Raw genomic sequence first — 113356 nt, forward strand, 5'->3', positions numbered from 1 at the left:
CGAAGATCACCTGGGGTTCCGGAAGCCTGCCGGGACCTGAGTCTGCCCCGGTCAACCTGCCGGAGGCGGGTTCCAGGACGGCTGCGCCCCGGCCGCGGAGCGTCTCAACGTTGGCCCGGGTGGCCGGATGCTGCCACATTTCCGTGTGCATCGCGGGGGCGAACAGCACCGGGCCGTGGGCCATCAGCAGGGTGTTGGTGAGCAGGTCCCCGGCCTGGCCGGTGGCAGCCTTCGCCAGGAGGTCCGCTGTGGCAGGTGCCACCACCACGAGGTCCGCCTCATGGCCAAGGCGGACGTGGTTCACCAGGTGCACGTCATCAAAGACACTGTTGCTGACCGGGTTTCCGGACAGCGCCTCCCAGGTGGCGGTACCGATGAAGCGGGTGGACGCCTCCGTGGGAATCACCGTGACGTCATGGCCGGCTTCAGTAAAAAGCCGGAGGAGCGATGCCACCTTGTAGGCGGCGATCCCTCCCCCGACTCCGAGGACTATGCGCACGTGACCTCCGTCAACAGCAAGTCAGTTCAGCGGCAGGATTACTCTGCGGCTTCGATCGGCGTGGAAACCAGCTTGCCTTCGTTGATTTCGCGCAGTGCGATCGACAGCGACTTTTCGTTCAGCTTGGTGTCGACCAGGGGTCCGACATACTCGAAGAGGCCCTCGTGCAGCTGGGCGTAGTAGGCGTTGATCTGACGAGCACGCTTGGCACCGAAGATCACCAGGCCGTACTTGGAGTCGGCTGCCTCAAGCAGCGAGTCGATCGGCGGGTTGATGATGCCTTCAAGGTTCGTGGACACGAATTCTCCAAATTCCTAGCGGGCTGACGGTTCCGGCAGGTGTGGATGCGGTGTCAGCCCCATGAGTGAAACTAGCTCGTCCGCTGCCCGGCGGACGTCGTCGTTGATGACGGTGTGGTCGAACTCCGGTTCAGCAGCAAGTTCCAGTTTAGCGGTTTCCAGGCGTCGCTGCTGTTCTTCCGGTGTTTCGGTGCCCCGGCCCACCAGCCGGCGGACCATCTCGTCCCAGGTGGGCGGGGCCAGGAAGACGAACTGGGCGTCCGGAACGGCTGCCTTGACCTGGCGCGCACCCTGCAGGTCGATCTCCAGCAGCACGGAGCGGCCCTCCGCGATGGCCTGGTTCACGGTGCTCTTCAGGGTGCCGTAGGTGTTCTGACCATGGACGACGGCCCATTCCAGGAGTTCACCATCGGCGATAAGCCGCTCGAACTCATCCTTGGTCTTGAAGAAGTAGTGGACGCCGTCAACTTCCCCGGGCCGGGGCGCCCGGGTGGTGGCTGAAACGGAAAGCCATACTTCGGGGTAGTTGTCACGGATGTAGGTGGACACGGTGCCTTTGCCAACAGCCGTCGGACCTGCGAGGACTGTCAGTCCAGGTTTCTTGCTCACGTATTCCTTTTGCCGCAGTTGGGGGAAAGACAGGCGCCGCCTGCCTCAATGCTCGTCAATAAAATCTACCAGCGCCCGGCGCTGGTGGACGCCCAGGCCCCGGACCCTGCGGGACGCCGCGATGCCCAGCTGCTGCATGATGGCGGCGGCCCGCACCTTCCCGATGCCGGGAAGGGCCTCAAGCAGTTCCGAGACCTTCATCCTGGCCAGTGCGTCGTCTTCCAGGGCGGAGCTGATAATGTCCGCCGCGGACCTGTCGCCGTTCCGAAGGCTTTCCTTGGCGGCCGCACGGGTGGCCCTGGCTGCCGCTGCCTTGCCCAGGGCGTCGGCCCGTTCAGATGCGGATAAAGGTCGCAGGACCATCACGGACACCCCCGGATTCGGCGGATTTCATCCAAGGGCGGCCGCCCTTGGACCTGTCCTGAAACTACCCTTTGGTGCAGCCCGAATCAATGCATCCGGGCAATTGCAGCCTATTGTCCCCGCAGCCCATCCAGCGTCCGCAGGGCCGCCTCCCGCAGGCCACCCATGTGCGGGCCTGCCGAAAGGATGTCGCGGCTGGAGGTTCCCAGGACCAGCGGGTAGGCGTCGCCGAAGGTGGAGCGGAGGTCGGCCGGCGTTGCCCCCTGCGCCCCCAGGCCGGGGGCGAGGATGGGCCCGCGGACGGCAGCGAGGTCGAGTTCAAGGTCTTTCAGGGCACTGCCAACGGTGGCGCCAACCACCAGGCCCACGGAACCCAGGCTGCCCCCGTACCGGGCATTTTCGGCCGCTGCGGCGGCCGTGATCCTGCGGGCCACCGAGTCCTTACCGCCAACATGCTGGACGGAAGCGCCTTCAGGGTTGGACGTCAGCGCCAGCACGAAGACACCGCGCCCGGTTTCGGCCGCGAGGTCCAGCGCGGGGCGCAGCGACTCGAAGCCGAGGTAGGGGCTCAGCGTGACGGAGTCCGCCGCCAGCGGGGACCCGTCCCGGAGCCAGGCGTCGGCATAGGCGGCCATGGTGGACCCGATGTCGCCGCGCTTGGCGTCGGCGATGCTCAGGACGGACTCGTCCCGGGCGGTGGCCAGGACTTCCTCCAGGACCGCCATACCGGCCGATCCGTGCCGTTCGTAGAGCGCCACCTGGGGCTTTACCGCGGCAGCGAGCGAAGCCACCGCCTCCAGGACGGTGAGGGAAAAACGCCTCAGCCCGGCGGCGTCGTCGTCCAGTCCCCAGCTCTTCAGCAGTGCCGGATGCGGGTCGATGCCCACGCAGAGCGGGCCGCGGGCGGCCATGGCCGCGCCGAGCCGGGAGCCGAAGGACTCCCGGCCGGCGGCGGATACCGGCCTGCTGCCTGGTACCTGCTCAGGCATGCTGCAGCGCAGCCTTCTGTGATTCCGCAAGCGCGGCGGCGTGCTCCTGCAGGCTGGTGACGGACCACTCGTAGGTGCGCAGGGCTTCGATGGCCTGGACCGCGGCGTTGAACTCGGCCACCGTGGTGATGCACGGAATGCCGATGGACGTCGCCGCTGCGCGCAGTTCGTAGCCGTCGCTGCGGGCTTCGCCGCCGGAGGGGGTGTTGAAGACCATGTCGATCTCGCCGGCCACAATGAGGTCCGCGATGGTGCCTTCACCCTCGGCGCTGCTGCCCTCGGCGACCTTGCGGACCGGGGTGGCCTGGATGCCGTTGCGGCGCAGCACGTCGGCGGTGCCGCCGGTGGAGACGATCTCGAAGCCGAGGTCCGAGAGCCGCTTGACGCCCATGATCACCGAGCGCTTGTCCCGGTTGGCTACGGAGACAAACACCTTGCCCTCGGTGGGCAGCGCGTTGTTGGCGGCCGCCTGGCTCTTGGCGAAGGCGGTGTCGAAGTGCTTGTCGATTCCCATGACCTCGCCGGTGGAACGCATCTCGGGACCGAGCAGGGAGTCCACCACCTTGCCTTCAAGGGTCCGGAACCGGCTGAACGGCAGGACGGCTTCCTTGACGGCGACGGGGGCGTCCAGTGGCAGGGTGGAGCCGTCACCGGTTTCGGGCAGCATCTTGTAGGCGCTGCGGAGCTGGTTGATGGTCACGCCGGTGCCGATGAGGGCCGCGGCCTTGGCCATCTGGACGCCGGTGGCCTTGGACACGAACGGCACGGTCCGGGACGCGCGGGGGTTGGCTTCCAGGACGTACAGGACGTCCGAGGCCAGCGCGAACTGGATGTTGATCAGGCCGCGGACGCCCACGCCTTCAGCGATGGCGCGGGTAGCGGTGCGGACGCGTTCGACGACGTTGCTCCCCAGGGTGATCGGCGGCAGGACGCAGGCGGAGTCGCCGGAGTGGATGCCGGCTTCCTCGATGTGTTCCATGATGCCGCCCAGGTACATGTCGGTGCCGTCATAGAGGGCGTCGACGTCGATTTCGACGGCGTCCTCAAGGAACCGGTCAATCAGCACGGGGTGGTCCGGGGTGATTTCGGTGGCGTTGGCGATGTAGCGGGAGAGGTTGGGCTCGTCATAGACGATTTCCATGCCGCGGCCGCCCAGCACGTAGGACGGACGGACCAGGACGGGGTAGCCGATCTCGTCCGCGATCTTCTTGGCGTCCTCGAAGGAGACGGCGGTGCCGTTCTTGGGCGATACCAGGCCGGCCTTGTCCAGCACCCGGGAGAAGGCGCCGCGGTGCTCGGCGAGGTCGATGGCCTCCGGGGACGTTCCCAGGATGGGGACACCTGCGTCGGCCAGCTGCTGGGCCAGCTTCAGCGGGGTCTGGCCCCCGAGCTGGACGAACACGCCCATGACGCCGCCGGTGCGTTCCTCGGCCGCGATGACCTCCAGCACGTCCTCGAGCGTCAGCGGCTCGAAGTACAGGCGGGTGGAGACGTCGTAGTCGGTGGAGACGGTTTCCGGGTTGCAGTTGACCATGACGGTCTCGTAGCCGGCCTTGCGCAGCGCCATGGAGGCGTGGACGCAGGAGTAGTCGAACTCGATGCCCTGGCCGATGCGGTTGGGCCCTGAGCCGAGGATCAGGATGGACGGCTTGGAGTGCAGCGCAACCTCGTCCTCCTCGTCATATGCCGAGTAGTGGTACGGCGTGTAGGCGGCGAATTCTGCGGCGCAGGTGTCCACGGTCTTGTAGACGGGACGGATGCCCAGCGCCTGGCGTACGCCGCGGACCACGGCCTCGGGGTTGTGCGTCAGGGCGCCGATCTGTTCGTCGGAGAAACCGTGGCGCTTGGCGCGCTTGAGCATGTCGGCGGTCAGGGCGCCGGCCTGGCGGATTTCGCGGGAGATTTCGTTGAGCAGCTCCAGCTGGTCAAGGAACCAGGGGTCGATCTTGGTGGCTTCGAAGAGCTGTTCCACGGTGGCGCCGCCCAGGAGGGCGCGCTGGACCTGGTGCAGGCGCTCGGTGGTGGGGCGCTTGGCCTTTTCGATGAGCTCCGGCACTTCCCATTCGGGGACGGAGCTGAAGTCCAGCTGCGAGCCCTTCTGTTCCAGGGAGCGCAGGGCCTTCTGCAGGGCTTCGGTGAAGTTCCGGCCCATGGCCATGGCCTCGCCCACCGACTTCATGGTGGTGGTGAGGGTGTTGTCCGCTGCCGGGAACTTTTCGAAGGCGAACCGCGGGACCTTGACCACCACGTAGTCCAGGGTGGGTTCGAAGGACGCGGGGGTCTTCTGCGTGATGTCGTTGGGGATCTCGTCCAGGGTGTAGCCGAGCGAGAGCTTGGTGGCGATCTTGGCAATGGCGAAGCCGGTGGCCTTGGATGCCAGTGCCGAGGAGCGGGAAACGCGGGGGTTCATCTCGATGACCACCACGCGGCCGGTCTTGGGATCGATGGCGAACTGGATGTTGCAGCCGCCGGTGTCCACGCCCACCTCGCGGATGACGGCGATGGCGACGTCGCGCAGCTTCTGGTATTCGCGGTCGGTGAGGGTCAGCGCCGGTGCCACGGTGATGGAGTCTCCGGTGTGCACGCCTACGGGGTCGAAGTTCTCGATGGAGCAGACGACAACCACGTTGTCGTTCTTGTCCCGCATCATTTCGAGCTCGTATTCCTTCCAGCCCAGGATGCTCTCTTCGAGCAGCACCTCGCTGGTGGGGCTGTACTGCAGGCCCTGTCCGACGATGCGGCGCAGGTCCTGTTCGTTGTAGGCCAGGCCGGAACCCAGCCCGCCCATGGTGAAGGACGGGCGCACCACCATGGGGTAGCCCAGGTCTTCGGCCGCCGTGAGGGCCTCATCCATGCTGTGGATGATGTGGCTGCGGGCGGATTCCGCGCCACAGCGTTCCACCACGCCCTTGAACTTTTCACGGTCCTCGCCCAGCTCGATCGCGGCGATGTTGGCGCCGATCAGCTCGACGTTGTACTTCTCCAGTACGCCGTTCTTGTCCAGGGCGATGGCAGTGTTCAGCGCGGTCTGCCCGCCCAGGGTGGGCAGGACGGCGTCCGGACGTTCCTTGGCGATGATCTTCTCCACCACCTCGGGGGTGATGGGCTCAACGTAGGTGGCGTCGGCGAACTCGGGGTCGGTCATGATGGTGGCCGGGTTGGAGTTCACGAGGATGACGCGCAGGCCTTCCTCCTTGAGGACACGCAGTGCCTGCGTGCCGGAGTAGTCGAATTCGGCGGCCTGGCCGATGACGATCGGGCCGGAACCAATGACGAGGACGCTCTTGAGATCTGTACGTTTCGGCATTACTTCTTGTCCTCAGTCTTGTTGTCGTTTTTGTGGTCAGCGCCTGCGGGGTGGGCCGCGTCCACGGGGTCCTTGGACGCGTTGGCGTTCCGGCCGTCCCGTGTGCCTTCCATGAGCTCGATGAAGCGGTCGAACAGGTAGGCGGCATCGTGCGGTCCTGCCGCGGCTTCCGGGTGGTACTGCACGGAGAACGCCGGGATGTCCAGGCAGGCGAGGCCTTCCACGACGTCGTCGTTCAGGCTGATGTGGCTCACTTCCACCCGCCCGTAGCGTGCCTCCGGGGCCTGCGTGGCGCCGTCGAGGGGGGCGTCCACGGCAAAGCCGTGGTTCTGGGAGGTGATCTCCACCTTGCCGGTGCGCCGGTCCATCACGGGCTGGTTGATGCCGCGGTGGCCGTAGCGGAGCTTGTAGGTGCCAAAGCCCAGGGCACGGCCCAGGATCTGGTTGCCGAAGCAGATGCCGAAGTAGGGCAGCTTTTCGTCCAGGACCGAGCGGAGCAGCTTGACCTGGGCGTCGGCGGTGGCGGGGTCGCCGGGGCCGTTGGACATGAAGAAGCCGTCCGGGTTGACGGCCTTGACGTCCTCAAGGGTGGCGGTGGCGGGAAGCACGTGGACGCGAACGCCGCGCTCGGCGAACCGGACCGGGGTCATGGCCTTGATGCCCAGGTCGATTGCAGCGATGGTGAGGCGGGGTTCGCCGTCCCAGCCGTGGTCCTTTGGCTCCACGACGTAGGCTTCGTCCACGCTGACTTCCTCGGCCAGGCGCGAGCCCTCCATGGGGGCGCTGGCCAGGACAGCGTCGAGCAGTTCCTTGTCCGTGGCCTTGGCTGCCTCGCCGGAGAAGATGCCGGCGCGCATGGTCTTGTGCTCACGCAGGTGCCGGGTGATGGCGCGGGTGTCCACGCCCTGGATGCCCACGATGCCCTGGGACACCAGCTCTTCGTCCAGCGACCGTTCGGAGCGCCAGTTGGAGGGCCGGCGCGCGGCGTCGCGCACAATGTAGCCGGCCACCCAGATGCGCCGGGACTCGGCGTCGTCGTCATTCACGCCGGTGTTGCCGATGTGCGGGGCCGTCTGGACCACCAGCTGGCGGGCGTAGGAGGGATCGGTGATGGTTTCCTGGTATCCGGTCATCCCGGTGGCGAAGACGGCTTCGCCCAGGGCGGTGCCGGTGGCGCCGTAGCTGGTGCCGCGGAAGATGCGCCCGTCTTCGAGTACCAGCGCAGCTGGCGCTGCCGGAGCGGAGGTGGTTGCTGTCAATGTATTCGCTTTCACTGTCTTACTTTCCACTGGTGGCACCAGCCGCTGGGGCTGACGAAATCAAATCCTGCAGGGCCTGGTAGAGCACGTCCTTGTCCGCGGCGCGGCGGGTCCGGAAGCCGGTGTCCAGCTGGTGGGCACCGTGCGTCCATGCCAGCACCAGCAGGCCGTCCTTCTCCACGAACTTCCCCGCCATGCCGCTGTCCTGCCGGACATCGGAGAGGGAGGCTGCGGGGATGTACAGCGCAGGCGCACCCGACCGCTCATAGAGCACGCCGTGCGGGTACACCGCGAGGGTGGCATTGGTGCGGATCCCCAGCCCATGCACGGCAATGCGGTCCAGCCAGTCGCCGGCCGTGGTCGTGGCCACGTACTGCCCTTCGGCAGTTGCGGTGGGCTCACCGGGCACGGCGGGCACCTGGGGCAGTTGTTCGACGTCGGACTGGCGCTTGAGGCGGTTGCGCCAGCCGACGGCGAGGAGGACGAACACGACGGCGACCACCGCCAGCATGGCAAGTCCGGGAAGGATTTTGTCCATCAGGCAGCGACTGCCGGGGTTGCGGCGGAGTCCGGGTGCGGGGTGTTGAGTTTGCCGTCAAGGACGGTGGGGTGCCCCCTGAAGAAGGTGGCCACCACCTTGCCGGGGAGTTCCCTGCCCTTGAACGGCGAGTTGCGGCCCATGGTGGCCATCTGGAAGGGGTCCACCGTCCAGCGCGCCGCCGGATCCACCAGGATGAGGTTGGCGGGTTCCCCGGCTTCGATGGGCCGGCCCTGGTCGCTCAGCCGGCCAATCGTCGCGGCCGCCGTGGACGTGACCCGGGCGAAGTCCGCCCAGGTCATCAGGCCGGTTTCAATCATGGCGTGCTGGACCACGGACAGGGCGGTTTCCAGCCCGGTCATGCCCATGGCTGCCTGCGCCCATTCGCATTCCTTGTGCTCACTGGGGTGCGGCGCGTGGTCGGTACCCACAACGTCGATCGTCCCGTCTGCCAGCCCGGCGCGCAATGCCTGGACGTCGGCATCGGTGCGCAGCGGCGGGTTGACCTTGAACACGGGGTCGTAGCTGCGCACCAGGTCATCGGTCAGCAGCAGGTGGTGCGGGGTGACCTCGGCCGTGACGTCGATGCCGCGTTCCTTGGCCCAGCGGATGATTTCCACCGAGCCGGCCGTGGACACGTGGCACACATGCAGGCGGGAGCCGACGTGCTGGGCCAGCAGGACGTCGCGGGCAATGATGCTTTCTTCGGCCACCGCGGGCCAGCCGGTGAGGCCCAGGACCGCGGAGACGTCGCCCTCATTCATCTGCGCGCCGGCAGTGAGGCGCGGTTCCTGCGCATGCTGGGCCACGACGCCGTCGAACGCCTTGACGTATTCCAGGGCGCGGCGCATCAGCACGGGGTCGTGGACGCAGATGCCGTCATCGGAGAACATCCGCACCCGGGCGCGGGAATCGGCCATGGCGCCCAGCTCGGCCAGTTGCTCCCCTGCCAGTCCAACGGTGACGGCGCCAACGGGGCGCACGTCCACCCAGCCGGCCGCGCGGCCCAGAGTGTAGACCTGCTCCACCACGCCTGCGGTGTCCGCGACGGGGGTGCTGTTGGCCATGGCGTGCACAGCTGTGTAGCCGCCCAGGGCCGCAGCCCGTGTTCCGGTCTCCACGGTCTCGGCGTCCTCGCGGCCGGGTTCGCGGAGGTGCGTGTGCACATCGACCATGCCCGGCAGGGCCACCAGGCCTGCAGCGTCGATGACAGTGGCCCCATCAGCGTCAAGGCCGGTGCCGATCTCGGCGATGATGCCGTCACGGACCAGCAGGTCCGCGGGGTCGCCGCCCAGGATGGCGGCGCCTTGGATGAGGTAGGTTCCGGTGTTGCCTGCCATCAGTTGCTCTCCTTGGGGGACGGGGCCGCGGCGGCATAGGCCGGTGCCCGGTGGGCGGCTGGTTCCCGGGTATCCCCGGAGAGCAGCAGGTACAGTGCGGCCATCCGCACGGACACACCGTTGCGGACCTGAGCCAGGACGGTGGAACGGGGTGAGTCCGCTGCGGCGGCGCTGATTTCCAGGCCCCTGTTCATTGGCCCCGGGTGCATGATGATGGTGTCCGTCATGCCCAGGTCGTCAAGGGCGCGGAGGCGGTTGTCGTCGAAACCCCACCGGCGCGAGTATTCGCGGGTGCTGGGGAAGAACGAGGCGTTCATGCGTTCGCCCTGGACACGGAGCATCATCATGGCGTCGACACCGTTGGCCAGGGTCTGGTCCAGGTCGTAGCTGACGCTGCAGGGCCATTTGTCGACGCCGACCGGCAGGAGGGTGGGCGGCGCCACCAGCGTGACTTCGGCCCCGAGGGTCCGGAGCAGCCAGACGTTGGACCGGGCCACACGGGAATGCAGGACGTCGCCGGCGATGGCGACCCGCATGCCCTTCAGGTCAGTCCCATCGGAACGCGTGCCGCCCAGGCGGGCCCAGTGACGGCGCATGGTGAAGGCGTCAAGCAGGGCCTGGGTGGGGTGTTCGTGGGTGCCGTCGCCGGCGTTGATGACTGCGGCGTCGATCCAGTCGGTTGCGGCCAGCCGGTGCGGCGCGCCGGAGGCCCAGTGCCGGATGACGACGGCGTCGGCGCCCATGGCGGACAGGGTCTGGGCGGTGTCCTTGAGGGATTCGCCCTTGGACACCGATGATCCCTTGGCGGCAAAGTTGATGACGTCAGCGGACAACCGCTTGGCGGCGGCTTCGAAGGAGATACGGGTCCGCGTGGAGTCCTCGAAGAAGAGGTTGACCACGGTGCGTCCGCGCAGCGCGGGAAGCTTCTTGACTTCCCGCTCCCCCACGGCAGACATTTCCTCCGCGGTGTCAAGGATGCGGATGGCGTTCGAAAGGCTGAGGTCCTCGGTGGACAGGAGGTGTTTCATGCGCCGCCTTCGATCACGACTTCGTTGACCGGGGTTCCGGCGTCGGACGTGTCTGTTTCTTCGAGCCGGACCCGGACCTTCTCGGCGGAGGACGTGGGCAGGTTCTTGCCAACGTGATCAGCCCGGATGGGAAGTTCGCGGTGGCCCCTGTCGATCAGGACCGCAAGCCGGACGATCCGGGGGCGGCCCAGATCGACCAGCGCATCGAGGGCGGCGCGGATGGTCCGGCCGGAGTACAGGACGTCGTCGATGAGCACCACTACTTTGTTGTCGATGCCTGTCCGGGGCAGCCTGGTGGGGTACGGCGGCCGTGTCCCCTGGTGGGAGAGGTCGTCGCGGAACATGGTGACGTCGAGCTGGCCAACAATGGCGGCGGCGTCAACGGTGGCGTCCGCGGCGGCGATTTTTTCCGCCAGCCGGACAGCCAGCGGGTAGCCGCGGCGGGGAATGCCCAACAGGACCAGGTCCTGGGATCCCTTGTTGGCTTCGAGGATCTCATGGGCGATACGAGTAAGTGCCCGGTCAATGTCCGCCTGGCTGAGGACAACCCTGGCTGGAACCGGTGCGCTGGTGACGGAAGTCAACGCTCGTCTCCCCTTTCCCCGCCTCACAGGACGGAATTAAAAAAGGAATGTTTGCTGTTCAAAATTACCACACGGTCCCTGCCCGGCCGGTCCCCGGGTGACGCGGTACTGGTCACACCCGAACGGCGCGGGAGGCCCGGTCCTTTGTGGTGTGGTGGCCCCCGCTTAGGCTTTCGGATATGCCGATGTATCCGCAGCAGCCTTCCTCCGGCCTCCCCGACGACCCCTACCGCAGGCCCACCGGCCCCCTGCCCCGGCAGGCCAATCCCAGCTGGATGGGACAGGTGCAGCCCGAATACTACCGCGCCGCCCCCGGACACCAGGGCCACCCGCTGGCTGCAGTGGTGCCGCCGCAGGCGCAGGAAGCCGCGCTGCGGGCATCGCGGACCCGCAGCGGGCTGGCGGGCCTGACGGTTGCGGGCGGCGTGCTTGCTTTCCTGAGCCTGTTCCTGGTGGTGCCGTTCCTGCTGTCCAACACCGGCGCCGCCGGTTTCCTAATTGGTTTCCTGGCATCGCTGGTCCCGCTGTCGGTGGTCCTCGCTGCGGTCCACATCATCGACAGGTGGGAACCGGAACCCAAGCGGCTGTTGTTCTTTGCCTTCACGTGGGGTGCTGCGGTGTCCGTTGCCGTGACCCTGCTCATCCAGCCGTTCTTCGTGATCGCCTTCCAGTTCACCGACGAACCCGACCTGCAGACCTACATGGCCACCGTCCAGGCCCCCATCGTCGAGGAGTTCGCCAAGTCCCTTGGCCTGCTCATCCTCCTCCTCGCGGCGCGCCGGCAATTCGACGGTCCCGTGGACGGGGTGGTGTTTGCCTTCACCATCGCCGGCGGCTTCGCCTTCACCGAAAACATCCTCTACTTCGGCAGGGCCATCGCGGAATCGGCATCCCCGGCCAGCGACTTCGCCCAGGTGTTCTTCCTCCGCGGTGTCATGTCCCCCTTCGCCCATGCGATTTTCACCGGCACCACAGGCCTGGTCATGGGCTTCGCTGCCAGGCGCTGGCACACGGGCGCCTCGATCGGCGCCTTCTTCGTGGGACTGCTGCCGGCCATGTTCCTGCACAACAGGTGGAACAGCATGGGCGGCGGCTTCCTGCTGGACTACATCATGGTCCAGGTACCGATCTTCGTGCTGGCAGTGGGCGGCATCATCTTCCTGCGGGTGGCCGAAAACCGCCTTACCCGGCAGCGGCTGATGGAGTATTCCGCTGCGGGATGGTTCACGCCCGCGGAAGTCCAGCTGCTGGCCACCCGCGGCGGCAGGCGCATGGTCCTGGCATGGGCTGCGGGTTCGGGCAGGAAGCGGCAGATGAAGCAGTTCGTGAAGGCGGCCACCCAGCTTGCCAACACCCGCCAGCGGATCCTGAGCGGACGCGATGTTCCGCTGCACCAGGCCGAGGAAAGGCAGCAGCTCCAGCGGATCGTGTCCCTGAGGGCGGCAGTGGCCGGATGATGTGAACCGCTGGCACGCAACAGGGCCCCGCCGGATGGCGGGGCCCTGTTGCGTGGTGGAAAGGCTACGCGAGCAGCGAAGGCTTCAGCTGCTGCAGCCGGCCCAGCAGGCCGTTGATGAACTGCGGCGACTCGTCCGTGGACAACGTCTTGGCCAGCGCGACGGCCTCACTGACCGCCACGCCGTCGGGGACGTCGTCGTTGTACAGCAGCTCCCAGGTGCCGATGCGCAGGATGATGCGGTCTACGGACGGCATCCGCTCCAGGCTCCAGCCCTGCGAGTACGTCTCCAGGAACTCGTCAATGGCTGCCTGCTGGGAAAGCACGCCTTCGACGATTTCCAGGGTGTAGGGGTTGACCACCTGGTCGGTCTTTTCCCGGCGCGCACGAAGCACGTCGAACGCCGAAACGGAGCGCTGCTCCGCCTCGAAAAGAACATCCAGTGCCCTGTTGCGGGCTTTACCGCGGGCGCTCACTACTCAGTGACCCGGCCCAGGTAGCTGCCGTCGCGGGTGTCCACCTTGACCTTGGTGTTGTTCTCGATGAACAGCGGAACCTGGATCTCGTAGCCGGTCTCCAGCGTGGCGGGCTTGGTACCCGCGGAGGAGCGGTCACCCTGCAGGCCCGGCTCGGTGTAGGTGATTTCGAGGACGACGCTCGGCGGCAGTTCAATGTAGAGGGGGTTGCCGTCGTGGATGGCAATGTTGACCATCTGGTTCTCGAGCATGAAGTTGGTGGCGTCGCCCACCGTGGCACCGGAGACGGTGATCTGGTCGTAGTCGGAGGTGTCCATGAAGACGAAGTCCGCACCGTCCTGGTACAGGTACTGGTAGTCGCGGCGGTCCACGGTGGCCGTCTCGATCTTGAGCCCGGCGTTGAAGGTCTTGTCAACAACCTTGCCGGACATCACGTTGCGCATCTTGGTCCGCACAAAGGCGCCGCCCTTGCCGGGCTTGACGTGCTGGAATTCGATGACGTTCCAGAGCTGGCCCTCAAGCTTCAGGACCGTTCCGTTCTTAATGTCGTTAGTGGTTGCCACTGGTTTCCTCTGGTTTCTTTGTCTGGCCGCGTGGTCAGATGCTGTATGCCGGGCGGGCACGCCACAACGGCCCGCCTGCACGTGTTTGTCAAAAATCGCGTGGATGCAAAAATTCCACAACCATTCTACCGGTAAATCGGAGCGGGCCTTTCCGCCGGCGCTGCCGGCCGGCTCAGCAGGCCAGGTCCAGAACGTCCCTGGCACGCTGGAGGGCCACCGTGGAGGAATAGATCTGGGCGGCATCCGCCGATTGCGCCACCCCCAGGTCAAGCGCCCTGGAGAAGGACTCCACCGCCGCGGAGGTTTGGCCGGCTGCGTACTGCGTGCGGCCCAGGTACTGCAGGGCCAGGGCCTCCCGCGGCGTGCCGTGCGCCTCAGCCAGGAGCTGCCGGAACAACCCAATGGCACGGTCCATGCGGTGGCTGACGCTGAGCACCTCGGCTTCGAACACACGGAGCAGGAATGATTCCGGGTCCTTGAAGCGTGCCTCGGCCAGCAGTTCGGCAGCTTCGGACGCGTGGCCCTCAACCAGCAGCACGAAGATGTGGTCAGCGGGGTCGGTGGAGGCGGCCAACGCCTCCCGCACCGCGTCCTCGTTGACGACCTGGGGCAGCAGCGTGTCCGGATTGATCCGGATACCCGGGAAGCCGGCCTCGGGCCAGTCGGAGGTTCCGCTCATGTTGCCCTGCATCAGGAGGCAATTTCCTGGTAGGCCGCAAACAGCAGCGAGGTGTCCGGGACGTCGAGGATCCCCGGTTTGGCGATGCCGTCAAGCACCACGAAGCGCAGCAGGTCGCCGCGGGATTTCTTATCGCGCCGCATCCCGTCCAGCAGGCCCTGCCAACGGTCCCGCCGGTAGGTGACCGGGAGCCCAAGGCCTTCCAGGATGCTCCGGTGCCGGTCGGCGTCGGTATCGCTGAGCCGGCCCACGCTGCGGGCAAGTTCCGCTGCGAACATCATGCCCACGGACACGGCGGCGCCGTGCCGCCAGGAATACCGTTCCACCAGTTCGATGGCGTGTCCCAGGGTGTGTCCGTAGTTCAGGATTTCCCGCAGCCCGGACTCTTTGAGGTCCTCGGAAACAACTTTTGCCTTCACGGCGATGGCCCGCACGATAAGTTCCCGGAGCACGTCGGAGCGCGGGTCAACCACGGTGGCCGGGTCCTTTTCCACCAGGTCAAGAATGGCGGGATCGGCAATGAAGCCGCACTTGATCACCTCGGCCAGTCCGGAAATGATCTCGTTCTTCGGCAGCGTGTCCAGGGTGTCCAGGTCCGCCAGGACGGCGGCGGGCGGGTGGAAGGCGCCGACGAGGTTCTTCCCCTCCGCGGTATTGATGCCGGTCTTGCCGCCCACGGACGCGTCCACCATTCCCAGCAGGCTGGTGGGCATGTGGATGACTTTGACCCCCCGCAGCCAGGTGGCGGCGACGAAGCCTGCCAGGTCGGTCACTGCCCCGCCGCCGACGGCGACGATGGCGTCCGAGCGGGTGAAGTCGTTTTGGCCCAGGACCTGCCAGCAGAAAGCTGCCACCTGGATGTGCTTGCCTTCTTCGGCGTCCGGGATTTCGGCGGTGAGGGAGGTGAAACCGGCGGCTGCGAGTTCATCGCGGACGGTGTCGCCGGTGAGGCGCAGGGCGCGGGGGTGGATCACCAGGACCCGGCGGACGCGCTCCCCGAGCAGCGCGGGAAGGTCACCAAGCAGGCCGCGCCCGACGACGACGCCGTAGTTGTTGCCGGCACCCTCGCCGGTGACGTTGATGACTGTTGATTGGGTGTTCACTTTTCAACTTCCTGTTTGGCAGCTGCGTGGTTCCGCAGTGCTGCTTCCAGCCGGCCGCCGAGCTCGGGTATCGAGCCATGGCGGACGTCCAGGGTGATGTCGGCCAGCTTCTCGTAGACCGGCCTGCGGGTGGCGAACATTGCTGTCCAGCGGCCCATGGCGTCGCCGGCAAGGAGCGGCCGGCCGGAGTTCCGGGCAATCCGGTCGGCGACGGTGTCGGCGTCGCACTCCAGGTACACGACGGTGCAGTGGCTGATCAGCTGCTGCGTCCCCGAGTCGAGCACCGCTCCCCCGCCGAGCGAAATAACAGTGGGTGTCCCTTCGGCTTCCTCAACGGCGCGGGCGACGGTCCGCGCCTCAATTTCCCGGAAGGCGTGTTCACCGCGGCCCGCGAAGATCTCGGCGATGGATCCATGCCCGGCAACGATCACGGCGTCCGTGTCGACAAACCGGACGCCCAGCTGCTGCGCCAGCTGCTGGCCGATGGCCGATTTGCCCACGGCCATGGGGCCGATGAGCACAATCGGCCGGTCGCCGACAGATCCGGTACTGCTGCGGTGGAGCACTACTGGCCGATCGAGTCCAGGGATGCCGGGATGTTGTCCAGGTAACCCTTGATGTTGCGTGCGGTTTCCGCCACTGAGTCACCGCCGAACTTTTCGATGACGGCCTCGGCGAGGACCAGGGCCACCATGGCCTCGGCCACCACGCCGGCGGCCGGGACTGCACAAACGTCCGAGCGCTGGTGGTGGGCCTTGGCGGGTTCACCGGTGCTGACGTCGATAGTCCGCAGGGCACGCGGCACGGTGGCGATGGGCTTCATGGCTGCACGGACGCGGAGGACATCCCCGATGCTCATGCCGCCTTCGATGCCGCCGGCACGGTTGCTGGCGCGCACAATCCGGCCGCCGCCGTCGCGGACGATCTCGTCATGGGCGGCAGAACCGCGGCGGGCTGCGGTGAGGAAGCCGTCGCCCACCTCCACGCCTTTGATGGCCTGGATCCCCATGAGGGCCGCAGCAAGCCTGGCGTCCAGCCGGCGGTCCCAGTGCACGTAGCTGCCAAGTCCCGGCGGGAGGCCGTAGGCAAGGACCTCCACCACGCCGCCCAGTGTTTCGCCTTCCTTGTGCGCGGCGTCCACCTCGGCCACCATGGCGTTCGACGTGTCACGGTCGAAGCAGCGCAGGGGGTCGGTATCCAGGGCAATGACATCGCCCGGTACGGGCAACGGACGGCCTTCGGGCACCGTCACGCTGGCAATGGACACGGTGTGGCTGACGAGCTCAATGCCGAGGTGCTTGAGGAACTGCGCCGCTACGGTGCCCAGCGCCACCCGGGTGGCGGTCTCCCGCGCGCTGGCGCGTTCCAGCACCGGACGCGCTTCGTCGAAGCCGTACTTCTGCATGCCGGTGAAGTCCGCGTGCCCCGGACGGGGACGCGTCAGGGGCGCGTTGCGCGCCTGGTCGGCGAGGAGTTCGGGGGCCACCGGGTCGGCGGACATGATCTGCTCCCATTTGGGCCATTCGGTGTTTCCCACCTGGATGGCAACGGGGCCGCCCTGGGTGATGCCGTGCCGGACACCGCCGAGGATGGTGACCACGTCCTGCTCGAACTTCATCCGCGCACCGCGGCCGTAGCCAAGGCGGCGGCGGGCCAGGGAGTCTGCGATGTGCCCGCTGGTGATTTCCACACCGGCGGGGACGCCCTCAATAATTCCCATCAGAGCCGGACCATGGGATTCACCGGCAGTCAACCAACGCATAATTTCCATCCTGCCACGTAGGGCGGTCAGAACGCCCGCCGGGCAAGGCCGACTGCGTCACACATCACATCTATGACAGCTGCATTAACGTCTTCCCCGCGACGGGTGAAGAGCCGCACCTGCTCCACTGCCTGGTACAGCAACATCTCCAGCCCCGGCACCACGCGGCCACCGCCGGCCTGCCATACCGAGGCAACCAGGCTGGGCCACGGATCGTAGGCAACATCCAGCAGCACGCCGGGCGTCGGAGCTTTCAAGGCGGCCACTTCGGCTGCGAGTCCGTCTGCCGCACGGGGCGGCAGGGTGGAAATCACGACGTCGGCTTCCGACGTGGGGCGGGCGGCTCCAGCCAGGGGGCGGACCTCCAGGGCAACTCCCAGGCTGTCCGCGGCTGCACGGACATCTGCTGTGCGCGAGGCATCGCGGACGAAGACCTGCACCGTTCGGGTGCCCAGTTCCTTCAGGGCAGCGATGGCCGATGCAGCGGTCCCGCCGCCCCCTAGGATGACAGCCGTTGGTGCTGCGGGGGTGCCCGCATGGCACAGGGCGTTGACGATCCCGGCAACGTCCGTGTTGGAGCCCACCGTCCTGATGTCGCCGGCTGAGTCCTCGAAGGTAACGGTGTTCACCACGCCGAGGGTCTGCGCGACTCCCCGTACCTCGTCCACTTCCTGGAGCATCGCCGTCTTCAACGGCATCGTGACGGAGAGCCCGCGCCAGCCCGGCTGGTGCCGGATCTGGCGCATGAAGGACGGCAGTAACTCCTCGGTGACGTCGATGGCCGTGTAGCTGATGCCCGCGCCCAGCTGCCCGTATGCCGAGAGATGCAGCGCCGGGGATTTCGAGTGGCTGATCGGGTGGCCCAGCACGGCAGCCCGCAGAGTCATGTGCAGCGGCCTGCGTTGGCCTGGCACCACGCGTTGTACTGCTCGACGTACGCGTTGTGTTCAGCCAGTGTCTTGGCGAACTTGGTTTCCTTGGTGTCCAGGTTGATGGTCACCCAGTACAGGTAGTCATTGGCCTTGGGCCGGGCGGCCGCATCGATGGCGGTCTTGCCGGGAGAACCGATGGGTCCCGGCGGCAGCCCCGGATTGGCGTAGGTGTTGTAGGGGTTGGATTTGTCCTGGCGCTGCTCGTCCGTGAAGTTGAAGCTCCGGGTGCCAAGGCCGTACGTGACGGCGGAGTCAACCTGCAGGAAGCCACCGGTCTGGTCATTGGGCTTGAGCCGGTTGTAAATGGCCCCCGCCACGTCACCGTAGTCTGCCTGTCCACCCTCGGCCTGGACAATGCTGGCCACGATAACGGCCTGGTACTGCTTGGCGGGGTCCGTGATGCCCTGCGAGACGAGTTCATCGGTGGTGGACTTCACCAGCGCCTGCAGGATGTCCTTGGCCGGGGTTCCCAGCGGGAAACGGTACTCACCCGGTGCCAGGTAGCCTTCGAGGTTCTTGGCGTTGGCGGGCAGGCCAAACTGTGCGGGCTGGTTGCTGAGGGCCTGCAGCTGCTGCACGGAAATCCCCGAGCCCTCCGAGATCGCCTGCAGCGATTCGCCAATCCTGAGGCCCGCGCTAAGGGCGAAGTAAATGACCTTCGTCTTGTCCTTGCCCGCCAGGATGTTGACCGCGTCCGCGTTCTTCATCTCGGTTTTGAAGGTGTAGTCGCCCGGCGACAATGTGCCGCCGGAGGCATGGAACGCCTGCATGAACGTGTCGGCGTTGGCCACGACGCGCTGGTTCTCCAGTTCCGTGGCGACCGATCGGGTTCCCTCGCCGCTTGCCACCGTGATCCGGACCTCACCCGATCCGGGACCCGGGAAGTCCGAAGGCTTGCCGTTGCCCAGGAGTGGCTTGAGGAACTGGGCTCCCACGGCCACAGCCGCCACAAAAACGGCAAGGGTCAGGAACAGGGCGAGCAGCCTGCGCCGGCGCCGGACCTTCTTCGAGGGGCGCGGCACTACCTGGGCTGCCGATGAGCCGGGCAGCAATCCATGGTCCGCGTCGTGGTGGTGGACATCGTGGTGCGGTGCGTCCACGTGGGCATCGTCGTGGTATCCGGCGGCGTGGTGGACATGGTCGCCGTGCACTTCCTGGTAGTTGTGCAGGTCCGGGTGGTGCAGGTCCGCTTCATCGTGCACGTGGTCTTGGTGCCCGACGGCGTCGTGCTGCAGGGCGACTTCATGGTGCACATCGTCATGAAGCGTGACAGCGTCATGGTGTCCGACGGCGTCATGGCCGCCGACGTTGCCATGGTGCGGGACGTCGTCGTGATGTCCAAGGGGCGCAGGGGCGTCCGGGGCGGCAGCGTCGCCGTCGAAAGGGTCCGCGTGGGAAGGACCTGCGGGCTCTTCATCCTGGATGGACGGGGGTGCCTCCGGTGCCGCAGGAACATCACCTGCGCCGGGCAGCGGAGCAAACGTGGGCGCCGCTGCGGGCGACGGCGCCGCAGGCGGTGCGGCCGGGGGCAGCGGGACGTCGCCGGTTTCATAGGCCTGCTCGGGCACGGCGTCCTGGCCACCGGTATTGAGGCTCTTCTCCCGTGCCCGCAGTTCCTTGCGGGTCAACGGCCTCCCAGCCCCGGTATCCAGCCGGCCGAAGGTGTCGTCAATGTTGGCAGGGCTCACTGTTGCCTTCCATTATCTGAAGATTGGGCCGTGTCTGCGGGGATGGCGCGGACGGTTTCGTCCGTCCCACCGGCCCCCAGGTCCACGGACGGGGGTGGCGCTGTCACGCGTGAGCCGACATCCGCTCCCCTGGCTTTCTGCATGTCGATGGCGTGCTGAAGAATACCCGCCGCCGCGACCTGATCCACTACTTTACGGTGGTCCCTGCTGCTCATGCCAGCTTCGTGCAGGTTCCGGTGGGCCGTGACACTGCTGAGGCGCTCATCCACGAGGTTCACCGGAACGGCGAGACCGCGCCGTGAAAACTCTGCGACGAGGAGGAGGGCATAGTCCGTGGCCATCCTGGCCGAGGCATGTTCTTCGCCCTTCATCGTCCTGGGCAGCCCGACGATAACCTGCACCGCGCCGAGTTCCTCCGCCAGTTTGGCGATGACGCGCACGTCCGAGTTTTTCCTGGCATTCCGGTCGAGGGTCTTGTACGGCGTGGCAAGGATGGAGTCGCGGTCGCAGACGGCCACGCCCACCCGGACGGTGCCGACGTCCACCCCCAGTTTGACGCCCTGGGGGTAGCCGCCGGCAGCAACAGGATCGGTCATAACGTGGTTAGCGCCTTGAAATGGCGTCGACGACGGCTGCCAGGGCAGCGCCGACCTTTCCGGCGTCGGTTCCGCCGCCCTGGGCGACGTCGTCCTTGCCGCCGCCACCACCACCGAGGACACCGGCAGCCACCCGGACCAGGGCACCGGCCTTGACGCCGGCCTCCCTGGCTGCCTCATTGGTGGCTACCAGGATCAGTGGACGGTCGTTGGCGACGCCGGCCACAGCCACGGCGGCAGCTGCCGAACCGAGCCGGTTGCGCAGGTCAAGGGCCAGGCCGCGAAGGTCGTCGGCTCCGCTGACGGTGCCGGCGTCGTGGGCCAGCACCTTGACGCCTGCGGCGTTCTGGGCGGTGTTGACCAGCTGCGCAGCGGAAGCGGCCAGCTGTTCCTTGCGGAGCCGGTCCAGTTCCTTCTCGGTGGCCTTCAACTTGGCCAGGGTGGCGGAAATCCTGTCGGCGAGCTGGCCGGACGGGACCTTCAACAGGTCCGTCAGTTCGGTCACCAGGGCACGCTCAGCCGCAAGGTGGCGGAAGGCCTCCATGCCAACGAAGGCCTCCACGCGGCGGTTGCCCGAGCCGACGGACTGTTCGCCCAGGAGCGACAGGCTGCCGATCAGCGAGGTGTTGGCAACGTGGGTGCCGCCGCACAGCTCGCGTGACCACGCGCCGTCGATCTCCACCACGCGCACCTCGCTGCCGTAGTTCTCCCCGAAAAGGGCCATGGCGCCCATGGCTTTCGCTTCGGCCAGCCCCATGATCTTCGTTTCCACCGCGTAGTTGTTACGGATGGCCAGGTTGGAGACTTCCTCGATTTCGGACCGCGTGGCGGTGCTCAGGCCTTCGCCCCAGGCGAAGTCGAAGCGCAGGTACCCCGCCTTGTTGAAGGATCCACGCTGGGTGGCCTCCGGACCAAGGATCTGGTGCAGCGCGGCATGCACGATGTGCGTGCCCGTGTGGGCCTGCTCAGCGGCATGGCGGCGTTCACGGTCGACGGCGGCGCGCACCAGCGAGTCAGCGCCGATTTCGCCTTCGCGGACAATCGCCTTGTGGACACTCAGGCCCTTCACGGGCCGCTGGACGTCCAGGACCTCGACGACGAATCCGTCACCGGTGATCAGGCCGGTGTCGGCGGCCTGGCCGCCGGCTTCGGCGTAGAAGGGGGTTTCGGCCAGGACGAGTTCGATCTCGTCGCCGGTGGCGGCCTGCTGCACCTGGCGGCCGGCGCTGAGCAGGCCGCGAACGCGCGACTCGCCCTCAAGCTCGGTGTACCCGGTGAAGACCGTCTCGCCCTGGGACAGGATGTCCTGGAAGACGGTGAGGTCGGCGTGGCCGCCCTTCTTGCCCTTGGCATCGGCCTGGGCGCGCTGGCGCTGTTCCTGCATGAGGCCGCGGAACGCCGCCTCATCCACTTTGAGTCCCGCTTCCTCCGCCATCTCCAGCGTGAGGTCGATGGGGAAGCCGTAAGTGTCGTGCAGCGTGAAGGCGTCCGCACCGGACAGCGGCTTATTGGCGGCCTTGGATTCCTTCACGGCCTCTTCCAACCGGGCGGTGCCGGACGCGATGGTGCGCAGGAACGCCTTCTCTTCGGCGTAGGCAATGCGGCTGATCCGGTCGAAATCGGTCGCCACCACCGGGTAGACGCCCTTCATGGCGTCGCGCGATACGGGCAGCAGATCAGGCAGGCAGGCCTGTTCCACACCCAGGAGGCGCATGGAACGGACGGCACGCCGGATGAGGCGGCGCAGGACGTATCCGCGGCCCTCGTTGGAGGGGGTCACGCCGTCGGAGATCAGCATCAGTGCCGACCGGATGTGGTCGGCCACCACGCGCATGCGCACGTCGTCGGTGTGGTGGGGATCGTCCGGGGTTTCGGCGGAGGTGTATTCCCTGCCGGACAGTTCGGCGGCCTTGTCGATGACCGGCCGCACCTGGTCGGTCTCGTACATGTTTTCGACGCCCTGCAGGATCATGGCAAGGCGTTCCATGCCCAGGCCCGTGTCGATGTTCTTCTTGGGCAGCTCGCCGACGACGTCGAAGTCCACCTTGGAGCGGACGTTTTCGATCTGGTACTGCATGAACACCAGGTTCCAGATCTCGACGTAGCGGTTCTCGTCGGCGATGGGGCCGCCGTCAACGCCGTAGGCGGGACCGCGGTCGTAGTAGATCTCGGAGCAGGGGCCGGCGGGTCCGGGCTGGCCGGTGTGCCAGTAGTTGTCCGACTTGCCCATCCGCTGGATGCGTTCAGCCGGGACGCCGGTGTTCTTCAGCCACAGTTCCTCGGCTTCGTCGTCCTCTTCGTAGACCGTCACCCACAGACGTTCGGGCGCAAGGCCGTAGCCGCCGTCGTCAACGCTCTTGGTGAGGAGCTCCCAGGCGAACTTGATGGCGTCTTCCTTGAAGTAGTCGCCGAACGAGAAGTTGCCGCACATCTGGAAGAAGGTGCCGTGGCGGGCAGTCTTGCCCACTTCCTCGATGTCGCCGGTGCGGATGCACTTCTGCACGCTGGTGGCGCGGGAGTAGGGCGCTTCTTCGCGGGCAGTGAGGTACGGAATGAACGGGACCATGCCGGCCACCGTGAACAGCAGGGAGGGGTCGCTGGAGACCAGCGATGCGGAGGGAACCGCCGTGTGGCCCTTGCTGACAAAAAAGTCCACCCAGCGCTTTGTGATCTCCTGCGACTTCATGAGCTGTTTTCTTACCCTTCTTGGTCCGTCCCGCCGGGCGGCACGGAAATTTCGTTCAGGTGGCAAGGTTCCCGGATCGGGTTCCTGCCGGTTGTTGGCTGGTGCCGGTTGTGCCCCGCGGGCTCAGCGGCGGACCAGTTCCGCGGACTCGACGCCAAGGGCGGTCCGCAGGTCGGTTTCCCGTTCGCGCATCCCTGCGCGGACGGCATCCGCGAAGTCGTACACCCCGTCGGCAAGACGCCCTACCGCACGGTTGAGGCCCTCAGGTCCAAGAGTGGACTGGGCCTGGCTCACTTTGCGGAAGGCAATGACCCCAATGGCCACGCCGATTCCCATCCAGACAATTCTTTTCATATTCGTTCTCTTCGAATCTAGCGGCTGCGGCGGCCGGCAGCGGGCTTCCGGCGGTTGGCGACGGCGCTGCGCACGCCGTAGCTGAACGCCGCAACCTTGATCAGCGGCGAGCCCACCGTGGCGGCCACCAGCGAGGACAGGGCGGAAATGTTGGCGGATGCGTCGGAGACGTTGGACGCGACACCGTCCACCTTTTTCAACTGCTGGTTGGTGGTGGAAACGGTGGCCGTTACCTCATCCATCAGGGGCGTGGCGCCGTCGCTGATGGACCTGATGGCAGTCCGCACTTCGTCGAAGACTTTCCCCAGCTTCAGGATGGGGACCGCGAGCAGCAGCACCAGGAGCGCGAACACCCCGGCAGCGATCAGGCCGGCAATATCGCCACCAGTCATAGACGTTCATCTCCTCGAAATTCTGTGATTGAGCCCCATCCGCGGCGTGACGGAATGCCCGTTGCGCAGATGTCCCCCAAGTACCTTACATACAAAGAAGCCCGCGGCGCGTGCCACGGGCTTCTTTGGATACGCTGCTGGGATTTAGCGTGCGTAGAATTCGACGACGAGCTGCTCTTCGCAGGTCACCGGGATTTCCGAACGCTTGGGGCGGCGGACCAGGCGTGCCTGCAGGGCTTCCAGCTTGACGTCCAGGTAGGCCGGAACGGCAGGCAGGACGTCGCGGTGTGCGCCGGCTGCGGCAACCTGGAGCGGAACCATGGTCTCGCTGCGGCTGTGGACGTGGACCAGCTGGCCCTCGCCGACGCGGAACGACGGGCGGTCAACGCGGACGCCGTCAACCATGATGTGGCGGTGCACAACCAGCTGGCGGGCCTGGGCGATGGTGCGGGCGAAGCCGGCACGCAGGACCAGGGCGTCGAGACGCATTTCGAGCAGCTCGATGAGGTTTTCACCGGTCAGGCCCTTGGTGCGGCGGGCTTCTTCGAAGGCACGGGTCATCTGTGCTTCGCGGATGCCGTACTGGGCGCGCAGACGCTGCTTTTCGCGCAGACGTACGGCGTAGTCGGAGTCCTGCTTCTTGCGGGCACGGCCATGCTCACCGGGGCCGTACGGGCGGCGCTCCATGTACTTGGCGGCCTTGGGGGTCAGAGCGATGCCGAGGGACCGCGAGAGGCGGGCCTGACGGCGAGCACGAGTGTTGTTAGCCACTAGTGTCCTTCCAATATCTGCGGTGTGTCAGTGTTACTGGCCTCCACGATGGAGAGCATCGGCCAACCGCTGCCTTTTGCTACTGGGCGCAGGGCATAACCTTCTCAACGAATTGGGGAGATTGTGCGTCCGTGCCTTGCCAGACGAACATCCAGCCTACCATGGCGGCTACTTGCCCCGCACAATCTTCCGCAACCGCTCCAGCCGCTGGGCGATGTCCCGTTCCGCTCCGTTGCCGGTGGGCTGATAGTAGTCGCGGCCCACCAGGTCGTCCGGCGGGTACTGCTGCGTTGCCACCGCGTGCGGGGCGTCGTGGGCGTACTTGTACCCCACGCCGTGTCCCAGCTGCTTGGAGCCCGGGTAGTGCGCATCCCGCAGATGCGCGGGAATGCCGACGCCGAGTCCCGCGCGCACGTCCGCGATGGCTTTGTTGATGCCCATGTAGGCGGCATTCGATTTTGGCGCGGTGGCGAGGTGGACCACGGCCTCAGCCAGGATGATCCGTCCCTCCGGCATCCCGATCAGCTGCACCGCCTGCGCCGCGGCCACGGCGGTCTGCAGCGCCGTGGGGTCGGCCATGCCCACATCCTCTGCCGCCGAGATGACGATCCGCCGCGCCACGAACCGCGGGTCTTCCCCGGCTTCAAGCATCCGGGCAAGGTAATGCAGGGCAGCATCCACGTCCGAGCCCCTGATGGACTTGATGAATGCGCTGGCCACGTCGTAGTGCTGGTCACCGGCACGGTCATAGCGGACGGCGGCCGCATCCAGCGCACGCTCGGTGTGGCGCAACTCCACGGTGACCGGCTCAGCGGTGACCGGCTCAGCAGCTGCACCCTCCTCCCCCACGGAACGTTCGACGTCGTCCGCGTCACCGAAGGCGACGCCGGCCGCAGCCTCCAATGCAGTGAGCGCCCTTCGCGCGTCCCCGCCGGACAGCCGGACCAGGTGTTCCAGCGCTTCGTCGCTGAGCCGGACCTTCCCGCCCAGCCCGCGCGGGTCCTCGACGGCCCGCACCAGGAGGCCCTCGATGTCGGCATCCGTCAGCGGCCTGAGCGTGAGGAGCAGGGAGCGGGACAGCAGGGGCGAGACCACCGAAAAGGAAGGATTCTCCGTGGTGGCAGCCACCAGGACCACCCAACGGTTTTCGACGCCGGGAAGCAGCGCGTCCTGCTGGGCCTTGTTGAAGCGGTGGATCTCGTCAAGGAACAGCACCGTGGTGGTCTTGTACAGGTCCCTGGCCGTCAGGGCGTCGTCCATGACGCGGCGGACGTCCTTGACGCCGGCGGTGATGGCGGACAGTTCCACGAATTTCCGTCCCGGTCCGCGCGCGATGACGTGCGCCAGCGTGGTCTTTCCCGTACCGGGCGGCCCCCAGAGGATGAGGGAGGTGGGACCGGCCGGGCCCGTACTGTCCGCCCCGGCGCCTGCGGCCAGCTGCCGCAGCGGCGAACCCTGGCCGAGCAGGTGCTGCTGGCCCACCACTTCGTCCAGGGTGCGGGGCCGCATCCGGACGGCCAGCGGACTGCGCGGCGAACCTTGGCTACGGGAACCCTGCCCCCTGGAACCCTGGCCCCCGGAACCGGTGCTTGCCCCGGAGACGGGACCGTCGTCGTCGTCGTTTTCTGGTCCGTGCCCGAAGAGATCATCCACATAGATAGGCTACTTCCAGTCCACCGCTGCTTTTCGCCTCCGTCTTCCGCCCGGCCCTGACACCAAAGGAACTCCCATGCCTGCCACCGTTGCCCACGGCGGGCCGCCGTCCGTCCGCACCGCGTTCGTGCCCGGCAGCCGGCTGCCGGGCTGGGCCGACCGGTTCGGCGCCTCGCATGGCGGTTACCGGCAGCAGGATGACGACGACGGTCTCCGCCTGGTGGCGGCCGACGGCACCGAAGCGCTCCTGCAGGCGCCGTGGCCGGCCGACGGACGCCCGGGACGCGGCAGCGGAGCGCTGGAGCGGCTGGCCGCCCTTGCGGCCCAACCGCGACGGCTGGGCCTGCTGCTGGTGCGGCGCGGCGGTTACGGCATAGGGGTGGCAAGCGAAGGCATCCTGCTGGCATCCAAGGCAGGCACCAGGTACGTCCAGTCCCGTACGGCTGCGGGCGGACAGTCCCAGCAGCGGTTTGCCCGCCGCCGTTCCAACCAGGCGGACGCTTTGGTTGCGGCCGTGGCCGGCCAGGCGGCGGACGTGTTCGGTAGTGCGGCCTTCGAGTACCTGGTGCCCGGCGGCGACCGGCCCCTGGCCGACCTTGTCCTCCAGGAACCGGCCCTGCGTGACTACGCCCGCCTGCCACGCCTCGCGTGGCTCGACGTCGCCGAGCCCCGGGCCGCCGTGTTGAAGAAGGCCGCGGTGGACGCCTGCTCGGTCCGGATCACGGTGACCTACGCATCCGGATAGCGCACGGCTGCTGCCTGGTCAGCAGCCTGTCAGGGCGCGGCGGGGGCGTTCCTGCCGGTACAGGTAACGCCCGGCTTCCGTGAACCCGGCGTTGGCATACATCGCCTGCGCCCCATGGTTGGCGGCGGTGACAAGGAGCCAGTACTTCCCCGCCCCCTGCTCCGCACCGGCCTGCAGCAAGGACTGGAGGACAGCAGTTCCGTAGCCGCGGCGGCGCGCTTCAGCCCGGGTGGCCATGCAGTACAGCCCGCCCTGGGCGCTTCCGGCGGGAAGGGCGAGGCGCCCGACGGCGGCGGGCAGCCCGGCTCCGTCACGGACAAGCGCGTAAATCGAAGGACAGCCCAGCAGGATTTCCCGGGCGGTGGCGAGGGCGTCCTCCCCGCCGCGCCCGTCCACCTCCCACCAGACGCGCAGCCAGTCCGCGGAGGGTTCCCGGGAAACTTCAACGGCAGCGTCCGCGGTTCCTCCAGTCATCGGGCCGCGGGTCATGACCACGGTCTCGGATTGCCGGGTGAAGCCTTCAGCGTCGAGCAGGTCGTGCAGCGCGGCTGTTGCGGGGGTGTCGAACAGCTGGAAGATGACCGGCAGCCGGCGGCTGCGGTACCAGGACCTGGCGTCGGCGAGCAGGCCCGGGAGGCTGTCACCTTGCAAATCCGCGGTGACGGCACGCGGCCAGATGGAGTTGGCGCGCTGGGTCACTCCGCCTGCTGCGCGCAGGACCCAGCCCCCGGCGTCGTACCGTTCCAGGGCCGGCCAGGCGGCATCCATGGCGGCTTCGAGGTCCAGTGGTGCGGGTTCACTTTTGCCCTGGGCGGACAACTGACAGCTCCTTCGTTAAAGGCGGGAGGTTCCCCGGTGATCCGGGGAACCTCCCTTGGCCGCTGCCTTGCGGCAGCGTGCGTGATGCTACTGCTTCTCTTCGGGCTTCTTCACTTCCGGCTTTTTGGCCTCCGGCTTGAAGTCCACGCCTGCCTCCTTGCGCTGCTGCGGCGTGATGGGGGCCGGGGCATCGGTGAGGGGGTCGTGGCCGCCGCCGGACTTCGGGAAGGCGATGACGTCGCGGATGGACTCGACGCCCGCCAGCAGCGAGACCACGCGGTCCCAGCCGAAGGCGATTCCGCCGTGCGGCGGGGCGCCGTACTTGAAGCCCTCCAGCAGGAAGCCGAACTTGGTCTGGGCGTCCTCCTTGTCCAGGCCCATCAGCTCGAAGACGCGCTCCTGCACGTCCCGCTGGTGGATACGGATGGAGCCGCCGCCGATTTCGTTGCCGTTGCACACGATGTCGTAGGCGTAGGAGAGCGCCGATTCCGGATCCTTGTCGAAGGTGTCAAGGAACTCGGGCTTGGGCGAGGTGAATGCGTGGTGGACGGCGGTCCACTGCCCTCCGCCGACGGCGACGTCACCGGAGGCAACAGCGGCTGCTGCGGGCTCGAACATCGGCGCGTCCACCACCCAGCAGAAAGCCCAGGCGTTGGGATCGATCAGGCCGGTGCGGTGGCCGATCTCCACGCGTGCAGCACCCAGCAGGGCCCGCGACGGCGTCTTCTCACCCGCGGCGAAGAAGATGCAGTCCCCGGGCTTGGCGCCCACGGCGTCAGCCAGGCCGGCGCGCTCGAACTCGGTGAGGTTCTTGGCGACCGGTCCGGCGAGCTCGCCGTCCTCCTTGTAGAGGACATACGCCAGGCCCTTGGCGCCGCGCTGCTTGGCCCACTCCTGCCAGGCATCAAGGGCACGGCGTGCCTGCGACGCGCCGCCGGGCATGACGACGGCCCCAACGTAGGGTGCCTTGAAGACGCCGAAGTTGGTGTCCTTGAAGAAATCCGTGAGCTCGGTCAGTTCCTGGCCAAAGCGCAGGTCCGGCTTGTCCGAGCCGTAGCGCGCCATCGCGTCGGCGTACGTGATCCGCTGGATGGGCGTCGGGATGTCGACGCCGATGAGCTGCCACACCGCCTCGACGATGTTTTCGCCCAGCCGGATCACGTCGTCCTGGTCCACGAAGCTGGCCTCAATGTCCAGCTGGGTGAATTCCGGCTGGCGGTCCGCGCGGAAGTCCTCGTCCCGGTAGCAGCGGGCAATCTGGTAGTACTTTTCGAAGCCGCCCACCTGCAGCAGCTGCTTGAACAGCTGCGGGGACTGCGGCAGCGCGTACCAGGACCCCGGAGCCAGGCGTGCCGGAACCAGGAAGTCACGGGCGCCTTCCGGCGTCGAACGTGTCAGCGTGGGCGTCTCGATCTCCACGAAGCCCTCATGGTGGAGCAGTTCGCGCGCCACCCGGTTTGCCTCGGAGCGGAGGCGCAGGTTGCGGCTGGGGCCGGGACGGCGCAGGTCCAGGTAGCGGTGCTTGAGGCGCGCTTCCTCGCCGACTTCCACGTGCTCGTCGATCTGGAACGGCAGCGGGTCGGAGGTGTTGAGGACGGTGACGTCCTCGGCGATGACCTCGATTTCGCCCGTGGCCAGCGCCGGGTTCTCGTTGCCTTCAGGACGCCTGGAAACGGTGCCCTTGATCTGCAGGACGTATTCATTGCGCAGTCCGTGGAACACTTCCTCCTCGCGGACCACCACCTGGGCCACGCCCGAAGCGTCGCGCAAATCCACGAATGCCACACCACCGTGATCACGGCGGCGGCCCACCCAGCCGGCCAGGGTTACGGTTTGTCCAATGTGCTCGGAGCGAAGGGATCCGAGGTCATGTGTGCGCAGCACAGCACGCCTTTCTGCGGGAAAACAGTGGGAAGTCAATATGATCGTTGCGGGAACGATCCCGTCCGAGTTTACCCGCTGGAAAGGGACTGCCGCCGCATGAGCGAACCGCAGCAGCTGCAACGCAGGCTGGGAACCTTTGATGCCACCGCCATCGGACTGGGCTCCATGCTGGGTGCCGGGGTGTTCGTGGTGTTCTCCCCGGCCGCGGCACTGGCAGGGAATCTGCTGGTCCTGTCCGTGGCGGTTGCCGGGCTGGTGGCGCACTGCAACGCCGTGGCATCGGCAGCCCTCGCCGCCAAGTACCCCACCAGCGGCGGGACCTACGTCTATGGCCGGAAACAGCTGGGCGAATGGCCGGGCTTCCTGGCCGGCTGGGGTTTCGTCACGGGCAAGACGGCGTCCTGCGCGGCCATGGCGTTGACGTTCGGCAGCTATGTGGCGCGGGACTACGCCGTCCCGGTTGCCGTGGCCGCCGTCGTGGCCCTCACCGCCGTCAACCTGCTGGGCATCACCAGGACAGCCCTGCTGACGAGGATCCTGCTGTGCCTGGTCCTGGCAACACTGGTGTTCGTGGGCACCGCCGCCGTGCTGGGTCCGCACCCCGCGCCACTGCCGGGAGGCGCGCATTCCGGCGGGGTGGAGGGCGTCCTGCCTGCCGCCGGGCTGATGTTCTTCGCGTTTGCCGGTTATGCCCGGATCGCCACGCTGGGCGAGGAGGTCAGGAATCCGGCGCGTGCCATCCCCCGCGCCATCCTGGCGGCCCTGGCGGGCGCATTCGCCATTTACCTGCTGCTGGCCCTGCTCCTGCAGGCCCACCTCGGAGAGCGGTTGGGGTCCACAGGCACTCCCCTGCTGGACGCAGTGCTGGACAGCCGGCTGGCAGCGGGTGCACCGCTGGTGCAGGCAGGAGCAGCGGCCGCATGCCTGGGCGCACTCCTCGCGCTGATCACGGGCGTGGGAAGGACAACGTTGGCCATGGCCAGGGAGCGCGATCTTCCGGGGCCTCTGGCCAGGGTGGGCGGTCCCCACACCGTTCCGTTCGTCGCCGAACTGGCCGTGGCCGCCGTCGTGATCCTGCTGCTCCTGACCACCAACGTGATGACCGTCGTGGGCTTCTCAAGCTTCGGCGTGCTGGTCTACTACGCGGTAGCCAACGCGTCAGCGTTCACCCTTTCCGCCCATCCCGGCTACGCTCCCCGGTGGCTTAACGCGCTGGGTTTCGTGGGCTGCGTGGTACTGGCGTTCACTTTGCCGGCTGCGTCGGTGCTGACCATGGCCGCAGTCCTTGCCGCCGGCGTGGTGGGGCGCTGGCTGGTGCTGCGGTTCCGGCAGCACCGGCACCGGACATAAGCGCCCGGCTAGACCGACGCCGCGGCGGCCGCGGTTGTCTCAACCTGCACTGCCAGGTCCTCCAGCGGCGGCATCCAGGTTTCAGGGGCGGCCAGCACCTGCTCGCCGGTGCGGATGTCCTTGACCTGGTGGGTGCCGTCCTCGTCCGTGAACCAGACGAACGGGATTCCCCGGCGGTCCGCGAACTTGATCTGCTTGCCGAACTTCTCGGCCTTGGCAGCCACTTCGGTGGGGATTCCCCGGCTGCGCAGCAGGGCGGCGACATCCTGGGCAGTGCCCCAGCTGTCGTCATGGTTCAGGGCCACCAGCACTGCAGTGGGAACAGAGCGGGAGGCTTTGGCAAGGTCCTGGCTCAGGATCCGGGACACCAGGCGGGTGACGCCGATGGAGAGGCCAACGCCCGGGAACTTGCGGTTGCCCTTCGACGCCAGGGCGTCGTACCGGCCGCCGGAGCAGATGGACCCCAACTGTTCGTGGCCCACCAGGACGGTTTCCACCACCGTGCCGGTGTAGTAGTCCAGGCCACGGGCGATGCTGAGGTCCGCCAGTACCTTGCCGGGCGCCCGCTGCACGGCGGCATCGATGACCTGCTCCAGTTCGTCCAGGCCCTCGTCCAGGAGTTCGTTGCTGACACCCAGGGCACGGACCTGGTCCACAAAGGACGTATCTTCCGTTCGGATGGCAGCCAGTTGAAGCGCCTTGGCAGCCTGCTCGTCGGTTGCGCCAAGCTCGGTCTTGAGCAGTTCGGCCACCTTTGCCGGACCGATCTTTTCGAGTTTGTCGATACTGCGCAGCACGCCTGCGGTGTCATCAAGTCCGATGCCGCGGTAGAAGCCTTCCGCCAGTTTGCGGTTGTTGATCCGGAGACGGAAATCGGGGATGGGCAACGCACTGAGTGCTTCGGCGATGACCAAGGCGATCTCGACGTCGTAGCGGAACGGAAGCTCGCCGTCGCCGACCACGTCGATGTCCGCCTGGGTGAACTCGCGGGCCCGGCCTTCCTGGGGCCGCTCGCCGCGCCACACTTTCTGGATCTGGTAGCGGCGGAAGGGGAAGGCCAGGTAGCCGGCGTTTTCCACCACGTACCGGGCGAAGGGAACGGTCAGGTCGAAATGCAGGGCAAGCGCGTGGGGATCGGCCTTGCCGGCTTTAACGGGGTTCTCGCTCTCGTCCTCCTGGAGCCGGCTGAGCCCGTACACTTCCTTGTCGATCTCGCCCTTGCGCAGCAGCTGGCCCACCGTCTCCACGGCGCGGGTTTCGATCGAGGTGAAACCATGCAGTTCAAAAACCCGGCGCAGGGTATCGAGCACATGCAGCTCCACCAGCCGCTCCTCGGGAAGCCACTCGGGGAATCCGGACAGGGAGGCGGTGCGTGCCATGGGGAAGGTTCTCCTTAGGAATGGAAGGTGCGCCGGAGCTGCCGGCCGCGCCCGCAACGGCGGTCGTTCGGCGGCAGCACAGCCAGCCATGCATAAACTATGTGCGGCAGCCAGTTTATGCGTCATCCGTGTGCATCTCTAATGCGGCGGACCCGCACGGCCTGGCCCTTAACACCTGCGCCCCGCGGCCAACCGCCGGGCACCAGCAGCCCGACGACGAGGAGGACCCTTGGCGGCCAGTTCACGCAGTGCACGCGAAGCAAAACGGCGCATCCAGCAGATGGAAGCCAAGCGTGAGCTCCGGCGCGACCAGGAGAAGCGGCGGAAACGCGACAACCTCGTGGCCGCCGGCGCCGGAACCGCCGCCGTGCTGCTCGCCGTCGTCCTCCAGCTCACCGCCTTCGCCGGAAACCCCACTGAGGACGAATATGCCGCCGCGCAGGCGGGACTGACGGAACCATCCACCTCTGCAAGCGCCTCCGCGACACCCTCGGCGCCGGCCACCAACGGGCCCAACATCCCGTCCGCGGACACGGCGGCGGGCAAGACGTTCACCGGCGAACTGCTGCTGAACGGCAGCGCGCTCGGCGTGGAAGTGGACGGGACCAAGGCTCCGCAGGCAGCAGCCGTTTTCAAGTCCCTCAGCGACGAAGGCTATTTCAACGGCAAGTCATGCCACCGGCTCACCACTGCGGACCAGTTCGGCGTGCTGCAGTGCGGCTCCCCCAACGGGGACGGACAGGGCGACCCTGATTACACGTGGGGTCCGCTGGAAAACACGCCCGCAGACAACACCTACCCTGCCGGCACCATCGCCGTGGCCCGCACGGGGAACAACGCGTACGGCAACGGGACACAGTTCTTTATTGTCTACAAAGACACGGTCATTCCGGCCGATGCTGCCGGCGGCTATACCGTGGTGGGGAAGGTGACATCCGGGCTTGATGTTGTATCCAACATCGCTGCCGCAGGCATCACCCCGGGAGCCGGCGACACGGACGGCGCGCCAAAACAACCAGTCACGATAGACTCGTTCTCTCTGAAGTAGGAAGCCGGGCCGGCCAGGCCGCGGTGCAGTACGTGAGTATTTCCCTCCAAGCGAAAGACTTTTAGCGGTGACAGACAGTCAGAAATCCGACGAAACAGCAACAGACATGACCGAAGCAGCGGCTCCGGCCGAGGTTGGCGGTACTGATGCCAATGCCGGGCAGTCCCCCGTGACCCCTGAAGCCGCCGCTTCCGATGAGGGCACCGGGCAGGCTGACGAAGCCCAGGCCGCCGAAAGCCAGGCCATCGGGGACCAGGCCACCGAAGACCACGGCGCTGAAGACCAGGCTGGAGGGACCGCCGCAGCGGAGACCTCCGCACCTGCCCCGGCACCGGCTCCTGCCCCCGCTCCGCGGCCGTCTGCACCGTCACCGGCAGCGTTCGCGTCGCGTCCCAAGCCTGCCGCTGCCGCTCCGGCCGCGGTTACGGCTCCGGCTGCACCTGGTACGTCCGTTGCCGAAGCCTCCAAATGGGGCCGGGTGGAGGGGGACGGACACGTCTACCTGAGCATCGACGGTGGCGAACACCCCGTGGGCCAGTATCCGGGTGTCAGCGACGACGAAGCGCTGCTCTACTTCGCGCGGAAGTACGACGACGTCGTGGCCCAGATCGTCCTGCTGGAGCAGCGGGTCAGCTCCAAGGCACCCAGCACCGACATGCAGAAGACCGTGACGCACCTGCGGGAACAGCTCGCCGAGCGCAACATGGTGGGCGACCTCCGTGCAGCGGAGGCGCGCCTGGACGCGCTGGCAGGCCAGATCACCGAGCTGGAAAAGGCCGAAAAGGCGGAGCACGACGCCGTGCGTGCCGCCGAGCTGGCAGCACGTGAAGCCATCGTCGCTGAAGCAGAGGAAATCTCCGGCCAGGATCCGGCGCAGACGCAGTGGAAGACCTCCAGCGCCCGGATGAACGAGCTCTTCGAGAACTGGAAGACGGCCCAGAAGAGCGGCGTCCGCCTGGGCCGCAGCAACGAAGATGCCCTGTGGAAGCGGTTCCGTGCTGCCCGCACCGTTTTCGACCGGCACCGCCGTGCCTATTTCTCCCAGCTGGACAGCAACAACTCTGCCGCGAAGGCCGCCAAGGAGAAGTTGATTGCCGAGGCTGAGGCGCTCTCAACATCAACCGACTGGGGCTTCGCTGCCGGTGAGTACCGCCGGCTGATGGACCAATGGAAGGCCTCACCGCGGGCAAGCCGCAAGGACGACGACGCGCTCTGGGCAAGGTTCCGCGCCGCCCAGGACGTCTTCTTCACGTCCCGCCAGGCTGCCAACGAGGAGATCGACCAGGAGTACGCAGCAAACCTCACGGTAAAGGAGGCGCTGCTGGCCGAGGCCAACGCCATCCTGCCGGTGAAGGACTTGGCAGCGGCCAAGAAAGCCCTTCAGTCCGTTCGTGACCGCTGGGAGGAAGCTGGCAAGGTTCCCCGCGCGGACATGGGCCGGGTCGAGGCCGGGCTGCGGAAGGTTGAAGACGCCGTGCGGCACGCTGAGGAAGAGCAGTGGCAGCGGTCCAACCCCGAGCGCAAGGCACGCACCAACAGCGCGCTCTCGCAGTTGGAATCCGCAATTGCCGGACTCCAGGAAGACCTTGCCAAGGCTGAGAAGAGCGGCGACCAGCGCAAGATCAAGGCCGCCCAGGAAGCACTCGAGGCACGCCAGGCATGGCTCGACCAGATCCAGCGTTCCGCCAGCGAGCTTGCCTGATTTTTCTGTCGTGAACTGACGGGCACAGGCCCGGTCCGGGGGTTATCCACATACTCCGGGCCGGGCCTGTGCCTGTTAACGGCGTCGGGGCAGGATGAAGGCATGGCCTCATCTCCAATCCCCTCCGCCGCCGGTCCCGGCAGGGAAGCCACCGCTGCCGGCGTACGGCCGGGCTGCCAGGCAAACGTTGGGGAGGCGGCCGCGCCGCCGCGTTTTCCCGACCTGTACGCACCCGGCGTGCCCTTCGCCGCTCCCGAGTTGCAGTCCCTGGCGGCCGACGGGCTGTTGGCCCGCTTCCACCAGCATGGCTACACCCTCCCCGGAATACCGGCATCGCCGCAGCTCCGGGCCAGGGCAGCAGCCGGAATCGTCCCGGCGGCCATACGGCAACGTGTTGTCGCCGGGCGCATGACGGCGGCCTGGATCTACGGCTGCGCAGCGGAACCGGAGAGGCTGGCGCTGCTGGTGGACGCCAAGCGAAGGGTGTCCAGTCTCCGGAACACCCGGGGCTGCACGCTGCACGAAGTGAAGCTCGGGCCCTTCGATGTGATCAGCCTCGGCGGACTGATGGTCTCCAGCCCGCTGCGGACCGCACTCGATATCGCCCTGCATGTGGATGCTGAACGGGCCGTCCCCGCCCTGGCGGGATTGCTGGCCCGGCCGCAGCAGGATGTCAGGCTGCGCCTGCTGGTGCGCGCCATTGAGGCCACCCCAAGGGTCCCGCACAAGCGGGCTGCTTTGGAAAAGCTTGCCCTGCTAGCTCCGGCGCTTGTTCCCGGTAGTGCGGTAAACGTCGAAAACCCCGTCGATCCTGCGGACGGCGCTCAGGACGTGGCTGAGGTATTTGGGGTCGCCCATCTCGAAAGCGAATCTTGAAATGGCCACGCGGTCGGTGGACGTGTGGACGCTGGCAGCAAGGATGTTGACATGGTTGTCGGACAGGACCCGCGTCACGTCCGAGAGCAGGGATTTCCGGTCCAGGGCCTCAACCTGGATTTCCACCAGGAAGACGCTCGACTGGGTGGGTGCCCAGTCCACGTCCACGATCCGGTCCGGCTGGTCCTTCAGGTCGGAGATGTTGGTGCAGTCGGTGCGGTGCACGGACACGCCGGATCCCCGGGTCACGAAGCCAAGGATCGGGTCCGGCGGAACGGGCGTGCAGCAGCGCGCCAGCTTCACCCATACATCGCCTACTCCACGGACCACGACGCCGGAGTCGGAGAAGCGGGCCTTGCTGACCTGGGTGGGGATGCTGACCTCTTCGACGTCATCATCGGCACTCTCGTTGCCGCCCAGGCTTTCAATGAGTTTCTCCATGACCGACTGGGCGGAGGTATGCCCGTCGCCCACACCGGCGTACAGGCCGGAGATGTCCGCGTACTTGAATTCCTCGGCCACGGCGGCCAGGGCCTCGTGCGTCATCAGCCGCTGCAGCGGAAGGTTCTGTTTCCGCATGGCACGGGTCAGCAGTTCCTTGCCGCGGTCAATTGCCTCTTCGCGGCGTTCCTTGCTGAACCATTGGCGGATCTTGTTGCGCGCCCTGGCGCTCTTGACGAAATGCTGCCAGTCCTGGCTGGGACCTGCCCCCTCGGCCTTGGAGGTGAAAATCTCCACCCAGTCGCCGTGGTTCAGCTCGCTGTTGAGCGGAACCAGCTTTCCATTGACCCTGGCGCCGATGGTGCGGTGGCCCACCTCGGTGTGCACGGCATAGGCGAAGTCCACGGGAGTCGATCCTGCCGGGAGCGCCATGACTTCGCCCTTGGGCGTAAACACGAACACTTCGCGCGCATTGATTTCGAAACGCAGTGAGTCCAGGAACTCGCCGGGATCGGACGTTTCCTGCTGCCAGTCCACCAGGGAGCGCAGCCACCCCATGTCTCCGTCGCGCGGGCTTCCGGGACCGACGGCGGTGCGGTTGGGCTGGTCCTTGTATTTCCAGTGCGCCGCAACACCGTACTCCGCCCGGCGGTGCATTTCGTGCGTGCGGATCTGGATTTCCACCGGCTTGCCGCCGGGGCCAATCACCGTGGTGTGCAGGGACTGGTACATGTTGTACTTGGGCATCGCGATGTAGTCCTTGAACCTGCCGGGCAGGGGGTTCCAGCGCGAGTGCAGGGTGCCCAGGGCGGCGTAGCAGTCCCGGACCGAGTCCACCAGGACGCGGACGCCCATGAGGTCGTTGATGTCGTCGAAGTCCTTGTCGCGGACAATCATCTTTTGGTAGATGGAGTAGTAGTGCTTGGGCCTGCCGGTGATGGTGGCCTTAATCCGGGCAGCGCGCAGGTCCTCAGTGATCTGGTCACGGATGACACCAAGGCTCTTCTCCCGCTCCGGCGTCCTGTCCCCCACCATCCGCACGATCTCTTCGTACACCTTGGGGTAGAGCGCAGCGAAGGACAGGTCCTCAAGTTCCCACTTAATGGTGTTCATGCCCAGCCGGTGCGCCAGCGGCGCGAAGATCTCCAGGGTTTCGCGGGCCTTGCGGGCGGACGATTCAGCCGACACGAAGCGCCAGGTGCGGGCGTTGTGCAGCCGGTCCGCCAGCTTGATCATCAGGACCCGGATGTCCTTGGCCATGGCCACGACCATTTTGCGGACCGTCTCGGACTGTGCGGCCTCGCCAAAGCTGACCTTGTCGAGCTTGGTGACGCCGTCCACCAGCATGGCCACTTCCGGCCCGAAGTCCCGTTTCAGGTCCGCCAGGGTGTAGGGAGTGTCCTCGACCGTGTCGTGGAGCAGGGCGGCTGCCAGTGTGGTGCCGCTGAGGCCCAGTTCCGCAAGGATGGTGGCCACAGCCACCGGGTGGGTGATGTACGGATCCCCGCTCTTGCGCTTTTGCCCGCGGTGGCTGCGCTCGGCGACGTCGAACGCACGCTGGATGAGGTCGAAGTCCTCTTTGGGGTTGTTGGCGCGTACGGTCCGCAGCAGCGGCTCAAGGATGGGTGAGTATGTGGCGGTGCCCCGTCCGGTCAGGCGGGCAAGCCGGGAGCGTGTGCGCTCCCTGCGGCCGGGAAACGTGGGGCGGGATCCTGAGTTATCGACAGGTACCAATGAGCCCGGGCGCGCAGAAGGTGCCGCACCGGCTTGCATGCCGGCAGGATTTTTTTCCTCCTGTGCCGTTGGCGCTGACGCCGAACGTTCTTCCAATGAAGTACCCCTCACCACCGTCTTAATTACCCCAGTCTATTCCTCCGGGCAGCGACTTTTATAACCGGGCCTGCACAGGCAAAGGCCGGGCGGCGCAAAGTACGCGCCGCCCGGCCTTTGGGTGGTTTAAAGCTGCCGGTGGTTGCTGATCAGGCCTTGGCCGGCGATGCCGGAACTGCCCGTTCAGCTGCACCTGCGCGGCGCTGCTCAACACGCCTTGCCTGCTTCACCAGCTCCGGTTCGCCCTGGCGGAGCCAGGCGTACATCGGCGCCGCCACGAAGATGGTTGCCGCTGTACCGATGAGGATTCCGACGAACAGTGCCAGGGACAGGTCACGCAGGGTTCCTGCGCCCAGGAGGCCGGCACCAATGAACAGGATGGCGCCCACGGGAAGGATGGCAACCATCATGGTGTTGATGGAGCGCACCAGCGTCTGGTTGACAGCAAGGTTGACTTCCTCGCCGAAGGTCCGCCGCGTGGACGCGTCGATCCCGGCCGTGTTTTCGCGGATCTTGTCGAAAACCACCACGGTGTCATACAGCGAGTAGCTGAGGACGGTGAGGAACCCGATGATGGCCGAGGGGGTGACCTCGAAATCGCTGAGGGCATAGACCCCGGCCGTGATGAACATGGTGACGGCCATGCCGGCAAGCGCCGAAAGGGACATCTTCCAGGTACGGAAGTACAGGGCCATCAGCAGGGCCGCGAGCAGCACGAATACTCCCAGGCCGATCAGTGCCTGCTTGGTCACGTCTGCACCCCAGGTGGGCCCGACGAACGTGGAGGTCACCTCGTTGTCAGTAACGCCGTAGGCGGTGGTGAGGCCCTCCTTGATCCGGAGGGTCTCGTCATCCGTCAGTTTGTCTGTCTGGATGCGCATGGTGTTGCCGGCCACGTTGGCTACCCGCGGAACACTGCCCGACACCACGTCAGTCACGGCCTTCTCACCGATGGAGGCATCGGTGGTCTTGACGTTGGACACGGTGAATTCGGAACCACCGCGGAATTCGATGCCGAGGTTGAAGCCGCCCTTGGCCACCGGGATAAGGATGGACAGGGCCACGCCCACCGCGGCGATGATGAACCAGATCTTCTTGGCGCCGACGAAGTCGTAGGAGCGCTTCCCGGTGTAGAGCTCGTTGCCGAAAGTAGCGAAGCCTGACATTACTTGTTCTCCTTCGCGGAGGTCTTGGACGAGCCAGCCAATTGTTCCTGCTTCTCTGCCAGGCGCCGCTCGGCGATGGTCATGCGGCGCTCGGCCTCGGCAGCCGCCCCTGTGTTCTTGGTGCGGACCACCACGGGCTTGTCCTCCGGGGTGCGGACGCGTCCGGCGCCGCGGTACAGCGGGACGGCACCCAGCCGTTCGGGGTCGAGGCCGGAGAACTTGTGGCCTTCACCGAAGAACCGGGTACGGGCCAGGAGCTGCAGCGTGGGGTGGGTGAACATGAACACCACGATGAGGTCGGCGATGGCGGTCAGGCCCAGGGTGAAGGCGAAGCCGCGGACGTTGCCCACTGCCACGAAGTAAAGGACCAGTGCGGCCAGGAGGTTAACGGCCTTGGAGGCGAGGACGGTGCGCTTGGCGCGCTTCCAGCCGTTTTCGACGGCGGATACCAGGCCGCGCCCTTCACGCAGTTCATCCCTGATGCGTTCGAAGTAGACGATGAAGGAGTCTGCCGTCTGGCCGATGGCCACGATGATGCCGGCCACGCCGGCCAGTGACAGCCGGTAGTTCTCCGTCCAGCCCAGGATCGCGATGGCCAGGTACGTCAGGGCACCGGCCACCACCAGCGATGCGATGGTGACGAAGCCCAAGGCACGGTACTGGAACAGCGAGTAGACCACCACGAGCAGGAGCCCGATCAGGCCGGCCAGCAGGCCCATGCGCAGCTGTTCGCCACCAAGCGTGGCGGAAATCTGCTGCTCGCTCTGGATGTCGAAGCTGATGGGAAGGGCGCCGAACTTCAACTGGTCGGAGAGTGCCTTGGCCGTCTTCTCATTGAAGCCACCGGTAATCTGCGGACGGCCGTCAGTGATGACAGCCAGGGAACGCGGGGCGGAGATGACCTGGTCATCCAGCACAATGGCGAACTGGGACTTGGGGTCGGTGCCCGACTGCCCGCCGGCTGCCACGTAGAACTGGTTGAGCCGTTCGGTGACCTCTTTGAACTTGGCTGTACCCTCGGCGTCGAACTGGATGTTGACGGCCCATTCATTGGTGACAGCCCCCTGTGCGCCCTGCTGCAGCTGGAAGGACGAGGTGACGATGTTGCTGCCCTTCACCTCCACGGGACCCAGGATGTACTTGATGGCCGGCGACTTGTCCGTGGCCGGCTCGCAGGTCACCAGCGGCTTGGTGGGATCCGACCGCTGGGCTTTCTCCGCAGCGGCACTGTTGCAGTCGAGTGCCTCGAACTGCTTGTAGATCTCGGGCGTGATCCAGTTGGTGTCACTGCTGTTGGCAGGCTCGGCGGTCGGCTTGGGCAGCTGGTCCTCCGGCGTCTGCGACTCGGCAGGAACTGCTGCGCCGTCGCCATTGAGGAGGACAGGGCGGAAGTTCATGTCCGCCGAGGCCTGGATCAGGTTGCGCGTCTCGGCAGAGGGTGTGCCGGGAAGGCTGACCACCACGTTGCGCCCTGACTGGGTGCTGATTTCCGCCTCGGAGACGCCGGAACCGTCAACGCGCTGGCGGATGATCGCCACCGCCTGGTTGAGCTGCTGTTCGTTGATGTCCGAACCGCCCTCCACCTTCGGGGCCAGGATCATCTGGGTGCCGCCCTCGAGGTCCAGCGCCAGCTTGGGTGCCCAGCTGGCCTGTCCGGCAATGGTCCCGCCGGCCAGGACGGCGGTCAGCGCTGCCAGGATTACACCAAGCCAGACCAGGACGCGGAGCCCTGGTTTCTTGCGGCCAGTTCGTGCCATTGTCGATCTTTCTCTTGTTCGCGGAGAAACCGCCGGAGCGGGCTGCTGCCTGCGCCGGCGGTGGTCCGCAGCGGTAGAGGGAGGAAGGGGCCAGCGGGCCTAGCTGTCCTTTTTGCCCTCGTCGTTGAGGCGCTTCAGGGTTTCCTCGGGAGTCTCGGCACCTGTTGCGGTGCTTCCGGACTCCGGGGTGGTGAGGGAGGACGCATCATCCGGAACCACCGGGGAGGCGTCGGCCGGCTGGGCGGCGGGTTCTGCCACCGGCTCAACGACCTTGGTGACGGCCTGGCGGTGCACAGTGGCCAGGTTGCCCGGGGAAAGTTCAAGGGTGACCTTGTTCTCGGCCTCGTCGATGTCCACGATCCGGCCGAAAAGGCCAAAGCTGGTCATGACCTCCACGCCCGGGGCAAACTTCGACTGGAGCTCTGCCTGCTGCTGCTGCGTCTTCTTGTTGCGGCGGAACATCATGAAGATGAATACGCCGAGCATGACGAACAGGAGAATTGACATTGGATCCAAGGGGAATTCCGTTCTTTAGCGTGGTGTAGCTGGGTTTTCCGGCGACGTTGGCTTCGCTTCGGCCGGGGCGGGTTTGCGGTGCAGGCAGAACGCCTGACATGTTCCTTCCCCAAGCGACGGGGGCGTCAGGGCCACCCGCGAAACAAAGACCCGAACGTGCCGGGCGTCATACCAGTCTAAAGGGAAAAGCTGAAGGGAGCCTGCTATTGGCTCTCCGGGGCCCAGTCCCCCGCCGCGGCATCGCCCCCGGCGGGCTCGAAAAGGTCCAGTTGCTCCTGCGCGAAGACGCCGGACGGGATGGCATAGCCCAGGTGCGTCCATGCCGGTGCCATGGCAATCCTGCCGCGGGGCGTACGGCCCAGCAGGCCCTCCCGGACCAGGAACGGTTCGGCGACAGTCTCAACGGTTTCGGTTTCTTCACCGACGGCGATGGCGAGGGTGGACAGTCCGACCGGACCGCCGCCGAACTTGGTGATGAGTGCGTCGAGGACGGCCCGGTCCAGCCGGTCCAGACCCTTTTTGTCCACTTCATACATGTCCAGGGCAGCGGACGCGGTCCTGGCGTCGATTTGTTCGACGCCGTGCACCAGCGCCCAGTCCCGGACGCGCCGCAACAGCCGGTTGGCAATACGGGGAGTGCCGCGGGAACGGCCGGCGATTTCGGCGAAGCCGGCCGAGTTGACCTTCAGGTCCAGCAGTCCGGCAGAACGCCGCAGCACCAGTTCCAGCTCCGGAACCGAGTAGAACTCGAGGTGCCCGGTGAAGCCGAACCGGTCGCGCAGCGGTCCCGGCAGCAGTCCCGCGCGGGTGGTGGCGCCCACCAGGGTGAACGGCGGCAGCTCGAGCGGGATGGCGGTGGCACCGGCCCCTTTGCCCACCACGATGTCAACGCGGAAGTCCTCCATTGCCATGTAGAGCATTTCCTCTGCAGGCCGGGACATGCGGTGGATCTCGTCCAGGAACAGGACCTCGCCCTCAGAGAGCGAGGACAGGATTGCTGCGAGGTCGCCGGCGTGCTGGATGGCAGGTCCGCTGCTGAGGCGCAGCGGCGCGTTCATCTCGGCGGCAACGATCATCGCCAGGGTGGTCTTGCCCAGGCCGGGCGGCCCGGAGAACAGCACGTGGTCGGCAGTCCGTCCGCGCATCCGGGACGCCTGGAGCACCAGCGACAGCTGCTTGCGCACCCGGTGCTGGCCAACGAAGTCGTCAAGGTTCTTGGGCCTGAGCGCCGCCTCAATGGCACGCTCCTCCGGCTCCTCCCCCGCTGCGACCAGGGACGGTTCAGCCACGGGTGCCTACGCGGTTGCCTGCCCGGGCGCCGTCCTGGCCCAGCCAGCGGAGGGTGGTGCGCAGGATTTCGGGCACGTTGCCGCGGAAGGACACTTCCGGGTCCTCCGCAAGGGCTTTGTCGATGCTGGTGGAGGCGTCCTTTTCGGACCAGCCCAGGCTGGTCATGGCGGCCACCACCTGGGGCTTCCAGGCAGCTTCTGCGGGCGTGGCGGCACCGGGGGCCGCGGCGGTTCCGTGCGGGACGAGCTTTCCAGCCAGCTCCAGCACTATCCTGCCGGCCACCTTGGGGCCGATTCCGGGGACCTTCGTGAAGGTCTTGCTGTCCCCTGTGTGCGCGGCAACCCTGATTGCTTCGGGATCGTGGACGGCCAGGACTGCAAGCGCAAGCCGGGGACCGACGCCGCTGACACTCAGCAGGATGTCGAAGACCTCGCGTTCGTCGTCGGAGGCGAAGCCAAAGAGCGTCAGCGAGTCTTCCCGCACGATCAGGGAGGTGAACAGCTGGCCTTGTTCACCCACGTGCAGCCTGCTGAGCGTCTGGGGCGTGGCGTTGACGCTCATCCCGGCACCGTTGAGGTCTATCACGGCCGTGGACAGGCCAACATGCGCTACGGTTCCGCGGAGGAAACTGATCAAGGCCGGGCTCCCGTTGTACCGCCGGCCTCACAGTGAGGGCCCGGCTATCCGAACATATTTACGAATACCCTAGCAAGCAGCAGGGACAATCAGCGTGCACGGCGCGCCTTCGCCTCCGCCTCCGCCCATGCCCGCTGCGCGGGCGTCAGGGATGAACTGCCGGGACCCGTGGTGGCCACGGCCGCGCCGCTTCCGGCCCGCCACGCGTGCGTGATGGCCAGCGCCAGCGCGTCGGCGGCGTCGGCCGGACGCGGCGGCGCGTCAAGGCGGAGGATCTTAGTGACCAGCTTGGTCACGGCGTCCTTGTTGGAGGACCCGCTCCCGGTCACGGCGGCCTTGACCTCTGATGGCGTGTGCAGCGCCACCGGAATTCCCCGGCGGGCCGCCGCAGCGATGACCACGCCGGAAGCCTGGGCTACGCCCATCACCGTGCTGACGTTGAGCTGGGAAAAGACGCGTTCGACGGCGAGGACGTCCGGCTCGTAGCGGTCAAGCCATTCGTCAATTGCCGTGGCGATCACCAGCAGGCGCCGGTCCAGCGTCTCCTCGGGGGACGTGCCTACCACGCCGACGGCCACCATGCTGGCCCGCCGGTTCCGCTCAACATCCACCACGCCAATGCCGCACCGGGTGAGGCCGGGATCAACGCCGAGGACGCGGAGTGTCACCCGGCCCCCATCGAAGTGCCCGGCACAGCCTCCGGGGACGCACTAGCCGGCAAGGCGGGACGTCACTCGGATTCCAGGGCGGCCTGGACTTCGTCGCTGAGGTCGGCGTTGCTGTACACGTTCTGGACGTCGTCGAGGTCCTCGAGGGCGTCGGCAAGCTTCAGGAACTTGCGGGCGCCGTCCACATCCAGCTCAACCTGCATTGAGGGCACGAACTCAACTTCGTCGGTGTCGTACTCGATGCCGGCTTCCTTGAGTGCTTCGCGGATGGCGGGAAGATCTCCCGGCTCCGAATGGATCTCGAAGGTCTCGCCGTTGTCCTTGACTTCCTCCGCGCCTGCGTCGAGGACGGCCATCAGGACGTCGTCCTCGCTCAGGCCGTTCTTGGGCAGGTTCACAACACCCTTGCGGGTGAAGAGGTAGCTGACGGAGCCCGGGTCCGCGATGGTGCCGCCGTTGCGGGAGATGGCCAGCCTTACTTCGGAAGCCGCCCGGTTCTTGTTGTCGGTAAGGCACTCGATCAGCAGGGCTGAGCCCTGGGGCCCGCGGGCCTCGTACATGATTTCGGTGTAGTCCACCACTTCACCGGTGAGCCCGGCGCCGCGCTTGATGGCGCGGTCAATGTTGTCGTTGGGGACGGACGTTTTCTTGGCCTTGGTAACGGCCAGTTCCAGGCCGGGGTTGCCGGCGAGGTCCGGTCCACCCATCCGGGCGGCAACTTCGATGTTCTTGATCAGTTTGGCAAACGACTTTGCGCGGCGGCTGTCAATGATCGCCTTTTTGTGCTTGGTCGTTGCCCATTTGGAGTGGCCTGACATGCTTTACGCTTCTCCTCTGATCATGCGGATAAAAAGTTCGTGTACGCGTTTCTCGCCGGTCACTTCCGGGTGGAAGGAGGTGGCCAGCAGCTGGCCGGAACGCACTGCGACAATTCTAGCCGTCCCGGGCAGCGCTGCGGCGTGGGACGCCTGGCCGGGGTCCGCCGGTTCCACCTGCGCCAGGACCTCCACGTCCGCACCGACCCGCTCCACCCACGGACCGCGGATGAAGACAGCGTGCACGGGTGCCACGCCTGATTCCGTGGCGCTGAATTCCAGGCCCTTGAACTCCAGATCGGTTTCGAAGGACTCGCGCTGCCGGCCAAAGGCGTTGCGGCGGACGGTGATGTCCAGGCCGCCGAACGTCTGCTGGGGGGCGCCCGAAAGATCGGTGGCAGGATCGGCGATGTCCGAGGCAAGCAGGATCATCCCTGCGCAGGAGCCATAGACCGGCAGTCCCTCGGCGATGTACTTCCGGAGCGGGTCTGCAAGGTCGAAGGCCCTCGCCAGCTTGTCGATGGTGGTGGATTCGCCACCGGGAATGATAAGGCCGTCCAGGCCGTCCAGCTCCTCCGGGCGGCGGACAGCCACGCCCTGCGCGCCGGTGGCTTCGGCGGCGCGGAGGTGTTCGCGGAAGTCTCCCTGGAGGGCCAGGACGCCGATCCGCAGGCCTGAGCCCACGCGCGCAGGAGCAGCAGAGGGGGGATTCGTCATCCCTCCAGCATACGGGCCCTCCCTCCATGGCTGCTGCCACTCGGAGGCCCCGGCAAAGGTTGCATGCCGCTGCTGGGATATATTCAAAACATGGTCTTCTTCAGTGTTCCGCTCGGCAAGCTGGTCCGCAGGGTGTCCCGGCTGCGGGGCGGCGGGTCCGCACTTCCAGGACTGGTGGTCGAAAAAATCGATCCCGGCTTCATGCGGCGGACGCTCACCACGCTGCCCCATGGTGTGGCGGTGGTCAGCGGTACCAACGGCAAGACGACCACCACCAAGATGGTGGTCGAACTGCTGGAGAGCCAGGGCCTGAAGGTCTTCACGAACCGGACCGGCAGCAACTTCACCCGGGGCGTGGCGGCGGCCCTCCTCGGCGAGGTGGACTGGCGCGGCAGGCTGGACGCGGACGTCGCGGTGCTGGAACTGGACGAAGCCCATGCGGTCCATTTCGTGAACAGCGTCCCGCCCCGCTACTGCCTCTTGCTGAACGTTCTGCGTGACCAACTGGACCGTTTCGGCGAGATCGACAAAACGGCAGAGCTCCTGCAGCACATCGCTTCCAAGACCACAGGAACCGTGGTCCTGAACCGCGAGGACCCCCGCGTTGCCAGGATCGCGGATACACTGACCGGCCAGGAGGTCAAGTACTTCGGCCTTGACGACTCACTGCTGGGCACCTTTCCCAATGACGACGACATGCGTGCCGCTCCGGGGAGCCCCGCGCCGGCGGGCCTGCCGGAAAAGCCGGCAGCCGACGTCGTGCTCCGCAAAGTGGGCGCGGACAGCGCCGAGTTTGAGTACGACGGCGGGACGGTCACCACGGCGATGAAGCTGCGCGGCGTCTACAACATCTTTAACGCGGCTGCTGCGCTGACGCTGGCCCGCAGCATCTGCGGCAGTGGCGCCGCCACCGCCGACCACGCCACTTTGCTGGACGCGCTGTCCCGGGTGGCGCCGGCCTTCGGCCGCGGCGAAAGCCTCACCGTGGACGGCCAGCCGCTGGACCTGGTGCTGGTGAAGAACCCCAGCGGTTTCCGGCTGGGACTGAAATCCTTCCCCGCCGCCGGGTACGCCACCATGATCGCCATCAACGACAACTACGCGGACGGGCGGGACATGTCCTGGCTGTGGGACGTGGAATTTGATTCCCTGCGCGGGGCGGGGGTGGAAATGATAAGCGGGTCGCGCGCCTACGACATGGCGCTGCGGCTCCAGTACGACGACGTCCAGGTCGGAGCGGTGCAGACCGACATCCCGGCCGCCCTGGCAGCCTTTATCCGGGAGGGCCAGGGCAAGCCCAAACGGATTTTCTGCACCTACACCGCTATGCTGGCCATCCGCCGCGAGCTGTCCAAAATCACCACCGTGGAGGTTGTCTCGTGAATCCTGCAGAAGCAGCGACGGCCGGCGGTCAGTCCAAGGGCACCCTCCGGGTGGTGCAGCTGTACCCGCGCGACATGAACATCTACGGCGACTGGGGCAATGCCCTGGTCCTGCAGCGCCGCATTTCCTGGCACGGGTACACCCCTGAACTGCTCGAATACAACGTGGGCGATCCTTTTCCCGAGGGCGTGGACATCATTGTCGGCGGCGGCGGGCAGGACAGCGGGCAACTGGTGATCCAGGACGACCTGCAGGCCCGGGCCGGCCAGCTCAAGGAGCTGGCCGAGGATGGTGCGCCGATACTGGTCATTTGCGGCCTCTACCAGCTTTTTGGCCGGTTCTTCAAAACCCGCACCGGCGCTGTCATCCCGGGCATCGGCATCCTGGACGTGGAAACCCACGGCACCGACGAGCGCCTGATCGGCAACGTCAAAGTCTCAACCAATGAGTTCGGCGACGTCCTCGGCTACGAAAACCACAGCGGCCAAACCACGCTGGGCAGCGGTGTGCGGCCACTCGGTACCGTGGCCAAGGGAACGGGTAACAACAGCAACGACGGCCATGAAGGGGCCCGCTACCGCAACATCGTGGCCAGCTACCTGCACGGCTCGCTGCTGCCGAAGAACCCCGCCATCGCCGACTTCCTCATCCGCACCGCAGCGGAGCGCAAGTTCGGCAGCTTCTCCCCCGGCAACCCGGACGACACCTTTGCCGTCCTGGCCCGGGAGCACGCTGCCCGCCGGCCGCGCTGACCAAAAAGACTACTGACCCGGGTTACCGGCAGAGGTGCGGCATCCCGGTCAACGCCACTGGAAATACTCCCGGTGGATGTTGGCCCGGCGGACGCCGGCGGCCCGGAAGGCTTTGCGGAACTGCCGCAGCATGGGATCCGGTCCGCCCATGAAAACCGACAGCTGGCGTGGTTCGGTTCCCACTGCGGCCAGGACTGCCTCCGGGGTGAGCCGGCCATCCGCCTCGGTGTCCACCAGATGGACCGTGAGCCGTGGCTGATTCCAGGCGGCGGCAGTGATCTCGTCGGCAAAGGGCGACGGACCTGCCGAGGTCACGAAGAAGTGGACGTCTTCGTGGAGCTCCCCGTCCAGTGACCGCAGCCAGCTGAGGAAGGGCGTGATTCCCACACCGCCGGCGATCCAGGCCTGATGGGACGTGCCGCGGTGCCGGTCAAAGCGTCCGTAGGGCCCACCGACCACGGCCGGCATCCCCGGCTGGACCACGTCCGGAAGCCTGGCTGTATGGTCGCCCAGCGCCTTGACCGTGATGCTGATTCCACCTTCCTCTGCCGGTCCCGAGATGGAGAATGGGTGCCGCTGCCAGCCCTCTGCTGTTTCCAGGTAGACCATGGCGAACTGGCCCGGCCTGAAATCCAGCGGCCGGCCCAGGGGACGGAGCGCCACTTCCACCAGGTCCGGCGCAACGGGCCGGACGGACGCAACCTGGTAGTCGTGGTGCGGCAGGAAATGCCGCGACAGCAGCTCGCGGTAGGCGTAGAACCCCAGTCCCGTCCCGCCGATAACCACGTAACTCCACCGGAGCGCGGGCGCGGCCTCAAACGCGCTGGCGTCGAGCAGGCCGTGCAGGAAGCCGGCGGCCAGGAACAAGCCGGTCAGCCGGTGGAAGCCCCGCCACCGCTCGTAGCCACCCAGCACGCGGGCCGCCATTTGGACCGGCCGGGTTCCAAGAGATGCCAGGACCAGGCGGCGGAGAGGTGCGGGAAGCATCGTCCGCCAGCGCGGCAGGACTGCCCACACCACCAACGCGGCCAGGCCGCTGATGGCGACCACTGCCAACGTCTTGCCCAGGCTGGTTGCTTCCGGATTGGCGGCAAGTTCAATATGGGGCAGCAACAGGATGGTTGCCGTAATCGCCGCCCTGCGGTGCCAAATGGCGGCGTGGTCAATGCCACCAAAAATCGGCTCGACGTGAGGGAGGGTGCTGACCAGGACCAGCGCGATCGAATACAACAAGACGGACTCGCCACCGAAGAGCTGCCCAACGTGCCCCAGGACAGGTTCGGCGGCAGGGCGTGCCAGTAACCAGAAGACGCCGTACACCGCCACCAGCACCATGATGGCGCCGGGCCCCAGCCATCGGAACGGTATGCCCAGGAAGGCGGTCCCGGGCCTGCTGCCAACCTTGGTCATGGGCCACGGTCCCTTCGTCATTGCCCTGCCTTTTGCGCGTGCCATGCAGGTCGCGTCGATTGCGGCCCGTGCCGGGCCCCATAGCGGCAATTGTAGGGACACAGGCTGGGAGCGCATCCTCCATCCCCCGATTGAGAAGCGTGCCCCGCTGTGAAAGGTTTACCCCATGACGAACCCGCTCCTTTCCGCCAGTCCCCTGCCCTACGGCCTTCCACCGTTCCAAACCATCGCCGTGGAGCAGTACCGTGAAGCCATCAACGCGGGGTTGTCCGCGCACCTGGACGAGATCGGGGCCATCGCCGGCAACGCCCAGCCCGCGACATTCGAGAACACGGCCCTGGCCATGGAACGTTCCGGGCAGTTGCTGAACCGGTCAGCCGCGGCGTTCTTCACCCTGGTGTCGGCAGATGCGTCGCAGGAAATCCGGGAGTTGGAGACAGAACTGTCCCCGCGCTTCCAGGCCCACCAGGACGAGGTGTACCTCAACAGGGCCTTGTTCGAACGCTTCGCCGCCATCGATACGGACACTTGCGATCCCGAGTCGGCCCGTCTGGTGGAGGAATACCTCAAAGAGTTCCGCCAATCAGGCATCCAGCTGGATGCGCCGGGCCAGGAGCGGCTGCGCGCCATCAACGCCGAACTGGCGCGCCTGGGCACCGAGTTCGGCCAGCGGGTCAAGGAAGGAATGAAGTCCGCCGCACTGCTGCTGGATGACGCGGGCGACCTGGCGGGGCTGCCGGCCGACGACGTCGCCAGCGCAGCGGTTGCAGCCCGCGCCGCCGGACACGACGGCAAATACCTGCTCACCCTGATCCAGCCCGGCAACCAGCCTGCCCTCGCCGCACTCGAGAACCGTGACGTCCGCCGCCGCCTGTTCGAAGCCTCCGTGACGAGGGGCAGTGACGGCGGCAGCCTGGATGTCCTGGACCTGGCCCGGGACATGGCCGGGCTGAGGGCGGAGAAGGCACGGCTGCTGGGGTTCGCCAACTATGCCGAACTTGTGGTTGACCGGCAGACGGCGCCGGACTTCGAAGCGGTCCGAACCATGCTGGGCCGGATGGCGCCGGCCGCCATCCGCAATGCCGACGCCGAGGCGGCGGCGCTGGCCGCGGTTGCCGGCCACCCGCTGGAAGCGTGGGACTGGGCCTACTACTCGGCCAAGGTGCGGCGGGAAAAGTACGACGTCGACGAACAGGCGCTCCGGCCGTACTTTGAACTCAACCGCACCATTAACGACGGCGTGTTTTTTGCGGCCACATCCCTGTACGGCATCACCTTCCACGAGCGGACCGACCTCCACGGCTACCACCCTGACGTGCGTATCTGGGAGGTCCGCAACGAGGACGGCTCCGCCCTGGGGCTGTTCCTGGGCGACTATTACGCGCGCGAATCGAAGCGCGGCGGCGCCTGGATGAACTCGCTCGTGGACCAATCGGCGCTGCTGGGCACCCGGCCCGTGGTGATCAATACCCTGAATATTTCCAAGCCGCCCTTGGGCGAACCGACGCTTCTCACCCTGGACGAACTGCGGACCCTTTTCCACGAGTTCGGCCACGCGCTGCACGGCCTGTTGTCGAGCGTTACCTATCCGCGCTTTTCAGGCACCGCGGTGCCGCGGGATTTCGTGGAGTACCCGTCGCAGGTGAATGAAATGTGGATCATGTGGCCGGATGTACTGTCCAACTACGCACGCCACCACATCACCGGCGAGCCGCTGCCGCAGGACATCGTGGACCGGCTGGAGGAATCCCGGCTCTGGGGCGAGGGATTCGCCACCACCGAATACCTGGGAGCTGCCCTTCTTGACCTGGCGTGGCATGTGCTGGAACCGGGCGGTGCCCCTGACGATGCGCTGGAGTTTGAGGCCAAGGCCCTGGCTTCCGCCGGGATCGCCCATCGCCTGATTCCGCCCCGGTACCGCACCGGGTACTTCCAGCACATCTTCGCCGGGGACGGATACGCGGCGGGCTACTACTCCTATATCTGGAGCGAAGTATTGGACGCAGAGACCGTTGACTGGTTCAAGGAGAACGGCGGCCTAACCAGGGCGAACGGCGAACGCTTCCGGCAGGAGTTGCTCTCCCGGGGCAACAGCCGCGACCCGCTGGAATCGTTCCGCATCGTGAGGGGCCGCGACGCACAGCTGGACCCCCTACTAAGGCGCCGCGGCCTGGAGTAACCCCCTGACCTTAAAGAAGTACGACGCCGGTCCCCCACCGAAAGTAGGTGAGGAACCGGCGTCGTCATTACTTAGGTGAGGCGACCACCAGCGACAGGCGGGGGTGATCCGGCAGCACGCGTAAAAGGGGCCCCGCGCCCCGACCAGCGACAAAGCCGCCAAACGAGGCGCGGGGAATAGCGTGCAGAGGATCAGCGCCGCCAGGCGCCCAAAGAGGACGCGAGGAGGGTGTTACCAGCCGCGTTCGGCGAGGCGGTGCGGCTGGGGGATCTCGTCGACGTTGATGCCCACCATGGCTTCGCCGAGGCCGCGGGAGGCCTTGGCGATGACGTCGGGGTCGTCGAAGAAGGTGGTGGCCTTGACGACGGCGGCCGCGCGCTGGGCGGGGTTGCCGGACTTGAAGATGCCGGAGCCGACGAAGACGCCGTCGGCACCGAGCTGCATCATCATGGCCGCGTCAGCGGGGGTGGCGATGCCGCCGGCGGTGAACAGGACGACGGGCAGCTTGCCGGCGGCGGCAACTTCCTTGACCAGTTCATACGGGGCCTGCAGTTCCTTGGCCGCGACGTAGAGCTCGTCCTCGGGCAGGGAGGACAGCCGGGCGATCTCGGAGCGGATCTTGCGCATGTGTCCGGTGGCGTTGGAGACGTCGCCGGTGCCGGCTTCGCCCTTGGAGCGGATCATGGCCGCGCCCTCGTTGATGCGGCGCAGGGCCTCACCGAGGTTGGTGGCGCCACAGACGAAGGGAACCTTGAAGTTCCACTTGTCGATGTGGTTGATGTAGTCGGCGGGGGTCAGGACCTCGGACTCGTCGATGTAGTCGACACCAAGGGACTGCAGGACCTGGGCCTCGACAAAGTGGCCGATGCGGGCCTTGGCCATGACCGGGATGGACACGGCATCAATGATCTGGTCGATCATGTCGGGATCGGACATGCGGGACACGCCGCCCTGGGCACGGATATCGGCCGGAACACGCTCCAGCGCCATGACTGCCACGGCACCGGCGTCTTCGGCGATGCGGGCCTGCTCGACGTTGACGACGTCCATGATGACGCCGCCCTTGAGCATCTCGGCCATGCCACGCTTCACGCGGCTGCTGCCCGTGACGCTGTTCGCGGACGAACCGGCCTCGTTGCTTACATCAGGTGTAGACACAAAAACCCCTATGGGTAGACAGATGATCTTCGCCGGGCATGCGGCGGCAGCTGCCGGAGGTGCACGCACGGATTGCCGGGTCGCTTGACCGGGCACTTATATACTAGTCCCCCGCCGCACGGCAGGCTTAATCATGTCTAATCTGCGGGCGTGGGCTCTGCCAATGCCTGCCGGCGTACCGAGATAACGCGCTGAACGACGGTGATGAGGCTGGCCGCCGCCAGGAGGACCAGTGTGACCAGGAGCACCACCGGCGGGAGGCCCAGGCCGGTCAGGCCGGTTACCACCAGGATGGATACCAGGCGTTCCGCCCGCTCGGCGATCCCCACGTTGGCCGTGAAGCCCAGCGACTCCGCCTTCGCCCGGGCGTAGGAGACAACCATGCCCAGGACAAGGCAGAGCAGGGCGGCCACGGCGATGGCCATGTTGTTGCCGCCGGTGAAGAACCAGACGGACACCCCGGCGAAGAGGGCACCGTCGGCAACCCGGTCCAGGGTGGAGTCGAGGAAGTTCCCCCAGCGGCTCTTCACGCCCTGCATCCGGGCCATGATGCCGTCCAGGACGTCCGAGAAGATGAAGGCAGTGATGAAGAGCGTGCCCCAGAAGAGCTGCCCCAGCGGGTAGAAGCCCAGGCTTCCGGCCGCAACACCTGCAGTTCCGAGGATGGTTACCGCATCCGGGGAGACACCGATCTTCAGGAGCCAGCGGGCCAGCGGGGTGAACAGTGCGGTGAAAAAACCGCGGGCATGCCTATTCAGCATCCGACTCCCCGGGCCAGGCTTCGGCCACTTGTCTCCGGACCTCGTCAAGGGTCTGGGTGATGGCCTTGGTTTGGGCGATGATGGGGAAGAAATTGCCGTCCCCGCCCCACCGCGGAACGATGTGCTGGTGCAGGTGCGCCGAGATGCCGGCTCCGCCCACAACCCCTTGGTTCATGCCCAGGTTGAAGCCGCCGGGATTGGACACCTTGCGCAGGACCCGCATTGCCGTCTGGGTTAGGTCGGCAAACTCGGCGGTTTCTTCGACCGTGAGGTCCGTGTAGTCCGGAATATGCCGGTACGGACACACCAGAAGGTGCCCGGGATTGTAGGGGAACAGGTTCAGCACCACGTAGCAGGTCCGGCCGCGGTAGACGATGAGCGCCTCTTCGTCGGTGCGGGCGGGGCCCACGCAGAACGGGCAGTCGTTCTCATTCTTGAACTGGTGCTGCCCGCCCTTGATGTAGGCCATCCGGTGCGGAGTCCACAGGCGCTGGAAGGCGTCGGGGACACCGGCGAGGGCGAAGTCGTCGGTAACGCCGGCATCGCCTGGATATCCTGCGCCTGTGTTCTCCTGCACTGTGCTGCTTCCGTTCGCTAGCTGGTCCGGTTGCGGACGGCGTCGGTGATCCGCTTGACCGCTTCCGACACGGGCACGCCGTTGTCCTGGCTGCCGTCGCGGAAACGGAAGGAAACGGCGCCGGCCTCCGCGTCGTCGCCGCCGGCGATCAGCACGAACGGGATCTTGTCCTTGCTGGCGGTGCGGATCTTCTTGGGGAACCGGTCCGAGGACGTATCCACCTCGGCGCGGATGCCCTCGGCCTTAAGCTGGTCGACGACGTCGAACATGTACTCGTTGAACGCCTCCGCCACGGGGATGCCCACCACCTGGACCGGAGCCAGCCACGCGGGGAACGCGCCGGCGTAGTGCTCGGTGAGGACGCCCATGAACCGCTCCACCGAGCCGAAGAGCGCACGGTGGATCATCACCGGCCGCTGCCGGCTGCCGTCGGCGGCCTGGAATTCCAGTTCGAAGCGTTCGGGCAGGTTGAAGTCCAGCTGGATGGTGGACATCTGCCAGGTGCGGCCCAGTGCATCCTTGGCCTGCACGGAAATCTTGGGGCCGTAGAACGCCGCTCCGCCCGGATCGGGCACCAGCTCCAGCCCGGACTCCTGGGCCACCTCGGCAAGGGTTCTGGTGGCTTCCTCCCAGGTGGCGTCGTCGCCCACGTACTTCTCCGGGTCCTTGGTGGACAGCTCCAGGTAGAAGTCGTTCAGGCCGTAGTCCTTGAGCAGGTCCAGGACAAAGGTCAGGGTCTTGGTGAGTTCGTCCTTCATCTGCTCGCGGGTGCAGTAGATGTGGGCGTCGTCCTGTGTCATTCCACGGACGCGGGTGAGGCCGTGGACCACGCCGGATTTCTCGTAGCGGTAGACCGATCCGAATTCAAACAGCCGGAGGGGCAGTTCACGGTAGGACCGGCCGCGGGAGCGGAAGATGAGGTTGTGCATGGGGCAGTTCATCGGCTTCAGGTAGTAGTCCTGGCCGGGCTTGCGCACGGTGCCGTCCTCGTTGAGTTCGGCGTCCACGTGCATGGCGGGGAACATGCCGTCCTTGTACCAGTCCAGGTGGCCGGAGACCTCGTAGAGGTGGCCCTTGGTGATGTGGGGGGTGTAGACGAACTCGTAGCCGGCCTCGACGTGGCGCTGGCGGGAGTAGTCCTCCATCTCCTTGCGGATGATGCCGCCCTTGGGGTGGAAGACGGGCAGCCCGGAGCCCAGTTCGTCCGGGAAGGAGAAGAGGTCGAGTTCCGAGCCGAGCTTGCGGTGGTCGCGGCGTTCGGCCTCGGCAATGCGCTCCTGGTATGCCTTCAGCGCTTCCTTGGTGGGCCACGCCGTTCCGTAGATGCGCTGCAGCTGCTGGTTTTTCTGGTTGCCCAGCCAGTACGCCGACGACGAACGGGTCAGCGCGAAGGCGTTGGAGATCATCTTGGTGTTGGGCAGGTGCGGGCCGCGGCAGAGGTCACACCAGACGGTGGTGCCTTCCTTGCGCTCCACGTTGTCGTAGATGGTGATGTCACCGGCGCCGACCTCGACGTTCACGCCCTCACCTGCCTCGGCAGCGTCGTTCTTCTTGCCGAGCAGTTCGAGCTTGTAGGGCTCGTTCTTCATGGCTTCGCGGGCCTCGTCCTCGCTGACCACGCGGCGGACGAATTTCTGGTTCTGGTTGACGATCTTGAGCATCATCTTTTCGAGGGTCTTGAGATCCTCGGGGGTGAAAGGCTCGGCGACGTCGAAATCGAAGTAGAAACCGTCGGTGATGTAGGGGCCAATGCCGAGTTTGGCGTCGGGGCGCAGCTGCTGCACTGCCTGTGCCATCACGTGGGCGGTGGAGTGGCGCAGGACGTTCAGGCCGTCGGGCGAATCAATGGTTACGCCTTCCACCTCGGCGCCTTCGGGCAGTTCCTGGTCCAGGTCCTTCAGCTCGCCGTTGACGCGGGCCACAACAACATCACGGCGCTCAAAGAAGAGTTCCGCACCGGTTGTCCCGGTAGTCACCTTGGTCTCTTCGCCATCGACGAGAAGGGTGATCTGCTGGGCATCTGACACGGGTGTCTCCTATTCAAAGTTGAGGCTTCATAGCTTGTGGCATACGGGGACCACAGCCAGCCACCGTCAATGCTATCGGTTCCGGTTGAGCCCACCAACGCGGCGCACAGCACGCTCACCCGTTAAAGCCGGTAATCGCCAGCGTCCTGCTGATGCCGTCCAGGGGATGCGGGCCGTCCTGGGCAGCCGCAGGCGAGGACTCCGGGAAGGGCAGCGTCTCGGTGCGGCTGAGGTCCCAGGCCATGCTTGCGCTCAGGCTGATCCCCCGGGGGCCGGTCCTTCGGGTGGTGCCGCGGATCAGCAGCAGGCGGGTGCCGAACAGGAGTGGCCCTGCACTTTCCTGGGCTTCGTGGAAGAAGACCGAATCAACGCAGCCGGTGCCGTCGTCGATGCTGATGAACACCACCCTTCGTCCGCCGCGCATGGGAGGGGTCTGGGTTGCCACCCGCACCCCGGCCACCAGCACTTCGGTCCCGTTGCGCAGGCTGAGGAGTTTATCGGCTGTGGTGACGCCCAGCTTTTCCAGCAGGGGACGGTGGCTTTCCATCAGATGGGTGCTGACATCGACGGCCATGAGGTCCAGTTCCGCCCGGACGTTTTCCACCAGCGTGGGGGCTGGAAGCCCGGGCTTGATGTTGCGCAGTTCAATATCGCCCAAGGGTAGGGACAGCTGTCCCTCCAGGATGTCGGCGCCTTTGCGCGCGCCAGTGGCCGACTGGAGCTGCTGCAGGTACTGCACCAGGTCGGCCCGGTTGGCTGTTCCCCCGGCTTCCCGGTGCAGGGCATCAAAGGCTCCCAGCTGGGCGAGCCGCCTGATGCTTGGCTTGCTGAGCCGCGAGCGCGCGCGGAGGTCTGCCAGTGAATCATATGGCTGGCCTGCCACTATCCGCTTCAATTCGGCTGCGGACAGCCCGTAGATCCCGTTCAGGCTGAGCCGGATCCCCAGCCTGCCGGCGTCCTGGCCGGACTCGATCCGCTCCACCCGGTATTCAGCTTTGCTCCGGTTGATGTCCAGCGGAAGGATGGGTATCCCGAGCCTGCGGGCTTCGGCCACCAGCAGCCGTTTGGGATACATCCCGGGGTCGTGCTCCCATAAGCCGGCAAGGAAGGCTTCCGGGTGGTGTGTCTTAAGCCAGGCGGACTGGTAGGTGGGGACGGCGAAGGCAGCACCGTGGGCTTTGCAGAAGCCGAAACTGGCGAACGACTTCAATGTCCCCCATACCTTGTCCACTACTTCGGGGGTGTATCCCCTGGTTTTTGCATTGCGCCGGAAGTATTCCTCCACCCTGGCTTCACCGTCGTCGCTGCTCAGCGCCCTGCGGAACTCGTCGGCTTTGGCAAGCCCGCAGCCGGTCATGATGTCGAGGGTTTTCAGGATCTGTTCGTGGAACACCGTGACCCCATGGGTTTCCTGCAGCACCGGTTTAAGGTCCGGGTGGGGGTAGACCTCAGGGGCGAACCCGTGCCGGTGTTCCAGGAAGGGCCGCACCATGTCGGATTTCATGGGGCCGGGACGGAACAGTGATATATCGATGATGAGGTCGTTGAACTCCCGGGGTGCCATCTTTCCAATCAGCTCCCGCTGCCCCGGGGATTCAATCTGGAAGCAGCCAAGGGTGTGCGTGCTCCTGATCAGCTGGTATGTCGGTTCGTCGTCGAGGGGAACGGCGTTGAGGTCGATCCGGCCGTCCCCGGCGATGTAGTCAGGGCCTGTTCCGTCAGGTCCTGCCGGGTGCCTTCCTGCCTCCACCACGTCCTTCTTGCTGGGGTGGATGCGGATGATCTCCCGGACTGCGAAGGCCATGGCGCTTTGCATGCGCACCCCCAGGACATCGAGTTTGAGCATGCCCATGGGGTCCATGTCGTGCTTGTCGAACTGGCTCATGGGCAGCCCCAGGCCGCTTGGCTGGACCGGGGTGCGGTCCAGGAGTGTGGCATCGCCCAGGATCACTCCGCACGGGTGCATGGAGATGTGGCGGGGCAGCCGGTCCAGGCGTTCGGTCAGGTCCACCAGGAGGTCAAGCTGCTGGTTCCCGTCCGTGTCGCGCTGCTCCACCCGGCCAGCGAACTCCCGGAGTTCGGGCTTTTCCTGCAGTGCTTCACGGAACTTCCGGGCGGAGAAGCGCCACAACTGCTTGGCGATCTCCCCCACCTCGCCGTCGTCCATGCCCAGCGCCAGCCCGGCGTCGCGAACCGCCCCCCGGGCCCGGTACCCGTTCTGCATGCTCATCAGGGTGACGCGCTCCGGGCCGAACCGGTCAAAAATCCTGTGGTACACGTTGTGGCGTTCCGCGCTTTCCACATCGATGTCAATGTCAGGGAGGGTGGCCCGGTCGTTGGAAAGGAAACGTTCAAAGATCAGGTCATGCTGGAGGGGATTCACATGGCTGACCTCGATCAGGTAGTTGACCAGGCTTGAGGCTCCTGAGCCCCTGGCGGCCGCCCGGACCCCCATGTCCTGGATCATGCGGGATACCTCCGCCACCGTCAGGAAATAGGCGGAGAAACCCAGGTTCCGGATGATGCCAAGCTCATGCTCCAGCCGGGACAGCATCTCCTGTTCGGGTTTTCCTGAGATCCCCGGGAAACGCCTGCCGATTCCCGCATGGCAGCGCCGGATCAGTTCGGCGTGCGGATCCTGGCTGATCCCAATAACCGATGCTTCCGGAACCACTGGCTGCTTCCACCCCATATCGGTGCTGGGGTCGATCCGGCAGAGGTCGGCGAGCGCCTCTGTTTGCGCCATCAGCTGTTTGAGGTCTGCTGCACCGTAACCGGCAGCGGAAATGATTTCCTTTCCCAGTCCCAGCATTTGTTCGGAGGTTTTCAGCCAGCCCTGCCCGGTGGGCTGCAGGAGCGGTTCACCTGCAAGTTCCGGAAGGGACTTCAGGGTCCGGGCAGAATCCAGGACGTCAGCGGTTGGTGCGCCGTCTGCGGCACAGTACCTGACGGCGTTGGTGAGGATGGCGGGTACGTGGTGTTCCTCTGCGAGCCTGAGCATGCGGACTGCATGTGCGGTGCTGAAGGGAGTCCCCGGAGCGCTGAGCTGGGAGACAATTTCCGCCACGACCGTTCCAGCGGGCATGGCATCCAGCCATTGCTTGAACAGGGTCCGTGGACGCAGGTAGCGCCGGCCACCCATGGCCCGTCCGACGTCGGAATCCGGTCCAATCAGGACGGTCAGCACCGGCTTGAGGGTCTGGGGGTCAAGGGTGCGGGAGGCGAGTTCGGCACGGGTGACCGCGGCGGGCACCGCTCCCCCGGCTTTCCCCGAGGTCCTGGCGTGGGCATCGGAAACCAGCCGGCACAGCGCACGGTACCCGGCACCGTTGTTGTGGCCGCGGGCCAGCACCACCACCCTGCCGGATACCTGTGTGCGGTGATCGCCGTCGTCGTCAAATACTGCAAGGTCCACCCCCACTATGGGGTCGATGCCCGCCGCCATGCAGGCCTTGAGGTGCTTGATGGTGCCGTACAGCCCGTCCCGGTCGGTGCAGGCAAGGGCCGTTGCGCCGTCGGCTGCGGCCGCCATTGCCAGCTCTTCAGGCCAGGAGACACCGTAGTGGGCACTAAATGCCGTGGAAACGTGGAGGTGGGTAAAGCTCATGGTGATGGGAGGTGGGGATTCATGCGGTTTTGGGGCGAAGGCCGTCATGGATCCGCAGCAGCCGCCAACGGCCACTGCGGATATGGCGGGTCAGGTCAAGGGTGAGGGGTTCGGCAACGGCAGGTTCTCCTGGCCCCATCGGGCGGGACGCCACTTTGGCAGGCAGTACCTGGACCCGCCAGATTTCGTGGTCCACCACGCCCGGTCCGCTTCCCAGCGGAGCCCGGGTATCCTCTGCCCACCATTGCCGGCGTTCATACCAGCGGACAGGTTCGGCACAGACGATGTATGACGTTCCTGCCCACGTCAGGGATTCCGGCTGCCCGGAAGCGGAGCACACCACGTCAACGGACTCGCTGAACATGCCCACGTGCGCCTCCCTGCAGCTGCAGATTTTGACCCTTATTCGAATATGTATTCGAACGAATCCAGTCTACGCCGGGGAGGCAGCAAAACATAGGCGGGGGTGGACGGAGCGTGCGGCAGGGAGCAGGATGATGGCATGAGTACCGATGACGCACTCCTGAAGCAGGCAAGCATCAAGACCCAGGACTCCACCCTGGTTGCACGGTTCGACATCGACGGCACCATTCCGGACTCCGGGGCCTATGTGGTGGGCCTGATGGGAGCCTCGCCGGATTATTCCATGCAACGACGGCTGTGCATTGAGTTCATGAACGGGGAGGCAATCGCCTGCTACTCGTTCAACCGGGACCAGGGAATCGAGGAAGACTACGACCTGTCGGGAGTGTCCCACTCGGACAACAGCATTACCGGGAGCTTTCCCGCGACGGCCTTGACCGGGCTGGGGCAGGGCCATGTCCTGTCAGCCTTCAGTGAGGCGGACGGCCGGGAGTTCCAGCACGGGGTGCCGGTGGAGGAAGCCCTTTAGGGCTCCTCCGCCAGCCCCCGGAACAGGTCAGCTGTTTTCTTTGTGGATCCGCAGTTCAAGTTCAATAAACGCGGAGATCATCGCCCGGTAGGTTGCTTCGACGATGTCCGGATCGATGTCCTTTTTCTCTGCGGCGGACCGGACGTGCTCGATGATCCGCTCCACCCGTCCCGGGGCACGCACCTCTGCGTCATCACCCTTGAGGGTCCCGGCGATCCTGATCAGCCGTTCGCGGCGGGCAATGAGGGTGACAATCTGTTCATCCACCTCATCAACGGCAACCCGAACGGCAGCGAGCTGTTCCTTGTCGGCCCGGGCATCCCTATCGTTTCCTTGAATTGTCGCCATCATCTGACAGTATCGAAGCATGGAGCCAAGAGTCGACTTTATCTCCCTCGGAGTCCGCAATGTTCAGGCATCCCGCGACTTCTACGTTGATGGCCTTGGCTGGCCGGTCCACCGTGAGGTTGCCGGGGAAGTGCTGTTCATCCAGGTGAACCACGGCCTGGTGCTGTCCCTGTGGGACGTCCGCCAGATGCAGGCCGAAGCGGGCACCAGCCCTCCCGCCGGCATCCCCTGCATCACCCTCAGCCACAACGTCGCCGGTCCCGGGGACGTGGACAGGGTCATGGAAGAGGCCGCGAAGGCCGGCGCTGACATCATTGCCGAGCCGGTCACCCAGCCGTGGGGCGGCTACACGGGGTATTTCGCCGACCCCGACGGGTTCCGCTGGGAAGTGGCGTACAACCCCACGTGGGGAGTGGACGACGCCGGCAGGGTCACCGTCTGATCCCCGGCCTCACCATGGGGTGCGGCTGCTGGAGCTGGGCTGAAAAACAGGGCTGGGAAAACAGGGCGCTAGAACAGGGCAGCTAGAACAGGGCTTCGACCGGGCGGATCAGTTCGGGGCCGTTATTGCGGACATTGCCCACTTCCTTGCCCACCGACTCCACCCGCCAGTCGGCCGCGGCATTCTTGACGCCGGACCGCACCAGGTCCACGAGTCCGGCGGCGTCATCCGCCTGCGGATCCAGCCATGCCTCCATGGTGTCCCTGTCCATGGGCAGGGGGACGCGGTCGTGCAGCTCCGTCAGCTTCCCGAAGATGGTGGATTCAGACCCCGGCGGAGGCGTGTCTGCCGTGAGGATGGACGTTGAGAGCAGCCAGCGGCCCGGATCCCCTTCGGGAACGGAGGGGTCCTTCCACCACTCGTAGAGGCCGGCGAAGACCAGCCCGTGGTCCGTGCCCGGGTGCACGTAGTAGGGCTGCTTCGACTTCCCAGGTCCCTGCTTCCATTCGTAGTAGCCATCGGCCGGGACCGCGCAGCGGCGGGACTGGACTGCCTTCCGGAACGCCGGCTTCTCCAGCACCGATTCGCTCCGGGCGTTGATCATGCGGGAACCGATTCCGGGGTCCTTGGCCCAGGACGGGACCAGGCCCCAGCGTGCCACGTGCAGCTGGCGCACCTGCCGGGGCGCGGCACTGTCATCCACCAGGCGCTCCAGCACGATGGGGACGGCATCGGTGGGTGCCACGTTCCACGACGGCGGGATGCTCACCTCGCTCTCCAGCTCGGCATCGAACTCAGCCAGCAGGTCCCCCACGGCACGTGCCATTACGTAGCGTCCACACATGGCACCAGCTTGCCACCGCCCGCCACAAACTGTCATCCGGCGCCGTTCCAGGCGTCAGGCACCGGGGAATACCGGCAGCCACGCTACGGTTGACGGTAAGGAAACCTTTCAAGCGACGTATAGGAGATCCCTGTGGACTTCACTCCCGAATCCGGCACCATCACGATGTTCTCCACCACCTGGTGCGGCTACTGCAACCGGCTCAAGAAGCAGCTGGACGCGCAGGGCATCGGCTACACGGAAGTCAACATCGAAGAGGTGGACGGCACTGCCGAACTCGTGGAGCAGCTGAACGGGGGCAACCGTACGGTTCCCACCGTGCTTTTCCCGGACGGCTCCGCAGCCACCAACCCGTCTGCTGCCGAGGTCAAGAGCCGGCTGGCTGCCTGACCGGCCCAAGGCGCGGCATCGCCGCAACTTTAGTGCGGGTCATGCCCCCAGGCTGCTGAAGGAAGCAGTTTCCAGGGTGGCATGGCCCGCATATGTTTCCAGCAGGGACCGCTCAACGGCTGCCACGTCAAGGCCGGGCACCAGGTCGTTGGCGGCACCGGCGGTTGCCGGGTCCCAGTCCAGGCCGAGCGCGGCATAGCTGTCGGTGAGGACCTTGCGGATCGGGGCGGAATCCTCCACCACGATGACGGAGCTGAAGAGCCAGCCACCCGAGACCACACGCTGCGCGGTACCCACCAGTTTCACCCGCCGGGAGTTGTCCGCTGGATCCGTTCCATGCACGCTGAATTCACCGGGACAGTACTCGCCTGGGATTTCCCCCACCGCCGCCTGCACCCCAACGCCCCGCAGCGCCTGCGCAAAGAGCTCACCGAAGTAACCGAACCTGGTTTTGGAACCGGCGACGGCGTCCGCGTCCGGTTCGATATGGTCCACCACAAGGGTGCCACGGTGGTAGGCGGCCGCGCGTCCCCCCGCCCGCCGGACCAGGGGTTCGAAGCCGTTGTCCCGGCAGGCCCGGGCGGCGGCGTCAAAGCCGGGCAGGCGGGTGTCCCGCTGCCCGAACGCCACAGTGGGAGCCGGCCGGTACAGCCGCAGGGTGGGGCCGATGCCGCCGCTCCTGGCCCTGGCCAGCAGCTCCAGGCCGAATTCGAGGTCACGGCCCGCGCCGAGGGACACGTCCTGCCGCACCACGGTAAGCGTGCGGAGTCCAGTACCGGTGTGGTGCATTGTTGCGAAACTCCTGGGTCGGGTGCGGGCAGGCCATCCCTAGGTTACGCCCGACGGCGGCAACCGCCTTAACGAACCCGGCGCCCGGCCCACAGGGCGTGCAGCAGCGGAAGGGACGACGCGGCCATCAGCGCGTTCCCGGCCGCCAGGTCGTCGGCGCGGACGATGGCGCCGGCCACCAGCAGGGCAGCGAAAACCACGGCGGAGGCCGCGCGCCGTCCCGCCCGTTCCAGCCGCGCCGCCTGCCGCTCCAGCCGCGGAACAGCCACCTCCAGCGACCCCTCCTCAAGCCGGCCGGCCAGCGCGTCCAGCCTGCCGGGCAGGCGCAAGGCAATACCGGCGGCATCGAGCGCCTGCCGGGCCACGTCCTGCACCACGTTGCCGCGCTCGTCGCGCAGCAGCTGCGCCGCGTAGGGTTCCACCGAGTCCCAGAGGTTGAAACGTTCATCCAGCGCGCTGCACACACCGGAGGTCAGGGACATGGCTCGAATGATCAGCAGGAAATTCTCCGGCAGCTGGAACGGCAGCGAGCGGACCACGTCGCCGAACTCCACCGCGAAATCCCGGAACTCCCGGGGGTCGACTTCGCGGAGCTCGGCAAAGCCCATGCCGCCGAAGCGGGCAAAGAGCTGGGTCATGGCGCGTTCCAGGCCCACGCTGTCCGCCGACGGCATCAGGACGCCGACGTCGTTGATCGCCGCCACGAGTCCCTTGCCGTCGCGTGCGGCTGCTGCGATCAGGAGCTTCCGCAGGCCGCTGCGCGTGGATGGGGTAACCTCGCCCATCATGCCGAAGTCAATGAACGTCAGTTTCCAGGGGCGTTCGCCTGCGCCTGCACGGACTGGAGTGACGAAAATGTTCCCAGGGTGCGGGTCCGCATGGAAGAAGCCGTTGGTGAACAGCTGGTCGAACATGATGGCGGCAAAAACCGGGGCCACCGTGGCGGGATCGATGCCCGCGGCACGGAGCGCACGGGCATCGGTGATCTTGATGGCCGTGACATCCTCAAGGGTGAGTACACGGCGGGTTGTCCGTTCCCAGACAACTTCCGGTACCGCCACCCGGTCATCACCGGCAAAGTCAGCCGCAAAGCGCTCGGCGTTGACTGCCTCGTGCAGGTAATCAATCTCCTGCAGGCTGATCATGGCGAATTCCTCTACCAGGGCACGCATGTCGGCGCGGCGGGAGACGAGCCGGACGTGGCTGAGCCAGCCGGCTACTTTCCGCAGCGCGGCAAGGTCGACGTCGACGATGGCGCCGATGCCCGGACGCTGAACTTTCAGGACCACGGCATCCAGTCCAGTGTCCCCGGCATCCAGGGGGTCCAGGCGGGCCCGGTGGGCCTGTCCCAGCGAGGCGGCTGCAATCGGAGACTCGTCCACGGAGGCGAAAACCTGGTCCGGCGGTGCACCCAGTTCCTGTCCCGCCAGGGCGGCGATTCCCGGGAAGGCCACCGGCGGCACCTCGTCCTGCAGCCCTTCGAGCTCTTTGGTGATCTCCGGAGGCAGGACGTCGAGCCGGGAGGACAGGAACTGGCCCACCTTGATCATCAGGCCCCCGAGTTCCACGGCCAGGTCATGGAACCGCCGGGCAAACTGCCGCATCCTTCGGGAGCGCGTCCGGGCGGCGACGCCACCAAGCCCTATCCGCGGCAGGAACAGCTCAAACCACCACGTGGTTGCAAGGTTCCAGGCGGCGAAGCGCAGGATCCGCCGGTAGCGCCCGCGGTGCTGCCTCAACGGGCGCTGCGGGTCGTCCCTGGCTTGGAGGATCGACGACACCCGATCAGTCCCGGGCGAGGATGGCGTAGAGCCGGCGGCGGGCCTCGTCCAGCACTGCCACTGCCTGCTGCACCTGTTCCGCTGAACCGGTTCGGCCTACCTGCGCCGCAGCCTGGGCCAGTTCAATCCCGGCCTTGGGAAGGGAAGCGATGCCGCCTCCGCCCATGGAGGCCGCCGGATCCCATGGCGCAGATCCCCGCTGGGCCGCCACCTCCTCACGGCCGGCTTCGGTCAGCGAGTAGATCTTCCGCCCGTTGGATTCCTCGGCGCTGATGGACCCTTCATCGGCCAGCAGCTGCAGCGTGGGGTAGACAGAACCCGCGCTCGGTTTCCAGCTGCCGCCGCTGCGCTCCTCGATCTCCCGGATGATCTGGTACCCATGCATGGGCCGTTCCGCGAGCAGTGCCAGCACCGCTGCCCGCACCTCTCCCTTCCCGGCGCGGGTTCCCACCCGTTTGTCGAAACGGGCGCGCAATTCCTCCACGGCCTGCCACATGCCGTCCAGATTGTTTCCGCCGAATCCCCCTGTGGGGTGTGAAGCACGCATGATGGACTCCTTTGCCGATCGCGAACGATATACAACGATACTCAGCGATATACGCCGCGCACCATACCAGGAGCAAGGATGCTGCCCGCGGACAACCAGCAGCCGGCCACCGCCCGCGTACTTGTCAGGACGTGCGCCGGGTCAGGATTTGCGCAGGGTCAGGATTTGTTCAGCGCGGCCGAACGGGCCCTGCCGGTCGTGCAGCACGGTGGAGGTCAGCCCGATCCCGTCGCGGCCGAACGACACCGCGTTGTCCAGCCCCAGCCACTCCCCCTCGGGCCTGCGGTACATGTGGATCTGCAGGTCCAGGTTGGGGAACGCATAGCTGTCCTTGCCCGGAGGTACCCGGGCGGCAATGCCGTTGGCGGTATCCACCAGACCCATGAGCCGCGGGAAGTCACCGCTGTCCGCCCGGTCGGTCAGCGGATGGTCGGTGCGGAGCCATACTTTCCCGGCGCCCGGCCGGTGCCCTTCGGCCACCCGCATTTCGAGGGACCGGATGTAGCCTCCGGGCCACACGGCGGAGCCGTCATAGGGTTTGCATTCATCGGGCCCCGGTATCGCCGCGTCCTCGACGGCGGCCACCCCTGCGGTGTCACTGGTCTGCAGGCGCCAGCCGGTGGCACGGATCGCGGTCCGGCCCCCGGCCACCAGCTCGGCCTGGACCAGTTCGATGGTCCTGCCGGGCCGCAGGGTGGTGGTGTCAATGCGGAACTCGCCGCCGGGAATCAGCCCAAGGATTTCGTAGCTGATCCGGGCCATCCGCATGTCCCCGCGCGGCTGGTGCCGTTCCAGGACATCTGCCATCAACGCGGAAGCGGGAGCCATGTGCTGTTCGTGGGCGTTCCAGGCGCCCTGGGCGTGGATGGTGGACCGGAACAGGCCGCCGCCAAGGTCCTGGTAATAGAAGTTGCCCCCGGCGAGTTCGGACAGGTCTGCAGTCAAGGCTGGCCCCTTACGGAATTTCAGTGAATTGGCACTAACTCTATCCTCCGGCCGTGGAAGGCACGCTGCGGCAAGGCCACGAAATGTTGGAGGGTGCGGGTGCCAATCGGACTAGACTCAGGAACTGGTCCTGTCAGCAACCCAAAAGAGGTTCCATGCGCGTCATCAGCTATAACCTCCGCAAGCACAAGGCCAGCGGCGAGCTTCTTGCCCTGGCACGGAACCATGACATCGATGCGCTGTGCCTGCAGGAAGTGGATTCCAGCGATCTGCCGGAGACCCTTGGTCCCCTGCACCTGGCCGACGTCACCAAGGGCAACCGGCTGGGGCTGGCCATCTATTACCGCACCACCCGGTTCACGGCATTGGACACGCAATCCTTCGCCTTAAAGAAATCCATGCATGACCGGGTGCTGGCCCCGGCCCATGAGCGGCTCATCGGAACACGGGTGATGGACAACGAAACCCAGCATGAACTGGTGATCGGCTCGTTCCACGCAGCCCCGTTGACCGCATCGAACTCGCTGCGCAGGAAGCAGATCCACGCAGCCCACGCCGAACTGCTGAGCATGGGCAAGGGGTTGATGACCCTGATGGTGGGCGACTTCAACTATCCGTTCTTCACCAAGAACCTGGACATGCATATGAAGAACTCGGGGTACGCCCTCTCGCTGAGCAACAGGCGGACCTACACCAGGTACAAGGTGTTCAAGGGTCATTTCGACTTTGCCACGTCCCTGGGCCTGGACATCACCAGCGTGGAAACCCTGCCGCGCGGAAACTCCGATCACCTGCCCATCCTGGTGACCGCCGAGTACGGCGAGGGCTACTAAAGGATCAGGGCGACGGCAACCGGTAGATTCGGGCGTCGGCGTTACTGAATATGAGCTCCACGCCTCCTTGGGCCTTTAGCCAGTCTTCCAATTCCTTGGAGTTGCGTTCGGTGCTCTGGCCCTGGAGCTCGAGGCTTGCCTCTGTTGACCGCATGAGCAGCACAAAGGCGCCGGCAGGGTTGTGCCGGCCGTAGTTATAGAAGATTGGGCCGCAGCTCGCTGCTGACAAGTCCCGCCGGCACAACTCGTCCATGGTCCGGTACCGGTGTTCCAGGTAGGCATCGCTGCGCCATGGTGTTGGGTGGGCAGCGGAAATAATGGCCGCCCCGTGAGGCGCGATCCGCTCCACTTCGGCCACGGCGGCCATCTCACTGTCGGTGAAGATGTCGAACTTCGTATTCCCGAACCTGCTGGTCTCGATCAACAAGGTCAGCAGCAGGAAGGTGGGCACGAGGGCCAACACGGCCAGGAAAGGAAGGCGCGTTCCGCCCTCCCTTGGCAGCAGGGCCGAGGACGCCTGCAGGGCGACGAAGGGCAGCGCGAACAGGGAGACGCGGATGAGCATTTCCCCGCCGTATGACTGCATCGGGAACAGCAGGAGCGGGGTGGCTGCAAGCAGGACCACCCGGATGTCAAGCCGCTTCCTACGCCAGTCCCGTACCGCCCCTGCCGCCGCGAGGACCCACAGCACGAGGGTCAGGACCATTCGGACTTTCACTACGAGCGAATGGCCCGGGGTCCCGGTGACGCGGTCAACGACATTAGCCGCAACCGCACCCTGGAATCCTGCGTCCTCAAGGGGCGGGTGTCCAATGAGATAGGCACTTGCCGGGTAAACCAGCCAGAGTACAAGCACCACAGCAGTGATCAGCGGCAGCCGGCTGGACCAGAGACGCCCACTGAGGCTGAGGGCGGTCATGGCAATGAGCATCATGAAGGGTGTCAGCTGGTGGCTTGCACAGATCACAGCGACAAGCAGGAGGGCCACCACGAAAGCGCTCACCCGGTGCTGCGGCCTTTGCTCCCAGGGGGACCGGCCCCGCCACCAAACCGCCAGGTCGGCGGGCCGGAAGCCACGGAAAGTGCCGGGGTTCGCGGCCAATGGTCCGACGAGCAGTGCGATCAGGATGAGGTACAGGAAGAAAGCGAAGGCCTGCGGGGACAGATAGTCCTGGTCCTGCCAGTTCCCCAGGCAAAAAAGCCAGAGCACCAGCCAACGCCGTCGCGGATCAGCGGTCAAGGTCCGGGTAAGCACTGCCAGGGCCATGAGCCACAGCCCAACGTCGAACACAGGAGCCCACAGGGCTATGCTCACCGGTTGGAGGCCGGATGCCTTGATGACCGTGGCCAGGAGGGCAAAGAAACCCGGCCAGTTGAAGTACGCGTCAATGTCAGGATCTATGACCTGCGTGCTTGATAGTGCGTCGGCAATGCCCAAATGCCTGAACGCTACTTCGCCCCGCGGTATGTCGGTCACAAACGCTGCGGTCCCAAACAGCTCCACAACCAGCACTGCGAGGAGCCACACCATCACTGCGCGACCCGCCGGGCCCCGGGCGTCCCCCCGCAGCGCCGCGATGAAGGTGAGATTGATCAGCAGGAGCCCTATCCAGTACGGATAGGGCAGGACGGCAACGAGCCCGAGGTCGCTGTTGACGGGCAGGTCCACGGTGGAGGCCGCCCCTGCGGCGAGCACCAGCGATACGACACCTGCCAGTGCGAAGACCACATCGCGGGGCCGCAGGCGCCTACCGTTGCGTCCGGGGGCATCGAGCACGGCGGTCATGGTGTCTCCTGCCTGGGGCGCCAGGGCATGGCGGGGATCCTGGGCCCGGCTGCCCCGAAGCCGGGCGAAGGCACTACCGGCGGCGGAGCGCGGCATCTTGGTCCTCACGCCGCCCGGGTACCGGGAGGACGCGCTCCCGCGCCGCATGCGCCACCATGCCGAAGAATGCAGGATATTGATGTCGCTGTGTAATGGCAGGGATCTGGACCCCCGCAGGAGTCCGGCCCGGCAGTAAGCCTGGCTGTGACGTGGCACCCGGTGACAGGAGCGGAATGGGCAACTGGCTCACCAACCTTGCTTCGTGGCTGGGATGTAGATTCAGCCAACCGGAGATGGCCCCAAAAATGGGACATGTCAGGGCTAATACGGTGGTTGTCCGGTTTACCTGCCCAGAGATCAAGCAGCCCCGACTTCGCCGTAGCTTGGAGCATAACGGCCTGCACATGCGGACAGCACCAGTAACGGGTACCTAATTTCGCGCCAGGGATACCTACACACGCCCGCAGGGCAGCCCGGTCCGTCAGTCCAACTTCCAGGGTGGGCAGTCCAGGAAAGGCTTATCAGGGATCCTGGGTGTCCAGCCGCGCCAGCAGGTCCGGCCACGACGCCGCGAATCCGGGGTGCAGCTCCAGTGCGTCCACCTCGGCTGTGGGAATCCAGAGCAGTGCGATGCTTTCGGGATCGCTGATGACGGGCTCGAAGGATTCCCGCACCAGCACCACCACGGTGGTGTAGGACCAGTAGCCGTGGTCCAGCACGGAGGTGAACAGCACTTCCACGCTCTCCGGCGGGACGGCAGCTTCCTCGTAGGCTTCGCGGAGGGCACCGTCGACCGGTTCCTCGCCCTGGTGCAGTGCCCCGCCGGGCAGGCCCCAAGTTCCACCGTTGTGGCTCCAGACGGCGCGGTGCTGCAGCAGCACACCTTTGCCGGGGTCGTAGGCCAGGACGCCGGCCGCGCCGAACCTGCCCCAGTACCGGCCGCGTTCCCCCTCCACCCATGCGTCGCCCGGGTCGCGCGGGCCGGTGCGCGGCGGCGGAGTGGAGGACGTGCTGGCGGACGGAAAGAGATCCATCGCTCCAGTCTGACAGGTGAAGCACCCGCAGGTGAAGCACCGGCGGGCCAGGCGGTGGGGCGGGTCAGGGGGCGGGCGGAATCCCGCCGGCCCCGTCAGGTCTTGCTTCCGTGGTCGACGGCGAAATCACCGCCGGGATACATGACGGTTTCATGCCCGTCGTCAAAGCGGACCACATATGGTGGGCTGCCGCCCTCGCCACGGACTTCAAGAATCACCCCATGCCGGTCCGAGGACCCCACGGTCCTGCCGTGCACGACAATACGGTCGCCTTGGGCTGCCTCCATGGCAATCACCTCCCAGCCCCCAGATTACGACTCGTGGCCGCGTGGGAACAGGGCACCATGGCAGGATTCCGGTATGCCGTTGAACCTCATCCTGCTCGCCGATACCCACATACCCAGACGCGCCAGGGACCTGCCGGAACAGTTGTGGTCCGCCGTCGAAAATGCCGATGTCGTATTCCACGCGGGCGACTGGGCGGAGGCAGCCCTGCTGGACGAATTCGAACGCCGGAGCAACCGGCTGCTGGGTGTTTTTGGCAATAACGATGGGCCCGAATTGCGCCGGCGCCTGCCCGAAACGGCAACTGCCAACCTGGACGGAGTCCGCTTTGCGGTGGTCCATGAGACGGGGCCGGCCAAGGGCCGCGAAGTGCGGTGCGATGCGCTCTTTCCCGACGCCGATGTCCTGGTGTTCGGCCACAGCCACATCCCGTGGGACACGGTGTCGCCGAACGGCCTGCGGCTGCTGAACCCCGGGTCGCCCACGGACCGCCGCCGCCAGCCGGCGTGCACGTTCATGGAGGCCAAGGTCGACGGCGGTCAGTTGGCCGAGGTCCGGCTGGTCACGGTCCAGCGTGACTGACCCGCCGCGCCGCTTGGCATGAGGCGGCCTCTCTGCCTAGGCTAGGAACCGTAAGCATGCTTAGCTTTTTGCCTTCCTGTAACGGTGCAAATCGCGGGCTGCTTCAGTACCCGGGGCGACGAACCAGCCCGTGTCCGCACGACCAGGAGGACCACCATGACTGACCAGTACACCTTCCGCAATCCCGTGACGGCCTACGAAAAAATCTCCCCGCCCAGGCAGCACCAGCCCGAGCCGGGGCTGGATGCAGAACTCGAACCCAAGGCCGACCTGGGCGAGGAGACCTACCGCGGCACCGGCCGGCTGGAAGGCCGCCGGGCCATCGTCACCGGCGCGGACTCCGGCATCGGGGCCGCGACGGCGATCGCCTTTGCAAGGGAAGGCGCCGACGTCGTGCTGTCCTACCTGCCGCAGGAAGAAGCGGACGCCTCGCGCATCGCCGGAATCATTGAAGCGGCCGGCCGCAAGGCCGTCAAGGTGCCCGCTGACCTCAAGGATTCGGCGGCATGCCGCGACCTGGTGGAAACGGCGGTGGCGGTCCTGGGCGGGGTGGATATCCTGGTCAACAATGCCGGGAAACAGGTGGCCCAAGAGGACCTGCAGGACATTTCCGACGAGCAGTTCGACCACACCCTGAAGACCAATGTCTACGCGATGTTCTGGGTGACCAAGGCCGCCGTGCCGCATATGCCTGCGGGTTCGACCATCATCAACACCACGTCCATCCAGGCCTACAACCCGTCCCCCACCCTGGTGGACTATGCCACCACCAAGGCGGGCATCAACAACTTCACCAAGGGCCTGGCCCAGCAGCTTGCGCCCAAGGGCATCCGGGTGAACGCTGTGGCCCCCGGCCCCATCTGGACGCCCCTGCAGGTCAGCAGCGGCCAGCCCAAGGAGCAGCTGCCGGAGTTCGGCCAGTCCACGCCCCTGGGCCGTGCCGGCCAGCCCGCCGAACTGGCCCCCGCCTACGTCTTCCTGGCGTCGCCGGAGTCCAGCTACGTCGTGGGCGAAACGCTGAACGTCAACGGCGGCAGCCCCACGCCCTAGCAGCCAGCCGCGCTCCGGCTGCCCCGGTCCGTGTGGTCAGCCGGCTGCGTCCTGCGCCGCCAGGAGCTCGTCGGTGGCAGGGTCCGGCTCGCCGTTGAAGAACTGGGCCAGGACAGTCTTGAACACTGTTTCTCCGGGTGCTGCCCGGAGGAACAGTGTCATGGAGGAGCGGAGTTTCCTGGCGTCGATGCCACCGAAGATGTCCTCGGCCGGCTGGTCGGCATGGTTGGCCAGGACCGTGGCACACTCGAGAAGCCGCGGGCCCAGGACTTCGTGGTCCAGGTAGGCCCGGGCTTCAGCCAGTGAAGAGATGGCGTATTTACGTGACATGGCGCTCTGCCCCAGCCCGGCAATCTGCGGGAAGATGAACCACATCCAGTGCCCGGACTTCCGGCCGACCTGCAGCTCCCCCAACGCCTGGTCATAGGTTCCGCCGGTGTTTTGGGCGGCAACAAATCGCCCAAGATCAAACGGCTCATTCATGTGGATCTCCTTCATTCGTCCGCTTTTAGAAAGTCAGTTCCTTCATGAGGGCAGCGGCCGCCGCCTGAAGATGGGCGTCCGGGTCCCCGCTCCACCGTTCCACCACACCGCGGGCCCGCTGCCGTTCACGCTCCCCCAGCCCTGCCAGCAGCGGCATCAGGACATCGGAGAGCAGGGGCGCGGTCAGATCCGCTGTGTGGGCGGAGCGGAGGAAGCCTTCCAGCCGGGTCAGGTCCGAATGCTGCAGGAGCCGCACCCGTGACTGCAGCAGCACCACGGCGGCAAGGCGGCGCTCGAAAACCGGGCGGGAGCCGGGCCCCGGCTGTCCCCAGAGGGCAGAGGCCAGCATCACGGTTGCGTCGTGGTCCAGGTCCTTGAATTTGCGCAGGGCGTCGCGCACAGTTCCACGGACGGCGCCCACGGAGGAACCATACGAGGCCAGCACACCGCCCAGGCGGTGTGCGACGTCGTCCGCGCGGTACCAGGCGCCCTCATTCTGGAGGGTACGGTCAACAAATTCCGCCGCAGCGGACACCACGTCCGCTGTGCCGGTCACCGCGCGCGCCCCGCGGAGGCGTGGTGGATGCAGAACGGGGTCCAGGGCCGGGCTTCCAGCCTGCCCTCGGCGATGGGTTCCCCGCACACCGCACAGATGCCATAGGTCCCCGCGGCCAGCCGGGCCAGGGCAGCTTCAATCTGGTCCAGCCCCGCCGAGCTTTGTTTCAGCAGCGCCGATGCCTGTGACAGCTCGAAGGCGATCGTGGCGCCCTCCGGATCGTGTTCGTCGTCGACGTTGGAGTCCTGGCGGGCCGAATTCGCAGCGTCGATGTCCGCCCGCAGCGCCGGCAGCAGCGCCATCCGCCGCGTCCGCTCCTCTTCGAGCAGTGCACGGAACCGTCCGAAATCTGGCATGGGGAAAGCCTAGCGCGTCAGTCAGTACCAGTTCAGGGATACGGAATGGTTCCATGCCCCGCAGGGCGACCCGTAGCGGTCACGGATGTAGCCCAGGCCCCATTCGATCTGCGTCCGGTAGCTGGTCAGCCAGTCGCTCCCGGCGCTGGCATACTTGCCGGGCGGCAGTGCCTGGGCAATTCCGTAGGCCCCGGACCACGCGTTGGTGGCGGTGGTCAGCCAGTTGGATTCCTTGGTCCACAACTGGGCCAGGCACAGGAACTGGTCCTGGCCCCAGCCGAAAGCGGCAAGGCGTCCGGACGCGTAGCTTTTCGCCCCTGCCGGATCGTTGACCGCTCCGCCGGGAATGGAAGGCACGACGACGGCGGGCGGGCTGGGCAGGGCCGGCTCGGCTGGCGGCGCCTCCGGAACGGAAGGGACAGGGTTGGCCGGCGGAGGGTTGGCCGGCGGAGGGTTGGCCGGGACAGGATTGGCAGGGGCTGGATTCACCGGGACAGGATTGCCGCCCACGGCGGCTGGGGCGGCTGGTGCGGGCGGCCTGGGCTGCTGGGCGGCCGCCGCGGCGGCCCTGGCGGCCGCTTCGGCCTGGCGGCGGGCCTGCTCCTCCGCTGCGGCGCGCTTGGCCGCCTGGGCCGCCTCGTAGGCAGCCAGCGCAGCCTGGCCTTGGCGGTACTCCCCCTCAAGCGGCGCCGTCGTCCCTTTCAGGGCGGCAAGCTGGGCCGTTAGCTCGCCGCCGTGCCGCTGCTCCTCGGCCACCTGCCGTGCCAGTGCGTCCCTGGCGGAACTGGCTGCCTCGGCTTTTGCCCTTGCCTCCCCGGACAGGCGCTCCCGTTCGCTCCTGGCAACCTTTTCCTGTTCCACCAGGGCAGCGGATACCTTTCCGGCCGCCGCCGCCTTGACCACCAACGCGGCCGTCTTGTCCCCCACGAGCTTGACGACGTTGAGGCCCTGGACGCTGTTGGTCCCCAGGGCGTCCAGCGCCACGAAGAACCCGGCGTTGGTCCCGCCTGTCTTGTACGACTGCACGGCCAGGGCCCCGAGGTCCTTCCGGTACCGGGCCACTTCGTCGTTTGCGCGGGCGGCCCGTGCGGACAGGGTTTCCAGGCGTGATGTGGCTGACTGGAGCTCTGCATCCGCGGCAGCGTATTCGGCGGCCGACCGTACGGCTGCGTCCCCGGCTGCCTCCGACTGCGCCTGCAGGCCGGTCAAGAGCCCGTCGATGGTGGCAATTTCTGCAGCTTTTGCCGCTTCGGACGACTGCGCCTGCTGCACATCCGACCAGGAGGGATATCCGCCCGGCGGCGGCTCCTCCGCTGCGGCCGGCAGCACGGTGGCGGCGGCCAGGGCGATGGCCAGCACGCCACCGAGGAGCGGGATCCCTCGGCTGGTCACGAACAGGGGCATAGTCCCGAAGCTTACCGTCCGGCGCGGCCCCCGAGGGCGCGTCCGTGGCCACATTGTTACCGTTTGCAGCGATAAAGACCCTGCCTGCATTGGTCGAGGTCACCGCCCGAAATGCGAAGTACATCAAGACGTTTGCGCAATTGAGAGGGGAGCCTCGTATGTTATCCAAATGTGACAATCGGGGGCAGCGCGGGTTATGGTCGTTTGGTGTCCCTCTCAGACGGGACATTCCCGTCAGCATGCCGAGCCCTGCCGCTGATCATGGGATTCAACCGCTTTCCGTTTGGCAGGGACGGGGGAACCAAGTTTCTACGGCCACATGTGGCCTTGGGGTTAAGTCGTTAGCGCCTCCGCCCGCGGAGCCAGCTACCGGCCGGGTATCTCCAGCCCGAACCCGACAGCTCACCCCGCAGGCATGGGAGAGGCGATCAACTGTGTCAAAAATTTCCACCACTGCCCGTCACCGCGCGACTCCGGCCCGCTCCATTGTGCTCGAGGGCCTCGCCGTAACCGCCAAGTCCCAGGCCCGTTCGCTGGGCCGTCCGGCGCTTGCCGTTGCTGCAGCGTCCGGTATTGCCTTTGGCGTCGGAGCCCCCGCCCATGCAGGTGTCACCGGCCCGGACACCACTGAGAACACCAGCGTCCAGGCATACTCCGCACCTGCCCCGGCAGCAGCACCCGCCGCAGCAGCAGGAACCGTCCACACGGTGGTGTCCGGCGACACCATCGGGGCCATCGCGGCCGCCCATGGCGTCAGCCTCAACGACGTCCTGGCCGCCAACGGACTGGGACTGTCCTCGATCATCTACCCCGGTGACCAGATCAAGATCCCCGGCGCTGGCCACACCGCAGCCCCGGCGCCGGCAGCAGCTCCCGTCCAGACGGCAGCCGCAACCGCACCGGCAAACACCGGCATGAACATGTCCTACGCCTCAGCCGCCCCGGCGGCGTCCACCGGCACCGGGACCGGCGCTGCCATCCTGGCATCCGCTTACAGCCAGGTCGGCGTGAACCAGGACTGCACCGCAATGGTTGAGAAGGCCCTGCGCTCCGTCGGCAAGTCCGTCGGCGACCTGGCCCCGACGCAGTTCTTCCAGTACGGAACCGTTGTCGGCGCTCCCGCCCCCGGCGACCTGATCATCACCTCCGGCCACGTGGGCGTGTACGCCGGCAACGGCCAGGTTGTGAGCGGCGGCGTCAACGGCTACAGCACCGAGGTCCACTCCATCAGCTGGCTCGGCGGCTACTCCGCAGTCCGCGTAGCCTAGCCTTCGCAACGCTTTGGCAGCAGCAGGCTGGTATTAAACAGCAAAGCTGTTCTTAAACAGGAGGGCGGCAGCCGGGTATTCCCGGCTGCCGCCCTCCTGTCATTTCCGCACCGTACCGCTGAGGCAGTCACGTCCCGCAGAAGGTCATGTAGGTGCCGAAATCCTCAGGGGCACCTTCGGCGTAGCGTTCCAGGCCCGGCCGCTCGGCGAAGGGGCTGCCGACGGCCTCGAGCAACTGCTGCAGGGGAGCCAGGTTTCCGTCAGTGGCGGCGGACAGCGCCTCTTCCACGAGGTGGTTCCGCGGAATATAGGCAGGGTTCACGCTGTCCATCAGTTCCGCGTCGGGCCCCAGGGCCTGCCACCGCTCCGCCCAGGCGTCGAACGCTGCAAGGTCCAGGACCATGCCGCGCACGGGACGGAGGTCCCCCCGCGCGGCCTTGCCCAGGTTCCGGAAGAACAAGGTGTAGTCCACCGGCCCGTCCTTCAGGATGGCAATGGCACCGTCCACCAGGGCGGAGGCGGCGTCGCTGTCCGCATCCCCCGACAGGCCCAGCTTGGCCTTCATGCCGCCGGACCACGCCTGGCTGTACTGTCCGCGGAATCCGCCAAGTACCTCCACCGCGGGGGCAACCGCCTTTTCCTGGTCCCCGTCGATCAGCGGCAGCATTGCCTCCGCCAGCCGTGCAAGGTTCCATTCGGCCAGCACCGGCTGGTTGGCGTAGGCGTAGCGTCCGCTGACGTCGATGGAACTGTAGACAGCGGCGGGATTGAACGCATCCATGAACGCGCACGGGCCGTAGTCGATGGTTTCCCCTGAGATGGTCATATTGTCCGTATTCATGACCCCGTGCACGAACCCCACCAGCATCCACCGGGCCACCAGGTCCGCCTGGGCGGAGACCACCGAGGCGAACAACTCCAGGTAGGGGTTTGGGGCGCCGGCAGCGTGCGGGTAGTGCCTGCCGATGGCGAAATCCGCCAGCCGCTTCAGCAGCTCGAAGTTTTCCGTGGCCCGCGCGTACTGGAAGCTGCCGACGCGCAGGTGGCTGCCGGCAACCCGCGCCAGGACCGCACCGGGCAGCATGCCGTCACGCCTGACCTGCCGGCCAGTTGCCACGACCGCGAGCGAGCGGGTGGTGGGAATGTGCAGGGCATGCATGGCTTCACTGACCACGTACTCACGGAGCATGGGCCCGACGACGGCACGTCCGTCCCCGGCGCGGGCAAACGGCGTGCGCCCCGAGCCTTTGAGATGGAGGTCCAGGAGGCGGCCGCCTTTGTCCGTGACCTCACCAAGCAGCAGGGCGCGTCCGTCGCCAAGCAGCGGAGAGTAGCCGCCGAACTGGTGGCCCGCGTAGGCCTGCGCCACCGGGGTGGCGCCCGCCGGAACGTGGTTGCCCACCAGGAGCCGCACCCCTTCGGGACTGCGAAGGTACCCTGGGTCCAGGCCCAGGTCGCGTGCGAGCCTGTCGTTCAGGACCAGGAGCTCGGGGCTGGGGGCTTCCTCGGCCTGCCAGGGAACGGCGAGTTCCGACAGTTCCCGGGCGAAACGGCCGTCAAAAGTGACCGTGGATTCAGCTGCTGCCGTCATGGCTTAACCCTATCGCCGTAGTTCCGCCCGCTGCTTCCCGTGCCGGTTGCCGGCGGCGGGGAACGGCAATGTGCTGCAGGTCCTCAGCGGCAATGACCGTGGTTCCCGGAGCCCGCGCCCGTGCCTGCTCCGCGAGGTGCGGGACGCCGTCGCCATAGCGTGCGGAGAAGTGGGTGAGCACCAGCATCCGGGACTTCCCGGACGCCGCAAGTTCCCCTGCCTGCCCGGCGGTCAGGTGCAGGTATTGCCGGGCCAGGCCGACGTCGTCGTCACTGAACGTGGACTCGGCCACCAGCAGGTCCGTGCCTGCTGCCAGTTCTTCGGCACCGTGGCACGGTGCGGTATCCATGATGAAAGCGAAGCGCTGGCCCGGCCTGGGAATACTGACCTCTTCCAGTCTGGCCGCTCCGAGGACCCCTTCGCGCTGCAGCAGGCCCACGTCGGGCCCTTCGATGCCCGCCGCCCGCAGCCTCTCCGGCAGGAACGTGCGGCCATCTGGCTCGGTGAGCAGGTAGCCGTATGTCTCGATGCGGTGCTTGAGGGGCCGGACCTCAAGCCTGTCCGCCACGGCACCGGCGCCGCCATGTGGATGGAGCCTCACGTCAAGCCCGGGCGGGCTGAGACCCACCAGGGCCCTGACCACCTGGTCACCGGACGCCGGATAATGCAGGTGGACCGGGTGCGCCACGCCGTCCAAAACCATCCGGGAGAGCACCCCGGGAAGGCCGAAGCAATGGTCCCCGTGCACGTGCGTAAGGCAGATCCTGGTGATGGCGCCCGCCGCCACTCCCGCACGGATCATCTGGCGCTGGGTACCCTCGCCGGGATCGAAAAGCAGCCCTTCGCCGTCCCAGCGCAGGAAGTAGCCGTTGTGGTTGCGGGTCCGCGTGGGAACCTGGGACGCAGTGCCCAGCACTACGAGTTCACGCACCGTTGGAATCTGACGCTGCAAGCAACCCTTTGGCGTAGGCGGCCTGGCCGCCGTGCTGAAGGCAGTCCCCCAGGATGCTGACCAGCCGCACGCCCAGGGTGACGGGCGGATCCCAGCGCCTGTCGACCACACGGTCCAGGTCGGAATCCCCGATACCTTCCAGGACCCTGGCAGTCTGCCGGTGAACGGCCTGGTAATACTCCCGCAGGAGTTCCCGGGGCGCGCGGACTGCGTCCACCTGCTGGCTTGAGTGGCCGTAGCCCGTATCACTGTCCGCCAGCGGGAGCCCGAAGCGGGTTACGAATCCTTCGGCCTTCCAGACCTGCTCCAATCCCGAGGCGGACGCAACCTGCGCATCTTCCACCCGTCCCATGTGCCAGACCAGCCAGGCGATGGAATTGCCTTGGCCTGCAGGACGCAGCTGCAGCTGCTCCCCATCCAGCCCGTCCAGTACCTGCCCCACCAGGCCGGGGAGGCGGTCAAACGCCTCGAGCAACAACTCCTTGGAGTGCATGGGTCTCCTTCCCTGCGGACGGGCCCGGGCGCACCCGGCCCCGGGATTGCTAGCGTTCCAGGTCGTCCGGCTCAAACTCACTAAGGGGCGAGCCGCCAAAGTTTTCCTCGTCGTCGCTTGCGTCTGCTTCCAGGCCGGTGGGATTCCCGCCGAAATCGACGTCGGCTGCTGCTTCACCCAGCGTGGGTGTGTCCGGCGGCACCTGCTCATCGCCGGAGCGGTACCGGGCCTGCGCGCTTTCGTCCCGCAGCGTCTGGTCACTCAGGAAGTCCTGCTCCTCCCCCGAGACTGCTTCGTCCTGCAGCAGCGGGTCCTCCTGCCAGCGGTCCGGATTGTTCTCTGCAGCCCCGGGGTAGCTGTCAGGTTCCCCGTTGACGGGATCGAGCTCCAGTGACGATGCCGCGCCGGGAGTCTCGTCGAGAAGAACGTCGTCTTCCTGCACAACTTCCAACTCATCGTCGGGGACGTTCTGTTCAGTCATGATGATGCCTTTCTCATGGGCTCCGGGCGGATAATAGTAAGCATACTGAGGAACGGTATGCCTGTGAACAGCCACCGCATTTCCGTCCCAAGCGGACAAACGGCGGTTCCCGGCCGCGTGCCAAGGCCGCAGGGCGGCCTGAACAGCGCTTCCGTGACTTTTGGCCCTAGAGTGCCGGTGGCGGCGGGGCCAGTCTTGAAAGGCAGGAAGACCAGTTCAAGACGACCAGGAAGTGCGGCCATGACATCCCAGAAACCCATCGCTGTGGGCACCAACGACTCAGCGCAAAGCCAGGCCGCGGTCCTGTGGGCGGCCCGCCGCGCCCACCGGACGCACCTGCCGCTGGTGATCCTCCACGTCGTCGACGACCGGTGGGTAGCTGAACCCTACCCCTGGTTTGGAACCCTCCAGCAGGCCGGCGAGGAACTGCTCAAGACCGCCGCCGGCAGACTCGAAGGAACCGTGACGGTCACGCCGACTACGGAACTGCTCACCGGAAGCGTGGGCGGCCAGCTGGCCAAGTATTCGAAGAAGACCTCGATGATGGTCATCGGCTCCGGCAGCGGGCACCTTGGCGGGGCCCTCGCCGACCGCGCACTCCAGGTGGCGACCGCCGCCAAAGTCCCTGTCGCCGTCGTCGGGACCCAGGACCTCGAAGGCAGGTCCGGTGTGGTGGTCGGCGTTGACGGGTCTGCCGAGGCAACGCGGGCCGTCGCCTTCGCCGCGGCCGAGGCCGACCGCGAGGGAGACGAACTCACCGTCGTTTATGCCGTCAATGCGCCCGACCCCATCATCGACGCCGGCCTGACGCCGGGGGCGCTCGCGGACCTCATCGTGGACGAAGAACGCGTCGTGCTCTCCGAAACCGTGGCCGGGCTCAAGGAAGACTACCCGGACCTGACCGTGCACCAGCGGCTCGACAGGGAAAAAAACGCGGTGGACGCCCTTGTCGAGGCCGCCGCCGGGGCACGGCTGCTTGTGGTGGGCAGCCGCGGCCGGGGCGCCTTCAAGCGCCTTTTGCTCGGTTCGACCGCACACGGCGTGCTCAGGCACCTCCCGTGCCCCACGATCATTACCCGTACTGACACCGTTCACAGCCCCCTTTAGGCCGCAGCGCCTGCTGGTCCTTCTTCCCGCTCCACATCCTCCCCTACAGCGGAAGGTTCCACGCCATGAAAAAACCCGCCGCCATCATCATGCTGGTCCTCGGCATCCTGATCTCTCTTCCGGGACTGGCCGCGCTGGCGGGAGGAGCCGTGGCATCGGCGGTGGGATCGATCCAGGGGGACGGATACCTGACCTCCGGCACATCCCGTTTTTCCGTCAGTTCCTTTGCCCTCACCTCTCCGCGGGCCGAGGCCATCGGCGAGGATGTGCCGGGCAGGCTTCCTTTCGACATCGGTACCCTGCGGCTGCGGATTGCATCAATGATCCCCGACAAAGCGGTGTTCATTGGCATCGGCCCGCAGGCCGACGTCGAACAGTACCTGTCAGGTGTGCACCACTCGGAGCTGCTGAACATCCGGCAGCGGCCTTTCCGCGCCGAATACCGTGACGTTCCGGGCGGCAACCCCGCATCGCCGCCGGCCGGCCAGCGCTTTTGGACGGCCTCCGTTTCAGGCTCCGGCGAGCAGGAGCTGACGTGGAACATCACCCCGGGCACCTGGGAAGTGGTGGTGATGAATGCCGATGCCTCCTCCGGTGTTGATGTCCAGGCACAGGCCGGCTTCCGCTCAGACCTCATCAGGCCGGCAGCCACAGGCCTGCTGGTGGGCGGCCTCATCGCCCTCGTGATCGGTATTCCCCTCATCGTCTTCGGCGCCATGGGACTGGGCCGGCATGCCGGGCGGCCACCTGTTGGACCATCACCGGGCGGCCCGGCGGTGGCAGGACCGGGGATGGCGGGACCGGGGATGGCGGAACCGGGGATGCAGGCGCCTGGGATGGCCGGACCGGGGATGCAGGCAGTGCCGGCCGCACCCGGAGTGGCACCCCCGCCGCAGCCGTTCACCGTGGCAGCCGAAGACCGCCGCGCCTACCCCGCAAGGCTTTTCGGTGACATCGATCCGGGACTGTCACGATGGATGTGGCTGGTCAAGTGGTTCCTGGCCATACCGCATTTCATCCTTCTCTTCTTCCTCTGGTTTGCGTTCGTCATCACCACCATCGTGGCGGGCTTCGCCATCCTGTTCACCGGCCGGTACCCCAGGGCACTGTTCGACTTCAATGTGGGTGTCATGCGCTGGAACTGGCGGGTGGCCTTCTACGCCTACGCCGCCGTAGGCACCGACCTCTACCCGCCGTTTACGCTCAAGCGCACCAATTATCCTGCGGACTTTGACGTTGACTACCCGGAACGGCTGTCCCGCGGGCTGGTGCTGGTGAAATGGTGGCTCCTCTCGATCCCGCACCTGCTCCTGGTGGCCGCGTTTACCAATACAACGTGGCGGTGGCGGGCGGACAACACCTTCGTTGGCGCCACCTATGAGCAAAGTGCGGGACCGTCCCTGCTGGGACTGCTGGTTCTGGTCGCGGCAGTGATCCTGCTGTTCACCGGCCGCTACCAGCGCCCGCTGTTTGACTTCATCCTCGGCATCGACCGCTGGATCTACCGGGTCCTTGCCTACACAGCGCTGATGCGGGACGAATATCCACCATTCCGGCTGGACCAGGGAGCCACCGAACCTGAATGGCCCGGACCGGTGATTCCGCCGGCCGGGGCACCACCGGCGGGAGCCCCCGCGGCGCCGTGACCTTCGGCCCTAGCCCCGCAGCAGGCATCCGGGCATGATGGGCCTGACAGCGAGGGTCCGACGAGGGAGCAGACATGAGCATAGCCGGGGCACCAATTGCCAGGATCGTGGTGGGCGTCGACGGATCGGAACCGTCCCTGGAGGCACTTCGCCAGGCCCAACGGCTCGCCACTCCCCTCGGCGCCAAGGTCCAGGCGATCGCCTGCTGGGAGTACCCGCAGGTGTACTCGGGCTACGTCATGATGGGCATTGAGGGCTTCGAGGAAGGCGCCAAGAAGGTCCTGGACGACGCGATGGTGCAGGCTTTCGGCGCCGAGATGCCGGCCAACGTCACCTCGACCCTTGTCCGCGGCCATCCGCGTGAGGCGCTGATCGACGCCAGCCGGGACGCCGACATGATCGTGGTGGGGCGCCGCGGGCACGGCGGGTTCGGCGGCCTGCTCCTGGGTTCCGTCAGCTCCGCCATCGTGGCCCATGCCCACTGCCCGGTACTGGTGGTCCACACGCCCGAGAGCGGAGCCCACAGCTCCAAGGAGTCCTGAACGGTACGTCCGGGCGGGAAAGGTACTGACCTCCGGGACGGGTGATGGCATTGCCGCTCAGTGAGGCACGACGGCGGACACCCGCCATAGCGCTCGCCGCCGCCCTGGTGGTCCTCGCCATTTCACTGGCCCTGTTGCTCCCGGTGCCCTCGGCCGGTCCGCCGTCGGCATCACCGAAGGCTCCCTCCCCGCTGCCCAGCGGCTCCAGCCAGCCCGGCACAGCCAGCCCAACCGTCTCCACCCCCGCGCCGGGTCCGCAGGAAACGGAGACACCCGAAGCGGGCCAGGCTCCCGTCGAGCCCCCGGTCGTCGTGCCGCCGGTTCCCGAACCGCAGCCCACGGAGCCACCGGCCGGGCCAACGCCACCCCGGGAGCCGGGTACTCCCCCGCAGCCGGCGCCGTTGCCGGGATCCCTCCGCGGCCAGGACCTGACCGTCATCCCGGGGGCAGGCCGGGTGGTTGCCCTCACCTTCGATGCCGGAGCCAACGCGGCAGGACTGCCCAAAATCCTGCCCACCCTCGCCGCCAAGGGGGTCGCCGGGACGTTTTTCCTGACCGGCAACTGGGCGGCGAGCAACCCGCAGGCCGTAGCGCAGATCGTGGCCGCCGGGCACCGGGTGGCCAACCACTCCATGACCCACCCGGGCTTCACCGGACTGGGCAACGACCAGATCTTCCAACAGGTGCGTGGTGCCGAGCAGGCCATCCTGGCAGCCGGCGCCGATCCAAGGCCGCTGTTCCGCTTCCCCTACGGCGAGCGGGACGCACGCACCATCGCTGCAGTAAACTCCCTGGGCTACGTGGCCGTCAGGTGGACCGTGGACACCCTGGGCTGGAAAGGCGCCAGTGGAGGTTCCAGCGTGCAGTCGGTGGCCGACCGCGTCCAGGCCGGCCTGCAGCCCGGTGAAATCGTCCTCATGCACATCGGGTCCAATCCCGACGACGGCACCACCCTCGACGCCGACGCCCTCCCCCGGATCATTGACCGCATCGCTGCCGCAGGATACGGCTTCACCACGCTCGATGCCCTGCCGGGGCAGTGAGGCCGCGGCACCATGGCGAAGACCCGGCCCTCCCGACGCGGGCACGTGCAGCCCCCGCGGCCGGAACCATCCTCCACCGGCCGCCAACCGGACGCTGTCCCTGATCCGGCACACCACGGGCTGCCGGTCCACGAGGTAGTCCTGCTGCTGGAAACGGATGCGGCCAGGGGCCTTGGCCAGGAAGAGGTAGCGCACCGGCGCGCCCAGTTTGGCGCGAACGAGCTTCCCCGGTCCAGGGGCGGGGGAATCGCCCGCAAGCTGGGGCGCCAGTTCAACAACCCGCTGGTCTACGTCCTGTTGGCCGCCGCCGCCGTCACCGTGGTCCTTGGCGCGTTCCTGGACGCCGGCGTCATCCTCGCCGTGGTGCTGGTCAACACGCTGATCGGATTCGTCCAGGAAGTCCGGGCAGAAGCGGCCCTTGACGCCCTTCACTCGCTTGTCCGCACCCACGCCACCGTCATGCGCGGCGGCGAACGGAGGCAGGTTCCCTCCGAGGACCTGGTCCCCGGCGACCTTGTGCTGCTGGAGGCCGGCGACAAGGTACCGGCTGACCTCCGCCTGGTGCGCCTGTCCGCCTTACGGGCGGACGAATCCGCGCTGACGGGAGAATCCGACCCCGTGCCCAAGGACGAGGTGGTCCTGCCCCCGGTCACGCCGGTGGCAGACCGGAGGAACATGCTGTACAGCGGCACCCTGGTGACCGCCGGCACAGGTGCGGGGGTCGTCGTCGCCATCGGCGGCGAAACCGAACTTGGCGAGATCCACCGCCTCATGGGGACGGTCCGGCCGGTGGCCACGCCGTTGACGGTCAAACTGGCACGCTTCAGCTCGACGCTCACCATAGCCATCCTGGCCCTCGCCGCCGTGGCCTTCCTTGCCGGGCTGGCACATGGCGAGCAGCCGGGGCAAATGTTTACTGCCGCCGTCGCCCTGGCCGTGGGAGCCATCCCCGAAGGCCTTCCTGCCGCCGTCACCGTGACGCTTGCCATTGGCGTCCGCCGCATGGCGCGCCGCCGGGCCGTGGTCCGCCGGCTGCCGGTGGTGGAAACGCTGGGCAGCACCACGGTGATCTGCTCGGACAAGACGGGCACCTTCACCGAGAACCAGATGACAGTCCGGGCACTCTGGACCCCTTCCGGGACGTATGACGTTACGGGTTCCGGCTACGGACCGGAGGGACGCATCGCCCCGTCGGCAGCACAGCACACCGGTGGCCGGCAGCACGTGGCGGATTCAGCGGAGCACCCGGCGGACGGGGACGCTGCGCTGCAGTGGTCCCTCCTGGGCGGTGCAGCCTGCAACGACGCCACCGTCCGCAGGGAGGGGCAGGGGTGGCACGTACGGGGGGACCCTACCGAGGCCGCAATGCTGGTGGCCGCAGGGAAGGGCGGGATGGACGTATCCGGCTTCCTGGCTGCCAACCCGCGGAAGCAGGAACTGCCGTTCACGTCGGAGCGGCAGTTCATGGCCACCCTGCACCTTTCCACGCTTCCGCACGGAGCCGGCGTGGTGTTCGTCAAAGGCGCCGCCGAACGGGTCCTTGACCTCTGCGGCACGGAAATGGACAGGTACGGTGCCAACAGGCCCCTCCACAGGCAGGCCGCGCTCAATGCCGCACATGCGCTCGCGGACAGCGGGCTCCGCGTGCTGGCCACGGCCATGATGCGCCTTCCCCCGGACAGCCGGCCTCTCTCCGCCATCCAATTGCGGGGCCGGATGACCCTGACCGGGCTCCAGGCCATGCACGACCCTCCCCGGGAAGCGGCCGCGGCGGCAGTGGCGGCCTGCCGGCGTGCCGGCGTGGCGGTCAAGATGATCACCGGAGACCACGTGCGGACTGCCGTGACCGTTGCCGCTGCGGTGGGCCTGGCCGCCGACCATGACAGCGGAACAGCCCTGACAGGCGCGGAGCTGGACGTCATTGCACCTGACCAGTTCGCCGATGCCGTGGAACGGGCCACGGTTTTCGCCCGGGTCTCGCCGGAACAGAAGCTCCGCCTGATCGGGGCCCTGCAGTCCCGCGGACACGTGGCCGCCATGACCGGGGATGGCGTCAACGACGCGCCGGCCCTCCGGCAGGCGAATGTCGGCATTTCGATGGGACGCACCGGAACGGAGGTGGCCAAGGAGGCATCGGACATCATCCTCACCGATGACGACTTTGCCACCATTGAGGCCGCCGTTGAAGAAGGCCGGAATGTCTTCGACAACCTGACCAAATTCATCGTCTGGACCCTGCCCACCAACATGGCCGAGGGGCTGGTGATCCTCGTGGCCATCCTGCTGGGCGCAACGCTGCCCATCCTGCCCACCCAGATCCTCTGGATCAATATGACCACCGCTGTTGCCCTTGGACTCATGCTTGCCTTTGAGCCAAAGGAACCAGGACTGATGTCCCGGCCGCCACGGCCGCCGGACCGCCCCCTCCTGACGTGGGCGCTTACCGTGCGGATCCTGCTCGTTTCGGCCCTCCTCGTCGCCGGGGCATGGTGGCTCTTCGAACATGAATTGGCCGATGGTGCCTCTCTTGCACAGGCCCGGACGTCCGCCGTGAACCTTTTCGTGGCCGTGGAGGTGTCCTACCTCTTCAGCTGCCGGTCGCTGACCCGGCCGGCGTGGCGGATAAGGCCGTTCAGCAACCGCTGGCTCCTGGTCGGCGTCGCGGTGCAGGCGGCCGGCCAACTGGCACTCACGTATGCGCCGCTGATGAACGGGCTCTTCCACACCGCCCCCATCAGCGGCGAAGCGTGGCTGCGGATCCTTGGCCTGGCCCTGCTCGCATCCGTGGCAGTCGCCGTGGACAAGCGTTTGCGGCGCCGCGGCTTCTAGTGCGCATCCCCCGCGGCTGCAGCATCCGGCATAAGGCGCAGCAACACCAGGCCTGTGACCACGGCCATCACTGCCGCCATGAGGACCGCCGCCCCCACGCCAATCACCGCGATCAGCCAGGCAGGCTGGTCCGGCTGCCACAAAGGCGGGGCAACCAGCATGAACGCTGCAAGACCCGCCGCCCAGGCCGCGGCGTTGCCGGCGATCCACGGCCACGCCCGCCGGACATGGTGCCGCAGCTCAAACCACTGGGCAGTGCCAATGGATCCGAGCAGCAGGATTGCCGCCGCGCCACCCGCAGTCAGCCGGAGCGGAAGCGGCCAGTCCTGCCATTCCCCGAAGGTGGACGGCAGCATGCCCACGGACCAGGCGAATGCCGCGGCCACCGCGGTCAGCAGGACCCAGCGGGCCGCGGAGATCCCCGGCAACCGGTTCCGCAGGACGCGGACCTGGAACCATCCCAGGACAGCTCCTTCGGCGAGGCCGGCCAGTACCAGGAGTGCAAATTCCGCACGCGGCCAGGCAGTGGCCGCAAGGAACCACGCAAGGACCGGGGCGAGGAAGCCCAGGCTCTCGCCCAGGGTCGCCCAGCCCACCCAATGGGTGAGGAACGCACGGCGGGCTGTCCCGCCGTCGTACGTGCTGTCCGCAACGGCCACGGTGCCATCCTCCCTTCCCGCTTTACTCCCCTGCAACGGAACCGGATGCTCATCCAGATTCACCGTGCCCGCGCCGCCACCGCCAGTGCCAGTGCCATAAGCCCCCGGTGCGGAAGTTCCGCACATTCCGGCAGCCGAGGACCGGAGCCTGGTACCCGGCCCCGGAACAGGACTAATGGCTCTGCCCCGGACACCGGCAGAAACCAATACTGGAAGGGAAGGCGGACGGCTGGCGTCCGCCTCCACTTCAGCGGAGGTCGTGACGTGTACGGCTGGAACGACGGCATGGGCCTGTGGGGCTATGTCCTGATGAGCATCAGCATGGTGGTGGTCTGGGGAGCAATCATCACCGGCATTGTCCTGCTGGCCCGTTCCCTGCGGGCTCCCTCCCCGGGTGCACCCCGGCCCCCGTCGCCACTAACGGCAGAAGACGTACTGGCCGAGCGTTTCGCGCGCGGCGAGATCGACGTCGCGGAATACCGAAACAGGCTGGCTGTCCTGCGCGGCCAGCCGGGTACCTGAGTTCCGGTTCCCGCAGGCAATGGATAGTGGGTGCAGCTGTGCCGCTCTCTGAATTTGAAAAACGCGAACTCGAACTGATCGGCCATGGCCTGGAGGAGGAAGACCCCGGATTCGCGGCCCTGCTCGGAAGGGATGCCTTCGTACTGTCGCTTCGCACCCGCGTCAGGCGAGGACTCCTGCTTTTCGCGGCGGGCGTGGGCGTCCTGCTCCTTGGCCTGGTGGTCCGGGCGCCCTACCTGGGCATCGCAGGCTTCGCCGTCATGAACGGCGGAGCGTACTGGGCCATCAAAGACCTCCGCTGGTCCTTGCGGGCCAACCACCGGCATGTCGCCCAACTGGAAGGCAACAACGAATGAACACCAACGGCGGTAACGGCACGGAAGCCGGCTCCGAGGCGCGTGCGCTGCAGGCGGTGGAAGCCCACCATGCCGACATGCTGCGGCAACTGAACGCGCTGGTGGGAGTGCTGACGGAGGCCGTGGAGGCACGGGACCCTGCCGCCGGACAGGAAACGCAGGCTGCGTTGCTGGACTGGTGCGACACGGTGCTGGTGCCGCACGCCCTGGCAGAAGAAGGGCCGCTGTACAGCGGGCCCCACGGCCTGCCGGAAGCGAAGCTGCTGGTGGACGGCATGCTGGCCGAGCATCAGGTCATCGTGGGCCTGGTTGAAGAGCTCAGGACCGCCGAAGGCGTTGCTGCCGCCGTGGCCGCCGGGGCCATCCAACGGATTTTCGCCCTGCACCTGGACAAGGAGAACCGCCTCCTGATGCCCTTCATCATCCAATCCCCCGGCCTGTCACTCGCACAGGCAGTCGAAGGGCTTCACGAACTGGTGGGGGAAGGCGCGGCACACCATCATGGGGACGGCCAGCACAGCCACTAGGGCGGGATGACACGTACGACGGCGGGATGCCGGGTCGGTCAGTCAGGGCGCCTGCAATCAGGCCGCCGGGTCAGGGCTCCCCGTCAGGGCGCTTGCCTGGCCGGTGTCCCCCGCGCCGTCCGCCTCCGGGGCGTGCACCACCAGCACGGGACAGTGGGCATGGCTCACGCACGTCGAACTGACGGAGCCAAGGACAAAGCTCCCATGTCCCCGCCTGCCCACGATCAGCAAGGAGGCGTTGCGGCTCGCGTCGATGAGTACCGGCCCTGGCTTACCCCGTACCAGGCGGGCATGCACGAAGGCCGGCAGCTCCCCGAATGCTTCTTCCAGTGCCTGCTGGAGGACCTGGTGGGCCGCGTACTTGAACCCTTCGATCCCTACGACGAGGTAAACCCCGTAGCCGGCCGGGACGTCCCAGCAGGCCCAGGCCTCAACCGTCGCTGACAGGGGCTCCGCCACGGCCCGGGCCACCCGGAGCGCGGCGATGGAGGCGTCTGATCCATCCACCCCAACGATGATCCTGGGGTGCGTTTCAGGGGCAGTCATGCCGGCTCCATTCACTGTTGTTGCCGCATTCCCTCCTGCGGGCATCCTGCAAGCGTCGTCCCCAGAATGGAACAAGTGCGCTTTCAGGGGTAGGGCCGAAGGTCATGACAGGAACAGGGCCCAGACTTCGGGTGCCGCCCTGCGGATCGCCGGCGGACTTAGGTCCCTTCCGGCAGGACGCCTCCTGGGGAACAATGGGCTCAGGCCCTCCCCGGGGGCCGCCCCCGCACGAATGCGGGATTTGGTCCTGGAGATTTGGGAGCGATCAGTGCAGATGCATGAAGCTGGGTCTGAGGCGGCAGGATCTCCCGGGCAGGTCCGGGTGTTCATCCTTGATGACCACGAACTTGTCCGGCAGGGGTTGAAGGACCTGCTGGAGGGCGAAGGGTTCCTTGTGGTGGGCGAAAGCGGCTCGGCTGCCGAGGCCACGCGCCGCATACCCGCACTGCACCCCGACATCGCCATCCTCGACGGAAGGCTTCCCGACGGCACGGGAATCGAGGTGTGCCGGGACGTGCGTTCCCTGGACCCCCGCCTGCGCTGCCTGATACTCACCAGCTACGACGACGAGCAGGCCCTTCGAGGCGCTGTCCTGGCCGGTGCCTCCGGATACATCCTGAAACAGATCAGGAGCGATGACCTCCTGGCCGGAATCCGGAAAGCGGCTGCGGGCGAGTCCCTCTTCGATCCGGGAGTTGAGCAGCAGATCATTACCGGACTGTCCACGGCACACACCGATCCCCGCCTGGAGGGCCTCAGCGCACAGGAGAAGAAGGTCCTGGCCCTGATCGGGCAGGGCCTGACCAACAGGCAAATCGGCGACGAACTGTTCCTGGCCGAGAAAACCGTCAAGAACTATGTTTCATCGATCCTGGCAAAACTGGGCTTCGAGCGCCGGACGCAGGCCGCTGTCTACGTCACCAAGAGCTCCACGGACACTGCCTGAGCCGGCAGGTCAGGTGAGCCGGGCGGTCCATGTCACGGATGTGCCCTTGCCTGGCCCGCTCTCAATGATGCAACTGCCCTGCAACAACTCAGCCCGGTGGCGCATGTTCGCCAGGCCGCTCACCCGGGCAGGGTCGGCGAAGCCCCGGCCATTGTCGCGGATGAGAAGCTGGACCTGGTCCTTGCCCACCGCAACCGTGACCTCCACGTCGTCCGCGCCGGAATGCCGCAGCGCGTTACTGAGTCCTTCCGACAGCACGGACAGCAGATGGACGGCCACATCCTCCCGGATCGAGTCCACGGGGCCGTCCAGAGCCACCTTGGGGGTCAGGGCGTAGCTGCGCGAGTTTTCCCGGACCACCCGCAGGATCCGGCCCGTCAGCGGTTCGCGTTCCTCATCCGCCGTCCGGAGCGAGTAGATGGTGTCCCGCAGCTTGCGGATTGTTTCATCGAGTTCCGTGGTGACGGCGGCGATGCGCTCGTGCGCCACCGGGTCCACGGTGTAGCGGCGCAGGCTTTGGATGCTCAGGCCTGCGGCAAACAGGCGCTGGATGACGAGGTCGTGCAGGTCCCGCGCGATCCGTTCCCGGTCAGTGAACAGCAGGTTTTGTTCGCGCAGTGCGTTCACGCGCGCCAGGTCGAGCGCCAGCCCGATCCGGCTCCCGAAAATGGCACCCGACTCTGCGTCCGCCTGGTTGAAGGCGGCAGTTGCGTGTGCGCGGGCCAGCAGGAGAACGCCGTTGTCGCTGCTGCCATGCCCCAGGGAACACACGAGTACGGATCCGAGTTTCCCGGCCATTCCGGCCTCAAAGACCTGCCGCGGGTCCTTGGCCACAAAGGAGCCGCCGCCCTCGATCACGTCCCACACGGAGTGGGAGACCTTCCATTCCTGGCCTGCCTGGAGACCCTGCACACCAAGGCAGGACCGGCATCGAAGCACGCCTCCACCCGCCGGCACGGCCACCACTGCAAGTGCCGCATCCGATACCTTTAAAGCGGCGTCGGCAACGACGTCCAGGTTATCCGCGTCCCCGGGGCTGGACGCCATGATCAATCTGCTGCTGAGCTCCATGCCTGCTTCCAGCCACTTCTGCCGGCGCCCGCTGTCTTCAAAGAGGCGCGCGTTCTGGATCGCGACGCCGGCCGCCGCCGCCAGGGCAACGGCAAGGTCCTCATCGTCGGAGGTGAAATCCTCGCCACCTTGCTTTTCCGTCAGGTAGAGGTTGCCGAACACCTCGTCACGGACGCGGACGGGCACGCCAAGGAATGTCTTCATGGGCGGGTGGTTCGGCGGGAAGCCGGACGCAATGGGATGCCGGCCAAGGTCATGGAGCCGCAAGGGCTTTGGTTCGCGGATGAGCAGGCCAAGTACGCCGTGCCCCGTCGGCAGGTCGCCAATGGAGCGGATTCCGTCTTCATCAATACCCACCGTGATGAAGTGGCTCAGGGTGCGGTCTTCGCCAATGACGCCCATAGCGCCGTACCGTGCGCCGACCAGGGCGCAGGCCGAACGGACCAGGCGGTCAAGCACGGCCTCAAGGCTCAGATCCTCGGCGAGGGACACCACCGCGGCCAGCAGGGCGTTGATGCGTTCCTGGGTATCCAGCTGTTCGTCGCCCCGGGCGGAAAAGTCCCGCAGCAGGTCTTCAACGGTGTCCCTCGTCGGCGGACGCCAGGGCTTCTCAGTGCTCACGTTCCACCTCCTGCGGCAAGAACCTGCCACGCTGCGGGTCCTTGGCGCGGTCCGGGGGTCCGGAACGGAAATGCCTGCCCCGGGCCGCAAGTCCGCCTTCACTTGGGCATGAAGACGCTACCGGCACAATTCTAGGAGGCCCAGGCGAAAATTACCTCCGACCGTCCCGGATGGGTGCCTTTGCTGGCGCGGGACCTTCTTCCCTATCCCCGGGAGGTTTGCCGGTCCTAGGCTACGGCCATGAATACCGCAGCCACAGAACCTGACATCAAGGAACTCGGCGTCCACGATTGCTGGCGATACCTTCGTTCAACTTCCCTCTGCAGGATCGCCTTCTCCGAGGGGGACGCAGTGGAAAACTATCCGGTGAATTTTGTCCCCACCAACGGCACACTGCTCATTCGTACCGGCCAGGGAACAAAGCTCGCCTCCCTTGCCGACCGGAAAGTGGTAGCCGTCGAGGCGGACGGAATGAACCAGTACGGCACCATCGCCTGGAGCGTCATCATCAAGGGGCACGCCAAGGTTGTAACCGATGCGGAGGAAGTCCAGGACGCCATGGAGGCGGGCTTGTCCCCCTGGCAACCCGGCCAAAAAAATGTCCTGATCCGGATCACGCCGCAGGATATCAGCGGCCGGAGGTTCGTCATCGCGGCGCCGACCCATTGGTGGCCGGCCCGGGAGCCCAGCGCCGACTGACCCAGCGCCCACTAGCCCAGCGCCGACTGGCCAACGCTGATCAGGCCAACGCGGACCAGGCGGGCCGGTCAGGGCAACGTCATCCGGCTCCGCTCCACGTCCGTACCACACCCCTTCTCCAGCACCCCCTAAGGATGGTCCCCCATGGCAACTGCCAAGCCAATCGCCGTCGGCATCACCAATACTTCGGCCTCCAACGCCGCCCTGTTGTGGGCAGCTGCCCGGGCCAACAGGCTCAAGTGCCCCCTCGCCGTCGTAAATGTGGTGGACGACCGCTGGATGGCCGCCGAAGTGCTCCCCTACCTTGAAGTCCTGCGTGAATCGGGGCTGGCGCTGTTGAAGGAGGCCGGTGAAAAAGCCACCGCAGCCGAACCCGGACTGCAGGTAACCCTCCAACTGCTCGAAGGAGGCATCGGGGCAGCCCTGGGCGACTATTCCAGGAATGCCTCCATGCTCGTCCTGGGCACCAGCGGCCACACGCGCGGCGCCCTGACGGACCGGGCCCTCCAGGCCGCCGCCACCGCGGAGTGCCCGGTGGCCGTCATCGGCGACGCCCAGGAGGCAGGCCGCGGCATCGTGGTGGGCGTGGATGGCTCGCGTGAAGCAACACAGGCAGTGGCTTTTGCGGCCGCGGAGGCTGACGCACTGGGCGAGGAGCTGACCGTCCTATATGCCTTCACCGGCCCCAACCGCTGGATTGCGGCAGGGCTGCCGCAGAGCAGTTTCGCCACCCACGTCGTCGAGGAGGAACAGATCGTGCTCGCCGAAACTGAGGCGGGCCTCCGGCAGGACTATCCGGACCTCGTGGTCAACACCAGGATGGAGACCGTTCTTGAGCCGGCGGACGCCCTGATCCGTGCTGCATCCGGCGCCCGGCTGCTGGTCCTGGGCAGCCGCGGAAAGGGTGGCTTCGAAAGGTTCGTCCTGGGATCCACGGCACACGCAGTGCTGTCGCAGCCGCCGTGCCCCACCGTGATCACCCGGGTGCACAAGCAGCAGCACGCCGACTGACCGGGTCAGCTGCCTGGCCACATCATGACAATCGCCGGGGACAACGGGAGACCGGTCCCGGGACTGGACGTGAGCCATCCCCGGGACGGACTCTCCACCGCAGAAGTGCGGGAGCGCACTGCCGCCGGCCGTGTCAACAGCGTGCCAACGGCAACCAGCAGGAGCGCCTGGGAGATTGTCCAGGCGAACGTGTTCACCCTGTTCAACGGCGTGGTGGGAGGCTGCTTCATCCTCCTGCTGGTCCTTGGCCAGTGGCGTGATGCGCTGTTCGGCTTGTCCGCCATCAGCAATTCGCTGATCGGGATCATCCAGGAGTACCGGGCAAAGCGTTCCCTTGACCAGCTTGCCATTCTGCAGGCCGCCCGGAACACGGTGGTCAGGAACGGGGCCAGGGAAGTCGTCTCCTCGGACGAACTGGTCCCTGACGACCTGGTGGTGCTCAATGCCGGGGACCAGGTAACGGCAGACCTGGAGCTTCTTGGCGGGGCACCGCTTGAGGTGGACGAATCCCTGCTGACGGGCGAGTCGGAACCCGTTCCCAAAGCCGGCGGTGCCGTGCTGCTGTCCGGCTCGCTGATCCTCACCGGCAGCGGCCGGGCCAGAGTGCTCCGCGTGGGACCCGACACCTTCGCTTACCGGCTGGCAGCCGAGGCACGGCGGTTCTCCCTTGTCAGGTCAGAGATCCGCAGGGGCCTGGAGAAAGTCTTTACCGTCATCACCTGGCTGTTGCTGCCCACCGCACTGCTGCTCACGAATGCGCAAATGCAGGACCAGGGCGGATGGGCTGGAGCCATGGGATCGGGGCGGTGGATACCGGCCGTTGTAGGAGCTGTTGCCGGGATCATGGCCATGATCCCCTTGGGCCTGCTCCTGATGACAAGCGTGGCCTTTGCCGTGGGCGGCCTCCGGCTCGCCCGCCAGAAGGTCCTGGTCCAGGAACTCGCCGCCGTGGAGGTATTGGCACGGGTGGATGTCCTCTGCCTGGATAAAACCGGCACCCTGTCCTCCGGCTCCGTGGTGTTTGACGCCGTCCATGAGGCCGGAACGGTTCCTGCGTCCGGGTGGCGGCCGGCGGTGGAATGGTTTGGTGCCAATGCTGAGGCCAGCAGCACCGCTGCAGCCATCGGCGCGGCCTTTCCCGTGCGGGTTCCGCTGCAGGAGCAGGATTCCGTCCCGTTCTCCTCCGCCCGGAAGTGGAGTTCGGTGACGTTCGCACCGGGCTCCGCCGCCTCCGGGACGTGGGTCCTGGGAGCGCCGGATACGGTCCTCGGGTCCGCTGACTCTGCTGATGCGCACGCCAGGGCGGCGGCCCTCGCTTCCACCGGCCTGCGGACCCTGGTGCTGGCGCACCTCCCGGCGCCGCTGCCGCCGGGCCCCGCAGAGGCAGGCCTGCCGACCGGGCTGGTGCCGGTCATGCTGCTGACCTTCCGGGAGAGCATCCGCCGGGACGCCGCCTCCACCCTCGACTACTTCCGCCGGCAGGGGGTGACCGTCAAGATCATTTCCGGTGACGATCCCCGGACCGTGGCAGCGCTTGCGCGCGGGGTTGGTTTTGGAACCGGGGTTGCCTATGACGCACGCACGCTTCCCCGGGATCCGCTGCTGCTGGAGGAAACGGTGGAGTCGCAAAGCCTCTTTGGAAGTGTGACCCCATCCCAGAAACGGGACCTGATCCAGGCCCTGAAGCGGCGGGGGCACACGGTGGCAATGACCGGGGACGGGGTGAACGACGTCCTGGCACTTAAGGATGCGGATCTGGGGATCGCCATGGACTCGGCCTCCCCCGCGACCAAGGCCGTGGCCCGCATGGTCCTCCTGGACGGGCGCTTTGAACGGCTGCCGGCGGTGGTGGACGAGGGGCGCCGGGCCATCAGCAACATTGAGCGCGTCTCCCTGGTCTTCCTGAGCAAGACTGTCTACGCCACGGTCATCTCCGTGGTGACCGGCGTCCTGTTGCTGGCCTTCCCGTTCCTGCCCCGGCAGCTGTCCGCACTGGACGGACTGACCATCGGCCTGCCGGCGTTCTTCCTTGCCCTGCAGCCCGGCGGCCAGCGTTATGCCCCCGGGTTCCTGAGGCGTGCCCTGGCCTTCGCGGTCCCGGCAGGCATCTGCACGGCCCTGTGTGTCCTGGCGGTCAGCGCGTACGGGCAGTTGTGGGGCGGCCACAGCCTTGAGTCCGCCCAGTCCGCGGCAACGGTGACACTCGGTCTGGTGGCCGCGTGGATCCTGGTGATGGCATCACGCCCCCTCAACCGGATCAAGGTGTTGATCCTTGCCGGGATGTACGCGGGGCTGGTCCTGTTGTTCAGCGTTCCCTTAACGCAGGACTTCTTCCGGGTTGAGTGGCCGCCCGCCGGACTGCTGGCCGTCTCGGTTGCAGTTGCCCTGGCAGGGTGCCTGGCCATCGAACTGGTTGGCCGCCTGACCCGCCGGCCACCGGCGGGTCACGGCCGAACGGGGCTGGGACCTTTGCCTCTGGAGCCGGATTCATCGAAAGGGGATGGTGGAAGTGCCGGGCAACGCGATGGTCCGGCTTCCACATGAGCAGGAGGCAAGAATGACTGACCTGATGAAATGGTTTGATAACCGCCGCTCCCCCATCGATGTCATCGAACGGCTTTTCGAGGGTGACCTGGGGTCCTCCGCCATCAGGGTCGAAGAGATGGTGGACGGCAACACGCTGGTGGTGCGGGCAGAGCTGCCCGGCATCGATCCGGAGAAGGACGTGGACGTGACGGTTACGGACGGTGTCCTGACCATCAAGGGAGAACGGCAGGAAAAGAAGGAACACAAGGAGAAGGACAGCTACCGGTCCGAGTTCCGCTACGGTTCCTTCGTCCGGCGGATCCCCCTCCCCACCGGGGTGAAACAAGACGACGTAACGGCTGCATACAAGGACGGGGTCCTTGAAGTGCGGGCTCCCATGCCGGAGCAGGTGCAGGCAACCGGGGCGTCCAAGATCCCCATTACCAGGGGCTGAGCAGAGTCACGGTACGACGACGGTGCCTGGCTTCCGGGGAGACTGTCCCCTGGGGTGCCAGGCACTTTCCTGTGGCCGCCAGGGCAGTACGCGGGGACACGCAGTATGCCGTGGGCAGCGGGTCAGACGGCTTGTTCGTTGGCAGCCCGCGCCTCTGCTGCCGCAATAACCGGAAGCGTCCGCACGTACGTGTCCGGGTTCAGGGACACCGAATCGATCCCCTGGCTGACCAGGAACTCCGCAAGGTCCGGATGGTTGCTGGGCCCTTGTCCACAGATGCCGATCTTGATGCCGGCGGCATGGGCCTTGCTGATCGCCTGGGCAATCATGGACATTACTGCCGGATCCCGCTCATCGAACAACCCGGCTAGTTCCTCCGAATCGCGGTCCACCCCCAGGACCAGCTGGGTGAGGTCGTTGGAACCGATGGAAAAACCGTCAAAACGCTTGGCGAATTCCTCTGCCAGGACCACGTTGGATGGGATCTCACACATCATGTAGAGCTGGAGCCCTTCGGCGCCGCGGACCAGCCCGTGCTCTTCCATGGCCTGGATGACCTGGTCCGCTTCCCGCACGGTGCGGCAGAAGGGGACCATGACAATCACGTTGCCGAACCCGGCCTGCTCCCGGACGCGTTTGAGGGCCTTGCACTCCAGCGCGAATCCTTCCCGGTAGGCGTTGCTGTAGTAGCGGGAGGCGCCGCGGAACCCCAGCATGGGGTTTTCCTCGGGACGTTCGAAAGCGCTGCCGCCGATCAGGTGGCTGTACTCGTTGCTCTTGAAGTCGCTCAACCGGACGATCACCGGTTTGGGATGGAAGGGGGCGGCGATCTTGGCGATCCCCGTGGCCAGCACGTCGATGAAGTACTCCTGCGGGTCCTGGTAGCCGCTGGTGAGCTGCCGGATGAGCGCGGCCTCCTGGGGGTCTGACACCCGTTCCGGATGGACCAGGGCCATGGGGTGGATGCGGATCAGGTTGTTGATGATGAACTCCATCCGGGCCAGGCCTACGCCGTCCGCAGGCAGCCGCCACCACTTGAACGCGGCGGCCGGGCTGGCGATGTTGATCATCACGTCCGTGCGGGTGGCCGGGAGGGCGTGCATGTCCACGTCCTCCACGGAGAACTCCAGCAGCCCTTCGTAGACGCGGCCCTCTTCGCCTTCCGCGCAGGACAGGGTGACCTGGCCGCCGTCGGGAAGGACCTCTGTGGCGTTGCGCGTTCCCACCACTGCGGGCACGCCCAGTTCGCGGCTGACAATGGCGGCGTGGCTGGTTGTGCCGCCGTGGTCCGTGATGATGCCCGCGGCCCGCTTCATGACGGGAACCCAGTCCGGGTCCGTCATCCGGGTGACCAGCACGGAGCCGTCCACGAATGATTCGATGTCCTTGGCATCCCGCACCACGCACGCCTGGCCGCGCGCGATCGAATCTCCGATGGCGGCGCCGGTGACCAGGACCTTCCCGGGCCCTGCAAGGTGGTAGGTCCGGAAAGTTGATGTGCTCCGGCGGGCCTGGACGGTCTCCGGCCGTGCCTGCACCATGAAGAGTTCCCCGGTGACCCCGTCCTTGGCCCACTCCATATCCATGGGCCGGCCGTAATGTTCCTCCACCGCGACGGCCCAGCGGGCCAACAGGACAATCTCGCGGTCATCCAGTACCCGTGAGCTCTGCTCCCGCCCGGTCGTCTCCACCATCATGGTCCTGGCATCGCCACCGCGGCTGTACACCATTTTACGTTCCTTGGCACCGACTTGCCGCTCGATCACGGGGCTGAAGCGCCGGTCTGCAAGGAGCGGCTTGAACACCTGGTACTTGTCCGGGTTGATGGTGCCCTGGACCACCGTCTCCCCCAGCCCCCAGGCGGCGCTGATGACCACCACGCCGGGAAAGCCGGACTCCGTGTCGATCGAAAACATCACCCCTGATGCGCCAAGGTCCGAGCGGACCATCCGCTGCACTCCAACGGACAGGGCAACGTCGAGGTGGTCGTAACCCTTCATTTCGCGGTAGCTGATGGCACGGTCCGTGAACAGGGAGGCGTAGCAGCGCCGGCACGCCTCCAGGACGGCGCGCTCCCCGGCCACGTTCAGGAAGGTTTCCTGCTGGCCGGCGAAACTGGCGTCCGGGAGGTCCTCGGCCGTGGCACTGCTGCGGACCGCAACCGCCACTTGGTCTTGCCCGGTGCGTTGGCAAAGGGCCCGGTAGTGCTCCTGGATGTCGGCAGTAATGTCCGCCGGGAAGGTGGCCTGCAGGAACAGTTCGCGGATCGCCGCCCCGGCCTGCCGAAGTGTTGCTGCCCCGGCGCGGTGGTCCTCCATGTGCTTCCTGATCCGGGGCTCCAGGCTGTTGGCAGCAAGGAAAGCGCGGTAGGCGGTGGCCGTGGTGGCGAACCCTTCCGGAACCCGGACTCCTGCCGGCTGCAGCGCACGGCTCAACTCCCCCAGGGAGGCGTTCTTTCCACCTACGGAAGGGATGTCCGCGATCCCGGTTTCTTCAAGCCATTTGACGCTGACATCGGCCAGGGACGTTTCTGCAGCGGCGGTCATGGCTCGATTCTGGCCTTCGTGGCGCCGGGGCAGGCAGAGTCTTTGGTCCTAGCTCCGCCGCAGGCGCGCCCGGGCCGCTTTGTGGATCCAGTCTGCAAGAAGGACAGCGGGGGCCGCGAGAAGTGCCAGGAGGAAGCCCAGGGGAGGCGGCGGGGCCTGGCCCAACAGCGTGGCAAGGTAGGGCAGGAACAGGCACACCGCAAGGATGGCCAGTTCCGCAAGAACTGCCCATACCAGAAGCCGGTTGGTACCCCATCCCAGCTTCCAGGGCGGCACGGTGGCGCTCCGGCAGGCAAAGGCGTTGGCCAGCTGTCCCAGGACCACGGCGGTAAAGGCGGCGCCGGAGGCAGCCATGAGGAGCCCGGGCTGGGGAACCTGCCCCCGGATCCACCCGCCGGCAGCGAGGACAACGGAGAAGACGGCCATTTCCATGGCGGCCTCCGTGGGACCCAGGATGCAGAAGACACGGATGATCAGTTGCCGGTCCATCAGGTGCCGGCGTTCGGGCGGACGCGCCAAAACACGCCGGCCGGGCGGTTCGGCGCCAAGGGCCAGCGCGGGCAGCAGGTCGGTGCCAATGTCCAGGGCAAGGATTTGAAGGACACCGAGGGCAAGCGGGAACTGGCCGCCGGAGAGCGCCCAGATGACAAAGGGAGTCAGCTCCGCCACGTTGTCGGTGAGATGGTAGGTGAGGAACCGGTGGATGTTGGCGTAGGTTGCCCTTCCTTGTTCGATGGCTGCCACGATGGTGGCGAAATGGTCGTCCAGGAGGACCAAATCCGCGGCCTCCCGCGCCACGTCAGTTCCGCTCCGCCCCATGGCCACGCCGATGTCGGCTTCGCGAAGGGCCGGGCCATCGTTGACGCCGTCGCCGGTCATGGCCACCACATGCCCACGGGCCTGCAGCGCCTTGGCCACGCGGAGCTTCTGTTCGGGCGAGACCCGGCTGACCACCACTCCGTCACGGTCCAGGAGTGCGCCGAGTATTTGCTCGTCCTCCGGAAGGTCTGCGCCTTCCAACACGTATTCAGGCGTTCCGGCAAGGCCGATCTGCCGGGCGATCGCTGCCGCCGTGGCAGGGTGGTCGCCGGTGATCATGGCGACCTTCAGGCCCGCCTGCCGCGCCGTTCGGATGACGTTGCCCACATCCGGCCGGGGCGGATCCTGCAGTCCGATCAGGCCCAGGAGTTCCATGTCCGTTTCAAGTTCTGCGGCAGGGCTGGTCTGCCAGGTTTCGGGTGCTCCCCCGAGACGCCGCCGTGCCACCGCAATGACGCGCAGGCCACGCGTTGCCATCACCTCTACCTGTTCCTTGACCTGACCCGGCACGGATTCGCACAGTGGGAGCACGGTTTCGGGGGCACCCTTGCAGAACAGCTCGGGCCCCACAAGGGCAGACTCCCTGCGCCGCACCGGATCGAACGGCAGCCGGCGCGATGCCGCGGGCCCGGACCCGGTGCCTGTCAGCCGGCGGGCCAGCACGTCCACGGCAGCTTCCATCGGGTCACCCTGTGCACGCCACTGTCCATCGTGCAGCTCGGCCCTGCCCTGTGAAGCGGTGCGGGCGGCGAGCGCCGCCTGGGCCGCCCTGGCCGTTCCCCGGCCCTCGATGTGCGCGTCCGGGTCATACCCCTGGCCCGTCACATGGACGGCCCCTTCCAGGGTGAAGACCTCGACGGCGTTCATTCGGTTCTGCGTCAGGGTCCCGGTTTTGTCGGTGCAGATGAAGGTGGTTGACCCCAGGGTTTCCACGGCTTCAAGGTTGCGGACCAGGCCGTTGCGGGACGCCATGCGCTGGGCACCCATGGCCAGGGACAGCGTGACAGTGGGCAGGAGCCCTTCCGGGACCAGGGCCACGGCCACGCCGATCGAGAACAGGAAGGAATCCCGCCACTGAAAGCCCACCAGCAGCGACGCCAGGAAGAAGATCGCTGCGATACCCAGCGCCATGCCCGCAGTAACGCGGACAATCCGCCGCAGTTCCAGGGACAGCGGCGTAGGAGGAGGAACCGCTCCGCTGGTGAGTGCGGCAATTCCGGCCAGCCTGGTCCTGGCTCCCGTGGCGGACACGGCGGCCTCTCCGTAGCCGTTGACCAGGAAGGTACCGCCCCACGCCGCGTCACCTGCGGCTTTCGGCACTGGCTCGCTTTCGCCCGTCAGCATGGATTCATCCATTTCGCAGGCCGATGCTGACAGCAGGACCATGTCTGCAGGCACACGGTCACCGGCACTGAGCAGCACCACGTCGTCAACCACCAGCTCGCTGGCGTGGACCTTGCGCACCGTCCCGTCCCGCCGCACCACCACGTCGGCGGGCAGCAGGCCGCGCAGCCTGACGGCGGCATGCTGGGCGCGTTCCTGCTGGATGTGGGCGAACACCCCGTTGACAATGACGACGACGATGATCGCCACGGCCAGCTGCGGCATGTCCGCAACGAATGCCAGCGCGGCGGCGCACCACAGCATGAGGGCGAAGAAGTGCGTCATCTCCCCCCACAGCTTTCGCCATTGCGGGACGGGTTTCTCCGCCGGGAGCTGGTTGGGGCCCGCCTGCTTCAGGAGTTGCGCTGCCCGTTCGGAGCTCAGGCCCTCCGCAGTCCTCACACAGCGTCCGCCTCCTGGCCCACCAGGAGCACCGGGCAGGTGGAGTGGGCCGCGCACGCCTTGCTCACCGATCCCATGGACGACTTAAGCAGGCCGCCTTCGCCATGCCTTCCAACAACCAGCATCTGCGCGCGGCGGCTCTCCTCCACCAGCACTTTCGCCGGAGGGCCGAACTTGATGGTCACGTCGATGTTTTCGGGCCGTTCCCCGGAGAAGGCCCGGCCCAGGGCATCTTCGACCAGGCGGCCGGCGGCGTCCTCAAGCCTGGCGGTGAACTGCCGGTCCGCCCCTTCCAGGCGGGACATCACCAGGTAGTCCGGCATTCCGACACATGAAATGACTTCCAGCCGCGTGCCCAGGCGGGCTGCCAGCGTGCCCGCATAGCGCAGGGCTGCGGAGGAGTATTCGGATCCGTCCACACCTACAATGACGGGTTTGGCCCCTGTTTCTGCGTTCATGGACACCACAATCCCGGCTGCGGGCGGCGCTGGGAAGGGCCAAAAGTCATGCCCGGCGGCCACACCACCTCCCGCTCCGGGCAGGCCTGGCGGAAGGAAGCCGGCATCAACCGCGTTGCCGTGCCTCGTCCGCTCCGCGCAATGCCCTGAGTCCGTTCAGGATGGTGGCCAGGTCAACCACCTCCTGCAGGAGGGCACCGGCAACAGCGGGAATGAAACCCGTCATGGCGATGGCCATCAGGATGAGGCTGAGCCCGATCCCAGTCCAGATACTTACCAGGGCCACAGCCACGGTCCGCTTTCCAATGGCCACGGCCAGGGCCACCTTGGACAGCTCATCGAGCATGATCACCACGTCCGCGGACTCGCTGGCCGCGGTGGCCCCCTTGGCACCCATGGCGATCCCAACGTCGGCGGCGGCAAGGACCGGGGCATCGTTGACGCCGTCACCCACCATCAGGACGGGTCGTTCCAGGATGGCCGCAACCGTGTTGACCTTGTCCTCCGGAAGGCATTCGGCCTGGACGTGGCCCATTCCCGCTTCCTCGGCGATGTGGGCAGCCGTCGCGTGGGCATCACCGGTCAGCAGCATGGTGTTCCGCACGCCCAGCCTGTGCAGGCGCGCCAGGGTGTCCACGGCGTTGCGGCGCAACGGGTCCTTCATGATCAGTGCACCCGCGTACTCGCCGTTGACCGCCACGTGGACTGCCAACTGGCCACTCTGGACTGCTGCTTCCCGGTATCCGCTGGCCGAACTGCGGATCAGGGCGGCTTTTCCCACCACCACCTGCTGGCCGTCGCAGACAGCTTCAACCCCATGCGTGGCGTTTTCGGTCGCCTGCTGCACCTGCAGCAGTTCAATGTTCGCTGCCTTGGCGGCTTCGATCACGGATGCTGCCAGCACGTGGGAGGAATACTGCTCGGCGGAGGCCGCCAGCTGCAGGATCTTCCGGCTGCCAAGGGCTTCCCCCGGGCCCGGCGCCACCTGGATCCCGTCCAGGACCGGGCGGCCGGAGGTGAGTGTTCCAGTCTTGTCGAACACTGCTGTCTGCGCCTTGGCAAGCTGCTCCAGGCTTCTGGTGTTCTTGATGATGATGCCCTTGTGGGCGGCCTGGCTGGTCCCAGCCAGGAATGCCACCGGCGCTGCGATCAGGAGCGGGCACGGGGTGGCCACCACCAGCACCTGGGCAAAGCGGAGCGGCTCACCTGACAGGAACCAGCCGGCCCCGGCCATGGCCAGGGCGAGGAGGGTAAAGGGCACCGCGTAGCGGTCAGCGAGCCGGACTACCGGCGCACGGCTATTGGACGCTTCCTCCACCAGGGCGATGATCCGGCTGTACTGGGAGTCAGCCGCGGTGGCGGCCGCCCGCATGCGGATGGCGGCCACGCCGTTCACCGAACCACTCAGCAGCAGCTCCCCCTTGGTGCGCTCCACCGGCAGGCTCTCCCCCGTCAGCGATGATTCGTCCATGCTTGCTGAATCGGACAGGAGTTCGCCGTCAACAGGTACCAGCTCGGAGGGGCGGACCACCAGCACGTCCCCGGGCACCACCTCGCCTATCGGGGTGTCCTCCAGGACTGTGTCGGTACTTTCCCTGTGGGCAAAGCGGGGAGCCCGGTCCAGCAGGGACCGCAATTCACGCGCGGCGCGTCCCTGGGCAAAGTTTTCCAGTGCCTCCCCGCCGGTGAGCATCAGGATCACCACCAGGGCCGCGAGGTACTCACCCACGGCCACCGTGCTTGCAACCGCCATCAGGGCCAGCAGGTCGATGCCCCAGCGTCCCTCCCGCAACGACCGGACCATGCCGGCCGCCCGCGCCACCACGATGATGGCAGCGTAGGCCGAGGCGAGCACGCGGACCTGCAGTTCCAGCCCAAACTGCAGCAGCACCAGGGCGGCAAGGAGTACCAGGCAGGTCAGCGCGACGACGGGATACCGCCGGAGGAAGCCCCACACCTTCTGCACGGGCGAGCCGACGCGTTCCTCGACCTCAACGCTGCCGGCGGTTGCCGCAGGCGGGACGGCCTGCTTTCTCATTCAGGACACTTTCAACATGGGCGGTAGCGGTCCTCACACATAAGACTGAAACTATCCTGATGCCGGCAGTACGGCTAGGGCATTAGGCCCCGGCCGGCGGCATGACCTTTGGCCCTGCCCCGCCGGCGGCCCCGGGAGCATGGTTGAGGGGCAACATGCCGCCTAACCGGACCGGGAGCCTCCATGAAAGCCGTCGTCCTCTATGACTCCGCGTATGGAAACACCCGGACCATCGCCGAGGCGATGGCATCGCGCCTGGGGCGGGACGCGGCCGCTGTTCACGTTGACGGTTTTGATGCCGACGCCCTGCACCCGGGTGACCTGCTCGTCGTCGGCAGCCCCATCAACGGCTGGAAGCCGACTGCCCGGATCACCGAAACGCTGGCAGACCTCGGGCGCCGGGGACTCGCCGGGGTGAAGGCAGCAGCCTTCGATACGAGGGTGAAGCTGTTCATCCACGGCGACGCTGCCAGGAAGATGACGAAGGCACTGACGGAGGCAGGTGCCAGCATCGTTGGCGGACCCATGGCTTTCTACGTCAAAGGCAGCGAGGGCCCGCTGGTCGACGGTGAGGCCGAGCGGGCTGCAGCCTGGGCCGCCGGACTTGCGGCCGGGGCGGGCAACGGTACTGCATAGGCGGGGACGCTGTTACTTTGCAACCGTGGACGGTAGAGCGGTTCTTCGCCGGCGCTCCGGACGCCCTTGGGCTCTACCAGGCAGCGGAGCGGATGGCGGCGGAACTGGGCCCCCATGATGTCCGGGTCGGAAAGAGCCAAATCTCGTTCCGCCGGCGCCGGGGCTACGCCTACCTGTGGCGGCCCGGGGTCTACGTGAATTCCCCGGTTCCGCTGGTCCTGTCCCTCGCGCTGCCGCGGAACCTGGGCTCGCCGCGCTTCAAGCAGGTCGTCCACCCGGCGAAAGGAACCTGGATGCACCATCTGGAGCTCACGGACAGTTCCCAACTCGATGCCGAGGTCCGCGGTTGGCTGCTCGAAGCGTATGAGGCTGCGGCCTGACCTGGCATGCCCATTAGAGTCCTATGGCCCTGTCACGTTGGCCGCGGGATGGCAAGGCTGGGGGCATGACTGAAAATGGCCAGCAGCCGCGAAAGATCCATGTCACCGAACAACCCGTCGCCGTGGTCCGTGAACGGGTTCCCATGGACGCTCTGACGAGCTTCTTCAGCCGGGCCTTCGGTGCGGTGATGGCCGCGGTGCAAACGCAGGGCGTCAGCCCGGCAGGACCGCCGTTCGCGCTTTACCACGGCATTCCCGGCGCCACGGTGGACGTCGAAGCCGGGTTCCCCGTCGCCGGGAACTTCCAGGGAACAGGCGAGGTGGCCCGCGGCGCGCTTCCCGATACTGACGCGTTCGAGGCCATCCACACGGGCCCTTACGACACCCTCGGCAGCACGTACGATGCCATCCGCGAACGGATGGAAGCCGAGGGCGCTGCCCCTGCCGACACCATGTGGGAGTACTACCTGACCGATCCGGAGCAGCAGCCGGATCCGGCCACGTGGCAGACCAGGGTCATCTGGCCGGTGGACTGAGTCCGCCAGGGTTTCGGCCGCCCCGGGGCCTGGTCCTGCATTATCTTCCGGGGCCGCGACTGAAGGTGAGGTCCCAGGGCTGCACGCCGCGGCTGGTTTCGGACCACCCGTCGCGGGCCAGCTCCCGGCGGAGCTGGCTGAGGCTGGCCTGCATGCCGGGAGCCCACGCCTCTTCGGGAGGTGTCGGGTTCAGCGGCGGACCGGGAAACGTATCGCTGGCATAGAGCCCGCGTCCGTCCCCGGTCCTGGCCACAAACTGCAGTTGCGTCCGCCCGTACTGTGAGCCCAGCGTGTACAGGATCCGCGCCCACCACTTGCGCGATGCGGCGTCCTCCAGCTCTATCCGGAGCCGCTCCTCGGGACCGGGACCTGCGGATCCGGGAGCTGGTTTGCCTGGGCGGCCAGGTCGAGGTGCATCTGTCGTCATGTCGTCCTCCGGGAACCGCAACCATCGTGAACTCCCCAGTCTTCCGCGGCCCGGCTTAATGGGACAGGGCCCTTCGGCACGGAACTTCGGGGCATCCTGCCATCGCTAGCATCCCCGGAGCCGGCGATCAGGGTCTTTGGTCCCTAATAGCACGCCGCGGTCCTCTGAGATGGTGGTCTGGGCCGGAAGCACCACGCTGGGGTTGTGCATCCGGGTTTGCCGCGCCCGGTGTCGGCCGGCATGCAGCCTCATCAACGGAGGCGGGACGCTAGAGGAGAGCAAGGCTTATGGCAGGTACGTTCGAACTGTTTGTCGATGAAGATTCACAGATCCGGTTCCGGCTTGTGATGCCTGATGGACACGTACTGGCGGTATCCGGACAATTCGCAGACAAACGGGCGGCGGCCGCGGCCATCGAAGAGGTACGGGAATGTGCGGGAACCGGCCTGATCCGGGACATACCTTCACCGCCGCCGAACGTTGCCCGCAGCACCATCCCGCACGCGCGGCACGCGGTCCGGCGCGGGCCGCACAGGCTTGGCTCCCTGGGCGCCGCCTAGGGTGGAGGACGGCGGCGGCCAAAGCCCCGGTCATCAGAAGCTCGAGGAACTGCCCGAACCGGAGAAGCTTCCGCCGCTGCTGCCGTACCCTGTGGTGCTGCCGCCGCCCCTCGCGGAATTGACGCTGCTGACGCCCGTATTAAAGCCGGAGTTGAAGGTAGCCACGGAGAAAAACTGGTACGACGGGTACACCGTGCCCAGGATGCTCGGCTCATAGCTCCGCCGCCTGCGGTGGTCCAGGCCCTCGTGGGCCGTCTGCATCTGCTCGCGCATCACCCTTGCCTCGCGCTCATTCCTGGCGAATCCCTGAATGACTGTTTCCGCATGGTTCTCCAGCAGCTCCGAGAGCCGAGACCGCGCCTCGTAGAGCCGGTCCAGCGCATCTTCCGGCGTGATCCGGCCATCTGCCAGTTCCGAGGTCCAGCGTTCAATGTTCCGCAGGCTTTCGTCGCGGAAGGAACGAAGCGCCGAGGCGGTGGCCGAGTCCCCCTGCCCGTGGCGCTTGGCCAGGAGTTGCTCAAGGCCGGCCAGGTCCTTGCGGAGCGGGGCAAGCTGCCGGTCCCAGGCGGTAGGCCATGTGTCGGCACGGTTCAACAGGGCGTTGCTGTCGGCGATGACATCATCCAGGGCATCCAGCTCGGCGGCGCTGTCCGCGAACTGGCGGGCAAGCTTGAGGTTTTTCCGCCTGCTGAGGGACCGTTTGGCCAGGGCGTGCACCTGGTTGGAGAGTTCCGTGGCGGCGGCATAGCGGGTCAGGAAGGTGCGGTGTTTCTCCAGGACCCTGCTGCCGTAGCGGGATGATTCGGGGATGGTCCCGGCGTTCAGTTCCGTGACGTCCAGGTCCATGCTGACGTTGGAGTAGCTCCGGTCCCCCCGTTCGATTTGTTTGCGGCAGGCAGCCCTGGTCACCGCCCGCACAATCAACCACGCCGCTGCCCCAAGGGCCGCAAGTCCCCCGGTGACCCAGGCGGTGATCAGGAATGCGGCGGACCGGTACCAGGGCTGGTTGATGAGTTCGGCGGCACGGCGAATGCCGGCCACAGTACCGTCGGTCCACTGCGCGTCCCGGAACAGTTCCTTTGAGGCCTCCTGGATATCGCTGCGCTGCTCGAGCGACACTTTCCGGTCCTCCCCCATATAGGTGCCCACGTGGCGGCCCACCGGGTCAAGCGCGAAAATGAACAGCCCATCGGCCCACTTCTGTCCGTCGGCGCTGATCCACTCAGGGTGCCTGGAGCGTGCGAACCTCAGGACCTCTTCATTGAGGTTGTCCTCAGCCTTTCCGTTGTAGGTAAAGACAGCAACACGGGTGGGCTCGTAAAACTGGATCCGTTCGACGGCGGGGACCAGCGTATTCCGGTCAAGCACCCCCGCTGTGTCCTCCACGATGACGGCTGACGGGGACACGGCATCACTTGGGGCCGCAACCCCCAGCAGGGAGGCGGCCAGGACAAGCATGATCACCCCAATACGGCGCACCAGGGTGCCCATATGCCTCCCCGCTTCCTAGAATCAGGATGGATTCCTGGAATCAGGATGAAACCAAGGGGCAGGGCCGCCAAAGGGCCGAAGGTCCCGCCGGCGAGGATCGGTCTGATGAGGAGCGCAGCCAGGTGATGCAGGATGCGGGTTCGATTGTGGCCGGCTATGACGGTTCGGATGGAGCCGCGGCAGCCGTCCGGTGGGCGGCGCGCCACGCCCGTGCCACCAACTGCGCGCTTCATGTGGTGCATTGTTCCCTGTGGCAGCTGCTGACCAGGCACCTCGGTCCGGTTCCAGGTGTGTCAGGCAGCGGCCTTGAGCAGTCCGCCCAGGCCGTCCTGGAAGAAGGGGTCTCGCATGCTGCAGCGGAAGTTCCAGGGCTTCAGATCCGCGGCACCCTGCTCCACGGACTACCCGCACAGCTCTTGGCCGAAATTTCCGGCGGCAAGAGGATGCTCGTAGTCGGCAGCCGTGGCCTGGGCGGCTTCCTTGGCCTCCTGGTGGGATCCGTTAGCCTGGAACTGGCGGCCACCGCCACCTGCCCGGTGGCCGTGATCCGGGAGGACACCCATCCTGGCGGACCCGTCGTCGCCGCCGTCGATGCATCAGGTTCCCCCTCGGCACTGGAAGACGCGTGCGCCGTTGCTTCCGAGTGGCACGCACGCCTTACGGTGGTCCACGTCCATCACGAGCCCGCCGGCTACACGCGGCTGGACGGGAAGGAAGCAGCGGCTGGCGCCCGGGAAGTTCTCGAATCCGTTGTGGACCGTGCACGAACCCTGGCGCCCAATATCTCCGTTGACGGCAGGATACTCACGGACAGTTCGGTCCCGAACGCCATCCTGCAAGCCGCCTCGGAAGCCCGGATAGTGGTGCTGGGTTCCCAGGGCCGCGGCATCCTCCGGGAGACCATCGGATCAACCGCCCACGCAGTACTGCACCACGCGCACGGGCCGGTCCTCATTTCCCGGCGCGGCGCATGATGGAGAAGGCCGCGGCAGGAGTGTCGGCCGGGCCACAGGCCGTACCTCCTCCTAAGCTGGTTCGGTGACCCCTGTTCCCTCCCCCGGCCCGCTGGACGTCGTCGTCCATTCGGGCCCGGCGGACTGGTGGGTCATCCTTGCCGGGCTTGGACCCCTGGCCGTTCTTATCGCAGCCCTGCTGGCCTTCTACATCAACTGGCGCACGCTCAAGCAACGCACTGCCGCGGACAAGACCGCGCTGGACCAAAAGCGCGAAGCGGACGCCGACGCCCTGCGGCAAAAGACCGAAGCGGACAGCCGGGCGGAATGGTGGCGCCGCACCCAGTGGGCGCTCGACCGGGCGTTGGACCCGGATGCAGGGACAAAGGCGCTGGGCCTGGCGACGCTGGAAGTCCTTGCCAGGAGCGAACTGGCCCGCACCGAGGAACTCGAGTTGTTCGACATCGCCTGGAAGAGTGTGTCCGGGGACGAGAACGGGGACGATGCCGACGCCGGCCCAGGGCAGGAGAGTGCCGTCGTGGACGGCCCGGACAACTTAGGCGAGAATGGAATGACGGATGAAGACAGTGCCAAGGAGGCTGGACCATGAGCGCAGCATCGCCTGAACACCGCCTTGTCCACACTCCCCGAACCGGTACCAAGCCCGCGGGCAAAAAACCCACGCCTGCCGAGCACCGGGTCCAGGTTGCCGCGGCCAGGCTGCGCGTCACGCTTGATGAACGGCTGGGGCGGGAAACGCCCCCCAAGACCAAGGCGCTGGCCAAGGAACCGATCTAAATCCCGCTGCAGGGGCTTGGGGATCGACGGCGAATGGCTGGGTTTGGTGGGCAGTGGCGGCAGTAATTCTTGGCTGCGACACGAACGGGCTGCACCGCTGGGACTACGGAGCCGTCGTCGCGCAGGTGGCGCAGTCCGGCAGGTTCCTGGACCGCTGGCGCGTCGGCTTTTGCCCTGACATCCTCCCGGGGACCGAAGCGTGGCTCCTGGTGCAAGGCGGCAATGATGCAGGCAGCGGCCTCATCGGTCACGGGTCGGTGGCATCGGAGCCCTACCAGGCCGCCGCAGGCGATGATTCCGATGCCAACGACTGGTTCATCGCAGTCGCTTTCGACGCACTGCTCCCGCTGGGCGAGCAAATACGCCCCGGGACCCTGCGGGAGGCCTTTCCCGGTGACCTCTGGGCCAAGGCGAACGGCCCCTCCCTGGTGACCTTGCCGCCGTCGTCCTGGCCTGTTCTGCAACGCTTGTGGAGGGAATACGGGCCCACGACGCCGGATCCCACCGAGGTGGTTGCCGGAACCTTTCCGCCGGGCGGCGTCAGCCATATCCAGGTGAACCGCTTTGAGCGGGACCCCGACGCCCGCCGGGCCTGCCTGGCCTTCCACGGCACGTCGTGCGCCGCCTGCGGCTTCTCCTTTGAGTCCGCTTACGGTGAGGCCGGTACCGGAGCGACAGCCGTGCACCACGTGGTGCCGCCGGCCATGATTGGCAGCGGATACCAGCTTGACCCCATCGCCGACCTCATTCCGCTTTGCCATAACTGCCACGCCGTGGCGCACGGGGCAAACCCGGCGCGGACGGTTTCCGAACTCCGGAGCATCATGTCGGCCGCCGGGCATGTGCGGGGTGAAGTGGTCACTGACCTGGCCCTTCAGGCCCAGGAGGACGCACGGCGGATCCTCGGGGGCGGCAAGACGTAAGGGGCCAGCATTCGGGGATAAAATTGCAGGGATGACATTGGCTGCACGTTCCGGGGTGTTTCAGTCGGTCAGGAGCGCCCGGCCCCTGTTGCGCCGCGTACCCGTATGGACATGGCGCGTCCTGATGCGCGCCGTGAGTGCCCGGGAGCAGGCGCGGTTCAACACCGACCCAATCACGGCTGTGGCATATGTGCACGACATTGACTACGTGGGTGATGCCCTCCGCGCCCACCGCCTCGACGTTTTGACACCGCTGCAGCCCGCAGCTGACTCTCCTGGTACAGAGGCTGTGGCGGCGGAGCTGCTTCCCGTCTACGTTTACTTCCATGGTGGCGGGTGGACATCCGGTGACAAGGCAGCCCTGACCAAGTACTGCGCCAACCAGGCAGTGGGCGGGATGGTGGTGGTCAACGTCAACTACCGGCACGCGCCCCGGTTCGCCATGGGACATGTGCTCGAGGATGCCAATGCCGCCCTGGCGTGGGTTGCCGCCAACATCGAGGGGTACGGCGGGAATCCCAAGAGGCTGATCCTGGGCGGGGACTCGGCCGGCGGACAGATCGCTGCCCTGCTGACCGCAGCCAGCCTGCGTTCCGAACTGGCGGCGCATTATGCCCTGCGGCCGGCAGTTCCCGCGGGACACCTGAAAGGGCTCGTCCAACACTGCAGCGCAGTGGATTTCTCGGTCTTCTTTAACAGCGGATTTGTCCTCAGCCTGAACTTCGTCCGTATGCTGTTGCCGCCTGCATCCCGGGCAACGGCAGGTCCGGGAGCACGCAATGGCCGTAAGCGGCCCTCTCCACCACGGACCGTGGCGCGGCTGAGGAGCGCCGCGGGTTTCCTGTCCCCGATCGAGTGGCTGGACGGGACCCATCCGCCCGTGTTCCTCACCACGTCCGAGCGTGACTACTTCTACCGGGCAAACCTGAATTTCATCGAGCGCCTGCAACAACACGACGTTCCAGTGGATGCCCTGATCTACCCTTGGGACAGCCTCAACACCGAACACACCTGGCAACAGGATTACCGCTACCCCGAATCCCAGGAAGTCTACCGGCGCCTTCACGCGTTCGTCCGCGGTGTGGCTGAACGGTCCACCGGTCCTGCCCCTGAATAAATTCAAGGCACTGGACTATGTTGGGACCATGGCAGAGCTGGACCGGAACGGGTACGGGATCGACCCCGAGGAGTTTGGCTCCGCCCTGGTGGACGCGGCCGCCTTGCTCGATGCGGAGCTGGGGGACGTTGACTGGTTCACTCCACCGCCGGGCGCTGTCCACCGATCCATTGATGTCCCCAGTGGCAGGCTCGCCGCCATGACGCTGGGCAATCCTGGCAATCCCAGCGTTGTGCTGGTGCCCGGAGCAACCGGTTCCAAAGAGGACTTCTCCCTCATGATGCCCGACCTGGCCAATGCCGGTTACTTCGCACTGAGCTACGACCTGGCTGGGCAGTACCAGTCAGCGGCAGCGGGCCCCGGGAACCTGGTGCCGCCACGCAAGCATTATGACTACCGGCTTTTCGTGGACGACTTCCTTGCAGTTCTGGAGACCACTGCCACCCCAGTCCATGTTGTGGGTTATTCCTTCGCGGGAATCATTGCCCAACTCGCCTATGGGGAGCGGCCGGAGCTCTTCAGGTCCCTCACGTTGCTTAGCTGTCCGCCGGAGCCAGGCCAGAGTTTCAGGGGCGTGAGCCGCATCGGCCGGTTCAGCACGTGGGTGAACGGCCGGGTGGGTGCTGCCTTGCTGATCTGGGGCATCCGGAGCGGCAAGGTGGTGCACGTACCGGAGGGCAGGCGGCGGTTCGTCAACTACCGGTTCCGCTTCACCCGCCGCGCCTCGGTCCGGGACATCTATACGCTCATGCAGAACGTTCCGGATCTTCGGCAAAAACTGGCGGAGGCGCCCCTTCCCAAGTTTGTGGCCGTGGGCGAACACGACCTGTGGCCGCTCCAGCTTCACCGCCTCTTCGCCCAGTCAATCCGGGCCCGGATCGGCGTCTACAGGGGTGGCCACAGCCCCAGCGAAACGTCGCCCCACGAATTCAGCCGAGACCTCCTGGCTCTTTATGCCAAGGCCGGGAAGCGGTAACCGACGGCCCGTGCTTGCGCCGCCACTGGGCTCATTCCCGCCGGCGGCGCAACGGAGGCTGGTCCCTGAACTCGACGCGGAACCTGACAAGGGACATCTCGAGCCGGCGTCGGAACGCGGACCAGCTGGCGAAGGGGCGCGCGGATACGCCCACCTTCAGCGTGGGATCGTAAATGACGTCCATGTCCGGCCGGAGTCGGTGTGAGATTCCCTCGTGG

110 protein-coding genes and 1 riboswitch (1 of these 111 running past the window's edge) are annotated in these 113356 nt (G+C 66.6%); of the genes, 39 read left to right on the top strand and 71 right to left on the bottom strand.

Annotated elements, in window-relative coordinates:
* The 11 genes from coaBC to pyrR form a co-directional block, all read right to left on the bottom strand.
* Positions 1-499: the beginning of a bifunctional phosphopantothenoylcysteine decarboxylase/phosphopantothenate--cysteine ligase CoaBC gene (gene coaBC / locus LDO14_RS10530; protein WP_144599765.1), read on the bottom strand. The gene continues 737 nt to the left of window position 1, outside the view; 499 of the gene's 1236 nt are visible here — the first part of the coding sequence; its start codon is at positions 497-499; its stop codon lies off the left edge, out of view.
* Positions 500-537: 38 nt separating this feature from the next.
* On the bottom strand, positions 538-798 hold the full coding sequence (rpoZ, locus tag LDO14_RS10535; RefSeq protein WP_003800778.1) for a DNA-directed RNA polymerase subunit omega: 261 nt from the start codon (positions 796-798) through the stop codon (positions 538-540).
* 15 nt (positions 799-813) lie between these two features.
* The gene (gene gmk, locus LDO14_RS10540; RefSeq protein WP_144599766.1) at positions 814-1407 is read right to left on the bottom strand and encodes a guanylate kinase; all 594 of its coding nucleotides are present in this window, start codon (positions 1405-1407) and stop codon (positions 814-816) included.
* A gap of 45 nt (positions 1408-1452) precedes the next feature.
* Entirely contained in the window at positions 1453-1770 is a 318-nt protein-coding gene (gene mihF, locus LDO14_RS10545) for an integration host factor, actinobacterial type (RefSeq protein ID WP_026265771.1), read from the bottom strand.
* A gap of 110 nt (positions 1771-1880) precedes the next feature.
* Positions 1881-2759, bottom strand: coding sequence for an orotidine-5'-phosphate decarboxylase (pyrF, locus tag LDO14_RS10550; RefSeq protein WP_223991600.1), 879 nt, complete (start codon positions 2757-2759; stop codon positions 1881-1883).
* Positions 2752-6066 carry a carbamoyl-phosphate synthase large subunit gene (gene carB, locus LDO14_RS10555; protein ID WP_134164710.1) on the bottom strand — a complete coding sequence of 1105 codons (3315 nt, stop codon included), beginning with the start codon at positions 6064-6066 and terminating at the stop codon, positions 2752-2754. Before carB ends, pyrF begins: the two co-directional genes overlap by 8 nt.
* Entirely contained in the window at positions 6066-7325 is a 1260-nt protein-coding gene (gene carA / locus LDO14_RS10560; RefSeq protein WP_208324259.1) for a glutamine-hydrolyzing carbamoyl-phosphate synthase small subunit, read from the bottom strand. The genes carB and carA overlap by 1 nt, the downstream gene beginning before the upstream one ends.
* Before the next feature lie 19 nt (positions 7326-7344).
* Positions 7345-7863 carry a hypothetical protein gene (locus LDO14_RS10565; RefSeq protein ID WP_018769307.1) on the bottom strand — a complete coding sequence of 173 codons (519 nt, stop codon included), beginning with the start codon at positions 7861-7863 and terminating at the stop codon, positions 7345-7347.
* Positions 7863-9203: a dihydroorotase gene (locus LDO14_RS10570; RefSeq protein ID WP_223991602.1), complete on the bottom strand. Its 1341-nt coding sequence runs from the start codon at positions 9201-9203 to the stop codon at positions 7863-7865. The genes LDO14_RS10565 and LDO14_RS10570 overlap by 1 nt, the downstream gene beginning before the upstream one ends.
* Positions 9203-10231: an aspartate carbamoyltransferase catalytic subunit gene (locus LDO14_RS10575; protein WP_223991604.1), complete on the bottom strand. Its 1029-nt coding sequence runs from the start codon at positions 10229-10231 to the stop codon at positions 9203-9205. Before LDO14_RS10575 ends, LDO14_RS10570 begins: the two co-directional genes overlap by 1 nt.
* Positions 10228-10815: a bifunctional pyr operon transcriptional regulator/uracil phosphoribosyltransferase PyrR gene (gene pyrR / locus LDO14_RS10580; RefSeq protein ID WP_018769310.1), complete on the bottom strand. Its 588-nt coding sequence runs from the start codon at positions 10813-10815 to the stop codon at positions 10228-10230. The genes LDO14_RS10575 and pyrR overlap by 4 nt, the downstream gene beginning before the upstream one ends.
* Before the next feature lie 179 nt (positions 10816-10994).
* On the opposite strand from pyrR, the gene LDO14_RS10585 reads away from it, so the two are divergent.
* On the top strand, positions 10995-12272 hold the full coding sequence (locus LDO14_RS10585) for a PrsW family intramembrane metalloprotease (protein ID WP_026265773.1): 1278 nt from the start codon (positions 10995-10997) through the stop codon (positions 12270-12272).
* A 64-nt stretch (positions 12273-12336) separates the two neighbouring features.
* On the opposite strand, the gene nusB is transcribed toward LDO14_RS10585, so the two are convergent.
* The 14 genes from nusB to LDO14_RS10655 form a co-directional block, all read right to left on the bottom strand.
* Positions 12337-12747, bottom strand: coding sequence for a transcription antitermination factor NusB (nusB, locus tag LDO14_RS10590; protein ID WP_018769312.1), 411 nt, complete (start codon positions 12745-12747; stop codon positions 12337-12339).
* Entirely contained in the window at positions 12747-13310 is a 564-nt protein-coding gene (efp, locus tag LDO14_RS10595) for an elongation factor P (protein ID WP_018769313.1), read from the bottom strand. The genes nusB and efp overlap by 1 nt, the downstream gene beginning before the upstream one ends.
* Positions 13311-13482: 172 nt before the next feature.
* Positions 13483-14001 (bottom strand): tetratricopeptide repeat protein, encoded by a 519-nt coding sequence (locus LDO14_RS10600; protein ID WP_134164707.1) that lies wholly within the window; start codon positions 13999-14001, stop codon positions 13483-13485.
* A complete protein-coding gene (gene aroB / locus LDO14_RS10605; protein WP_134164706.1) occupies positions 14001-15092 on the bottom strand; it encodes a 3-dehydroquinate synthase in 1092 nt (363 codons plus the stop codon). Before aroB ends, LDO14_RS10600 begins: the two co-directional genes overlap by 1 nt.
* Positions 15089-15658 carry a shikimate kinase gene (locus LDO14_RS10610; protein WP_134164705.1) on the bottom strand — a complete coding sequence of 190 codons (570 nt, stop codon included), beginning with the start codon at positions 15656-15658 and terminating at the stop codon, positions 15089-15091. The genes aroB and LDO14_RS10610 overlap by 4 nt, the downstream gene beginning before the upstream one ends.
* A complete protein-coding gene (gene aroC, locus LDO14_RS10615) occupies positions 15658-16857 on the bottom strand; it encodes a chorismate synthase (protein WP_026265774.1) in 1200 nt (399 codons plus the stop codon). The genes LDO14_RS10610 and aroC overlap by 1 nt, the downstream gene beginning before the upstream one ends.
* 23 nt (positions 16858-16880) lie before the next feature.
* Positions 16881-17741 carry a shikimate dehydrogenase gene (locus LDO14_RS10620; protein ID WP_223991606.1) on the bottom strand — a complete coding sequence of 287 codons (861 nt, stop codon included), beginning with the start codon at positions 17739-17741 and terminating at the stop codon, positions 16881-16883.
* Entirely contained in the window at positions 17738-19474 is a 1737-nt protein-coding gene (gene mltG / locus LDO14_RS10625; RefSeq protein WP_223991608.1) for an endolytic transglycosylase MltG, read from the bottom strand. Before mltG ends, LDO14_RS10620 begins: the two co-directional genes overlap by 4 nt.
* Positions 19471-20070, bottom strand: coding sequence for a Holliday junction resolvase RuvX (ruvX, locus tag LDO14_RS10630; protein WP_223991609.1), 600 nt, complete (start codon positions 20068-20070; stop codon positions 19471-19473). Before ruvX ends, mltG begins: the two co-directional genes overlap by 4 nt.
* Positions 20071-20077: 7 nt before the next feature.
* Positions 20078-22756 (bottom strand): alanine--tRNA ligase, encoded by a 2679-nt coding sequence (gene alaS / locus LDO14_RS10635; RefSeq protein ID WP_223991629.1) that lies wholly within the window; start codon positions 22754-22756, stop codon positions 20078-20080.
* Positions 22757-22879: 123 nt separating this feature from the next.
* On the bottom strand, positions 22880-23110 hold the full coding sequence (locus LDO14_RS10640; protein WP_222430050.1) for a DUF6167 family protein: 231 nt from the start codon (positions 23108-23110) through the stop codon (positions 22880-22882).
* Between the two features lie 17 nt (positions 23111-23127).
* Positions 23128-23502 carry a DUF948 domain-containing protein gene (locus LDO14_RS10645; RefSeq protein ID WP_223991631.1) on the bottom strand — a complete coding sequence of 125 codons (375 nt, stop codon included), beginning with the start codon at positions 23500-23502 and terminating at the stop codon, positions 23128-23130.
* Positions 23503-23646: 144 nt separating this feature from the next.
* A complete protein-coding gene (gene rpsD / locus LDO14_RS10650; RefSeq protein ID WP_009357431.1) occupies positions 23647-24273 on the bottom strand; it encodes a 30S ribosomal protein S4 in 627 nt (208 codons plus the stop codon).
* A 168-nt stretch (positions 24274-24441) separates the two neighbouring features.
* Positions 24442-25926: a replication-associated recombination protein A gene (locus LDO14_RS10655; protein WP_223991633.1), complete on the bottom strand. Its 1485-nt coding sequence runs from the start codon at positions 25924-25926 to the stop codon at positions 24442-24444.
* 76 nt (positions 25927-26002) lie between these two features.
* Between LDO14_RS10655 and LDO14_RS10660 the strand changes: the two genes are divergently transcribed.
* Entirely contained in the window at positions 26003-26671 is a 669-nt protein-coding gene (locus LDO14_RS10660; RefSeq protein ID WP_223991635.1) for an acVLRF1 family peptidyl-tRNA hydrolase, read from the top strand.
* 18 nt (positions 26672-26689) lie between these two features.
* Here LDO14_RS10660 and LDO14_RS10665 read toward each other — a convergent pair whose 3' ends face one another.
* Together LDO14_RS10665 and aspS are read right to left on the bottom strand one after the other, a co-directional pair.
* A complete protein-coding gene (locus LDO14_RS10665; protein WP_223991637.1) occupies positions 26690-27490 on the bottom strand; it encodes a GNAT family N-acetyltransferase in 801 nt (266 codons plus the stop codon).
* An 87-nt stretch (positions 27491-27577) separates the two neighbouring features.
* Positions 27578-29374, bottom strand: coding sequence for an aspartate--tRNA ligase (aspS, locus tag LDO14_RS10670; RefSeq protein ID WP_223991639.1), 1797 nt, complete (start codon positions 29372-29374; stop codon positions 27578-27580).
* Between the two features lie 96 nt (positions 29375-29470).
* On the opposite strand from aspS, the gene LDO14_RS10675 reads away from it, so the two are divergent.
* Complete coding sequence (locus tag LDO14_RS10675; RefSeq protein ID WP_223991647.1) at positions 29471-30724, top strand: APC family permease; 1254 nt, start codon at positions 29471-29473, stop codon at positions 30722-30724.
* Positions 30725-30732: 8 nt separating this feature from the next.
* Here LDO14_RS10675 and hisS read toward each other — a convergent pair whose 3' ends face one another.
* Positions 30733-32103: a histidine--tRNA ligase gene (hisS, locus tag LDO14_RS10680; RefSeq protein WP_223991649.1), complete on the bottom strand. Its 1371-nt coding sequence runs from the start codon at positions 32101-32103 to the stop codon at positions 30733-30735.
* Positions 32104-32332: 229 nt separating this feature from the next.
* On the opposite strand from hisS, the gene LDO14_RS10685 reads away from it, so the two are divergent.
* The 3 genes from LDO14_RS10685 (at position 32333) to LDO14_RS10695 (ending at position 35729) form a co-directional block, all read left to right on the top strand.
* The gene (locus LDO14_RS10685; RefSeq protein ID WP_223991651.1) at positions 32333-33151 is read left to right on the top strand and encodes a peptidylprolyl isomerase; all 819 of its coding nucleotides are present in this window, start codon (positions 32333-32335) and stop codon (positions 33149-33151) included.
* Between the two features lie 67 nt (positions 33152-33218).
* Positions 33219-34853: a DUF349 domain-containing protein gene (locus tag LDO14_RS10690; RefSeq protein ID WP_223991653.1), complete on the top strand. Its 1635-nt coding sequence runs from the start codon at positions 33219-33221 to the stop codon at positions 34851-34853.
* A gap of 102 nt (positions 34854-34955) precedes the next feature.
* A complete protein-coding gene (locus tag LDO14_RS10695; RefSeq protein WP_223991655.1) occupies positions 34956-35729 on the top strand; it encodes a type IV toxin-antitoxin system AbiEi family antitoxin in 774 nt (257 codons plus the stop codon).
* Here the strand turns inward: LDO14_RS10695 and LDO14_RS10700 are convergent.
* The 9 genes from LDO14_RS10700 to pdxT form a co-directional block, all read right to left on the bottom strand.
* Positions 35610-38000, bottom strand: a complete 2391-nt coding sequence (locus LDO14_RS10700) for a bifunctional (p)ppGpp synthetase/guanosine-3',5'-bis(diphosphate) 3'-pyrophosphohydrolase (RefSeq protein ID WP_026265777.1) — start codon at positions 37998-38000, stop codon at positions 35610-35612. The genes LDO14_RS10695 and LDO14_RS10700 overlap by 120 nt on opposite strands.
* A gap of 149 nt (positions 38001-38149) precedes the next feature.
* Entirely contained in the window at positions 38150-39166 is a 1017-nt protein-coding gene (gene secF, locus LDO14_RS10705; RefSeq protein ID WP_056390484.1) for a protein translocase subunit SecF, read from the bottom strand.
* Positions 39166-40923, bottom strand: coding sequence for a protein translocase subunit SecD (gene secD, locus LDO14_RS10710; RefSeq protein ID WP_018769335.1), 1758 nt, complete (start codon positions 40921-40923; stop codon positions 39166-39168). Before secD ends, secF begins: the two co-directional genes overlap by 1 nt.
* A gap of 99 nt (positions 40924-41022) precedes the next feature.
* Entirely contained in the window at positions 41023-41430 is a 408-nt protein-coding gene (gene yajC, locus LDO14_RS10715) for a preprotein translocase subunit YajC (RefSeq protein ID WP_018769336.1), read from the bottom strand.
* A 212-nt stretch (positions 41431-41642) separates the two neighbouring features.
* Positions 41643-42728 (bottom strand): Holliday junction branch migration DNA helicase RuvB, encoded by a 1086-nt coding sequence (ruvB, locus tag LDO14_RS10720; protein ID WP_018769337.1) that lies wholly within the window; start codon positions 42726-42728, stop codon positions 41643-41645.
* Entirely contained in the window at positions 42721-43365 is a 645-nt protein-coding gene (gene ruvA, locus LDO14_RS10725; RefSeq protein ID WP_018769338.1) for a Holliday junction branch migration protein RuvA, read from the bottom strand. The genes ruvB and ruvA overlap by 8 nt, the downstream gene beginning before the upstream one ends.
* An 89-nt stretch (positions 43366-43454) precedes the next feature.
* Positions 43455-44033, bottom strand: coding sequence for a crossover junction endodeoxyribonuclease RuvC (gene ruvC, locus LDO14_RS10730; protein WP_018769339.1), 579 nt, complete (start codon positions 44031-44033; stop codon positions 43455-43457).
* Positions 44034-44095: 62 nt separating this feature from the next.
* Positions 44096-44851 (bottom strand): YebC/PmpR family DNA-binding transcriptional regulator, encoded by a 756-nt coding sequence (locus LDO14_RS10735; protein ID WP_018769340.1) that lies wholly within the window; start codon positions 44849-44851, stop codon positions 44096-44098.
* Between the two features lie 3 nt (positions 44852-44854).
* Positions 44855-45565 carry a pyridoxal 5'-phosphate synthase glutaminase subunit PdxT gene (gene pdxT, locus LDO14_RS10740; RefSeq protein WP_026265778.1) on the bottom strand — a complete coding sequence of 237 codons (711 nt, stop codon included), beginning with the start codon at positions 45563-45565 and terminating at the stop codon, positions 44855-44857.
* Positions 45566-45655: 90 nt separating this feature from the next.
* Here pdxT and LDO14_RS10745 point away from each other — a divergent pair, with 90 nt between their 5' ends.
* Together LDO14_RS10745 and LDO14_RS10750 are read left to right on the top strand one after the other, a co-directional pair.
* On the top strand, positions 45656-46948 hold the full coding sequence (locus tag LDO14_RS10745; protein WP_208324258.1) for a Mur ligase family protein: 1293 nt from the start codon (positions 45656-45658) through the stop codon (positions 46946-46948).
* Entirely contained in the window at positions 46945-47700 is a 756-nt protein-coding gene (locus tag LDO14_RS10750; RefSeq protein WP_223991664.1) for a glutamine amidotransferase, read from the top strand. Before LDO14_RS10745 ends, LDO14_RS10750 begins: the two co-directional genes overlap by 4 nt.
* 48 nt (positions 47701-47748) lie before the next feature.
* On the opposite strand, the gene LDO14_RS10755 is transcribed toward LDO14_RS10750, so the two are convergent.
* The gene (locus LDO14_RS10755; protein ID WP_223991666.1) at positions 47749-49131 is read right to left on the bottom strand and encodes a hypothetical protein; all 1383 of its coding nucleotides are present in this window, start codon (positions 49129-49131) and stop codon (positions 47749-47751) included.
* A gap of 145 nt (positions 49132-49276) precedes the next feature.
* Here LDO14_RS10755 and LDO14_RS10760 point away from each other — a divergent pair, with 145 nt between their 5' ends.
* Positions 49277-51289, top strand: coding sequence for a M3 family metallopeptidase (locus LDO14_RS10760; protein WP_223991668.1), 2013 nt, complete (start codon positions 49277-49279; stop codon positions 51287-51289).
* Positions 51290-51520: 231 nt separating this feature from the next.
* Here the strand turns inward: LDO14_RS10760 and pdxS are convergent, their stop codons facing one another.
* The 6 genes from pdxS to LDO14_RS10790 form a co-directional block, all read right to left on the bottom strand.
* Positions 51521-52447 (bottom strand): pyridoxal 5'-phosphate synthase lyase subunit PdxS, encoded by a 927-nt coding sequence (gene pdxS, locus LDO14_RS10765; RefSeq protein WP_026265780.1) that lies wholly within the window; start codon positions 52445-52447, stop codon positions 51521-51523.
* A 137-nt stretch (positions 52448-52584) separates the two neighbouring features.
* A complete protein-coding gene (gene pgsA, locus LDO14_RS10770) occupies positions 52585-53208 on the bottom strand; it encodes a phosphatidylinositol phosphate synthase (RefSeq protein WP_018769347.1) in 624 nt (207 codons plus the stop codon).
* Entirely contained in the window at positions 53198-53785 is a 588-nt protein-coding gene (locus tag LDO14_RS10775; RefSeq protein WP_018769348.1) for an HIT domain-containing protein, read from the bottom strand. The genes pgsA and LDO14_RS10775 overlap by 11 nt, the downstream gene beginning before the upstream one ends.
* A gap of 17 nt (positions 53786-53802) precedes the next feature.
* Positions 53803-55812: a threonine--tRNA ligase gene (thrS, locus tag LDO14_RS10780; protein ID WP_018769349.1), complete on the bottom strand. Its 2010-nt coding sequence runs from the start codon at positions 55810-55812 to the stop codon at positions 53803-53805.
* A gap of 115 nt (positions 55813-55927) precedes the next feature.
* On the bottom strand, positions 55928-59419 hold the full coding sequence (dnaE, locus tag LDO14_RS10785) for a DNA polymerase III subunit alpha (RefSeq protein WP_223991670.1): 3492 nt from the start codon (positions 59417-59419) through the stop codon (positions 55928-55930).
* Positions 59420-59438: 19 nt separating this feature from the next.
* Positions 59439-59789: a DUF6504 family protein gene (locus LDO14_RS10790; protein ID WP_018769351.1), complete on the bottom strand. Its 351-nt coding sequence runs from the start codon at positions 59787-59789 to the stop codon at positions 59439-59441.
* A 132-nt stretch (positions 59790-59921) separates the two neighbouring features.
* Between LDO14_RS10790 and LDO14_RS10795 the strand changes: the two genes are divergently transcribed.
* Positions 59922-60311 (top strand): hypothetical protein, encoded by a 390-nt coding sequence (locus LDO14_RS10795; protein WP_018769352.1) that lies wholly within the window; start codon positions 59922-59924, stop codon positions 60309-60311.
* 27 nt (positions 60312-60338) lie between these two features.
* Here LDO14_RS10795 and LDO14_RS10800 read toward each other — a convergent pair whose 3' ends face one another.
* Positions 60339-60662, bottom strand: a complete 324-nt coding sequence (locus tag LDO14_RS10800) for a chorismate mutase (RefSeq protein ID WP_043424939.1) — start codon at positions 60660-60662, stop codon at positions 60339-60341.
* Positions 60663-60678: 16 nt separating this feature from the next.
* Here LDO14_RS10800 and LDO14_RS10805 point away from each other — a divergent pair, with 16 nt between their 5' ends.
* Positions 60679-61101, top strand: coding sequence for a VOC family protein (locus LDO14_RS10805; protein ID WP_223991672.1), 423 nt, complete (start codon positions 60679-60681; stop codon positions 61099-61101).
* Positions 61102-61183: 82 nt separating this feature from the next.
* Here the strand turns inward: LDO14_RS10805 and LDO14_RS10810 are convergent, their stop codons facing one another.
* The gene (locus LDO14_RS10810) at positions 61184-61927 is read right to left on the bottom strand and encodes an SOS response-associated peptidase (protein ID WP_018769355.1); all 744 of its coding nucleotides are present in this window, start codon (positions 61925-61927) and stop codon (positions 61184-61186) included.
* A gap of 150 nt (positions 61928-62077) precedes the next feature.
* On the opposite strand from LDO14_RS10810, the gene LDO14_RS10815 reads away from it, so the two are divergent.
* On the top strand, positions 62078-62335 hold the full coding sequence (locus tag LDO14_RS10815; protein WP_018769356.1) for a mycoredoxin: 258 nt from the start codon (positions 62078-62080) through the stop codon (positions 62333-62335).
* Positions 62336-62374: 39 nt separating this feature from the next.
* Here LDO14_RS10815 and LDO14_RS10820 read toward each other — a convergent pair whose 3' ends face one another.
* From LDO14_RS10820 to LDO14_RS10835, 4 genes are all read right to left on the bottom strand, one after another.
* Entirely contained in the window at positions 62375-63124 is a 750-nt protein-coding gene (locus LDO14_RS10820; RefSeq protein WP_223991674.1) for a lipoate--protein ligase family protein, read from the bottom strand.
* Positions 63125-63192: 68 nt separating this feature from the next.
* Positions 63193-64905, bottom strand: a complete 1713-nt coding sequence (locus LDO14_RS10825; protein WP_018769358.1) for an AarF/UbiB family protein — start codon at positions 64903-64905, stop codon at positions 63193-63195.
* A gap of 4 nt (positions 64906-64909) precedes the next feature.
* Positions 64910-65452 (bottom strand): PadR family transcriptional regulator, encoded by a 543-nt coding sequence (locus LDO14_RS10830; protein WP_018769359.1) that lies wholly within the window; start codon positions 65450-65452, stop codon positions 64910-64912.
* 141 nt (positions 65453-65593) lie between these two features.
* A complete protein-coding gene (locus tag LDO14_RS10835) occupies positions 65594-66397 on the bottom strand; it encodes a thioesterase family protein (protein ID WP_223991677.1) in 804 nt (267 codons plus the stop codon).
* 155 nt (positions 66398-66552) lie between these two features.
* Here LDO14_RS10835 and LDO14_RS10840 point away from each other — a divergent pair, with 155 nt between their 5' ends.
* Positions 66553-67230, top strand: a complete 678-nt coding sequence (locus tag LDO14_RS10840; protein WP_018769361.1) for an endonuclease/exonuclease/phosphatase family protein — start codon at positions 66553-66555, stop codon at positions 67228-67230.
* Between the two features lie 4 nt (positions 67231-67234).
* Here LDO14_RS10840 and LDO14_RS10845 read toward each other — a convergent pair whose 3' ends face one another.
* The 3 genes from LDO14_RS10845 to LDO14_RS10855 form a co-directional block, all read right to left on the bottom strand.
* Complete coding sequence (locus LDO14_RS10845; RefSeq protein ID WP_223991679.1) at positions 67235-69124, bottom strand: glycosyltransferase; 1890 nt, start codon at positions 69122-69124, stop codon at positions 67235-67237.
* Between the two features lie 452 nt (positions 69125-69576).
* The gene (locus LDO14_RS10850) at positions 69577-70089 is read right to left on the bottom strand and encodes an NUDIX hydrolase (protein ID WP_018769363.1); all 513 of its coding nucleotides are present in this window, start codon (positions 70087-70089) and stop codon (positions 69577-69579) included.
* Between the two features lie 95 nt (positions 70090-70184).
* The gene (locus tag LDO14_RS10855; protein ID WP_134164691.1) at positions 70185-70376 is read right to left on the bottom strand and encodes a DUF1918 domain-containing protein; all 192 of its coding nucleotides are present in this window, start codon (positions 70374-70376) and stop codon (positions 70185-70187) included.
* A gap of 73 nt (positions 70377-70449) precedes the next feature.
* Between LDO14_RS10855 and LDO14_RS10860 the strand changes: the two genes are divergently transcribed.
* Together LDO14_RS10860 and LDO14_RS10865 are read left to right on the top strand one after the other, a co-directional pair.
* Positions 70450-70956, top strand: coding sequence for a metallophosphoesterase (locus tag LDO14_RS10860; protein ID WP_223991686.1), 507 nt, complete (start codon positions 70450-70452; stop codon positions 70954-70956).
* 156 nt (positions 70957-71112) lie between these two features.
* Positions 71113-72006, top strand: a complete 894-nt coding sequence (locus tag LDO14_RS10865; RefSeq protein WP_056390519.1) for a glucose 1-dehydrogenase — start codon at positions 71113-71115, stop codon at positions 72004-72006.
* A gap of 36 nt (positions 72007-72042) precedes the next feature.
* On the opposite strand, the gene LDO14_RS10870 is transcribed toward LDO14_RS10865, so the two are convergent.
* The 4 genes from LDO14_RS10870 to LDO14_RS10885 are packed head-to-tail and all read right to left on the bottom strand — an operon-like array spanning position 72043 to position 74793.
* Positions 72043-72489: a DUF1810 domain-containing protein gene (locus tag LDO14_RS10870; RefSeq protein ID WP_043424958.1), complete on the bottom strand. Its 447-nt coding sequence runs from the start codon at positions 72487-72489 to the stop codon at positions 72043-72045.
* Positions 72490-72514: 25 nt separating this feature from the next.
* The gene (locus LDO14_RS10875) at positions 72515-73045 is read right to left on the bottom strand and encodes a DNA alkylation repair protein (RefSeq protein ID WP_134164690.1); all 531 of its coding nucleotides are present in this window, start codon (positions 73043-73045) and stop codon (positions 72515-72517) included.
* A complete protein-coding gene (locus tag LDO14_RS10880) occupies positions 73042-73401 on the bottom strand; it encodes a TraR/DksA C4-type zinc finger protein (RefSeq protein WP_056390525.1) in 360 nt (119 codons plus the stop codon). The genes LDO14_RS10875 and LDO14_RS10880 overlap by 4 nt, the downstream gene beginning before the upstream one ends.
* 21 nt (positions 73402-73422) lie before the next feature.
* Positions 73423-74793 (bottom strand): lytic transglycosylase domain-containing protein, encoded by a 1371-nt coding sequence (locus LDO14_RS10885; RefSeq protein ID WP_223991688.1) that lies wholly within the window; start codon positions 74791-74793, stop codon positions 73423-73425.
* Positions 74794-75065: 272 nt separating this feature from the next.
* Positions 75066-75236: riboswitch (cyclic di-AMP (ydaO/yuaA leader) on the top strand.
* Between the two features lie 3 nt (positions 75237-75239).
* On the opposite strand from LDO14_RS10885, the gene LDO14_RS10890 reads away from it, so the two are divergent.
* Positions 75240-76073 carry a LysM domain-containing protein gene (locus LDO14_RS10890; protein WP_056390531.1) on the top strand — a complete coding sequence of 278 codons (834 nt, stop codon included), beginning with the start codon at positions 75240-75242 and terminating at the stop codon, positions 76071-76073.
* A 127-nt stretch (positions 76074-76200) separates the two neighbouring features.
* Here LDO14_RS10890 and LDO14_RS10895 read toward each other — a convergent pair whose 3' ends face one another.
* The 4 genes from LDO14_RS10895 to LDO14_RS10910 are packed head-to-tail and all read right to left on the bottom strand — an operon-like array spanning position 76201 to position 79590.
* Positions 76201-77664, bottom strand: coding sequence for a protein adenylyltransferase SelO (locus LDO14_RS10895; protein ID WP_056390533.1), 1464 nt, complete (start codon positions 77662-77664; stop codon positions 76201-76203).
* Entirely contained in the window at positions 77648-78595 is a 948-nt protein-coding gene (locus LDO14_RS10900) for a ribonuclease Z (protein WP_223991691.1), read from the bottom strand. Before LDO14_RS10900 ends, LDO14_RS10895 begins: the two co-directional genes overlap by 17 nt.
* Positions 78588-79109 (bottom strand): DUF664 domain-containing protein, encoded by a 522-nt coding sequence (locus tag LDO14_RS10905; protein ID WP_223991693.1) that lies wholly within the window; start codon positions 79107-79109, stop codon positions 78588-78590. The genes LDO14_RS10900 and LDO14_RS10905 overlap by 8 nt, the downstream gene beginning before the upstream one ends.
* Before the next feature lie 49 nt (positions 79110-79158).
* Complete coding sequence (locus tag LDO14_RS10910; protein ID WP_056390539.1) at positions 79159-79590, bottom strand: hypothetical protein; 432 nt, start codon at positions 79588-79590, stop codon at positions 79159-79161.
* Positions 79591-79830: 240 nt separating this feature from the next.
* Between LDO14_RS10910 and LDO14_RS10915 the strand changes: the two genes are divergently transcribed.
* The 5 genes from LDO14_RS10915 (at position 79831) to LDO14_RS10935 (ending at position 86757) form a co-directional block, all read left to right on the top strand.
* Positions 79831-80697 (top strand): universal stress protein, encoded by an 867-nt coding sequence (locus tag LDO14_RS10915; RefSeq protein WP_018769376.1) that lies wholly within the window; start codon positions 79831-79833, stop codon positions 80695-80697.
* Between the two features lie 65 nt (positions 80698-80762).
* Positions 80763-82343, top strand: a complete 1581-nt coding sequence (locus LDO14_RS10920; protein WP_056390543.1) for a DUF4389 domain-containing protein — start codon at positions 80763-80765, stop codon at positions 82341-82343.
* 74 nt (positions 82344-82417) lie between these two features.
* Positions 82418-82885 carry a universal stress protein gene (locus LDO14_RS10925; protein ID WP_056390546.1) on the top strand — a complete coding sequence of 156 codons (468 nt, stop codon included), beginning with the start codon at positions 82418-82420 and terminating at the stop codon, positions 82883-82885.
* A 44-nt stretch (positions 82886-82929) separates the two neighbouring features.
* Positions 82930-83928, top strand: a complete 999-nt coding sequence (locus LDO14_RS10930; RefSeq protein ID WP_223991694.1) for a polysaccharide deacetylase family protein — start codon at positions 82930-82932, stop codon at positions 83926-83928.
* 12 nt (positions 83929-83940) lie between these two features.
* Positions 83941-86757 carry an HAD-IC family P-type ATPase gene (locus tag LDO14_RS10935; RefSeq protein WP_223991697.1) on the top strand — a complete coding sequence of 939 codons (2817 nt, stop codon included), beginning with the start codon at positions 83941-83943 and terminating at the stop codon, positions 86755-86757.
* Here LDO14_RS10935 and LDO14_RS10940 read toward each other — a convergent pair.
* Positions 86754-87416 carry a hypothetical protein gene (locus tag LDO14_RS10940; RefSeq protein ID WP_223991699.1) on the bottom strand — a complete coding sequence of 221 codons (663 nt, stop codon included), beginning with the start codon at positions 87414-87416 and terminating at the stop codon, positions 86754-86756. The two genes, LDO14_RS10935 and LDO14_RS10940, sit on opposite strands and share 4 nt — an antisense overlap.
* 264 nt (positions 87417-87680) lie before the next feature.
* On the opposite strand from LDO14_RS10940, the gene LDO14_RS10945 reads away from it, so the two are divergent.
* From LDO14_RS10945 to LDO14_RS10955, 3 genes are read left to right on the top strand one after another with little or no spacing between them, the layout of a single operon-like run.
* Entirely contained in the window at positions 87681-87938 is a 258-nt protein-coding gene (locus LDO14_RS10945) for a hypothetical protein (protein WP_082581719.1), read from the top strand.
* Positions 87939-87976: 38 nt separating this feature from the next.
* Complete coding sequence (locus LDO14_RS10950; RefSeq protein ID WP_018769383.1) at positions 87977-88294, top strand: DUF3040 domain-containing protein; 318 nt, start codon at positions 87977-87979, stop codon at positions 88292-88294.
* A complete protein-coding gene (locus LDO14_RS10955) occupies positions 88291-88821 on the top strand; it encodes a hemerythrin domain-containing protein (protein ID WP_223991702.1) in 531 nt (176 codons plus the stop codon). Before LDO14_RS10950 ends, LDO14_RS10955 begins: the two co-directional genes overlap by 4 nt.
* Positions 88822-88878: 57 nt before the next feature.
* Here the strand turns inward: LDO14_RS10955 and LDO14_RS10960 are convergent, their stop codons facing one another.
* Entirely contained in the window at positions 88879-89367 is a 489-nt protein-coding gene (locus LDO14_RS10960; RefSeq protein WP_223991704.1) for a universal stress protein, read from the bottom strand.
* A 274-nt stretch (positions 89368-89641) separates the two neighbouring features.
* On the opposite strand from LDO14_RS10960, the gene LDO14_RS10965 reads away from it, so the two are divergent.
* A complete protein-coding gene (locus LDO14_RS10965; RefSeq protein WP_051081367.1) occupies positions 89642-90313 on the top strand; it encodes a response regulator transcription factor in 672 nt (223 codons plus the stop codon).
* Between the two features lie 9 nt (positions 90314-90322).
* On the opposite strand, the gene LDO14_RS10970 is transcribed toward LDO14_RS10965, so the two are convergent.
* Positions 90323-92005: a GAF domain-containing sensor histidine kinase gene (locus tag LDO14_RS10970; RefSeq protein WP_223991713.1), complete on the bottom strand. Its 1683-nt coding sequence runs from the start codon at positions 92003-92005 to the stop codon at positions 90323-90325.
* 240 nt (positions 92006-92245) lie between these two features.
* Here LDO14_RS10970 and LDO14_RS10975 point away from each other — a divergent pair, with 240 nt between their 5' ends.
* From LDO14_RS10975 to LDO14_RS10990, 4 genes are all read left to right on the top strand, one after another.
* The gene (locus tag LDO14_RS10975) at positions 92246-92704 is read left to right on the top strand and encodes a pyridoxamine 5'-phosphate oxidase family protein (protein ID WP_018769388.1); all 459 of its coding nucleotides are present in this window, start codon (positions 92246-92248) and stop codon (positions 92702-92704) included.
* Between the two features lie 144 nt (positions 92705-92848).
* Positions 92849-93715 (top strand): universal stress protein, encoded by an 867-nt coding sequence (locus LDO14_RS10980; protein WP_223991715.1) that lies wholly within the window; start codon positions 92849-92851, stop codon positions 93713-93715.
* Positions 93716-93784: 69 nt separating this feature from the next.
* Complete coding sequence (locus tag LDO14_RS10985; protein WP_346656228.1) at positions 93785-96259, top strand: cation-translocating P-type ATPase; 2475 nt, start codon at positions 93785-93787, stop codon at positions 96257-96259.
* Positions 96260-96272: 13 nt separating this feature from the next.
* Positions 96273-96695: an Hsp20/alpha crystallin family protein gene (locus tag LDO14_RS10990; RefSeq protein WP_018769391.1), complete on the top strand. Its 423-nt coding sequence runs from the start codon at positions 96273-96275 to the stop codon at positions 96693-96695.
* A gap of 122 nt (positions 96696-96817) precedes the next feature.
* Here the strand turns inward: LDO14_RS10990 and ppsA are convergent, their stop codons facing one another.
* The 4 genes from ppsA to LDO14_RS11010 all read right to left on the bottom strand — a co-directional run bounded on the left by ppsA (position 96818) and on the right by LDO14_RS11010 (position 104341).
* Positions 96818-99241 (bottom strand): phosphoenolpyruvate synthase, encoded by a 2424-nt coding sequence (ppsA, locus tag LDO14_RS10995; RefSeq protein WP_223991719.1) that lies wholly within the window; start codon positions 99239-99241, stop codon positions 96818-96820.
* Positions 99242-99289: 48 nt separating this feature from the next.
* Positions 99290-101845, bottom strand: a complete 2556-nt coding sequence (locus LDO14_RS11000; RefSeq protein WP_223991721.1) for a cation-transporting P-type ATPase — start codon at positions 101843-101845, stop codon at positions 99290-99292.
* The gene (locus LDO14_RS11005) at positions 101842-102303 is read right to left on the bottom strand and encodes a universal stress protein (protein ID WP_026265787.1); all 462 of its coding nucleotides are present in this window, start codon (positions 102301-102303) and stop codon (positions 101842-101844) included. Before LDO14_RS11005 ends, LDO14_RS11000 begins: the two co-directional genes overlap by 4 nt.
* Positions 102304-102409: 106 nt before the next feature.
* Complete coding sequence (locus tag LDO14_RS11010; protein ID WP_223991723.1) at positions 102410-104341, bottom strand: heavy metal translocating P-type ATPase; 1932 nt, start codon at positions 104339-104341, stop codon at positions 102410-102412.
* Between the two features lie 183 nt (positions 104342-104524).
* Between LDO14_RS11010 and LDO14_RS11015 the strand changes: the two genes are divergently transcribed.
* The 3 genes from LDO14_RS11015 (at position 104525) to LDO14_RS11025 (ending at position 105893) form a co-directional block, all read left to right on the top strand.
* Positions 104525-104977, top strand: a complete 453-nt coding sequence (locus tag LDO14_RS11015) for a flavodoxin domain-containing protein (protein ID WP_056390564.1) — start codon at positions 104525-104527, stop codon at positions 104975-104977.
* Between the two features lie 17 nt (positions 104978-104994).
* The gene (locus tag LDO14_RS11020) at positions 104995-105357 is read left to right on the top strand and encodes a DUF5655 domain-containing protein (protein WP_223991725.1); all 363 of its coding nucleotides are present in this window, start codon (positions 104995-104997) and stop codon (positions 105355-105357) included.
* 65 nt (positions 105358-105422) lie between these two features.
* Positions 105423-105893, top strand: coding sequence for a GyrI-like domain-containing protein (locus LDO14_RS11025; protein ID WP_223991727.1), 471 nt, complete (start codon positions 105423-105425; stop codon positions 105891-105893).
* A gap of 40 nt (positions 105894-105933) precedes the next feature.
* On the opposite strand, the gene LDO14_RS11030 is transcribed toward LDO14_RS11025, so the two are convergent.
* Positions 105934-106320 carry a hypothetical protein gene (locus tag LDO14_RS11030; protein ID WP_223991729.1) on the bottom strand — a complete coding sequence of 129 codons (387 nt, stop codon included), beginning with the start codon at positions 106318-106320 and terminating at the stop codon, positions 105934-105936.
* Between the two features lie 287 nt (positions 106321-106607).
* Between LDO14_RS11030 and LDO14_RS11035 the strand changes: the two genes are divergently transcribed.
* Positions 106608-106880, top strand: a complete 273-nt coding sequence (locus LDO14_RS11035) for a DUF1508 domain-containing protein (protein WP_018769400.1) — start codon at positions 106608-106610, stop codon at positions 106878-106880.
* A 33-nt stretch (positions 106881-106913) separates the two neighbouring features.
* Here LDO14_RS11035 and LDO14_RS11040 read toward each other — a convergent pair whose 3' ends face one another.
* A complete protein-coding gene (locus tag LDO14_RS11040) occupies positions 106914-108371 on the bottom strand; it encodes a DUF5129 domain-containing protein (protein WP_223991731.1) in 1458 nt (485 codons plus the stop codon).
* A 26-nt stretch (positions 108372-108397) separates the two neighbouring features.
* Here LDO14_RS11040 and LDO14_RS11045 point away from each other — a divergent pair, with 26 nt between their 5' ends.
* The 6 genes from LDO14_RS11045 to LDO14_RS11070 all read left to right on the top strand — a co-directional run bounded on the left by LDO14_RS11045 (position 108398) and on the right by LDO14_RS11070 (position 113138).
* On the top strand, positions 108398-109345 hold the full coding sequence (locus LDO14_RS11045; protein ID WP_223991733.1) for a universal stress protein: 948 nt from the start codon (positions 108398-108400) through the stop codon (positions 109343-109345).
* Positions 109346-109409: 64 nt separating this feature from the next.
* Positions 109410-109934: a hypothetical protein gene (locus LDO14_RS11050; protein ID WP_018769403.1), complete on the top strand. Its 525-nt coding sequence runs from the start codon at positions 109410-109412 to the stop codon at positions 109932-109934.
* Positions 109931-110122 carry a hypothetical protein gene (locus LDO14_RS11055; protein ID WP_134164678.1) on the top strand — a complete coding sequence of 64 codons (192 nt, stop codon included), beginning with the start codon at positions 109931-109933 and terminating at the stop codon, positions 110120-110122. Before LDO14_RS11050 ends, LDO14_RS11055 begins: the two co-directional genes overlap by 4 nt.
* 53 nt (positions 110123-110175) lie before the next feature.
* Entirely contained in the window at positions 110176-111045 is an 870-nt protein-coding gene (locus LDO14_RS11060) for an HNH endonuclease (protein ID WP_018769405.1), read from the top strand.
* A 31-nt stretch (positions 111046-111076) separates the two neighbouring features.
* Positions 111077-112162 carry an alpha/beta hydrolase gene (locus LDO14_RS11065; RefSeq protein ID WP_223991736.1) on the top strand — a complete coding sequence of 362 codons (1086 nt, stop codon included), beginning with the start codon at positions 111077-111079 and terminating at the stop codon, positions 112160-112162.
* A 28-nt stretch (positions 112163-112190) separates the two neighbouring features.
* A complete protein-coding gene (locus LDO14_RS11070) occupies positions 112191-113138 on the top strand; it encodes an alpha/beta hydrolase (protein ID WP_134164677.1) in 948 nt (315 codons plus the stop codon).
* Between the two features lie 31 nt (positions 113139-113169).
* Here LDO14_RS11070 and LDO14_RS11075 read toward each other — a convergent pair whose 3' ends face one another.
* Positions 113170-113322, bottom strand: coding sequence for a hypothetical protein (locus LDO14_RS11075; protein ID WP_208324257.1), 153 nt, complete (start codon positions 113320-113322; stop codon positions 113170-113172).
* Positions 113323-113356 lie beyond the last annotated feature (34 nt).

This window comes from Arthrobacter sp. NicSoilB11, assembly GCF_019977375.1.
Lineage (GTDB): Bacteria > Actinomycetota > Actinomycetes > Actinomycetales > Micrococcaceae > Arthrobacter.

Bases quoted from the DNA above. Each gene is read 5' to 3' on its own strand.
- mihF (WP_026265771.1), bottom strand. From the start codon at position 1,770: ATGGTCCTGCGACCTTTATCCGCATCTGAACGGGCCGACGCCCTGGGC.
- pyrF (WP_223991600.1), bottom strand. From the start codon at position 2,759: ATGCCTGAGCAGGTACCAGGCAGCAGGCCGGTATCCGCCGCCGGCCGG.
- carB (WP_134164710.1), bottom strand. From the start codon at position 6,066: ATGCCGAAACGTACAGATCTCAAGAGCGTCCTCGTCATTGGTTCCGGC.
- LDO14_RS10565 (WP_018769307.1), bottom strand. From the start codon at position 7,863: ATGGACAAAATCCTTCCCGGACTTGCCATGCTGGCGGTGGTCGCCGTC.
- LDO14_RS10570 (WP_223991602.1), bottom strand. From the start codon at position 9,203: ATGGCAGGCAACACCGGAACCTACCTCATCCAAGGCGCCGCCATCCTG.
- LDO14_RS10575 (WP_223991604.1), bottom strand. From the start codon at position 10,231: ATGAAACACCTCCTGTCCACCGAGGACCTCAGCCTTTCGAACGCCATC.
- LDO14_RS10585 (WP_026265773.1), top strand. From the start codon at position 10,995: ATGCCGATGTATCCGCAGCAGCCTTCCTCCGGCCTCCCCGACGACCCC.
- LDO14_RS10600 (WP_134164707.1), bottom strand. From the start codon at position 14,001: ATGCAGGGCAACATGAGCGGAACCTCCGACTGGCCCGAGGCCGGCTTC.
- LDO14_RS10620 (WP_223991606.1), bottom strand. From the start codon at position 17,741: ATGACTCTGCGGGCTGCCGTGCTGGGCCACCCGATCAGCCACTCGAAA.
- ruvX (WP_223991609.1), bottom strand. From the start codon at position 20,070: ATGACCGATCCTGTTGCTGCCGGCGGCTACCCCCAGGGCGTCAAACTG.
- alaS (WP_223991629.1), bottom strand. From the start codon at position 22,756: ATGAAGTCGCAGGAGATCACAAAGCGCTGGGTGGACTTTTTTGTCAGC.
- LDO14_RS10640 (WP_222430050.1), bottom strand. From the start codon at position 23,110: ATGAAAAGAATTGTCTGGATGGGAATCGGCGTGGCCATTGGGGTCATT.
- LDO14_RS10645 (WP_223991631.1), bottom strand. From the start codon at position 23,502: ATGACTGGTGGCGATATTGCCGGCCTGATCGCTGCCGGGGTGTTCGCG.
- LDO14_RS10660 (WP_223991635.1), top strand. From the start codon at position 26,003: ATGCCTGCCACCGTTGCCCACGGCGGGCCGCCGTCCGTCCGCACCGCG.
- LDO14_RS10675 (WP_223991647.1), top strand. From the start codon at position 29,471: ATGAGCGAACCGCAGCAGCTGCAACGCAGGCTGGGAACCTTTGATGCC.
- hisS (WP_223991649.1), bottom strand. From the start codon at position 32,103: ATGGCACGCACCGCCTCCCTGTCCGGATTCCCCGAGTGGCTTCCCGAG.
- LDO14_RS10695 (WP_223991655.1), top strand. From the start codon at position 34,956: ATGGCCTCATCTCCAATCCCCTCCGCCGCCGGTCCCGGCAGGGAAGCC.
- secF (WP_056390484.1), bottom strand. From the start codon at position 39,166: ATGTCAGGCTTCGCTACTTTCGGCAACGAGCTCTACACCGGGAAGCGC.
- secD (WP_018769335.1), bottom strand. From the start codon at position 40,923: ATGGCACGAACTGGCCGCAAGAAACCAGGGCTCCGCGTCCTGGTCTGG.
- yajC (WP_018769336.1), bottom strand. From the start codon at position 41,430: ATGTCAATTCTCCTGTTCGTCATGCTCGGCGTATTCATCTTCATGATG.
- LDO14_RS10735 (WP_018769340.1), bottom strand. From the start codon at position 44,851: ATGTCAGGCCACTCCAAATGGGCAACGACCAAGCACAAAAAGGCGATC.
- pdxT (WP_026265778.1), bottom strand. From the start codon at position 45,565: ATGACGAATCCCCCCTCTGCTGCTCCTGCGCGCGTGGGCTCAGGCCTG.
- LDO14_RS10745 (WP_208324258.1), top strand. From the start codon at position 45,656: ATGGTCTTCTTCAGTGTTCCGCTCGGCAAGCTGGTCCGCAGGGTGTCC.
- LDO14_RS10755 (WP_223991666.1), bottom strand. From the start codon at position 49,131: ATGACGAAGGGACCGTGGCCCATGACCAAGGTTGGCAGCAGGCCCGGG.
- LDO14_RS10760 (WP_223991668.1), top strand. From the start codon at position 49,277: ATGACGAACCCGCTCCTTTCCGCCAGTCCCCTGCCCTACGGCCTTCCA.
- pgsA (WP_018769347.1), bottom strand. From the start codon at position 53,208: ATGCTGAATAGGCATGCCCGCGGTTTTTTCACCGCACTGTTCACCCCG.
- dnaE (WP_223991670.1), bottom strand. From the start codon at position 59,419: ATGAGCTTTACCCACCTCCACGTTTCCACGGCATTTAGTGCCCACTAC.
- LDO14_RS10795 (WP_018769352.1), top strand. From the start codon at position 59,922: ATGAGTACCGATGACGCACTCCTGAAGCAGGCAAGCATCAAGACCCAG.
- LDO14_RS10800 (WP_043424939.1), bottom strand. From the start codon at position 60,662: ATGATGGCGACAATTCAAGGAAACGATAGGGATGCCCGGGCCGACAAG.
- LDO14_RS10805 (WP_223991672.1), top strand. From the start codon at position 60,679: ATGGAGCCAAGAGTCGACTTTATCTCCCTCGGAGTCCGCAATGTTCAG.
- LDO14_RS10810 (WP_018769355.1), bottom strand. From the start codon at position 61,927: ATGGCACGTGCCGTGGGGGACCTGCTGGCTGAGTTCGATGCCGAGCTG.
- LDO14_RS10820 (WP_223991674.1), bottom strand. From the start codon at position 63,124: ATGCACCACACCGGTACTGGACTCCGCACGCTTACCGTGGTGCGGCAG.
- LDO14_RS10830 (WP_018769359.1), bottom strand. From the start codon at position 65,452: ATGCGTGCTTCACACCCCACAGGGGGATTCGGCGGAAACAATCTGGAC.
- LDO14_RS10840 (WP_018769361.1), top strand. From the start codon at position 66,553: ATGCGCGTCATCAGCTATAACCTCCGCAAGCACAAGGCCAGCGGCGAG.
- LDO14_RS10850 (WP_018769363.1), bottom strand. From the start codon at position 70,089: ATGGATCTCTTTCCGTCCGCCAGCACGTCCTCCACTCCGCCGCCGCGC.
- LDO14_RS10855 (WP_134164691.1), bottom strand. From the start codon at position 70,376: ATGGAGGCAGCCCAAGGCGACCGTATTGTCGTGCACGGCAGGACCGTG.
- LDO14_RS10860 (WP_223991686.1), top strand. From the start codon at position 70,450: ATGCCGTTGAACCTCATCCTGCTCGCCGATACCCACATACCCAGACGC.
- LDO14_RS10865 (WP_056390519.1), top strand. From the start codon at position 71,113: ATGACTGACCAGTACACCTTCCGCAATCCCGTGACGGCCTACGAAAAA.
- LDO14_RS10870 (WP_043424958.1), bottom strand. From the start codon at position 72,489: ATGAATGAGCCGTTTGATCTTGGGCGATTTGTTGCCGCCCAAAACACC.
- LDO14_RS10880 (WP_056390525.1), bottom strand. From the start codon at position 73,401: ATGCCAGATTTCGGACGGTTCCGTGCACTGCTCGAAGAGGAGCGGACG.
- LDO14_RS10895 (WP_056390533.1), bottom strand. From the start codon at position 77,664: ATGACGGCAGCAGCTGAATCCACGGTCACTTTTGACGGCCGTTTCGCC.
- LDO14_RS10905 (WP_223991693.1), bottom strand. From the start codon at position 79,109: ATGCACTCCAAGGAGTTGTTGCTCGAGGCGTTTGACCGCCTCCCCGGC.
- LDO14_RS10910 (WP_056390539.1), bottom strand. From the start codon at position 79,590: ATGACTGAACAGAACGTCCCCGACGATGAGTTGGAAGTTGTGCAGGAA.
- LDO14_RS10915 (WP_018769376.1), top strand. From the start codon at position 79,831: ATGACATCCCAGAAACCCATCGCTGTGGGCACCAACGACTCAGCGCAA.
- LDO14_RS10920 (WP_056390543.1), top strand. From the start codon at position 80,763: ATGAAAAAACCCGCCGCCATCATCATGCTGGTCCTCGGCATCCTGATC.
- LDO14_RS10925 (WP_056390546.1), top strand. From the start codon at position 82,418: ATGAGCATAGCCGGGGCACCAATTGCCAGGATCGTGGTGGGCGTCGAC.
- LDO14_RS10930 (WP_223991694.1), top strand. From the start codon at position 82,930: ATGGCATTGCCGCTCAGTGAGGCACGACGGCGGACACCCGCCATAGCG.
- LDO14_RS10935 (WP_223991697.1), top strand. From the start codon at position 83,941: ATGGCGAAGACCCGGCCCTCCCGACGCGGGCACGTGCAGCCCCCGCGG.
- LDO14_RS10955 (WP_223991702.1), top strand. From the start codon at position 88,291: ATGAACACCAACGGCGGTAACGGCACGGAAGCCGGCTCCGAGGCGCGT.
- LDO14_RS10960 (WP_223991704.1), bottom strand. From the start codon at position 89,367: ATGACTGCCCCTGAAACGCACCCCAGGATCATCGTTGGGGTGGATGGA.
- LDO14_RS10965 (WP_051081367.1), top strand. From the start codon at position 89,642: ATGCATGAAGCTGGGTCTGAGGCGGCAGGATCTCCCGGGCAGGTCCGG.
- LDO14_RS10975 (WP_018769388.1), top strand. From the start codon at position 92,246: ATGAATACCGCAGCCACAGAACCTGACATCAAGGAACTCGGCGTCCAC.
- LDO14_RS10980 (WP_223991715.1), top strand. From the start codon at position 92,849: ATGGCAACTGCCAAGCCAATCGCCGTCGGCATCACCAATACTTCGGCC.
- LDO14_RS10990 (WP_018769391.1), top strand. From the start codon at position 96,273: ATGACTGACCTGATGAAATGGTTTGATAACCGCCGCTCCCCCATCGAT.
- ppsA (WP_223991719.1), bottom strand. From the start codon at position 99,241: ATGACCGCCGCTGCAGAAACGTCCCTGGCCGATGTCAGCGTCAAATGG.
- LDO14_RS11005 (WP_026265787.1), bottom strand. From the start codon at position 102,303: ATGAACGCAGAAACAGGGGCCAAACCCGTCATTGTAGGTGTGGACGGA.
- LDO14_RS11010 (WP_223991723.1), bottom strand. From the start codon at position 104,341: ATGAGAAAGCAGGCCGTCCCGCCTGCGGCAACCGCCGGCAGCGTTGAG.
- LDO14_RS11015 (WP_056390564.1), top strand. From the start codon at position 104,525: ATGAAAGCCGTCGTCCTCTATGACTCCGCGTATGGAAACACCCGGACC.
- LDO14_RS11025 (WP_223991727.1), top strand. From the start codon at position 105,423: ATGACTGAAAATGGCCAGCAGCCGCGAAAGATCCATGTCACCGAACAA.
- LDO14_RS11030 (WP_223991729.1), bottom strand. From the start codon at position 106,320: ATGACGACAGATGCACCTCGACCTGGCCGCCCAGGCAAACCAGCTCCC.
- LDO14_RS11035 (WP_018769400.1), top strand. From the start codon at position 106,608: ATGGCAGGTACGTTCGAACTGTTTGTCGATGAAGATTCACAGATCCGG.
- LDO14_RS11040 (WP_223991731.1), bottom strand. From the start codon at position 108,371: ATGGGCACCCTGGTGCGCCGTATTGGGGTGATCATGCTTGTCCTGGCC.
- LDO14_RS11045 (WP_223991733.1), top strand. From the start codon at position 108,398: ATGGATTCCTGGAATCAGGATGAAACCAAGGGGCAGGGCCGCCAAAGG.
- LDO14_RS11055 (WP_134164678.1), top strand. From the start codon at position 109,931: ATGAGCGCAGCATCGCCTGAACACCGCCTTGTCCACACTCCCCGAACC.
- LDO14_RS11065 (WP_223991736.1), top strand. From the start codon at position 111,077: ATGACATTGGCTGCACGTTCCGGGGTGTTTCAGTCGGTCAGGAGCGCC.
- LDO14_RS11070 (WP_134164677.1), top strand. From the start codon at position 112,191: ATGGCAGAGCTGGACCGGAACGGGTACGGGATCGACCCCGAGGAGTTT.
- LDO14_RS11075 (WP_208324257.1), bottom strand. From the start codon at position 113,322: ATGGACGTCATTTACGATCCCACGCTGAAGGTGGGCGTATCCGCGCGC.